Source organism: Microbacterium croceum (assembly GCF_023091245.1).
Classification (GTDB): Bacteria; Actinomycetota; Actinomycetes; order Actinomycetales; family Microbacteriaceae; genus Microbacterium; species Microbacterium croceum.
Window position 1 is genome coordinate 114467 of sequence record NZ_JAHWXN010000001.1, and the last position, 111719, is coordinate 226185.

Consider the following 111719-nt stretch of genomic DNA (forward strand, 5'->3'; position numbering starts at 1 on the left):
GGACCACGCGCCCGCCGTCGCCGTCGTGGAGGCGACGACGTCGCAGCGGCTGCGCGTCGAGGTGCACAGCACCACGTTGAAGTTCTGCGTGGCGCGGCCGGCGTCGAACTTCAACGAGAGCGACAGGTCGTAGGACTGGTCGGTCTTCAGCAGCCCGGTCACCGTGGCGGTGGGGCCGGACTGGAAGCTCGAACGGTCGCTGATCGCGAGGGCCTTTGCGCCGGTGCGGGCATCCGTGCTCTCGGTGAGCGTGCCGCCCAGCGGTGCGGTCCATCCCGACAGCCCGCTCTCGAACGTGCCGTTCTGGATGAGGTCGGACGGAGCGGCGAAGGCCGCCCCCGGCACTCCCACGGCGGTCACGGACGATGCGATGAGAGCGGCGACTCCCAGCAGCGCTGCGGGGCGCGATACGGATCGGCTGCGGTGCCGATCGGTGGATCTGGGCTGTGGTTTCACTGGTGTTCTCCTTGTGGATCGATTTGCGGATCGATTCGCGTGAGGGCGCGCGGGCGCGCACCGATCACGGCCTCCTCAAGGAGAAGGCCGTCGAGGGTGCTGACCTCAGGCGAGGGTGGGGATGCGACCGAGGGCTCGCGCCGCAGCGGATCGCCGCAGGGCGGACTTCGGTCCCCTTGTGGGGTAGATGGGGTTCGGCGCGGGCGCGCTCAGCGTGGCTGCCGAGGCTGCCCTTGCCCGGGTTCGCGCGCCGGACGACGGCGTGCGGCACGGTGACCGTGTCGACAGAGTCGGATACCGGCGATGCTGTTCATGCACTCTCCTCCTTGAGATACCGGAACGTCGAGCAGCGCGAGCGCGGCGGACCTTGTCGAGCCGCACCACGATCACTGCTATCCGCATGTTACCGGTAACAGGTCGCAACGCACAAGACCTCGGTGCCGAGGGCGCGCCGATCAGCCGCCCTCACCCCGCGGTCTGCTCTGCCCCTACAGCCCCAGGCGCTCCAGATACGGGTTCACGAACCGGCGCTCGGGGTCGTACGCAGCCGCGAGCGCGGCGAAGTCATCCCCGCGCGGATACCGCGCGCGCATCTCGGCAGGATCGAGCGTGAACACCTTGCCCCAGTGCGGGCGCGCGGTCTCGGGAAGTGCGGCCTCGATCGTCGGGAGCAGCGCCCGGACGGCCTCCTCCTCGGGCTTCCAGGTGAAGTGGATGCCGACGGCGTCCGTGCCGTACGCCGAGCTGAGCCACAGGTCGTCTGCGCGCACGGTGCGGATCTCGTTGACGAGCAGCAGCGGCGCGATCTGTCCGGCCAGCATCCGCACCGACTGGATCGCCGCGACGGCCTCCGCACGGGGCACGAGGTACTCGCTCTGCAGCTCGGCACCGGCCGACGGCGTGTACTCGAGCTTGAAATGGGTGAGGCGCTCGAACCACGGGCCCGGCGCCCCGAACTGCTCGGTGCAGGCGATGGGGTCGACGCCGAGGATCGGATGCCGCTTCGACACCGCCGGCTCCGCACCCAGGCGCTCGAACAGCGACTCCCGTGCGGCTTCCCGTGCCTCGGGCTGGCGCTGTTTGACCCAGATCTGGTCCACGAAGTCGGTGCGCTCCCAGGTCGAGAAGAGACTGACGCTCGTGCCGATCGAGGTGACCTCGTCGAAGTCGGCAAGCACGGCATCCCAACTCGGATGCTCGAACACGTATTGGGACACCTGGTAGGTCGGCTCCACGTCGAGCGTGAGATCGAGCACCACGCCGAGCGCGCCGAGGCTCACCACCGCGCCGTCGAAGCCGTCATCGCCACGGCGCAGGCTGCGGATCTCGCCGCCGGCGGTGAGGATCGTGACCGCGCGGACCGCGCTCGCCAGGGAGCCGATCGCGTCACCCGAACCGTGCGTTCCGGTGGCGACCGCTCCGGCCACCGAGATGTGCGGGAGTGAGGCGAGGTTCGCGAGCGCGAGTCCCTCGGCTTCCAGCAGCGGCGCGATGTCGCCGTAACGCAGACCGGCCGACACACGCACGGCATCCCGCTCGGCGTTGACCTCGAACACCACAGGCAGGCGGTCGAGCGCGATCAGCGTGCCGTCGGTGTCGGCGATGTCGTTGAAGCAGTGCCGCGATCCGAGCACGCGCATCGGCCCGTCCGCCGCCAGCAGCGCGCGCACCTCGTCGACGGACTCCGGATGCGCGAGCGCGGAGGCCCGGTACGTGAGGTTGCCCGCCCAGTTGCGTTCGTTCATGCCGAGACTCCTTCGCCCGCCCGCCGTTGTCCTGTCGCAGTCTATGCGCGGGTCTCACCCGCAGGCCCGCTCGATGTGCGCGCTGGCACCGACCAGCGGCGCCCGAAGGAACGGACGACGAGGCGGCAGTCCATCACCGCCGCGCCGCCCGCCCCTCGGCTGTCATCGCACCGTCACGGCCGTCCATGACACGGCCGGCAGCGTGAGGGAGATCGTGCCGTCGGCCACCCGGGCCGACGTGTTCTCCTGCATGCCGACCCGCTCGGGGTCGTCGATCGTGTTGCGCGCGTGGATGTCGTCGTCCTGCAGGGTCTGCGCCGAGGTCACCGACACGTCGCCGAGCCTGCTCACATCGATCTGCACCGTGACCTCTTCGGTCAGACTGCGGTTCACCAGGAACAGCGCCGTGTCGCCGGTCTCCTCGTCGTGCGTGGCGACCGCGTCGACGAGCGAGACGTCGCCGTAGGTCTCGGTCGCGTACGTCGGCGCTTCCAGCCGCACCTCCAGCGCCCGCCCGCGCGCCAGGCGCGAGGTGATGGCGAAGGGGAAGAACGTCGTCTGACGCCAGGACTTGCCGTTCGGCTCGGTCATGATCGGCGCGATCACGTTCACCAGCTGGGCGAGGCTCGCCGCCGTGACCCGGTCGGCATGGCGCAGCAGGGAGATGAGCAGGTTGCCGAACACGACGGCGTCTACGACCGAGTAAGAATCCTCCAGCAGACGCGGAGCGATCGGCCATTCGTCGGCCGCGGTGATCTTCTCGACGTCGTTGAACCGCGACTGGTACCAGACGTTCCATTCGTCGAACGAGATGTTGAGCGTCTTGTCGCTCCGTCGCAGCGCCTTCACGTGGTCGGCCGTCGCCACGACCGCCTCGATGAAGCGGTCCATGTCCACGGCCGAAGCCAGGAAGCTCTCGTAGTCACCGCCCTTGGGCTCGTAGTACGCGTGGCAGGAGATGAAGTCGACCTCGTCGTAGGTCTCCTCGAGGACGATCCGCTCCCATTCCCCGAAGGTCGGCATCGACGCGCTCGAGCTGCCGCACGCGACGAGTTCGAGATCGGGGTCGACCATCCGCATCGCCCGTGCCGTCTTGACCGCCAGGCGCCCGTACTCGTGCGCGGTGGAGTGACCGACCTGCCACGGGCCGTCCATCTCGTTGCCGAGGCACCACATCCGCACGTTGTACGGATCCTTCTTGCCGTTGGCGATGCGCTTCTCCGACCAGAACGTGCCCGAGGCGACGTTCGTGTACTCGAGCACGTCGAGCGCGGACTCGATCCCCCGGGTGCCGAGGTTCACCGCGTACATGAGCTCGCTGCCGATGCCCTCCGCCCATGCGGCGAACTCGTCGAGGCCGATCTCGTTGGTCTCGATCGAGTGCCACGCCAGGTCCAGCCGCCGAGGGCGCTCTTCGCGCGGGCCGATGCCGTCTTCCCAGCGGTAGCCCGAGATGAAGTTCCCGCCGGGGTACCGGATCGTGGAGACTCCGAGCTCCTTGACCAGCTCGATGACGTCGCCGCGGAATCCGTCGGCGTCGGCCGTGGGGTGGCTGGGCTCGTAGATTCCTCCGTAGACGGACCGTCCGAGATGCTCGACGAACGACCCGAAGAGCCGTCGGTTGATGTCGCCGACCGTGAAGTGCGGGTCGATGGCGAGTCGTGCGTTGATCATTTTCACCTTTGCATGGGGAGAGTGGAGGTCACGAGCAGTCGGGACTACTTGAGACTTCCGATGGAGAGCCCGCCCTGCCAGTACTTCTGCAGGGTGAGGAACGCGATGATCAGCGGGATCACCGAGACGAGGGAGCCGAGGATGATGATGCTCCAGAGCGAGGTGCCGCCGGCGTTGTTCGCCGAGGCGATGCCCTGCCACATGCCGATGCCGACGGTGACGGGGAACAGCCTGTTGTCGGAGAGCATCGCCAGCGGCAGGAAGTAGTTGTTCCACGAGGCCACGACCGAGAGCAGCAGGACCGTGACGATCGCTGGGCGCATCAGCGGGATCGACACCTGGAGGAACGTGCGCAGCTCCCCCGCGCCATCGACACGGGCCGCGTCGAGCAGCTCATCGGGCACGGCTTCCCGGGTGTAGATGTTCATGAGGTATACCCCGAACGGGTTCAGCAGCGTGGGCAGGATCACCGCCCAGATCGTGTTCGTCAGCCCCACCTGCGAGAACAGGATGAACGTCGGGATGACGAGCGCCGTGGTCGGCACCATGACCGACCCGAGCAGCACCGCGAAGCTGAAGCTCCGGCCACGGAAGCGGAACTTGGCGAATCCGTAGCCCGCGGTCACGGCGAGCACGGTCGCACCGATGCCGCCGACGAAGGCGTAGAGGGCGGAGTTCAGCATCCACCGCGCGTAGATGCCGTTCTGGTACGTGAACAGGTCGACCAGGTTTCCCCAGTAGTCGATGTCGGAGGAGAACCACAGCGAGCTCCCGCCGCCGAAGAGGCCGGCGGCATCCTTCGAACTGTTCACGATGACCCACCAGAAGGGGATCAGGAAGTAGACGACCAGGAAGCCGAGGAGCACCTGGAGAGGCAGGTGCCGGCGCCGCGCCGCACGGGTGGAGTCGGTGAGAGTCGTCATGACAGGAAGCTCCCGCGCTTTCGGGTGATGAACATGAAGAGGTAGACGCAGACGAACACCACGGCGCCGAGCGCGAAGGAGATGGCCGATCCGTAGTTGTAGTTGGCCAGTGCGAATGCCTGTTGATAGGCGTACATGTTCGGCGTGAGGTCGGCGGGGATCGCTCCGGATGCCAGATATCGCAGGATCTGCGGCTCGTTGAAGAACTGCAGAGTGCCGATCAGGGCGAACACGAGGATCAGCAGCAGCGCCGGGGCGATCAGCGGGATCTTGATGCGCAGCGTGATCTGCCATCCGCTCGCCCCGTCGATGCGCGCCGCCTCGTACAGCGTCGGATCGATGCCCTGCAGCGCCGCGTAGATGATGATCATGTAGTACCCGGCCCACTGCCAGGTCACGATGTTGAGCAGGCCGAAGAAGACCAGGTCGCGGCTGAGCATGTCGGGGCCGGCCATGCCGAACAGACCGAAGATCTCGGCCATCGGGCCGAAGCTCTTGCTGTACAGGAACCCCCACATGAGGGCGCCGATGACCGCGGGGATCGCGTACGGCAGGAAGATCATCAGACGCGAGAAGCGCGCGAATCGGGTGACCACCGCGTCGAGGATCAGCGCCACCCCGAGCGACACCGCCATCTGCAGCGGGATCAGGATGGCGGAGAAGCCGATGACGAAGCGGATGCCGTCGAGGAAGTTCGGGTCGGTGAAGGCCTTGATGTAGTTGTCGAACAGGACGAACGTCGTCCCGCCGATCAGGCGTGTCTGGAACAGGCTCAGGTAGAGCGCGTAGAGCAGGGGCGTGACGAGAAGTGCGAGGAAGACGATCGCGAAGGGGGCGACGAACGCCCACCCGACGCGGCCGTGCGTGGACGCGCCACCGCGCCGCGCACTGCGCGTCTTCGTCTTCGTCGGCTGCGGGCGAACCGCGATATCGACAGTCATGGATGACTCCTGGTTTGAGGGGGGAAGGGGGACGCGGTGGGCCGCCCGCTTCAGCGGACGACCCACCGCGTGGACGATCACTCGACGGTGAAGCCCTGCTCCTCTGCGTACTTGACGACCGATTCCTGCAGGCCGTCGGCCGCCTCCGAACCGGAGACCGACCCCTCGTTGATCGACGCGAGCTGTTCGTTGAACGCGTCGAAGTAGTACGCACCGAACGGCGTGTAGGTCATGCCCGTGTACCCGTTCGCCGCGGGGACGTACACCTCCTTGTTCGCCAACTGCCCGCCGAAGAACGGCACCTCGTAGTTCTCGAAGTCGGGAGAGTTGAGAGCGGTGAGGTTGAGCGGGAAGATCACCTGGTTCTGCCATCCGTCCGTCAGCGATGCCTCGTCGGCGTAGACGCCGAAGGCGACCTTCGCCGCGAGCTCGGGGTTCGACGCCTGGCTCGTGACGGAGAAGGCGGAACCGCCCCAGTTGACGTAGGTCGGGTCGGAGGCGTCCCACTGCGGCAGCGGAGCGGTCGCCCAGACACCGGCGTCCTCACCCTCGCCGACGCCGGCGCCCGTCAGGTACCCCGGGGCCCAGGCCGCGGAGATGTAGGTCGCGTAGTCGCCGCCGATGACGCCGGCGATGTACTCGGGAGTGAACTGATCCTGCGTGCCGACCAGCCCCTTCTCGACCAGGCCGTCCCAGTAGTCCAGGACCTCCTTGGACGCGTCGTCGTTGAGGTTGATCGAGATCTTCTCGGGGTCGGCAGAGTCGTAGGTGAAGGGCTGCGCACCGTTCTGGTACTGCAGCGCCATCATGACTGCCGGCACGTTGGCCCCGAGGTCTCCGAACAGCGGGCCGCCGGCGTCCTTGACCTTCTGCGCCGCGGCCTCGTACTCCGCCCAGGTGGTCGGAGGGGTGATGCCGTAGGTGTCGAAGATGTCCTTGCGATAGATCATCCCCATCGGGCCGCCGTCGACCGGAACGCCGTAGACGCCCTCGCCGACCGAGACGTCCTTCCAGGCACCTTCGCTGTAGTTGTCCTTGACGTCGTCATAGCCGAACGCGGCGATGTCGACGATCGCGTTCTGCACCTGGAAGGTCGGGATGCGGTCGGCCTCGATCATGATCACATCCGGGGCGCCGGTGCCCGCGGTGATCGCGGTCTGGAACTTGTCGTACTCGTCACCGCCCTGTCCCGCGTTCGTCCAGCAGACCTGGACGTCATCGCTCGCCTTGTTGAAGTTGTCGACGACGAGCTCCATGTTCGGATACCACGCCCACATCGTCACGACCGGAAGATCCTTCTTCTCGATCGTGTTCGTGCAGTTGGTGGCTGCGTTGCCGCCGTTCGCTTCCGTGCCGCCGCTGTCGGCGCACGAAGCGAGGCCGCCCGCGAGGACGAGAGTGAGTGCCGCAGCGAGAGCGTGCTTCGTCTTCACTGTGTTTCCCTTCGGATACTGGACTTCATTGTTCAATGCCCCATCCGGTCGTCGGGACGCGAGATGGTTAGGATTACAACGTTGTATTTCTAACGTTGTAATTTTACCGCAGACATTGCCTGCGGTGTCAAGGAAGACGCCGCCGGTATACCGGCACCGCGTCTAGTAGTCGACCGGCGCCGGACCGATCTCATCGAGCAGCACGGCCATCGCCGCGTAGGCCCGATCCCGGTACGCGACCAGCTCTGCGCTGCGCTCGGGCGGCGTCGCGAGGAAGCCCCGCCCGCTCTTGACTCCGAGCTCGCCCCGCGCGACCCGGTCGCGCAGGGCTGCCGGCTCCGCGAACCGCTCGGGATACGCCTCCCCCAGCGAGCCGTAGCAGAACTCGTAGACATCGAGGCCGGCGATGTCGGCGATCGCGAACGGCCCGAAGAACGGCAGCCGGAAACCGAAGGTCGTGCGGGCGATGGTGTCGATGGACTCCGCTGTCGCGACACCCTCCTCGACGAGGCGGGATGCCTCCGTGAACAGCGCGTACTGCAGCCGGTTCAGCACGAAGCCCGTGACGTCGGGCACCTCGACCCCGGTCTTGCCGCACTCCGCGAGCAGCCCGATGACCCGCGCGACGACGGCACGGTCGGTGCCCGCGTGCGGGATCACCTCGACACCGGGGATGAAGGTGGCCGGGTTGCTGAAGTGCACGCCCAGGAAGCGCTCCGGTCGCTCGACGGCCTCCGCGAGCGATGCGATCGAGATGGTGGAGGTGTTGCTGCCGATCACAGCCGTCGACGGCGCCGCCGCGCTGATCCGGCGCAGGGTCTCGTGCTTGACGGCGAGGATCTCCGGTACCGCCTCCTCGACGATGTCGGCTGCGGCCACCGCCTCCTCGATCGATGCCGCGGCGACCACGCCCTCGGCGATGCGCGTCGCCGCGCCGAGCGGGAGCAGTTCTCGCGCCTCGAAATCCTGCGCCTTGCGGATGATGCGCTCCCGGCTCTGCGCGGCCTGCTCCGCCGTCACGTCCGCGAGCACGACCTGGCGCCCGGACAGCGCGATCACCTGCGCGATCCCTCCTCCCATGTACCCGGACCCCACCACTGCGACCTGCTCCGTCATGCCGACTCCTCCGCGTCCATCTGATCGATCAGTTCCACCTTGGCCGACGAGGCCGACCGGGGATCGAACGTCAGCCCCAGCCACTCGTCGACCAGCGTCTTAGCCAGCTCCGGCCCGATCACCCGGGCCCCCAGCGCGAGCACCTGCGCGTTGTTGCTGAGCACCGACCTCGCGACCGAGTATGCATCGTGCGCCGTCACCGCCCGCACGCCACGCACCTTGTTCGCAGCGATCGCCATGCCCAGCCCGGTGCCGCACACGAGCAGCGCCCGGTCCGTCCGACCGTCTGCGACCATGCTCGCCGCTTCCGCTGCGACGCGGGGATACGGGGTGTGACCGTCGGCATCCACGCCGACATCGACCACGCGCGCCACCCGCGGATCCGCTTCCAGCAGACCGCGGAGGATCTCCTTGTACTCGTAGCCCGCGTCATCCGCGCCGATCACGATCTTCCATCCGGTCATCGCTGCTCCTCTGTGTGCTCATCCGCATCGGCCCAGTCCGCGAGCGTCTCCACGATCAACGCGAACGACACGGCACCCGGATCGGGATGTCCGAGGCTCTTCTCGGCCAGCGGACGCGCACGCCCCTTCCGGGGACGCAGACTCGCGGTCTCCTGCGCCGCCCCGCTCGCCGCCGACGCGGCCTGCCGAAGCGCGGTCGCGACGGGTGCCCCCTCGGCGACTGCGCTCCGCAGCGCCACGTCGAACGGCAGCAGCGCATCGAGCATGGTCTTGTCCCCCGCCTCGGCTCCGCCCAGCTGGGCGATCCGTGCGCGAGCAGCCGTCACCGCTGCCGAGACGGCCTCTCCGCCCTGCGCTCCGGCGTCGTCGGCGACGCGACCGAAAGTCGACAGGGCGGCGCCCCAGAGCGCCCCCGAAGTACCCCCGGCGATCTCCGACCAGGCTTCACCCGCCGCGGTCAGCAGCGCCGAGAGCCCGGCACCGGCCGGAAGGGAGGATGCCGCCGCGACAGCTGCCTCCAGACCCCTGCTCATGCCGATCCCGTGATCGCCGTCTCCGGCGATGGCGTCGAGCGCCCCCAGGCTGTCCGCCTGCTCCACGACGGCATCGCGGGCCAGCGCCAGCAGCTCACGCGCGGTCTCGGCGGCGCGCTGCGAGGAGGCGGATGCCTGGCGGTGCTCGATGACCTCGTCGACCGCGATCGGGCCAGGGCGCTCCGCGCCATCCGGATTGCTCGCATCGACGACTGTGCCGCGCCGGAATGCGGGCGACGCCGCGGGAGCATCCCACAGCTCCTCCAGCTCGTCATCGAGCCAGAGCAGGGTGACCGAGACGCCTCCCATGTCGAGACTCGTGACCAACTCGCCACAGAGCGGACTCGTCACCGCGATGCCCGCCTGCTCGAGCTCGCGATGCAGGTGCCCGAAGAGCACGAAGAGCTCCTCGTACTTCACGGTCCCCAGCCCGTTCACCAGAAGCGCGACACGCGACTCCGCACCCTGCGGACGCTCGGCCAGCAGAGGCTCGAGGAGGGTTCGCGCCAGTTCCGGCGCCGCCTGCACGGGGACATCGCGGATGCCGGGTTCGCCGTGGATGCCGAGCCCGATCGACATCATCCCCTCCGGCACCTCGAACAGCGGCTCGCTCGCACCCGGCACCGTGCATCCGGAGAAGGCGACGCCGATCGTGCGGGTGCGGTCGTTCGCATGCCGCGCGAGCCTCTCGACCGCGTCGAGGGAGTCGCCGCGTTCCGCTGCCGCACCGGCGATCCGGAACACGCACAGGTCGCCGGCGATGCCCCGGCGCTGCGCGGCCTCTGCCGCCGGGGCGCTGGCGATGTCATCGGTCACCAGCACGGTGCGCACGTCAAGGCCCTCGTCGCGCAGACGACGCTCGGCCTCCCCGAAATGGATGACGTCGCCGGCGTAGTTGCCGTAACTGAAGAGCACTCCCCCGCCCGCCTCGACCGCGCGGGCGACGCGCACCGCCTGCCCTGCCGATGGCGACGAGAAGATGTTGCCGCACACGGCCGCCGCCGGCATCCCGACGCCGACGATCCCGGCGAAGGCGGGGTAATGACCGGATCCACCCCCGACGACGACCGCGACCTGTCCCGACGAGAGCGGCGAGCGCCGAGCGACACCCCCGTCGACGCGGCGCAGCTCCTGCGAGTGCGCGAGCACGAGACCGTCCAGCGCCTCGGCGACGAAGGTGTCCGGATCCGAGACGATGCGCGTCATGAGGCGACCCTCTCCGCGTGCTGGGCGACCCGGCTCGTTCCGGGCTCGTACGGGCGGCGCGGCAGGATCCGGCTGCGCAGATAGTCACGGTTCGCGGCACTCATGCTCAGCCCGTCACCGCCGTAGTGCTCGGTGCAGATGACTCCCTGGAATCCGTTCTCGATCGCGACGCGGAACGCGGAGCGGTAGTCGATGAGCCCGCTCTCCAGATACGTGGGCGCCGTCGTGATCACCCCTGATGCCGGGTCCTCATCACGCGTGTAGTTCTTGACGTGCCAGAAGTTGGTGAACGGCGCGGTCAGCGCCACGACCTCCCGCCAGTCCTCGATCGGCTCGTGCAGCCGGATCAGGTTTCCCACGTCGGGGTTCAATCCGACCTCACGCATGCCGATCTCCTCGACCATGCGCACGGCCGATGCCGCCGTGCCCAGGAACGTGTGCTCGTACATCTCGAGAGACAGCAGGATGCCGAGGTCGGCGGCGTGTGCGCCGAGCTCGCGGAATCGACGGACGGCCAGCGCCCACGCCTCGGCGTCATCCGGACGATCGCGGTGGCCCTCCACCGTCCAGAACCACAGCTGTTCCCGCTGCCGGGGCGTCAGCGCCTGATGCAGCCCGACCGAGACGACGTCGATCCCGAACTCGGCGGCGAAATCGAGCGTGCGGTGGCTGTAGGCGAGATTCTCCTCCCCGGCGCCCTGCTCGATCACGCTGCGCCGGATCGCCGAGACCGAGCTCGCGCGCAGACCCGCGTCCGCCAGCGCTGCGCGCAGCGCCTCGCGGCCTCGCGCATCCAGGTCGCCGTAGCGCAGCCAGGAGTCGGTGAGGTCGACGTGCGCGAAACCCGCATCGGCGACCTCCTGCAGCGTCGTCGACCACTCGCGCCGCAGCGCGTCTTGCCCTGCACCGATGGGCAGGTGCGCCGTGAAAGGCAGCATGGCGGCCGCGATCGGCCAGTCTTCGGCAGTGAACGCCATCATCCATCAACTCCATTGAATCCGGTATCATGCACGATACACGGTTTGAGCAGATCGACGAGCGCTTTCTCGCGAGCGGGCGCGCCGGACTGCGATCGCCACGGGACGCGTGCCGCACGTCTGCGGCCGGTGCGCATCATCGACGGGCCGTGCGACCGCCGCCCCACTGCGGGAGAGTCACTGGCCGTCAGCGGGAGCGAGACTGCGGCAGGGATCGCCGCGAACGGATGGTCCGGGTGGGATCAGTCGTGGATCTCGGCCAGCGCGCGGGTCCGCACGCCGACGAGGTGAGCCTGCATGGCCTGTGACGCCGCATCCGCGTCCCCTGCCGCGATCGCGAGCGCGATGGCCCGGTGTTCGGAGACGGTCGCCTCGGCGTCGGTCACGCCTCGCCCGGAGAACAGGCGGAAGCGCTGCACGTGACTGCCGAGCGCGTCGTAGGCATGCACCAGGAAACGGTTGTGCGTACCGGCCACGATCGCCCGATGGAACTCGCGATCGGCGTCGTAGTAGGCACGGAAGGAGTCGAACTGCTCGCCGCGCGGCGCCGCCGCCAGTGCGACGACGCTCGCCTCGAGCTCGTCGACCAGGCCTTCCCTGGCCGGACGGAGCGCGGCCGCCGCCGCCACTGCCGGCTCCAGAAGCAGACGCGCGTCGATCAGATCAGCCAGTTCGTCGGCGGTGAGCGCGGGCGCGACGCGGTAGCCCCGCAATGCCAGGCGCTGGACCAGGCCCGTCGACTCCAGCCGGGTGAGCGCCTCGCGCACCGGGCTGGACGAGACGCCGAACTCGCGGGCGAGCGCGTCGATGCTCAGCGGAGAGTCGGCAGGAAGGTGCCCGTCGATGATCAGGCGCAGCAGCTGGTCGTGAACGTCGTCGACGACAAGACGAGGACTGATCCGCTCGGGGCGGACGGGTCGGCGCTGCTCGGTCGGCATTGCGCCATCTTACGGTCACCGGAAGCGCCGGAGCCGACCGAACCGCGCTCCGCAGCGTCGCGCAGCACGGAAGCTAGAGTATGGGGAATGTGCCGCAGCGGCGGTGCGAACTGCGATGGGCGGGATCATGGGTTCGACGATGCACGACGTCGCGCGCCTCGCCGGCGTGTCGATCAAGACCGTGTCGAACGTGATCAACGACTTCCCGCACGTGCGGCCGGACACCCGCGAGCGCGTACAGGCCGCGATCGATGAGCTCGACTACCGCCCCAACCTCTCGGCCCGCGGGCTCCGCTCCGGCAAGACCGGGGTGATCGGCCTCGCGGTGCCGGCGCTCCGGGAGAACTACTTCGCCGAGCTGGCGGATGCGGTCATCCGCGCCGCTGATGTGCGGGGCCTCGGCGTCGTGGTCGAGCAGACCAGCGGCGAGCGCACCCGGGAACTCCAGGCCGTCAGCGGAGGGCGACTGCGCCTGACCGACGGACTGGTCTTCAGCCCGTCCGCGCTCGGGCAGAGCGACGCCGACGCGCTCGGCACCGACTTCCCGCTGGTGCTGCTCGGCGAGCGGATCTTCAACGGCCCCACCGACCATGTCGCCATGCACAACACGACTTCGGCGCGCGCAGCCGTCGAGCACCTCATCGACACCGGCCGCCGGCGCATCGCGATCATCGGGGCAGAAGAGCAGCGCGGCGCCGAGGTCAGCTCGGCGAGCCTGCGTCTGGACGGGTATCTCGAAGCACTCGATCAGGCGGGCATCCCGATCGATCCACGCCTCATCCGCCCCAGCATCCACTGGAACCATGCCGCGGGTGCCGACACCACTCGGCAGCTCATCGAAGAGGGCGTCGCGTTCGACGCCGTCTTCGCGCTGAACGACACCATGGGTCTGGGCGCGCTGCGCGCACTCGGCGAAGCCGGCCTGCGCGTTCCGGAAGACGTCGCCGTGATCGGATTCGACAACACCGACGAGGCGCACTTCTCGGTGCCGTCGCTGTCGAGCGTCGACGTCGGTCGCGAGCAGATCGCCGTCGCCGCCGTCGACCTGCTGATCGAACGCATCGAGGAGAAGGGCGTGCGCCGCCCCCCACGCACCATCACGCCCGACTTCCGCATCGTGCGCCGCGAGTCCACCGGTTTCCCCGGGAACCGCCGCTGACCCTCCTCCACGTCGCGTCCGGTGCCGTCGTCGCTCAGGCGCGATCAGCGCCCTGCGCGGCTGCGACGGCCTCGTCGATCCGCGCCTGCACGCGCGCCGCCGAGCGGGTGCGGAGGCGCCGGAACAGCAGCACGCCTCCGACGACGAGCACGATCAGCGCCAGCTGTGCCCACGGCACGGTCCACACGGTGAACGCCTCCTCCGACGCCGCGAGCGCGCCCTCGATCTCATCGTCTCCGACCGCGGCCGGGGACGCGATGACCCGACCGTCCGCGAGGAACAGCGGCCACACCGGGACCCTGACCTCTGCGGGGCTCGACTGGCCCGGCAGCAGCTCCCGCTGCGCGAGCGCAGGCGACTCGTCTGACAGCAGACCGAACGGCCCCGCCGTCCCGACCACCGTCTCGGCCCCCAGCCGCACGTTGCCCGTGTTGGCCAGGTCGTAGCGCACCACCAGCGTTCCGGGGGCGAAGGGATTCCACGAGGGCTCGTACGTCGCCTGCACCCCATCGGGACGCACTCCCGCCACGATGTCGCCGGACACCCGCAGATGCACCCGCACGCCGACGCGCGAGGCGAGCTGCACCTCCGAGGCGGCATCCGGCAGCAGCTCGGCGACGATTCCCGCCGGATGGTCGCCCGGAGCGGCATCCGCGGGGACCTCGATGTGCACGGGGAAGACGACGCTCTCCCCCGCGGGAACGCTCACGGCGAAGCCGCCGTCGTCGCGCGGCGCCGCGCCATCGACGGCGCCGAGCGCCACCCACGCGCCACCGCCCGTCGACTCCTGGCCGGCGGGGATGAGGTCGAAGCTGCCATCGCCGCCGACCGTTCCGTCGCTCGCATAGACCGCGAAGGTCGCAGGCTGGGCGCTGAAGTTCGACAGCGCGAGGCTCTCCTCCACCGACGCGCCGGGATCGACCCGGTGCCGCAGGGACACCCGCCCGTCCGGCGCGCCATCGACGGCCGGTTGCAGCGCCCAGGTGATTCCCGCGGCGGGATCGGGAGCTGGGTCGGCTTCGGCGGGAACGGGCAGGGGATGCGCGCCCGCAGCGGCCGGATGCCCGATAGCGAGCAACAGCGCCAGTGCGGTCGCGCCCAGCAGCGAGAGGGGATGCAGGTTCATGGTGCTCCAAGCCGTCGTGCGGCCGGCCGACGGATCGACCGGCCGCACGGGGTGAGGTTCCGGGTCAGTCGACCGGGAACAGCGAGATGGACAGAACGCTGGAGTACGACCCCGGCTGCGTGTCGACCGGCACCTCCAGCTGCAGACCGGCCCCGAGCTTCGCGGACCCGAAGCGCCCCTCGGTGGAGGCACTCGCCAGCTCACCGGCGGTCGAGAGGCCCGAACCGCCGTCGAGTGCGGTCGCCAACGCGTCTCCGGCCGCGAGGCCGGCACGCGGCGTGAGCACCTTCGGCACCCAGCCGAGGTGATCGGCCTGGATGGTCTGGCCCCCAGAGGTGAACGGCTGCGCCTGAGCCGCGACGGTCCATCCGCCCAGGCCCGCCTGCTGCGCCGTGCGGGAGTCCGTCACTGCGACCTCCGGCAGCTCACCGGTGAACCGGAGCCGGTCACCCACGTTCTGCGGAGCGGACAGGGCGATCCCGGCGCCGAACTCCGCGACGGTCATCGCGAGCACGCCGTTCTCCCCCTCGGCGATCGCTGCGGTCACGGGGATACCGGATGCCGTGTCAGCGGCGAACAGCTTCGGCGCGAAGTCGATCAACGCCTTCTGCCAGACGTCCCAGCTGTGCGGCCCGGGGATCGGCGCGTGGAACTCGTGCGTGATGCCACGGGCCTCGAGCGCACTGATGAGCGACATCGTGTTCTGGTACGTGAAGTCCTGGATGTCACCGGTGTAGACGGCCAGGAGCTTCGTGCCGGCGTTGATCGCGTCGACGTCGGCGCTGGCCGGCGGGGCGCTGAATGCCGAGAAGGCACCGATGTACGCGAACTCTCCGGGGTGCGCGTAGAGCGTGCTCAGCGCGTGACCCGAGCCCATCGAGAGACCGGCCAGTGCGCGCTGCGCCGGATCGGAGCTGACGTTGTACGCCGCCTCGGTGGCCGGAACGATGTTCTGCAGGATCTCCTTCGGATAATCGACGCCGTTGCCGTTCGCCATCACGACGACCATCGGACGGATGGTGCCCTTGGCGTAGTGGTTGTCGAGGATCTGCGCGGCGCGTCCGACCTGGATCCAGTCGCTCCAGGTCTGCCCGCCGCCATGCTGGAGGAAGAACACCGGGTACGGCTCTTCGCGGTCGGGGTCGTATCCCGGCGGGGTCCAGACGTAGGCCGAGCGATCCTGCGCACCGGCGAGGGTCGGGTAGTCCATGGTCTCGACCGCGCCGCGCAGCTCCGGCGCCACGTCGCCGGTGAACTCGCCGCGTACGCCGCTTCCCGCCACGAAGAACGTGCTCCACTTGGACTCCGAGGTGACCACGGTCGGGTTCCCCGCATCCTTGTGGTCCACGCGATCCACGACGAACTTGTAGTAGTACGAGCCGCCCTCGAGCGGCCCGAGGGTGAGGCGCCAGCGGTCGCCGACCTTCTCCATCGGAATGCGGAGCCAGTTGCCGGCCGGTGCCCAGTTCGCCCAGATCGTGACGTTCTTCGCGGCACTGAACTCCGTGCCGGTCTCGAAGGTCACGACGCCGTGCTCGTCGACCCAGGGGGTGGGCGTGGTGCCGGTCGCGGGGAGCGAGTGCGCGCCGTTCAGGGCGCGGTGCCCTTCGCTCATCCCGGGGTCGTCGACATCGTGGAAGAGCCGGGAGGCGAAGTCGTGCAGCGACTCCCGCCAGGTCTCCCAGATGCCGCCGTAGCTCGGGTTGACCCCGTCGAACTCATACTCCACGCCGGCGGCGTCGAGCTTGGCGGTCAGGGCGACGTTCTGGTTGTAGGACCGGTCGGTGGTGTTGCCGACATAGAGCCGGATCAGGTCGGTGCCCTCATTGATCTGGGTGGCCTTAGCCGCGCTGATGCTGCTGACCAGGTTCCCCGAGAAGGACCCGACCTTCGAGAACTCCCCGGGGTCGGTGACCATGAGGTTCAGCGCCTGCGAAGCGCCGCGGCCGATGCCGGCGATGGCCTGGTCCGCGGCGTCATCCGAGATGTGGAACTCCTCGCGCGCCGCAGGCAGCAGACCGTCGAGCACCTCGGAGCGCACATCGGTCGAGTTGCCGTCGCCCATCACGACGACCATCGGCTCCATGGCGCCTTCGACCGCGAGGTTGTCGAGGATCTGAGCGGCGCGCCCGAGCTCGGTCCACTCGCTGTACGCCTGGCCGGCATCCTGCAGCAGGTAGAGCACCGGGTACTCGTCGGCGCGGTTCGCGTCGTAGCTCGGAGGCGTCCACACCTGGGCGGAGCGCTCCTCGCCGGCGGTGGCGCTGTCGTAGGTCAGCGTGTGCAGCTCGCCGCCCGCGGGGACGTCCGCCTGCCATGCCGCCGATGCTCCTCCGACGAAGAACGTGTTGTACGACGGCTTCGCGGTGACCGGCTGCTCGGTGGCCGGGTTGCGGAACGTGACGAGCTGTTCGGTGCCCGCGATCGTCGCCTTGTACTGGAAGGAGTACTGTCCGGGCTCGAGCGGCCCGATCGTGGCGGTCCAGGAACCGCCGCTGAGGCCGAGGTTCAGCTGGGACCAGCTATGGCCAGGGCCGAAGTTGCCCTCCACCGCCAGCGATGCCGGCGCGCTGCCGACCTGGCTGCGCACCACCGAGTCCGGCACCGTGAACCGGTAGAGACCGTCGGCGGGTTGGGATATCCATGGATCCGCCGGGGTATCGGCAGCCGCAGCGGGCTGCGCGGCCAGCAGCGAGCCGGCCCCCACCGCCGTCGCCGCCAGCAGTGCGACCCAGCGGCTGCGACCGCCGCGGGGGGAGGCACTCGTTCGAGTTCTCATCACCTTTGATTCCTCTCGTGTCATCCGCGCGCAGAACCGCACACGGTGCGGACCGTGCCCTGGGGAGCCGGTCCTTCGCGAGATCACGACGCCGCGAGAAGAGCAGGTTTACAACGTCGTAATACCGCTGCCTGACAGCATGTCGCGCCAATATTCCGATGTCAAGGCAAATTTACGACGTTGTAAACACAAGCCCTGTGAGCGCGACCCTCCTGCCCGGCCGGCATCCACCGAGATCGCCGGCATCCACCGACGCCGGCATCCACCGAGATCGCCGAGACCCACCGACGACGCCGAGACCCACCCCCGCCGACGTCGGCGGGGGTGGGTCTCGGTGCCGATGATGGGTCTCGGGGCTTCACAACCCCGGGCGAACCGTGTCAGCCGGCAGCTTCCTCCGGACGTTCGAGCACCTCGATCGCCGAGGTGTCGGGCTCGTACTCGTCGATGTGCCGCTCGTCCGGACCGTCGTACAGCGACAGCGGACGGATCAGCGCGTTCGACGCCTGCTGTTCGACGATGTGCGCGGTCCATCCGGTGATGCGTGCGGCAACGAACAGCGGGGTGAAGGTGAGCGTGTCGAAGCCGATCAGGTTGTACGCCGGGCCCGAGGGGTAGTCCAGGTTCGGGTAGATGCCCTTGCGCCCGACGAACTCGCTCTCGAGCTTGTCGTACAGCTCGCCCACCTCCGGCCTGTCGTAGTGCGCGATGAGCGAGTCCAGCGCAGCCTTCATGGTCGGCACCCGTGAGTCGCCGCGCTTGTACACGCGGTGGCCGAACCCCATGATCTTGCGCTTCTCGGCGAGCGCGGCATCGAGCCAGCCCTCGACCTGGTCGGCCGTGCCGATCTCGTCGAAGATGTGCATGACGGCCTCGTTCGCGCCTCCGTGCAGCGGCCCCTTGAGCGCGCCGATCGCACCGACGACCGCCGAGTACAGGTCGCTGAGAGTCGACGTGATCACGCGGGCCGTGAACGTGGAGGCGTTGAAGGAGTGCTCCGCGTAGAGGATCATCGAGCGGTTGAACGCGTCGACCACCACCGGGTCCGGCTCCTCGCCGAACGTGAGCCAGAGGAAGTTCGCGGCGTAGTCGAGGTCGTCGCGCGGCTCGACGGGGGCGAGTCCCCGGCGACGCCGCTGCCCGTACGACACGATCGCGGGGAGCGCGGCGAACAGCGTGAGGCTGCGCTCCTGGTTCTGCTCCGGCGTGCCGACGGCATCGAGCACATTGGCGATGCCCGCGGTCTCGATCGCGCCGATCACGCTCACCGCGGTGCGCACCTCGTCCATCGGATGCGAGTCCAGGGGCAGCCGGTCGATCGCGTCCTTGACCGCGGGCGAGAGGGCGCGGTGCTGCCGCTCGGTCAGCCGGAACGCGGCCAGCTCTTCGCGTGTGGGCAGCTCGCCGTGCCACAGCAGGTACGCCACGGCCTCGAAGGACTGCGTCGCCGCCAGCTCCTGCACGGGGTAGCCGCGGTAGAGCAGGCTGTTCGTCTCGGGGTTGACCTTCGAGATCGCCGTCGTGTCGACGACGACGCCCGCGAGGCCCTTCTTGATGTCCGGCTCGGTCATGTCACTCCTTCGTGGGTTACCGCTCGAGTGTGAAGTTGAAGACCCCGGAGTCGAAGTGGTTGTACGACTCGTAGTCGATGAGGTCGTAGAGATCGGCGCGGTGCTGCATCTCGCCGAGCTTCGAGGTCAGATGCCCCTCGTCGTTCAGCGTATCGAGAGCACGGCCCGCCGCGCCCATCGCGATGCGCAGCAGCGACACGGGCCAGATCACGATCCGCACCCCGGCGCTCTGCAGCTGCGCGCTCGAGAAGAGCTCGCTCTTGCCGAACTCCGTCATGTTCGCCAGGATCGGCACGTCCAGCGCGTTCGCCATGACCTCGAACTCGTCGAGCGTGCGCATGGCCTCAGGGAAGATCGCGTCGGCCCCGGCATCCACCAGCGCCTTGGCACGGTCGATCGCGGCGTCAAGTCCCTCCACGGCCCGGATGTCGGTGCGCGCCATCAGCAGGAAGTTCTCGTCGCGGCGCGCGTCGGCGGCGGCACGGATGCGCTTGACCGCCGTGTCCTCGTCGACCACGCTCTTGCCGTCGAGGTGCCCGCAGCGCTTGGGGTTGACCTGGTCCTCGATGTGCATGCCGGCGAGGCCCGCATCCTCGAGCTCCTGGATCGTGCGCGCGACGTTCATCGGTTCGCCGAAGCCGGTGTCGGCATCGACGATCGCGGGCAGGTCGGTCATGCGGGCGATCTGCTTGGCTCGACCGGCGACCTCGGTCAGGGTCGTGAGGCCGATGTCGGGGAGCCCGAGGTCGGCGGCGAGCACGGCGCCGGAGATGTAGACGCCGTCGAAGCCCTTCTGCTCGATGAGGCGGGCGCTCAGCGGATTGAACGCCCCGGGGAAGCGCAGCAGCTCGCCGCTCGCGAGCCGCTCCCGGAACAGCCGCCGCTTCTCGGCCGGGGTGGTGGTGGAGTACAGCATCAGTTCTCTCCTCTCGGTGCGGCTCGGTTCACAACTCCGCAAGAATCATTGCCTACGAGGAGAGCGACGACGAGATCACGCGGATCATGCGCGCTGCACGCCGATCTTTGAGGAGTTGTGAACAGCTCCCCGATCCGCGCCCGCATCAGAACAGCCCGGACGGCGCCGGGGCGGCCTCGAGCAGCCCGGGCTTCGCGACGATGGACAGCTCGCCGACCTCCGCGGCCGTGAGCTCCGGCAGACGCTGCACGAGCGCGAGGAACCGCTCGATCTCGGCCGGCTCCAGCACCGGCTCCGCCAGCAGACGGAACTTCGCGATGTAGTTCTCGCGGGCGAACGGCCGGGCGCCGAGCGGATGTGCGTCCGCCACCGCGATCTCGTCGACCACGGTCGAGCCGTCGGTGAGGCGGAACTCCACCCGACCGCCGAACGCCTTCACGTCAGGGTCCTCGGAGTGGTATCGGCGGGTCCACTCGGCATCCTCCGCCGTGGTGATCTTGTGCCACAGCGCGACCGTGTCGGGCCGCGCCGCACGCTCAGGGGCGTAGGAGTCGACGTGGTGCCACCCGCCGTCCTGCAGCGCGACCGCGAAGATGTACGGGATCGAGTGATCGAGCGTCTCGCGCGACGCCGTGGGGTCGTACTTCTGCGGGTCGTTGGCGCCCGAGCCGATCACGTAGTGCGTGTGGTGGCTGGTGTGCAGCACGACCTGTGCGATGTTCGCGGGGTCGCGCAGCGCAGGGTTCTCGGTGCCGAGCTTGCGGGCCAGGTCGATCCACGCCTGCGCCTGGTACTCGGCCGAGTGCTCCTTCGTGTAGGAGTCCAGGATCGCCCGCTTGGGCTCGCCCGGCGCAGGCAGCGGCACCTCGTACGCGGCATCCTTGCCGTCGAGCATCCAGGCGATCACGCCGTCTTCGCCCTCGTAGATCGGAGCGGGGCTGGTCTGTCCGCGCATCGCCCTGTCGACCGCTTCGACGGCCATCTTGCCGGCGAAGGCGGGGGCGTGCGCCTTCCAGGTGGAGATCTCGCCCTTGCGGCTCTGCCTGGTCGCCGTGGTCGTGTGCAGCGCCTGGCCGACGGCCTGGTAGATCGTCTCGACGTCGAGGCCGAGCAGGGTGCCGATACCGGCGGCGGCCGACGGGCCGAGGTGCGCGACATGATCGATCTTGTGCTTGTGCAGGCAGATCGCACGCACCAGGTCCATCTGGATCTCGTAGCCCGTCGCGATGCCGCGGACCAGCGCACGGCCGTCCTTGCCGGTGTGCTGCGCGACCGCCAGGATCGGCGGGATGTTGTCGCCGGGGTGCGAGTACTCCGCCGCCAGGAACGTGTCGTGGTAGTCGAGCTCACGCACGGCCACACCGTTGGCCCAGGCCGCCCACTCGGGGCTGGTGCGGTGGTCGAGAGCGGCACCGTACAGGTTCGCGCCCACGCCGCCCGTCGAGACCGGGTGGCTGAACGCCTGCGCACGCGCCGCGTTGATCGGGCCGCGGGTGAGAGACGCCGCCGCCACCGCGGCGTTATCGATGATGCGGTTGATGATCATGTCGACCACGGGCTGCTCGACCTCGACCTGGTCGGCGGCGACCTCGGCGATCTTCCAGGCGAGCTGCTCGGAGCGTGCGAGGTTCTCTTCGCTGCGGTGGACGCGGACGTGATGCGTGACGGTCATTTCACACCTTCGGGGTTGGCTGTCAGGGAGTCGAGGATGCCGGTGAGCGCGTTGTGCAGGTGCACGTGCGTGGCGTGGGCGGCGAGGTCGCCGTCGCGGGCGGCGAGCGCCTGGGCGATCGTGCGGTGCTCGGAGGCGGATGCGGCGAGCCGGTCGGGCTTGTCGCGCGCCATGCGCCGCACCCGTACGAGGTGCGTGCGCACGGTGCGCAGAGCCGAGGCGATGTAGTCGTTGGCCACGGCCTCATCGAGGGCCGCGTCGAAGCGCGCGATCAGGGCGTAGTACGCGTCGCGCCCCGCGTCAGCCGTCAGGTCGACGTGCGCGAACTCCTCGGCGAGCGCCGCGAACAGAGCGGCGTCGCCGCGGGAGGCGGCGAGACGCGCGGAGGTCTCCTCCAATGCGCGGCGGATCTCGAACAGGGCGCGGATGTCGTCGGCATCCAGTCCCGCCACGACGGTGACGCGCGGCGACTGCTGCACGACGAGTCCGTCGGCTGCGAGTCGGCGCAGCGCCTCGCGCATCGGCGTGCGGCTGACGCCGAGCCGCTCGGCCTGCTCCACCTCGCCCAGCACGGTGCCGGCGGCGAGCGCTCCGGACTGGATGCCGTCGAGCAGCGCCGCGTAGGCACGATCGCCGGCCGTGGTGCGCTCGACGGGAAGGGTCATCCCCTCAGTGTATACACAATGGCGCCCATCAGGGGGTTGTGGTCCGAGAATTACCCCATGCCGTATACATTCAGAACGCGATCATGCTTTCTGCCGCGAGTACGGATGCCAGTGCTCCATGAGCGCCGAGATCATCACCCCGCCAGCCGGCGTCGCCGCGGGCACGGGCTCGAAGACGATCCCGTCAGCGGCGAGATCGGCGAGCACCGCCGCCCGCAGTGCAACGATGCGCGCGCGGGCGCCACCCGGCGACGACGAGGACGACGAGATCCGCCAGCGCAGAGAAGCCCACGAGCACCGCGAGCAGCACCTCCGTCTTGGCTGGTTCGCTGCGGAACCCGCTGGCGACCGCGGCGGACACAGCTCCCGCGAGGAGTGCGACGAACAGCACCGGGACCGTCCAGCCGCCATGCGGACTCCGGGCGCCGTACTCCCGCCTCATCCGACGTCGGCACTCGCGCCAGGCTTCGACGGCCGCCTCATTCGCGTCCGCCCAGATCCGGAGTGCGAGGTCCCTGTGCCCGACGACGCCGAAGACCGCGCGCTCGACCTCTTTCGCATCGATGTGCGCGCGATTGGTCGGCAGATTCGAGCGCGTATGCGCGACCTGCTCGGTGAGCCCCTCAGGCATCCGATTCTCGGAGCACCTCGGGTATCCAGGTCCCCAGGATCACGGTGATGATCACGCCGCCCGCCGGTGTCGTTTCGTCGACCGGCGCCCCGGCCGGCAGCTGACCGCGGGCCCCTGTGATCGCCGCACGCTCCGGCTCGCTCAATCGATCGGTGAGATCCGCCTGCATCCGCTCGCCGATCGCCGCGACCTCTGGACGCATGCGCGCGAGCGCCACGTTGATGGCGGTGTCGATCTCTTCGGCGCCTTCGGGATCGGCCGCACGCGCGGCGAAGTAGGCGATGAGTGCTCCGGCCCCGATCACCGCAGCACCGATCACCGCGGGAGCAGTCGACAGACCGTGAGAGACCTGGAACGCGGCGGCAGCGACAAGGGCGACCGTGACGATCACCTGCGAGCGAAACGCTCCCCGACTCATCGGACGGAATCGACTCGCGAGGATGACGATGAGGTCACCGAATGCGGCGACCGCAGCGAGCGCTGTCGCGGCCGCCGCCGTCTCTGCGGGGTCGAATCGGAACCCGCTGGTGAGCACGGCCGCCGCAGCCGCGCACAGCGCCGCGCCGAGCAGGACGAACGAAGCCCATCCCCAGTGCGGGTTCCGCGCACCGTACTGAGCCCGCAACCACGCCCAGCAATCCTTCCGCGCCTTCTCGGCCGCCTCTCGGGCGGAATGCCAGGCCTCGAGAGCAAGGTCCTTGCGACCGATGCTCTCGAAGGCGTTCATCTCCGCCGTCGCGGCGTCGAGGAGCTCGCGCTGCGTGGGACGGGCCGAGGTCCGTTCAGCCGACATGCTCATCTCCTTCTGCGACATCGAACGTCGCCACCACCTGCTCGGCCAGCCCCTGGGCCACGGCCGCGGCGAGGGGCGTGAGCGACGACAGAGCGGCCACGACACAGCGCCCGCGCACCTCCGCCACGTACACCGTCGACACCGTCTGGGGCAGCGCGATGGTCTCGTCGCCGAGGGAGCCCTGCTCATCGAGGAGGGTCACCCGCCAACCGGCGACGCCATCAAGATCGAACGACAGCGATTCCCCTGGCCACGGACTCGGCACGAGCGCCTCGGCGATGCCGACCGCACCCTCGCCGCTCGCGGGAGCGGGGACGCCGTCGAGAGCCGCGATACCGAGCATCGCGTACAGCTCAGCGGCCGGGTCGCACAGCAGGAGAACCGCGCTCAGATCGGTGTCGACGCGTGCACCGATCGCCAGCGCGGATGCCGTCGCCACCGCTTCCCGCGCAGCCTCGGGCGCCGTGGCGACCTGCCGCTCGTACCAGGCGGCGACCTCGTCCGGCCCCGGAACGGTCTGCCAGATATCAGGATCGGCCCGCATCGTCAGCTCAGCCACGACGCCACCTCACGCTGGCCACGATGCCGTCGCACAGCAGCGAGATCGCCCGCAGACCCTCGTCGGGAACCTGCGCTCCCGCGGCGCCGCGCAGGATCTGCGAGCGGAACATCAGTCCGACGGCCGGGTGCCCGGGCACCGGGATCAGGTATCCGACACCTGCGACATCGACCTCTCCCCCCTCGACCGCGCTCTTCGCGTCCATCTGCCAGCGCAGGATCGTGCCGGAGGGGTCGAGTGGGGTCGCACCGCGGTTCGCGATCAGGCCGCTCCCGACATCCTGCAGCAACCCACCGACGGGCGCGCGAAGCCAGGAAGCGACGAGGCTCACCGGCACGAAGTCCTCAGGGTCGGCCCCCGCGGGCGCGAACACGCGAACGATCTCAGCACGCGAGGCCTCGGCGCCTGCGGCCTGCATCATCTCGTCGACCCGGGCGCGCATCATGGCGCGATTCGCGACCGGGAAGCGATCTAGCATCGCGTCGAGACGCGGTCGCATCGAGGTGAAGGAGGCGTCCGTCGCCTCCCACCCGGCCGGCAGCAGGACGGCGAAGGCAGGCATGCCCGCAGATCCCCCGACGAGTTCGGCGCGCAACGACATCGGAGCCTCCCTGGAATCGACCGGCGTCGAATGCCGGTATCGAGCCTAACGGCACTAGCTCAGCGCGCTGTTGACACCGGCGAGGGTGCCGAGGAACCTCACGTAGACGTCGGCCGCCCCGCCGATCGCCTGCGCGGCGTTGGTCGGATTCCCCGCGAGCGCCTGCCATCCTGCACGCCACCCGTCGACGCGTACGTTGCCTTGAAGGAGGAACTTGGGAGTGTAGAGAACTCGCATGAGGTTCTGCGAGTTCAGACCATGCGCCCCCTCGAAGAGATCCGGGATCCGGGTCTTCAGGAAGTCATCGAGCTTGCTGCCGTACTGGGCGAAGTCGTCTCCGGCGATCCGGAAGACCGCCGTGAGCTGCGGGAACTTGCCGGGGTTGACGAACGTCGCGAACTTGGCGAGCTTGCCGAACGGGATGATGCCGACCGCAGCGAGCGCGACGCTCTGCCAGTCGCCACGACCGGCGTTCAGCTTGGCGATCTCGCCGAGCAGACTGAGCACGCCCGCGACCGCCGCGAGCACGCCGGCGAGGAGGGCGAGCGGCCCCGTGACGACGAACGCGACGATGATGAGGAGGATACCGACGACGAGGAGCACCGCGAGCATCGCCTCGACGAACGGCATCGAGTTGTCCCAGAAGCTGTCGGAGACGCCGTCCTCGTTGACCTTCTCGAGGCCGGAGCACGCCGCCTCATAGGCCCCCTCCCACGTCTCGGTCGGCGCATCGAAGCCTGACCAGTAGTACTCCCAGTCCTCGACCGCCGCATCGAAGGCTGCCTGCTCCGAGGCGTCACTGGGCGCCGTACCGGTCTGCTCGACATCGTTGCGCTCGTTGCGCTCCCACTCGCGCTTCTCCGCCGTGGCACCTCCGAGCGCGAGAGATGCAGCGCGCACCTCTTCCCAGGTCCGCTCGGCCCCGCTGACTCTCCACCCCGTCGCACCCTGGGCCGTCTCCAGGCTGCGTCCGTATGCGGCGAGCGCCTCCCCGCTCGGGCGGTACCTCTTGGCCGCGGTCGACAGGTCGGCGTGCACCTTCTTCGCCTGTTCGCGGATCGCCTCGAAGGACTCCCCCTTGCCGACGGTGCCGTCGGCGAAGAGCTCGAGCGTGAGGGCTGCGCTCGCCATCTTCTGGCCCAGGTCCTCGATGGCGGTGGCGTGCGCGGCGATCGAGGACGGCGAACCGTCGATCGACCTGACTTCACGTCCGCCGGGCGTGTGCGGCATGTCCGCCCGTGAGTAGAGGAAGGAGTTCTCGGTCACTTCTTCGGCTCCATGCTCCTGGCGAGCTCGAGGTCGGCCTCACGCCACCCCTCGCGCGCGTCATCGATGCGGGTCTTCATCTCTTCGAGCTCACGGCGCAGCGTCTCGCGCTTGTCGTCCCAGGCGGACTCGAACTCGTCGGCGGCGCGAGCAAGTCTCGTGTCCCCCATCGGCTCGCCGATCGCCTCGAGGAGCCTGCTGGTGCGCGCGCCGGCACCCTCGTCGCCGAACTCGCCCATGATCACGCCGAGCGCCTCACTCAGCGCCCGCATCGACTCGAGCGGGATGTCCACTCCATCTGCCATGTCGCCCCCTCCGTACTGCCGAGGCCAGCATAAGTGGTGCCTCCGAACGCCCGCGATGGGGAGAAGGACCCATCGCGGCCCCTCGGTCAGGCCGCAGCGCCCTCCGGCTCCACGTCCGACAGGCCCGCCTCCGGCAGCGGCTCCACGAACTCCGCCGGCGCAGGCTCCCCGAGCTTCACGACCACGACCCCGGCGAGCACGAGCACGCCGCCGAACATCTGCAGCAGGTCAGGGAGCTGACCGAGCAGCAGCCAGCCGAACAGCAGCGCGGCGACGACCTCGGCCAGCGCGATGAACGAGGCCAGGCGCGAGCCGAGCATCCGGGTCGAGACGATCCCCAGCAGGTACGCGAGCGCGGTGGCGATGAGGCCGATCGCCAGCACCGGCACGAACCACGGCACGCTGCCGAAGCGATAGGTGATGTCATCCGTGGTCCAGGCGATCGGCAGCACGCCCACGAGCCCTGCGACGGTGAGCCCGATCGCACCGAGCAGCAATCCGCCACCGGCGAGGGCGAGGGGCGGGAGTCCGGTGTCGGCCCTCGCGGAGAGGAGGAAGTAGGTCGCGGCGCCGATCATCGCGCCGAGCGCCCAGAGGATGCCGGCGCCGTTCACGGTCGCGCCGGTGAGGATGTCGAGCATCAGCACGAGCCCGACGAACGCGATCGCCGCGCCCAGGATGCTGCGGCGACTGGGCCTTTCGCCGCGGCGGAGCCACAGCCACAGCACGACCGCCACCGGGGCCGTGTACTCGATGAGCAGGGCGATGCCGACGTCCATCACGGCGACCGCCTGGAAGTAGCAGAGCTGTGTGGCGGCGACGGCGAGGAGTCCGTATGCGGCGATCATGCCGATGTTGCGGCGGAGCACACCCCACTGCCCTCGGAGCGACAGGATCGCCGGGATCAGCAGCACGAGAGCCGCCACCCAGATCCGCGCCGTGACAGCAGCACCGGGCGTCCAGCCGGCGTCGATCAGGCCCCGTGCCCACCCGCCCGACATCCCGAAGGCGAACGCGGCGCCGATCGCGAGCGGCAGCCCGAGGCGCACGCCCCGGCTCGCGATGACGTCATTGCTCACCGTGCTCATGGCATGTGACGCTACTCGCGGCGAATGTAAGATGTCAACATGATCTTCACCGATGACACGGAAGAAGGACTCCGGGCCGCCGTCTGGCTCGTGAACTCCGCGGAGGATCCCGACACGCTCACCGACCTCGTCGAGGAGCGTGCGTTCCTCGAGGAGTTCCCCTACACCGGCCGTCTCGACCGCGATGAGGCGGAGCTCGCATCACTGCGCGACCTGCGTCCACACCTGCGCGCCATGCTGCTGGCCCCGCGCGACGAGATGGCCGCGCACGTCAACCGCGCCCTCGCCGCCGCACATCTCTCCCCCCACCTGGTGCGCCACGGCGACATGGACTGGCACCTGCATGCGGTCGCCGACGAGCGTCCGCTCTCGGAGCGCGTGCTGATCGAGACCGCGATGGCGCTGATCGACGTCATCCGCGCCGACGAGGGCTCGCGCATCTCGGTGTGCGCCGACGACACCTGCGAGGCGCTCGCTCTCGACCTCTCGCGCAACCGCTCGAAGCGCTACTGCTCGACCGCGTGCGCGAACCGCAACGCCGTCGCCGCCTACCGCGCCCGTCGCGCCGAGGCCTAGCCCGCTCGCAGACGGAACCCGCGGTCAGTCCATCGACACGACACCGTCGAACAATCCGATGTGGTTGCCGTCGGGGTCGACGATCACGGCCCAGGCGCTCGTCTCGGTGATGGGCTGCTTCTGCATCGCGACCGATCCCCCCGCAGCGAGCGCGGCGGCGATCGTGTCGTCGATCGAATCGACCTCGACGTAGGAGCGGGGCTGCGTGAAGCCCTCGCTCCGGGGCGCGAGTCCGCCACCCGAGAGCTCGTTGGGCGCCCGCCACATGGGATACCCCTCGAAGCCGGGCGGCTCGGAGATGCTCCAGCCGAACAGCTGGCTGTAGAACGCCGTCGCCGCTCCCAGATCGCTCACCGGGATGTCGATGTGGGTGATGTCTCCGTGCGCCATGATGCTCCCTTTCGCCGAACCGACGCAGTCAGTATGCGCCGCCCCTCCGACTCTCGAAACCCCCTTCTCCGCACACCCCTCGCGCAGAGCGGATGCCGCGCACCGCGCAGGTGCGCACCGCCGTCTGCGCGGATGTGCGCTTCTGTCTGGACGGCACCTGTCATAACAGGTATGCTCACTTGTTATTACAGGTTGCGCAGCGCCGCAGCATCCGCCACGAGGAGCACCGCATGCCCGAGTTCCACACCCCGCCGATCTCCCCGATGGCGATCGCCTTCGACGCCGAGAGGCTCACGCTCTCCCCCGAAGGGCCCACGCTCACACGGCGGATGTCCGACCTCGAAGGGCTCTTCCTCGACGGCGACGCGTGGGCCGCGGCATCCGCAGGCGACAACCCGGTCGTGTACACCGTGGTCAGCTCCCCGGTGCCCGAGATCGACCGCGAGCTCCCCCAGTCGATCACCACGATCATGCCGGGCGACACCTCCGGCGAGCTGTGGATGACGAAGGGCCACCAGCATCCGAACCACCAGGGCGAGATCTACCTCGCGCTGAAGGGCCGCGGCGGACTGCTGATGTTCGACGGCGAGCGCACCGAATGGCTCGACATGCTCCCCGGCACGATCGGCTACATCCCGCCGGGCTGGGCGCACCGCTCGGTCAACACGGGCGACGAGCCCTACGCGTTCCTCGCGGTCTACCCGGGAGGCGCCGGCCACGACTACGGCTGGGTGCTCGATCACGGCATGGGTTCCCGGGCCTACCGCGGCGCAGAGGGCGCCGTCGACCTGCGTCCGTACTCGGCGCCCGCCGACTCGACCTCCGCCCCCACGGCATAGCCTGCGACCATGCTCATCGCGCACGACCTCGGCACGACCGGGAACAAGGCCTCGCTCCACCATGACGACGGCCGTCTGATCGCTGCGGTCACGGTCCCCTACCCTGCGCACTTCGCGGCCGGCGGCATCGCCGAGCAGAACCCGACCGACTGGTGGGAGGCCGTCGTCGCCGCCACCCGCGACCTGCTCGCCCGCACGGACACGGCGCCGAGCGCGGTCGCCGGTCTCGTGGTGAGCGGGCAGATGATGGGCGCCGTGCTGCTCGACGCCGACGGCGAGCCCGCGCGCCCGGCGATCATCTGGGCCGACACACGCGCCGGCGCGCAGCAGCGCGAGCTCGAGGCCGCCCTCGGCGCCGAGCACGCGTACGGCATCCTCGGCCACCGGCTGAACCCGACGTACTCGGTCGAGAAGATCATGTGGGTGCGCGACAACGAGCCCGACGTCTGGGCCCGCGTGCGTCGCGTCTGCGTGGCGAAGGACTTCATCGTGCTGCGGCTCACCGGCCGCCTGGCGACCGACCGCTCCGACGCCTCCGGCACGAACGCCTACGACCAGCAGACCGGCACCTGGTCGGACGAGGTGCTGCAGGCCGCCCGTCTCGACCCCTCGCTGTTCCCCGAGGTGCGGGAGTCCACCGCGATCGCCGGGACCCTGACGGATGCCGCGGCCGCTGCCCTCGGACTGCACACCGGCGTGCGCGTGGTGATGGGCGGCGGCGACGGCCCCATCGCGGCGGTGGGCTCCGGCGTGGTCGCACCCGAGGACGGCGCCTACGTGTGCCTGGGCACCTCGTCGTGGATCTCGTTCGCCGCCGACCAGCCCCTCCACGACCCCGCGATGCGCACCTTCACGTTCGACAACGTGGTGCCCGGCTCGTTCGTGCCGACCGCCACGATGCAGGCCGGCGGAGCATCCGTGCAGTGGATCGCCGAGGCCCTCTCGGCCGATCCCGCCCACCCCGAGACCGGCCACCTCACCGCCGAGGCCTCGGCGGACGTCGACACCGAGGGCCTGTACTTCCTCCCCTACCTGCTGGGCGAGCGCTCACCGCTCTGGGACCCCGACGCCCGCGGAGCCTTCGTCGGCCTCGCGCGCCACCACACCAGGGCGCACCTCATGCGCGCGGTCCTGGAGGGCACGGCGTTCAATCTGCTCACCTGCATCCAGGCCTTCCGGGCGTCCGGCGCCGTGATCGACCGCATCGATGCGGTCGGCGGCGGCGCGCAGAGTGACGTGTACCTCTCGGTGCTCGCCGATGTGTGGGGTGTTCCCGTGCGGCGACGCACGATCGTGGAGGAGGCCAACAGCCTCGGCGCCGCCGTCACGGGCGCGGTCGGGCTCGGGCTGGCGGACTTCGCGGCCGCGCGCGCGCTCAGCGAGGTGACCGATGAGTTCACCCCGGATGCCGGGCGCCACGCGGTCTACGCCGAGCGTCACGCCCGGTTCGCCGACGCCTACACGGCACTCGCGCCCTGGTTCGCCGGCGGGTCGCGCTGATGGGCGTCATCCTGGTCACCAGCCGTTCCTTCTCCGACGGCGACCTCGACCTGGTCGAGCGCGCCAGCCGCGCCGGGCACCGGATCCTGCGCGGGCCGGCCCACCACGACCTCGACGAACTCCGCTCCCTGCTCCACGGCGCCGATGCGTGGATCGCGGGCACCGGCGAAGTCGCAGAGGCGCATCTCGCCGTCGCCCCCAAGCTCAAGGTCATCGCCCGCTACGGCGTGGGCACCGAGGCCGTCGACCTCGACGCGGCGCGTCGCCGCGGCATCCCGGTCACCAACACCCCCGGGGCGAATGCGGATGCCGTCGCCGACCACGCGGTCGGCCTCATGCTCTCGATGCTGCGCTTCATCCCCGACGGCGACCGCCGCGTGCGCGACGGCGACTGGTCCGTACGACGAGGGCGCGAGCTGGGCGCGGCGACGGTCGGCATCGTCGGGTTCGGGCGCATCGGCCAGGGCGTCGCGAAGCGGCTGAGCGGTTTCGGATCGCGCATCGTCGCGGCCGACCCGTACCTCCCCGCCGACCTCGTACGCGCGAACGGTGCCGAGCCGGTCGAGCTCGACGAACTGTTCCGCATCGCCGACGTCATCACGCTGCACGCCCCCGGCGGTCAGCTGCTCGTGGATGCCGGTCGCCTCAGCGGCATGCGCCGCGGCACGGTGCTGGTGAACACGGCCCGCGGCGACCTCGTCGAGGAGGCGGCGATCGCCGACGCCCTGCGCGACGGCATCCTCGCCGGGTTCGCCGCCGACACGCTCTACGGAGACACCGCCGCGACCCACAGTCCGCTGCTGGCCGCCGACCTCGCCGACCGCGTGATCGTCACGCCGCACCTCGGCGCGCAGACCACCCAGGCCGTCGACAACATGGGCTCCCTCTCGCTCGACGACGTCATCGCCGTGCTCAAGGGCGCCGAGCCCGCCCACCCCGTGACCGCTCGCTAGGAGTCCCCGATGTCCTCTTCCCTCACCACCGACGCGCCCCCGGCGCCGGATGCCGCGACCGCCGACTACATGGGCTTCGTCGGCGTCAGCACCGGCTCCTCGTCGATCATGCAGGTGTTCCCGCGCTGGGCCGAGGTGCTGGGGTTGCCCACGCGCAACCTCGTCGGACACGATCTGCCGATGGACGCGACCCCGGCGCAGTACATCGCGATGGTCGAGCAGATCCGCGACGACCCCCGTCACCGCGGTGCCCTGGTCACCACGCACAAGATGAACGTGTACGCCGCGGCATCCGGCCTGTTCGACGAGCTCGACCCGTTCGCGGTGTCGTGCAGCGAGATCTCCAGCATCTCCAAGCGCGGCGACCGGCTGATCGGCCGGGCCAAGGATCCGCTCACGGTCGACCTCGCCCTGAACGACTTCCTGCCGGCCGACCACTTCGCCCGCACCGGAGCGGAGGTCGTCATCCTCGGTGCCGGCGGCTCGGGCACCGCGCTGAGCTGGGCCCTCGCCGAGCGTGCGGATACCCCGTCGAAGGTCACCGTCACGGCCCGCGACGACGAGAAGCTCACGCACCTCCGCGAGGTCCACGCGCAGCACGGCACCCCTGAGGGACTCATCACCTCCGTCCGCACCGACACCGCGGAGCACGCAGCCGCCCTCGTCGCCGCGGCTCCGGCCGGCTCGCTGATCGTCAACGCCACCGGCCTCGGAAAGGACCGCCCCGGCTCGCCCCTGACGGATGACGTGGTGTTCCCCGAGAACGCGGTCGTGTGGGAGTTCAACTACCGCGGATCGCTGGAGTTCCTGCACCAGGCGCGCGCGCAGGAGGCCGCGCGCGCGCTGCACGTGGTCGACGGATGGCGCTACTTCATCCACGGCTGGTCGCAGGTCGTCGCCGACGTGTTCGAGCTCGAGCTCACGCCCGAGATCGTCGAACAGCTCGCCGACGCCGCGGAGTTCGCCCGCCGATGATCCGCACGGTCCTCGGAGACATCGACCCGTCGCTGCTCGGGCCGACGAACTATCACGAGCACCTGTTCCAGATCACCCCGCTCCTGCCGGGTGACGAGCTCGACGACGAGACGCGGTCGACGACCGAGGCCGGACTGCTGCGCGACAGCGGATTCGCCGCCATGGTCGACGCGACCCCGTTCGGGCTCGGTCGCAACCCCGAGGCGGTCGCGCGCATCAGCACCGCGACCGGACTGCACGTGGTGGCGACGACCGGACGCCACCGTGAGGCGCACTACGACGCGCACCATCCGACCCGGTCGCAGGACGCCGATCAGCTCGCGCAGCAGTTCATCACCGAGATCACCGAGGGGATGCCGCAGACGGATGCCGCAGCGCACGGCCCCCGCGCCCAGGCGCCGGACGGCTCGACCGTGCGCGCCGGCATCCTCAAGGGCGGCATCGACTACTGGCGCATCAGCGACTTCGAGCGCACGACCCTGCGGGCACTGGCCGCGGCCCACCGCGCGACCGGCGCCGCGATCATGGTGCACCTGGAGTTCTGCACGGCCGCGCACGAGGTGCTCGACCTGCTCGCCGCCGAGGGTGTGACCGCAGAGCGGGTGGTGCTCGCCCACGCCGACCGTGACCCCGACGCCGGTCTGCATGCCTCGCTCGCGGAGCGCGGCGCCTACCTCGGCTACGACGGATTCGCGCGGCCGCGCACCCGCTCCGACGCCGAGCTGCTCGTGCTCACCGCCGCGGCGGTCGACCGGGGTGCCGGCGAGCGGATCGTGCTCGGCGGCGACGTCGCGCGCCGCACGCGGTACAGCGCCTACGGCGGCATGCCCGGACTCGCCTACCTCGGCGAACGCTACCTGCCTCGCCTGCGCGACCTGATCGGCGGTGCGGCGGTGGAACGGATGCTCATCACCAATCCCGCACGCCTGTTGACGCTGTCCTGACCCCTGCCTCCCTCCCCTGCCTCCCTCCCCTGCCCGCTCGAGCCACCACGAGGAGCCTCATGTCCGAGCCGACCATCCTGCACGCGACGTTCACCGCACGCCCCGGAGCCGGGGATCAGGTCGCCGCACTCCTGCGCGACTTCGCCGAGGGCGTGCGCGCGGAGGAGGGCAACATCGTCTTCGACGCCACCCGCCTGGTCGACGACTCCGACCGCTTCTTCGTCTATGAGGTCTACCGTGACGACGCGGCGTTCCAGGCGCACCTGGCCTCTCCCGCTGGCGTGCCCTTCAACGCCGCGCTGCAGGAGCTCATCGTCGAGCCCTCGTCGCAGCTCACCTTCCTCCGCCGCATCTGAGTCGCGGCGCGGGCTCGGCCTCCCGCCCGACGGCCCGGCTCGGCCCGGCCCTCTGCCCCTCTGGCCCGCGGCCCGCGGCCTGGCCTGGCCCAGCCCCCTGCACCGCCCTCTGCCCACGTGCAGGACGATCCGCCACGTGCAGGACCGAACCCCGCATCCGCTCCTGCAACCGGCATCCCCTCCTGCAAACCGCGCGCCCTCCCCACACACACCACCCCCACACAGAAGAAGCCCCCCACCCGAAGGTGAGGGGCTTCTTCATCCACTCAGATCACTCGTAGAGAACTGCCGCGATCTTCGGGTCGTCGATGTTCGTCTTGTCGTACCAGTACGAACCGGTGTCGTAGAACTCCTCGACGTCCTTGCCGTTGGCGGCGTCGTACGCTGCCTGCACGACCTGTGCGCCGATGCCGATCGGGTCCTGCGTGATGGCGCCGGCCATCGTGCCGTCCTTGATCGCATTGATCTGCGCTGCGCCGGAGTCGAAGCCGACGATCGTGAGCTTGCCCTTCTCGAGGCCGAGCTCGTTGACCGCGTTCACGACGCCGATCGCGGAACCCTCGTTGGTGCCGTAGATGCCCTTGAGGTCAGGGTGCGCCGCGATCATGGCCTTCGCGATGTCCGCCGACTTCAGGTGGTCGCCGTCGCCGTACTGGATGTCGACGATCTTGATGTCGGGGTAGTCCGCCTCGATCTTCTCGACGAAGCCGTCACGACGCTCGACACCGGTCGAGTTGATCTGCGAGTGACCGACGATGCCGACCTCGCCCTTGCCGCCGATGAGCTCGGCCATGTGCTCTGCCGCCAGCGCGCCGGCGACCTTGCTGTCGGTGGCGGAGAGGCTCAGCCCCACGTCGCCATCGCACGGTGCGTCGAAGTACACCACGGGGATGTCCTTGGCCTTGGCCTGCTCGAGCGGGGTAACGCAGGCCTCGGGGTCGAGGGCGGCGTACGCGATGGCATCCGGTCCCTTGTCGATCGCGGTCTGCAGCATCTGCAGCTGCGCGTCGATCTCGGTCTCGGCGGCGGGGCCTTCGAAGGTGATGTCGACGCCGAGCTCGGCGGCGCGCTCCTCCGCGCCCTTCTTGACGGCCTGCCAGAACTGGTGCTGGAAGCCCTTCGAGACGAGTGCGATGTACATCTTGTCGCCGCTGCCGCCGTCGCCACTGCCGGCGTCGCCGCCGCCCGTGTCGCCCGCGCATCCGGCCATGACGAGTGCCGCCGAGGCGACGAGTGCCGCGAATGCGGTCTTCTTGCCGAACTTCATGGAAACTCCGTTGTTTGTGAGTGCCGACTGCGTCGACGGTGTGGACATACCTGGTGCTGTGTGCCGTGCGGATCGCTCCGCGGTCTCGGCTGGTGCCGATCGGAGGGTGGCGGGCACGGGTGCCACGCTCCGTGGTTCAGAGGGTCAGGTGCGGGTGCGGTTGCGCAGCGAGTCGAAGAAGACGGCGATCAGCACGACGATGCCGACGACGATGTTCTGCCACTCGGACTGGATCGACAGGATGCGCAGGCCGTTGACGAGCACGCTCATGATGAGGGCGCCGATCACGGTGCCGAGGATCGATCCGCGGCCACCGAGCAGCGAGGTGCCGCCGATGATGACGGCCGCGATCGCCTGCAGCTCGTAGCCGGTGCCGATCTGCGGCTGCGCTGAGCCGAGTCGGGCGGCGATCACGACGCCCGCGATGCCGGTGAAGGCGCCGGCGAACATGTAGACGAGGATCGTCCAGCGACGCGTGTTCACGCCGGAGAGGCGGGTCGCCTCTTCGTTGGAGCCGATCGCGAACGTGTAGCGCCCCAGCAGCGTCTTCGACAGCACGAGCCAGGCGACGACCGCCAGGATGCCGGTGATGAGCACCGCGTTGGGGAGGCCGGGGATCAGCGTGCCGATGGCGAAGGCCTGCTGGAATCCGTTGTCCGCCGCGAAGTAGATCGGCGCGACACCCGAGATCACGAGGGCCAGACCGCCGGCGATCATCATCATCGCGAGCGTCGCGATGAACGGGGGCAGCCGGAGGAAGGTGATGTTGACGCCGTTGATCAGGCCCATCAGCACACCTGTCGCGATGCCGCCGATCACGCCGACCCACACGGGCAACCCCATCTTGGTGACGAAGACACCGGTCATCACGGCGGCCAGCGCCATGCCGGTGCCCAGCGACAGGTCGATGCCGCCGGTGATGATGACGAAGGTGGTGCCGAGCGCGAGGATCGCGATCACGGCTGTCGAGAGCAGAACGGTGGTGATGTTGCTCACCGTGAAGAAGCTGGGGCTGGCGATCGCGAAGAAGACCACCAGCACGACGAGCGTGCCGAAGGCGAGCGACTGCTGGGCCTGCTTCTTGAGGAACCCGACGATGTCGCGCTTGTCGGTGTTCTCCGAGACCGCCGTCTGGATGATCGTCGTCGTCGACGATCCGGGCTGCTGTGGAGCGCTCATCAGTCTTCCTCCCCGTGTGCTGCGAGTTGCATGATCTTCTCCTGGCTTGCTTCCTCGTTGCGGAGGGTTCCCGTGATCCGGCCGTTGGCGAAGACCGCGATGCGGTTCGCCACGCGAAGGATCTCCGGCAGCTCCGACGAGATGACGATGATGGATTTGCCCTGCTCGGCGAGCAGCTGCATGAGGCGGTAGATCTCTTCCTTCGCGCCGACGTCGATCCCTCGGGTCGGCTCGTCGAAGATCAGGACGTCGCAGTCGCGCATCAGCCAGCGGGCGATGACGACCTTCTGCTGGTTGCCGCCGGAGAGCAGTTTGACGACCTGGTTGACCGAGGGCGTCTTGACCCGCAGCTGCTGGACGTACTCCTTGGTGCGGTTCTTCGCCTTGCCGTCGCCCATCCAGCCGATGGCGTTGGCGTAGGAGCCGAGCGAGGCGAGCACCGTGTTGAAGGTGACGTCCTGCTCGAGCATGAGGCCGAGGAGCTTGCGGTCCTCGGAGAGGTAGCCGACGCCGTGCTTGACGGCATCCGCGGGCTGGCTGATCTTGGTCGCCCGCCCGCCGATCGTGACCGTGCCTCCGTCACGGGGGTCGGCGCCGATCACCGCACGAGCGGTCTCGGTGCGACCGGCGCCCATGAGACCGGCGAAGCCGAGGATCTCCCCCTTGTGCAGCTCGAAGGAGACGTCCTTGAGCAGCGCCTTGGTGGAGAGCCCTTCGACCTTCAGCACGACGGGGTCGCCTTCATGTTCGCGCGCCTGCGGACGGGTTCCCTCGTCGATCGGACGTCCGACCATCATCTCGATGATCTTCGGGATGCTGACCTCGGACTTGTCGAGTGATCCGATGTATGTGCCATCGCGGAGCACGGTGACCCGGTCGGCGAGGCGACGCAGCTCGTCCATGCGGTGCGAGATGTAGACGATGCCCGTCCCGCGCGCCTTGAGCTGCTCGATCAGTACGAACAGCGTCTCGACCTCGGAGTCGGTGAGCGCGGATGTCGGCTCGTCCATGATCAGGACCTTGGCGTTGAACGACAGCGCCTTGGCGATCTCGACCATCTGCTGCTCGGCGACCGTGAGCTCCCCGACGAGCTGGCGGGGGTTCAAGCGGATGTCGAGGCGCGTGAGCAGCTCCGTGGTCTGCGCGTTGAGCTTGCGCTCCGACAGGAACGGGCCCGTCTTGGGCTCACGGCCTACGAAGATGTTCTGCGCGACGGTCAGATCCGGCATCAGGTTGAGCTCCTGATGGATGATCGTGACCCCCAGTTCCTGCGCCTGGAGCGGGCTGGTGAGCTCGACCTCCTGGCCCTCGAACGTGATCGTGCCCTCGTCTTTGGTGTAGATCCCGGAGAGGATCTTCATGAGCGTCGACTTGCCGGCGCCGTTCTCGCCCACGAGCACGAGCACCTCGCCGGCGCGCACCTCGAGGTGCACATCCTTCAGCGCCTGCACACCGGGGAAGCCCTTGCTGATTCCCTCGACTCTGAGAATGGGATCGCTCATGTGCTCACCTGCTTCCTTGGAGGTTCCGTTGTGATGCCGGCAGTTCGGGCTGCCGTAAACATCGGATCAATTCTGTAGCCTACGCCGCATCATGCGCAAGTTGTATCTAAATGTATCTAACGTCGGGTCGGATGGGAAGACCTGTAATAACATCTTGGCCACAGGTTCCGATCCGGACCGGTTTCCGCCGCTTCCGGCGAACTCAGTGCAGTCGGATCGAGTCCACCGCGACGAGCTTGTCGCGGATGAACGCGTTCGCGTGCACCCCCAGTTCGGCGTTGTCCGTCCAGAGGTTGCGCCAGATGCCGAGCATCCGACTCAGGTCCGGGGCGACCACGGCCGACGAGAACGACTCGAACACGATCGGACCGTCGTAGCCGATCCGACCGAGCGCCTTGAAGAACGTGTCGAAGTCGACGGTTCCCGTACCGAGGTAGCCGCGGTGGCTCTCGCCGATGTGCACGTAGTGCAGGCTCGGCTCGGCATCCAGAACCGGCGCGAACATGTCCGACTCCTCGATGTTCATGTGGTACGTGTCGAGGTGGATGCCGAGGTTCGGACGATCGACCTCGGCGAGGTACTCGATCGCCTGCCGCGCGGTGTTCAGCACATTGGTCTCGTAGCGGTTCACGACCTCCAGGGCGACGGACACCCCTCGCGCGGCTGCATGATCGGCGACCTTGGCGATCGCCCGGCGACTGCTCACGAGCCCCGCGGGCGTGACCGGCTCCATGTACTTCTTCATGGCGCTGTAGATCACTCCGCAGAAGTGCTGTCCGCCCAGGTCGGCGAGCACGTCCACAGCCCGCAGCAGCAGCGCCTCACCCGCCGCGACGACGGCCGGATCGGAACTGGTGACATCGGTCGCCTCGGAGAGTCCGAGCGACGCGCTCACGGCGAGGTCGTGCTCCTCGAGCGACTCCTTCGCCGCCTGCACGTCGAAGGCGAACGGGTCCATGAGCGGGAACTCGATGAGGTCGAAACCAGCCTCTCTGGTCTTCTCCACCGAGAGCCGGATGCCGTCGGCGTCGAAGTTCCCTGTCCAGACGAGCCCGTGGCAGCCGATGTTCATGAGATCCCTCGGAGGCGGGTGTGCGGCACCGTCGCCTCGATCAATTGGCACGTGCCAAGTTGAGCTGGGTCACACGCTACGTCGGCCCGTGGCGACGTGTCAAGAACTTTCTTGGCACGTGCCAAGTCTGCGCGATAGTGTGATGCGGACCGCTCATCTGCGCACGTGCGGCCACCGAGACGAAGGAGTTCCGATGCCCGCCAGCGTCAAAGACGTCGCCGCGCTCGCCGGGGTCTCCTCCTCGACCGTGTCGAACTACCTCAACCACCCGCACGTGCTCGGCGAGGCCAGCCGGGAGCGCGTGCGTGCCGCGATCGCGCAGCTCGGCTACGTCCCCAACGAGTCGGCGCGCCAGCTGCGCGCCGGTTCCAGCAAGGCGCTCGCGCTGATCCTGCTCGACGCCTGGCTGCCCTACTTCCACGACCTGTCCCGCGGGGTCGAGGACGTCACCCGCGAGGGCGGCTGGTCGCTGTTCTTCAGCAACAGCAACCGCGACAGCGCGCAGGAGCGGCGCAACATCGAGATGTTCGAGGCGCACCGGGTGCAGGGCATCGTGATCTACCCGCTCGACGACGTGGTGCCGCAGCTCGAGCGCCTCGCCGACCGCGGCATCCGCTCGGTGGTCGTCGGTCCCATCCGGCCCTCGTCGAAGGTGGCCTCGGTGCTCTTCGACGACGTCGGCGGCGGGCGCCTCGCCGGCGAGCACCTGCTGTCGATCGGGCGCCGACGGATCGTGTTCCTCGGCAGCCCGACCGTGAGCCAGTCGAACGACCGGCTGCAGGGCCTGCGCGAGGCCGTCGCGGGCTCCGACGCGTCGATCACCGTGCTCGACGTGCCGCACCTCATCACCGAGGACGGGCTGCGCGTCGCCGAGCAGATCGTCGCGATGGCGCCCGAAGACCGCCCCGATGCCGTGTTCGCCGCGAACGACATGGTGGCCGTCGGCGTGCTCACGCAGTTCCTGCGCCACGGCATCCGCGTGCCGGAGGACATCGCCCTCGTCGGGTTCGACGACGTGGACCAGGCGCACCAGGGCGTGGTGCCGCTGACGAGCGTGCGTCAGCCCGGCTACGCGATCGGCCGCGCGGCGGGCGCCGCCCTGCTGCAGCAGCTCGCCGATCCGACCGCGCCGCCGCCCGCGCCGACGCCGTTCTCGGCCGAGCTCGTGGTGCGCGAGTCGACCGTCGGGCACTGATCCCGCCGGGGTGCCCGCGCCGCGCGTTCACAACTCCTCAAGAACTCTGCCACCCAGCCGTCAGGGCTCCGCCGCAGGGCACGACTCCGAGCCGACGGACCGAGCGCCCCGGGACTATTGAGGAGTTGTGAACACCGCCCGCCAGCACTCAGGCCGAGGCGTGCCCCACGACGCCCTTGCGCAGCAGCGCGTTGCCGTATTTGCGGGTCTCGCCCGTGCGCACCATGAGGTACGCGCTCTTCGCCACCTCGTAGTACGCGAAGCGCTCGACGAAACGGGTCGTGTCGAGCGTGGTTCCCGCGGCCGCCATGAGCTCGTGCTGCACGTCGAGCACGGCGCCGTCGGCCGAGGTCATCAGGTCGATGCCCGGCGCGTCGTCGAGCGGCAGCACGCTGCGGATCGCGGCCACGACCTCCGGCGTCGACGTGCCGGGCAGATCGACCACCCGCGCGCCGAGCGCCCAGGCCGGGAAGTGCGCGTCGGCGATCACCACGGAGTCGGAGTGCCCCATCCGGTCCAGGTGCAGCAGCAGCTCGCCGGTGAGCAGCGGATTGATTCCTTCGAGCACGACGGCTCCTCTCTCGGTCGGGTCGGTCTGGTCGGATGCGGCCTCAGCGCGCGGGGATCAGTCTCTCGGCCGCCAGCTCCTGCCAGAGCGCGGTCGGGATATCGAGTGCCGCGTACTCCGCATTCTGCACCAGCTGCGCCGGACGGCTGCCGCCGACGACCACCGCGCGCACCTCGGCGGCCTGCAGCGGGAACTGGATCGCGGCCGCCGGCAGGGGCACGTCGTGTGCGGCGCAGACCGCGGCGATGCGCACCAGCCGGTCCCACAGCGCATCGGGCAGCTGGCCGTACTCGTAGCGCGCGTCGCGGCGGGGCTCGCTCGCGGCGAGCAGTCCGGAGTTGAAGACGGATGCCGCGACGATCCCGGTCCCGGTCTCCCGGCAGGCCGGCAGCACGTCGACCGCGGCGGGCTGTTCGAGCAGCGTGTACCGGCCGGCGACCATGATCAGGTCGAGGTCGGCCGAGCGCACGGCCGCGGCGAGCGCCTCCGACACCATCGATCCGATGCCGATCGCGGTCACGCCGCCCTCGTCGCGCAGCTGCTGCATCGCGGGCAGCGCCTCGGCGAGCGCGAGGTCGAGGTCGTGCCGCTCCGGGTCGTGCAGGTAGAGCAGGTCGATGCGCTCAATCCCCAGACGCTCGCGCGACTCCTCGACGCTGGCGCGGATGCCGTCGGCTGAGAAGTCCCAGACGCGCTGCAGGTCGTCCGGCACGTGGAAGTCGTTCGCGGTGTCGAGGCCTCCCGCGTGCTCCGGGTTCGGCCGCAGCAGACGCCCGGCCTTGGTCGACAGCACGTACTCCTCGCGGGGCTTGGTCTGCAGGAACGAGCCGAGCCGACGCTCGGACAGCCCGAGTCCGTAGTGCGGGGCGGTGTCGTAGTAGCGGATGCCGCTCTCCCACGCCGCGTCCAGCACGGCCCAGGACTCCTCATCGCTGAGCGGGCGGAAGAGGTTGCCGACGTTCGCGGCGCCGTAGCCGAGCGTCGGGATGCGAAGGCGGGGCGTACCGGACTCAGGCGACGACATGCGCACCCGTCCACGTGTAGGCGGCGATGCTCTCGGCCTTCATCTGCATGCTCGCGCCGGGCGCGGTCGGCGCCATGTAGGAGCCGCCCTGGATGTCGGTGGGGACGACGAAGTGCTCGTGCAGGTGGTCGACGAACTCGATCATGCGGCCTTCGCGCGTGCCGGTGACGGCGACGAAGTCGAACATCGACAGGTGCTGCACGGCTTCGCACAGACCGACGCCGCCCGCGTGCGGGCACACCGGCACCCCGAACTTCGCGGCGAGCAGCAGGTTGGCGATGTTCTCGTTCACGCCGGCGACGCGCACCGCGTCGATCTGCATCACCGAGATCGCGTCGGCCTGCAGCAGCTGCTTGAAGATCACGCGGTTCTGCGCGTGCTCGCCGGTGGCGACGCGGATCGGCGCGATGCCGCGGGCGATCTCGGCGTGGCCGAGCACGTCGTCGGGGCTCGTGGGCTCCTCGATCCAGGCGGGATGGAACTCGGCAAGGGCGTTCACCCATTCGATCGCCTCGGACACCTCCCAGCGCTGGTTCGCGTCGATCGCGATGGGGAAGTCGGGGCCGCACACCTCGCGCGCCTTGCGGAAACGGCGGATGTCGTCGTCGAGGTCGGCGCCGACCTTGAGCTTGATCTGCGTGAATCCGTCGGCCATGGCCTCGCGGGCGAGTCGTTCGAGCTTCTCGTCGGAGTAGCCGAGCCAGCCGGGGCTGGTGGTGTAGCCGGGGTAGCCGGTGGCGAGCAGCTCCTGCTCGCGCGCGGCACGGCCGGGTTCGGCCGCGCGCAGGATCTCGAGCGCGTCCTCGCGGGTCAGCGCGTTGGTGAGGTAGCGGAAGTCGACCAGGTCGACGAGCTCCTCCGGCGTCATCCGGGCGAGGAGCTGCCACAGCGGCAGCCCGGCGCGCTTGGCCTTGATGTCCCACAGCGCGTTGATGACCGCGCCGATGGCCATGTGCATGACGCCCTTCTCCGGGCCGAGCCAGCGCAGCTGCGAGTCGCCGATGATGTCGCGGAAGGTGCCGCCCATGTCATCCAGCAGCGGCTCGATCTCGCGCCCGACCAGGTGTCCGGCCAACGCATCGATCGCGGCGACCTGCACATCGTTGCCGCGACCGATCGTGAACACGAACGCGTGTCCTTCGATGCCGTCGGCGGCGTCGGTGCGCACGATCACGTAGGCCGCGGAGTAGTCGGGGTCGGGGTTCATGGCATCCGAGCCGTCGAGACTGAGCGACGTGGGGAAGCGGATGTCGGTGGTGTCGAGTGCGACGATACGGCTCACGGGGGTTCCTCTCCATGCACGGAGAAATCCCGTGCAGACCTCTTGGAGTGTAAACATCCGATGTCTATACTGTCAACGAGACAGGCCGTCGCACGGCGGCTCCCCGACGAATCAGGAGAATCATGAAGTTCGCGCGGCTTGGCGACCCAGGGAGCGAGATTCCCGTCCTCATCGAGGGCGATCGCCACCTCGACCTCCGCCCTCTGACATCCGATGTAGACGGCGACTTCCTCGCCGGCGACTTCCGCGCTCGCGTCGCCGCAGCGCTGGCCGCCGACGAGCTCCCCGAACTCGAGGATGCCGCATCCCTCCGCATCGGCGCTCCGATCGCGCGACCGAGCGCCGTGATCTGCATCGGCATGAACTACGCCGCCCATGCGGCCGAGTCCGGCTCGGAGCCGCCGACCATCCCGATCATCTTCCTGAAGACCCCGAACACGGTGGTCGGGCCGAATGATGCGGTGACGATCCCGCGCGGCAGCGAGAAGACGGACTGGGAGGTCGAGCTCGGCATCGTGATCGGCACCCGTGCCGCCTACCTCGACTCCCCCGAGGAATCTCTCGCCCACGTCGCCGGCTTCGTCGCCGCGAACGACGTCTCCGAGCGCGCCTTCCAGATGGAGGTCTCCGGCGGCCAGTGGTCCAAGGGCAAGATCGCTCCCGGGTTCAACCCGACCGGCCCCTGGCTGGTCACCCCCGACGAGGTGGACCACCACTCCCTCGGCCTGCGCAGCTTCGTGAACGGCGAGCCGCGGCAGGACTCGAACACGAGCGACATGATCTTCCCGGTCGAGCACATCGTGCACCATCTGTCGCAGTACGTGACCCTGGAGCCGGGCGACCTCATCCTCACCGGCACCCCGCAGGGCGTCGCACTGTCGGGCAAGTACCCCTACCTCGCCGCCGGCGACGTGGTCGAGATCGAGATCGACGGCCTCGGCCGTCAGCGCCAGGAGTTCGTGGCATGGGAGGCACAGAGATGACCGCACCACTGGACGGACTCGTGGCGATCGTCACGGGCGGGGCATCCGGGCTCGGAGCCGCGATCGCGGAGCGCCTGCACGATGACGGCGCGCAGATCGCCGTGCTCGACCGCGACACCACTCATGCGGATGAGAAGTTCGCCGCGTTCACCGCCGACGTCTCCGACCGCGCCAGCGTCGACGCCGCAGTCGCCGCTGTCGCCGCGCAGTTCGGCCGCATCGACATCGTCGTCAACAACGCGGGCATCGGCGCCCAGGGCGACATCGCCGCGAACGATGACGACGAGTGGGCCCGCGTGCTGTCGATCAACGTCACCGGTATCGCCCGGGTCACCGCGGCCGCACTGCCCTGGTTGCGCGAGTCGCCCGCCGCGGCGATCTGCAACACTGCATCCATCGCGTCGACGACCGGACTCCCGCAGCGCGCCCTGTACAGCGCGTCGAAGGGGGCCGTGTCCGCGCTCACCCGCGCGATGGCCACCGACCACCTGCGCGAGGGCATCCGCGTGAACGCCGTGAACCCCGGCACCGCCGACACCCCCTGGGTCGGACGCCTGCTGGACTCGGCCACCGATCCCGCCGCCGAGCGCGCCGCGCTGGCCGCTCGCCAGCCGCACGGCCGTCTGGTCAGCCCGGACGAGGTCGCCGGAGCCGTCGCCTACCTGGTGTCGCCGGCATCGGGTTCGACGACCGGCACCTTCCTCGAGGTCGACGGCGGCATGGCGTCGCTGCGACCGCGACCGGAGTAGCGCCGCGAAGCATCCCTCTCTCGCGAGGGGTCAAGACACGCCGCGCCGCACGTTCGTGCTGCGGCGTGTCTTGACCCCTCGCGACCTGGAGAGCTCTTCGCGACGTGGCGGATGACCGGAGCGGATGCGCTCAGCCGCGGAGCCACCCGAGGATGCCGCGGCGACGCGGGGCCGCATCAGACACCGCCGTGGGGCGCGCGTCCGTCCGGTAGAAGCGTTCGGCGTTCGACCACATGACGGCGTCGACGTCGTGACCCCTGTCCGCGGCCCACGCGGCGACGGCATCGGCCCAGCGCGACCTGGCCGTGTACTGGTAGGTCGGCGCGCCGTCGGCCGGAGCGTGCGGGTCTCCGTCTTCCGCGGGGCCGATGACGGACACGGGCCAGTCGCTCCCCCACATCAGTCGCTCGGGCCCGAAGGCGTCGGCGGCGGCATCGAGGAACGGCTCCAGCTGCGCGGCATCCCAGTCGCCGCCGGCCTCGCCAGGAAGGCCGGAGAGCTTGCAGAACACCTCCGCATGCCGCGACAGCTCGTCGAGGTCGCGCACCCACTCGGTCGTCGGGGCGAGCGGAGCCGCGGCCGTGCCCACCGCGGGCTTGCCGAGGTGGTCGAGCACCATCCGCAGCTCGGGGATCGCTCCGGCCAAGCGCGCGATCTCGGGCAGCTGCTCGGCGCGGACGCAGGCATCGAAGCTCCACCCGCGGTTCGCCACCTCACGGGCACCTGTGACGAACGCGGCCGACACCGCCATCCCGTCCGGCTCACCCTGCAGGTTGTGCCGCACGCCGACCACGAGCGGCTCGGCGGCCAGACCGTCGAGATGCGCGACCGTATCGGAACCGCGATCGAGCCGCGCCCCGGCGACGATCCCGACGACACCCACCGCCTCCGCCATGTCCGCCACCCAGCGCACCTCGTCGAGGAAGCGGTCCTCGACCGTCTCCGCCTGCACGAACACCGCCCTCTCGGTCGTGGCGCGCTCCACGCGGGCGTGCGCGAGCTCGGTGTCGGCGAATCGGAACGCGAGCGGACCTTCCAACCAGTCATACGCGAGAAGCTCCGGATCCCAGAGGTGCAGGTGTGAATCGAGAACGCGCATGCGACCATCCTGCCCCAGACATCCGATCAATCGCTAGGATGACGCCATGGCTGTCACAGACGATGCGATCGAGAAGATCAAGGCGATGATCGTGTCGGGCGAGCTGGCCCCCGGCGATCGGCTGCCGCCGGAGAAGGAGCTGTCCGAACGCCTCGGCCTCTCACGCAACTCGATGCGCGAGGCCGTGAAGGCGCTCGAAGTCATCCGCATCCTCGACGTGCGCCGCGGCGACGGCACTTATGTGACGAGCCTGGAGCCGCACCTGCTGCTCGAGGCGATCTCGTTCGTGGTCGACATGCACGACGACGACTCGATGCTCGAGATCTTCGCCGTGCGGCGCATGCTGGAGTCGCAGGCCACCGGCCTCGCCGCGACGCTGGGCAGCGATGACGAGATCGCGGCCCTGGTGCAGGAGGTGGCCAGCATCGATGCCTCGGTCAGCATCGAGGCGCTGGTCGAGCACGACATCCGCTTCCACCGCGAGATCGTGCGCATGGCGGGCAACTCCTACCTCGCGAGCCTCATCGAGCACCTGAGCAGCCAGACCGTCCGCGCGCGGGTGTGGCGCGGGCTCACCGAGGGCGGCGTGGTCGAGCGCACGCTGTCGGAGCACCGCGCCATCGCCGACGCGATCGCCCTGCGCGACCCCTCGCTCGCGACATCGCTCGCCACGGCCCACATCGCCGGTGTCGAGCGCTGGTTGCGGCAGGCGGCATCCGCATAGCCGGTTCACAACTCCTCCAGAATCCGCACCGGGTTGCCCCGCGCCGCGCGATTCCGGCACCGATCCGAGCGAACCGCCCGATCTTTGCGGAGTTATGAACGCGAGCTGCGCTCCTCAGGCCCCGAGACGCACCATGGCCGCGTCGAACTCGGCGGCCGAGCTGTCGCTGACCCCGTGGAACATCACCTGGTCGATCACGTCGGGGGCCGCGGTGAAATAGGGCACTCCGGCCAGACGCAGTCCGGTGATGTCATCCGCCGAGCGCAGCGATGCCGCGAGCACGTTCGATCCACTGCCCGCGCACACCTCCTGCATCCGGGCGATCACGAAGTCCCCGTCGATGCCGGCGTCCCGCATGCGACCGAGGTAGGGCGCGATGTAGTGCGCTCCGATCGAGGCGCAGGCCAGTGCCTGCGCGATCGAGTAGACGGCGGTGACGAGCACCGTGGCGCCGTCGCGGACCAGAGCGGATGCCGCAGCGAAACCGTCGGCGGTCGCCGGCACCTTCACGGCCACCCGGTCGCCGAGCGCGCGGATGCCCTCGGCGTTGCGCAGGAAGGAGGCGGTGTCCCCTCCCCAGGTCTGGAAGAAGATCTCGCGCGCTCCCTCCTCCGCCCAACGCGCATAGAGGTCGGGGATCTCGGCGGCAGCGCGTCCGCCGCGCTCGAGGATCGTGGGGTTGGTCGTCACACCGTGAACGACCCCTGCCCTGAGGAGCCGGGAGACGCGATCGACGTCTGCGCTGTCGACATAGAGGCGGGGCGCGATCGCGGTCATCGGGTCTCCTTGCGAGCAACCTGTCGTTACAGGTTCAGCTTCGGCTAATGTAATGACAGCCGCCGACGATGTCAAAGACACAGATGGCGTACCCGCATGCTGTCGAAGAAGATCAGGAGCGACATGTCTCTCGCACACCCCGCCGACCGCTCAGGCGTCGTCATCATCGGAAGCGTCACCGCCGATGTGACCACCTTCTCGCAGCGGCTCCCCGCTCGCGGAGAGACCATCCTGGGCGATGAGTTCACCCTGATGCTGGGCGGCAAGGGCGCGAACCAGGCCGTCGCGGCCGGGCGCTCCGGGGCACGCACGAGCTTCGTCGGCTGCGTCGGAGACGATCTGTTCCACGACCTCGTCGTGAACGGGCTCAGCGACGCGGGTGTCGACCTGGCCCACCTGCGCACCGTGCCGGGTCCGACCGGCATCGCCCACATCCGCGTCGACTCCTCCGCGCAGAACGACATCGTCATGGTGCCGCTCGCGAACGCCGCGCTGAGCACCGAGCAGATCGACACCGCGCTCGCCGCCCTCTCCTCGACCACCTCTGTACTGCTCACCCAGCTCGAGACCCCCTCGGCGCTGACGGCCCACATCACCGCGCGCGGACGCGAGCACGGCATGACCGTGATCCTCGATCCCGCACCGGCGGCTCCCCTCCCCGCGGAGGTCTGGAGCAGCATCGACATCGTCACGCCGAACGAGACCGAGGCCACGCTCATCAGCGGCATCGAGGTCACCGATGCGGACTCCGCCGAGCGCGCGGGCCGCTGGTTCCTGGAGCAGGGCGTCGGCGCCGCGGTCATCACCCTCGCCGGTCAGGGCTCGTGCGTCGTGACGGCCGACGGCTCGACCGTGGTGCCGCCGTTCCCGGTGGAGGCCGTCGACACGACCGCCGCCGGCGACGCCTACGCGGGCTACCTCGGGGCCGCCCTTGCGAACGGGAGCACGCTCACGGATGCCGTGCGCCTCGCGACCGCCGCCGGCGCGCTCACGGTGACCAAGCAGGGAGCCTCGCCCAGCCTGCCGCTGCGGGTCGAGGTCGACGCCTTCCTCGCCGCGCGCGAATCCGCGCCCGTGGCGAACTGATCCGCATACGCGGCCGACGGAGGAACACCCGATGCGCAAGACAGCCACGACGATCAACCCGGCGCTCTCGCGCGTGATCAGTGAGACCGGACACACCGACCTGCTGGTCGTGACGGATGCCGGCCTGCCGATCCCCCCGTCGTCGGAGCGGATCGACCTCGCCTACCGCCCTGGCGCACCGGCGTTCCTCGACGTCCTCGACACCGTGCTCGCCGAGCTCGTGGTCGAGGGCGCGACGGTCTCGGCCGAAGTCGCGGAGAAGAGCCCAGAGGTGCTCGAAGCGCTGCGCGAGCGCTTCGCCGGCATGGGGTTCGAGATCGAGCTCATCCCGCACGTCGAGTTCAAGAAGCTGACCCACCAGGCCCGCGCGTTCGTGCGCTCGGGGGAGTTCACCCCCTATGCGAACGTGATCCTCCACGCGGGGGTCGCGTACTGACATGAGCGAGACGATCACCAGGAGCGACACCGTGTCCGACGCCACCGGCGTCGACGCGATCGACCGCCACTCGGCGGCCCCGATGTACGACCAGCTGCGCCAGCTCATCATCGACGGCATCGCCCGCGACGGTCTGCAGCCGGGCGACCCGCTGCCCGGGGAGCACCGGCTCTGCGAGCGCTACGGCATCTCGCGCACGGTCGTGCGCCAGGCCCTCGCGCAGCTGGAGCACGAGGGCCTGGTCGAGCGGGTGAAGGGCAAGGGCACGTTCGTGTCGCGCCCGCGCACGAGCGAGAGCCTGGTGCACACGCTGGTCGGCCTGTACGACGACGTCGAGCGGCGCGGCGGCCACGTGCACAGCGACGTGCTGCGCCACGAGCGCACGACCGCCGACGAGGAGATCGCCCTGGCCCTCGACGTGCCGGTCGGATCTCCGGTCGTCGTGCTCGAACGCCTGCGGCACGTCGACGGCGAGCCGTGGTCGCTCTCCACGACCTGGATGCCGGAAGTTGTCGGCACCCTCACCCTCGGCGTCGACCTCGCCGAGCGCTCGCTGTACCGACTGCTGGCCGAGAACGGCATCGTCGCGACGAGCGGCGTGCGCTCGGCAGAGGCCACCGTGGCCACGCACGAGCAGGCGCAGCACCTCGGCGTCAGCGCCGGCTCGGCTCTGCTCCGCCTGCGCAGTGTCAGCCGCGGCGAGGACGGCGCACCGATCGAGTACTTCGTGGCCTACCACCGCGGCGATCGCTCGCGCTTCGAGTTCCAGCTGCAGCAGGAGCAGTCGCAGGCCTCGCTGCTGCACATCGACGGCGACGGCGGCACCTCGCGCGCCGGCACGGTGAGCTGAGCGGTCGACTGCACGCGCTCCAAGTACCCCTGACCATCGCGCCGTCGCGGGTGTACCGTCGCCGCATGATCACCGACGATCCCACCCTCACCAACCCCGATCACTACCGCACTCTCTGGGAGAACGAGCACGTCCGCGTGCTCGAATACACCGACCAGCCCGGCGACAGGACGACGCCGCACGACCATCCGAACAGTGTGATGGTCACCCTCAGCGACTTCTCCCGCCGACTCAGTGCGGGCGAGCGCACCTTCGACACCGCGCTCACCGCCGGGCAGGCCGTGTGGCTCGCGGCGCAGCGCCATTCCGGAGAGAACACCGGCACCACGCCCACCCACACGATCCTCATCGAGCTCAAGGGCGATGCGGCGGGCGAGCCGAGCGCCGCGGTGCTGGGACCCGAGCACCCGCGGGAGTGAGCGGGCGCGTTACCCTCGAGATCATGACCTCCTGGACCAGCACCGCGATCGCCCTGCTGGAGGCCGACGCCAACCGCAGCGCCGACACGCACCTGCATCTGTTCCCGCTGCCACCCGAGTGGGGCATCGACCTGTATCTGAAGGACGAGTCGGTGCATCCCACCGGCTCGCTCAAGCACCGGCTCGCCCGCTCGCTGCTGCTGTACGGCCTGGTGAACGGCCGCATCCGTGAGGACACCACGCTGGTCGAGTCGTCCAGCGGCTCCACGGCGGTGTCCGAGGCGTACTTCGCACGGATGCTGGGACTGCCGTTCGTGACGGTCGTCCCCCGCTCGACCAGCCAGGAGAAGATCGACCTCATCGAGTTCTACGGCGGCCGCTGCCACTTCGTCGACCGCGCGGAGGACATGTCGCCCGAGGCCCAGCGGCTCGCCGCCGACTGCCACGGCCACTACCTCGACCAGTTCACGTTCGCCGAGCGCGCGACCGACTGGCGCGGCAACAACAACATCGCCGAGAGCGTGTTCAGCCAGCTGGCGCAGGAGCGGCATCCGATCCCGCGCTGGATCGTCGTGGGCGCGGGCACCGGCGGCACGAGCGCGACCTTCGGCCGGTACGTGAGGTACCGCCGCCACGAGACGCAGATCGCCGTGGTCGACCCGGAGGGCTCCGCCTTCTACGACGGCTGGAAGGGCACGCCGGATGCTCCGGCGGGACGCCCGAGTCGCATCGAGGGCATCGGCCGACCGCGGGTGGAGGCGTCGTTCGTGCCGAGCGTGATCGACGAGATGATCCAGGTGCCCGACGCCGGCTCCATCGCCGCCATCCGCCTGCTGCGGGAGCGCACGCTGCACTGGGCGGGCGGCTCGACCGGCACCAACCTGTACGGTGCGTTCCAGCTGATCGCGCGGATGCGGGCGGCCGGAGAGACGGGCAGCGTCGTGACGCTCATCTGCGACAGCGGCATCCGCTACGCCGGCACCTACTTCAACGACGAATGGGTCGCCGACCAGGGCTGGGACCTCGCCCCGCACCGCGCGCGACTCGACGCGTTCCTGGAGTCCGGCGTCTGGGTCGAGTAGCCGCACGCCCTGGGTCCCCGAGCCTGTCGAAGGGCTCGCGTCCCGCCGGTTCACAACTCCTCAAGACCGCGCCTGATCGAACCGCTTGCGGGCAACTGAGGTCCCTGAACCTCCGTCCTTGAGGAGTTATGAACAGCGACCCGCGGGCTACGCTGGCCGCATGACTACTCTGATCCTCACCGTCGCCGGCGCCGACCGCCCCGGCCTGGTGGCAGCCGTCGCCGATGTCGTCGACGCGCACGGCGGAAACTGGGAGAACAGCTCGCTGGCCGAGCTCGCCGGCACCTTCGCCGGAGTGATCGAGGTCTCGGTCCCGGCCGAGCGCTCCGACGAGCTGCAGTCGGCACTGCGGGGACTGCAGGGACAGGGACTGCTGACCCTCGCCGTGCTCACCGGCACGGCCGACACCGCGGGCGTCGACGACCAGCTGCTCGAGATCCGAGTCCTCGGCAACGACCGCCCCGGCATCGTGCGCGATGTCTCCGGCGTCCTCAGCGCCCATGCCCTCAGCATCGAGGAGCTGGCCACGGAGACGCGGGATGCGGCGATGGCCGGTGGGCGCCTGTTCGAGGCCTCCGTCACGGCCCGCGTTCCGTCGTCGGTCGACCTCGACGCGCTGCGCGACGATCTCGAGCGCCTGGCCGCCGAGATCCAGGTCGACATCACGCTCGGCTGAGCCGCCTCCGCGCTCAGCGCACCGAAACCCAGACGATCCCGCATCCGGGCGGCGCGCCGTCGGCCGACGCGCTGACCTCATCGCACCTCGTCTGGGTTTTCGCGCGCCCTCGGCGAGAAGCTCCTCAGTCCTCGACGTCGGTGTACCGGCGCACCCAGTACTCGGTGTACGCCACGTGCGACGAGGCCGCGGCACTCGCAGCGACAGGGTCGGCGGCGGCGAGTCCGCGCAGGATGGCGCGGTGGCCCGCATCCGAATGCAGCTTGAGCTCGGCGGCATCGTGCGCGTCGGGGATGCGGTACGCCCGCGATCGGGAGCGCAGCACATCGATCAGGCTCGTCAGCGCCTCGTTGCCGGCGACGCGCGAGATCGTCATGTGGAAGTCGTGGTCCAGCCGTGAGTGATCCTCGAAGTCGTCGCTCGCCTCGATCTCCTTGAGGATGCCGTCGAGCCGCTCGATGGTCTCGGCGTCGATGCGGGCCGCGGCGAGCGCGGCGGCATGCGGCTCGAGCACCCGGCGCAGCTCGGTGAGCTCCAGCACCCCGGCCATCGGCAGCAGTCCGACCGTGAGCGACAGGCTGCCGATCAGATCCGCGGCCCTCAGTTCGCTGACGTAGCTTCCCGATCCGTGGCGCGTGTCGAGCACCCCGAGCGCCGCGAGCATCCGGATCGCCTCACGCAGCGATCCGCGCGAGACTCCGAGTCGTTCGCAGAGCTCGCCCTCGCTCGGCAGGCGGTCGCCCGGGCGCAGCGCACCGTCGGCGATCAGCGCCCGCAGCCCGTGCAGCGCCGTGTCCAGTGCGCTCATCGCCATCCTCCCCGACGCCGTCCACCCTTCTGCGAGTCTGGCGGATGACGTCGTCTCGGCAAATTCGTATGACAACTATGTTTCATCTTCACCTTTTCGTGGCGGTTTCGGAACTCCTATGGCAAAGTTGTGCAACAACTCGCCACTCTCCCCGATGAGGACCTATGCCCGTCTCGCCCTTCCCCGCTCCGCTCACGCTGCACTCCGGCGTCAGGGCCCGGGATGCGTGGCCGCTGGATCCCGGTGTGATCCACCTCAACCACGGGTCGTTCGGCGCGGTGCCCACCGCCGTCGTCACCCACCAGGACGCGCTGCGTCGTCAGGCCGACCTGAGCCCCGTCGAGTGGTTTCCCCGCATCGGCGAGCGCGTGCGCGCAGCCCGCGAGCGGACCGCCCCCTTCGTCGGCGCGCGTGCCGACGACAGCGTCTTCGTGCCGAACGCCTCTGCCGCCGCGACCGTGGTGTATAACGCGCTGCAGCTGGAGCACGACGACGAGATCCTGGTGACCGACCAGGGCTACGGGGCGATCACGATGGGCGCGCAGCGTCTCGCGCGCCGCTTCGGTGCCACCGTCCGCACGGTCGAGCTTCCGCTGCTCGCCTCCGACGACGAGGTGGTGCAGCGCTTCGACGACGCCTTCACCCCGCGCACCCGGCTGATCGTGGTCGACCAGATCACCTCCCCCACAGCCCGCCTGCTGCCCACCCGCCGCATCGCCGAGCTCGCGGCCACCCGCGGAGTGCGCACGCTCGTCGACGGCGCGCACGCCCCCGGCCTGATCGCCGATGCGGCCGCGGTCGCCGGTGGTGACTGGTGGTTCGGCAACCTGCACAAGTGGCCCTGCGCCCCGCGGGGCTCGGCGCTCCTCGTCACGAACGCCTCCGACCGCGACGAACTGTGGCCGCTGATCGACTCCTGGGCCGCGAACGAGCCCTATCCCGTGCGCTTCGACACCCAGGGCACCATCGATGCGACGACCTATCTGAGCACACCGGTGGCGATCGACTACATCGAGGGCGAGTTCGGCTGGGCGAACGCCCGCACGGCCATGTCGGAGCGGGCGGATGCCGGCGCCGAGATCATCGCCGAGGCCCTGCGCCCCTACGGCGACGAGGACCCGCTGACCCCGCTGCCGTCCGCTGTGCCGTCGATGCGTCTCGTGCGGCTGCCGCTCGGACTCGGCGCCTCCCGCGAAGAGGCCGACGAGCTGCGCATGCAGCTGCTCGACGAGACCGGCGTAGAGACGGCGTTCACCAGCTTCCGCGGCATCGGCTACTTCCGCCTGTCGGCGCACCTGTACACCGAGGCCTCCGACTTCGAGGCCTTCGTGGAGCGCTGCATCCCGCAGATCCTGCAGCGCGCCGGCATCCGCCCTGCCCCCTCCCTCGTCATCCCCTGACGCGCGTCATCGCGCACCCAGACCCGCACCACCCACCCAACTGAGAGGCACATCGTGAAGCACAAGATCTTGACGACCGCCGCGGGGTTCGGCACCGTCGCCGTCCTCGCGCTCACCGGCTGTTCGGCAGGAGGCGGCCCGTCCGCCGACGGCACCGTCACCCTGCAGATGGTCGAGAGCCTGACCAATCCCGCTCGCACGGAGCTGATCCGCGGCATGCTCGACGAGTTCGAGAAGGAGAACCCGAAGATCAAGGTCAACCTGGTCTCCCCTCCCACCGAGCAGGCGGACCAGAAGATCCAGCAGATGCTGCAGTCCGGCAAGGGTGTCGACCTCCTCGAGGTCCGCGACATCACGGTCGGCCCGTTCGCGAACAACGGCTGGCTCTACGACCTCGGCCCCGACCTCGAGAAGTGGGACGGCTGGGATGCCCTGACCGACAACGCGCAGTCCGCCTCGGTCGCCGCGGACGGCAAGAGCTACTTCGTCCCCTACGGCTTCTACGGCCTGTCGCTGTTCTACCGCACCGACCTCGTGAAGGATGCGGGCTTCGACGGCCCTCCGCACAGCTGGAAGGATCTGCTCGAGCAGGCCAGCGCGATCCAGGATCCGTCGAACAACATCTACGGCTACGCCTTCCGTGGCGGCGCGAACGCCAACAGCAACGTGGTCGCCGCGATCGAGGCGTACACGATCGACGGCCTCGACGTCGACGACGCGTTCCTGATGGAGGACGGTTCGACGATCTTCGCCGCCCCCGAGGCGCAGGATGCCGTCGACGACTACTTCGACCTGTTCACCAAGGCCTCCCCGCCTTCCGCCGTGTCGTGGGGCTACCCCGAGATGGTCGCCGGCTTCACGAACGGCACCACCGCTTTCCTGTTGCAGGATCCCGAGGTCATCGCGACCGTGCAGGACTCCTCGCTGACCGAGGATCAGTGGGACACGGCACCCCTGCTGGTCGGCCCCTCCGGCAAGGCTGCGCAGCCTCTGGCCGTGGCCGGCTGGGGCGTCGCCGAGAAGAGCGAGAACAAGGAGGCGGCCGTGAAGCTGGTCGAGTTCCTGTCGTCGGCGGAGCCCGCGACCGAGTTCGCGCAGGCCAACAGCCTGGTGCCGATCATCGCCTCCGCCGCGGATGACGACTTCTACTCGACCGGCCCCTGGACGAGCTACGTCACCATGACGGAGGACCCCGAGACCTACGTCAACGTGCGTCAGCCGCGCGGGGTCAGCTGGTGGACCGAGTGGATCCAGAAGTCCGACCAGGATGTGCAGAACGTGCTGCTCGGCAACATGTCGACCAGCGACCTGCTCGCCTCCTGGGACACCTTCTGGACCGAGAAGTACGCCGCGGAGAAGGGGTGATCCGTGGCATCCGCACTTCGTGAAGGGGGCTCCGTCGGCACGTCCGGCGGAGCCCCCCGCGGCCCGCGCCGCCGGCCGTTCCGCGGACGTCACGCGCTGACGCTGCTGGCCTTCATGGCCCCGGCGATCGTGTTCGTGTGCTGGTTCACGTACTGGCCGATGCTGCAGGGCGCCCGCATGGCGTTCCACGACTGGAACCTGTGGGACCTCACGTCGACCCCGTTCGTGGGGTTCGACAACTTCGTGGCCGTGTTCCAGGACCCCGCCTTCCCGGTCGTGGCGTGGAACTCGATCCTCTGGGTGGTCGGCTCGCTCGTGCCGCAACTGGTGATCGGGTTCCTGATCGCCCTGGCCCTGCGCAAGCGGTTCCGCTTCCGCGGGCTCTACCAGGCGCTCGTGTTCTTCCCGTGGGCGGTGTCGGGCTTCCTGATCGGGATGCTGTTCCGCTGGATGTTCAACGCCGAGTTCGGTGTGGTCAACGACCTGCTGATGAAGGTCGGGCTGATCGACGCACCGCTGCCCTGGCTGGCGGATCCGAAGCTCGCGATGTTCGCGGTGATCGTGGCGAACATCTGGTACGGCGTGACGTTCTTCGCGATCATGATCCTCGCAGCTCTCCAGTCCGTGCCGGACGAGATGCTCGAGGCGGCGAGCCTCGACGGCGCAGGCAAGGCGCGCCAGCTGTTCTCGATCATCATCCCGTACATCTCCGTGACGCTCCTGCTCACGGTGCTGCTGCGCGTGATCTGGATCTTCAACTTCCCCGACATCATCTACGCGATGACAGGCGGCGGACCGGCCAACCAGACCCACATCATCACGACGTGGATGATCAACTACACCCAGCAGGGCAACTACGGCATTGCGAGCGCGATCGGCCTCATCGTGGTCGCCTTCCTGTTCGTGTTCTGCGCGTTCTACCTGATGGCGATGCGGAGGGCGCAGCGATGACGATCACCGGAACCACCGTCACGGAGACACGACGTCTGACCGTCCCCGATCTGGCCAGGGCCCCTCGCCCGAAGCGGAAGTTCACCGTGGGCGGTGTGGTGCGCGTCGTGGGTCTCGGTCTCTGGCTCGTCATCACGCTGTTCCCGCTGTATTGGATCGCCCTGACCTCGTTCAAGTCGCCCGGAACGATCAACAGCTTCCCGCTCGAGTACTGGCCGAGCGAGCCGTCACTCGAGAACTACGTCAGCCTGTTCCAGCAGAGCTCCTTCGGGGTGTTCCTGGGCAACTCGGCGCTGGTCGCGATCGTCGCCGGCGCCGTGGCGACGCTGATCGCCCTGCTGAGCGCGTACGTGATCGCCCGCTTCGAGTTCCGCGGAAAGGGGGCGGTGCTGATCGCCTTCCTGCTGACGCAGATGATCCCGGCGTTCATCGCGCTCGGACCGCTGTACTCGATGATGACCGACCTCGGGCTCGTCGACACCAAGCCGGGTCTGATCCTGGTCTACATCGCGGTCTGCATCCCGTTCTCGACCGTGATGCTGCGGGGCTTCTTCGAGAACGTGCCCGACGCGCTGGAGGAGGCCGCCATGATCGACGGATGCTCCCGCCTCGGCGCGCTGTTCCGGGTGCTGGTGCCGGTCATGACCCCTGGCATCATCGCGGCGTTCATCTTCAACTTCGTCAACTGCTGGAACGAGCTGTTCCTGTCGGTCGTGTTGATGAACACCGATGCGAACCGCACCGTGCCGTCGGCGCTGAACGGGTTCATCTCGACCTTCAACATCGACTGGGGCTCCATGAGCGCCGCCGCCGTGCTGACGATCCTGCCGACGATGGTGATGTTCGCGCTCGCGAGCCGCTGGATCGTGCAGGGGCTGACCGCAGGCGCCGTGAAGGAGTAAGACGGCCGCACCGCGCAGCAAGAAGGCCGCCGTTCCGAGGAACGGCGGCCTTCTTCGTGAGAGCCCTCAGACCAGGCGCGACTTCGGCGAGGTCGAGTACGTGGCCTCGGCGTCGCGGTTGACCGTGTCGCCCAGTGCCGCGTCGATCGCGGCCAGGGTGTCGGCGTCGAGCTTGACGCCCGAGGCCTTGACGGTCTCGGCGAGCTGCTCCGGACGGGATGCTCCGACCAGTGCGGCGGCGACGTTCGGGTTCTGCAGCACCCACGCGATCGCGAGCTGCGGCATCGACAGCCCCGCCTCGTCGGCGATGGGCTTCAGGCGCTGCACGGCGGTGAGGATGTCGTCCTGCAGGAAGCTCTTGATGAAGTCGGCGCCGCTGTGCGGGTCGGTCGCGCGCGAGCCCTCCGGCACCGGCTGGCCGGGGAGGTACTTGCCGCTGAGCACGCCCTGTGCCATCGGCGACCAGACGATCTGCGAGATGCCGAGCTCCTCGGAGGCCGGCACGACCTTGCCCTCGATCACGCGCCACAGCATCGAGTACTGGGGCTGGTTCGAGATGAGCTGGATGCCGAGCTGCTTCGCCAGCGCGTGCCCCTCGCGCAGCTGCTCCGCGGTCCACTCCGAGACACCGATGTAGAGCGCCTTGCCCTGGCGGACGATGTCGGCGAAGGCCTGGAACGTCTCCTCGAGCGGGGTCTCGTAGTCGAAGCGGTGCGCCTGGTACAGGTCGACGTAGTCGGTGCCGAGGCGGGAGAGAGAGCCGTTGATCGACTCGAGGATGTGCTTGCGGCTCAGGCCGGTGTCGTTGGGGCCCTTGGCACCGGTCGGGAAGTAGACCTTCGTGAAGATCTCCAGGCCCTCACGGCGCTGGCCGGCGAGGGCCTTGCCGAGCACGACCTCGGCGGCAGTGTTCGCGTAGGTGTCGGCGGTGTCGAACGTGGTGATGCCCGCGTCGAGCGCTGCGTGGACCGTCTTGACGGCGGCGTCGTCGCCGACCTGAGAGGCGTGCGTGACCCAGTTGCCGTAGGTGATCTCCGAGACCTTGAGGCCGCTGTTTCCGAGATAGCGATAGTTGACCATGGTCCAACGCTAGTCGGTGCCATGGACACCGAGGCCGGAATCCGTGACCGGTCTCAGGCGAGTGCCGGCGCGGCAGGAGAGCGGAGGGCGATGACGACCGCGCCGATGACCGCGACCAGCAGCGACAGCGCACTGGTCAGGTGGAGCACGAGGGCCCAGTGCGAGGCGTCGGCGCCGCTGATCATGAAGGTGTCGGCGAGTGCCATCCCCGGCCCGAAGGAGGCGACGAAGTACGCCGGTGTTCCCCCGGTCAGCACCGCGAGGAAGGCCATCGCCGTGACGAGCGGACGTGACTTCTGCCGGATCGCGACCGCTGCCACGCCGATCGCGAGCACGACGCCCGCACCGAGGATGCCGAGGACCATCGACGGACCGAGCGACTCCCCCTCGTCCGACATGCGCGCGTGGATCTCGTCGAGCGTGAGTCCCGGAGCGGCGGCGAGGGGATTCAGCACGAGGATCTGCACGGCCGCGAACGCTGCGTACAGCGTCACCGCCGCCACCCCCGCGAGTGCCACCCACACGGTCTGTCGACGTCGACTCATGCCCACACCTTAGACACGCTCGCTGAGAGGTCACGACACGCCGCGCCCCACCCCTCCGGCGCGGCGTGTCGTGACTCCTCAGGAGAGAGCATCCCGATACTCCCGCCACGCGGCGCCGAGGCGGCGGATACCCTCGGCGAGCACGTCGTCCGGAGCCGTGAACGGGATGCGGATGTGGTCGTCGGGCGACGCGGATGCGGCGAACGCCGCGCTCCCCGCGATCGAGACGCCGTGGGTCGCCGCGACCCGCACCAGCGCGGCAGACGAGCCGACCGGCAGCGCGACCCACAGCGACAGCCCACCGCGCGGAGGGTCGTAGCGCCAGTCCGGGAGGTGCTCCGCCATCAGCTGTTCCAGCAGGCGCAGCCGCTCCTGGTGGACTCTACTGTTCTCCCTGCGCAGATCGTCGGCGCGGGCAATGAGGTCGAGCGCGATCAGCTGCCCCGGCACGCTCGTGGACTGGTCGGCGAGCTGCCGAGCGCCGCGCAGCCGCCGCACGAGCACGGGGTCGGCCCGCAGCCAGCCGATCCGCAGCCCCGCCCATGCCCACTTCGACACGGACTCGACAACGATCACCGGGGCGTCCGCCCGCTCGGCGGCGAGTGTGGGCGGCACGACGCCGTCGAAGGAGATGCCCGCGACCACCCGGTCCTCGATCACCGGCACTCCGTACTGCGCGGCAAGCGTGGCGAGGCGGTGACGAGCGGCGGCGGGCAGACGTGTGCCCGTGGGGTTCTGATGGTGCGGGTTGACCGCGATGAGCACGGGGCGCAGCCGCGCGATGGCGACCTCGAGCGCGTCGACATCCAGGCCGTCCGCCCCCATCGGGATGCCGTGCACGGTGCCGCCGCGCAGCCCGACCGAATCCGTGACTCCCGGCCAGGTGACCTCCTCGGCGAGCACGACATCGCCGGGTCCCACCAGCGCGTTGACCACGAGGCTGATCGCCTGCTGCGCGCCGTGCGTCACCAGGATCTGCTCCGGTGTGGTGGGGGTGCCCTCGGCGCGGTACATGTCGGCGATCAGTTCGCGCAGCACGGGGAGCCCCGCTGGGTCGGTCTCGGGCAGCAGTGCCAGATCGAGCCGGGGCTGATGGTCGCGGATCAGCTGCACCGCGAGCGCGGGGATCTGCGGCACCGTGCGCAGCAGGTCGATCGCGTTGGGCAGCGCCGAGAACAGGGCCTCGCCGCGGCCGGGGCGCTGTGCGGACGATGCAGGTCCCGTGGTCCCGGCGATGCGCGTGCCGCTGCCCTGCCGCCGCTCGACCAGACCGTTCTCGGCCAGCTCGGCATAGGCGGCGACCACGGTGCCGCGTGAGACCGAGCTCGCCGCGGCGAGTGCTCGCTCTGCGGGCAGCCGGTCTCCCGGCCGCAGCTCACCCCCGGCGATGAGGTCGGCGATCCCGCGGGACAGCCGCGCCGCGAGTGTGCCGTCGCCGTGCGTCCAGCGTCCGAGGCGCACCGACAGCCCCTCCGACGTGACCTCCCCGGCCCGCACCAGTACGACCGAGCCATCCGTGGTCGATCGATGATCCACTGGCCGCACATTGGCCCTGCCATCCGTGCTCATGAGACCTGATTCTGGACCAATGGACACCTTCCTCGCCAACGAATCCCCCGATCTTGGACCAATCGACCTCGATTGGACCATTGCTGAGCTCGTCGAATGGCTCAGCGATGACGTCCGCCAGCACGACGCGGCGCTGCACCAGCCGCTCACCCGCATCGAGGCCGCCGTCACCGGGTCGCGTTGGGGAGGCACCTCGTCGACGATCGCGTTGATCCGGTCGCTCGTGGACGCGGTCCGCGCCGACCCAGCGCTTCGCGCCGTCCGGATCCACGATCTCGACCGGCAGGAACCTCAGGACACGTCGGCACTGCCCGAGCGGATCCCTCAGCTCGCCTGACCCGCCCGCTACTCCGGTGAGGAGTCGAGACACGCCGCGCGTCGAGCATCCGCTGCGGCATGTCTTGACCCCTCACGCGCCGAGATACGCTCCGGATCAGACGGCCGGCTGGACCAGCTGCTCCTGCTCCTCGAGCGTCTGCGCCTGTGCCCGCTTCTCCGCACGCTCGCGCTCGGCGGCCTCCCGGCGCTCCGCACGCGTCTGAGGCTCGCCCGAGCCGGCATCCGCCTGCATCTCCTGCGATTGCGAGGTCACGATGGCCGCGCGGTCGCGGAAGCCTTCCGCGGTGACCTTGTCGAGTGCGACCTGCTTGCGGATGGCTGCGGCCTTTTCATACAGGCTCGGGTCGCCGTAGCTCGTGAGCACCTTCACCAGCACGGGCAGCAGTTCGATCATGAAGAACAGCGCCGCGATCAGGATGTGCGCCCACAGGATCGTCGACTCCTTCTCACTGAGCCGGTTCAGTCCGCTGATCTGGCTGAGCAGTCCGATTGCTCCGGCGTTGCCCTGCGCGACGGCATCCGCCCTGGCGTTGTACGCAGCGAGCGCCTGGTCGTAGGTGTCGCGCGCAGCCGGCAGCTGCGCCTTCGCCTGCTCACGGTTCTGCGACTCGGACGAGCTGGTGTTCGCCTTGGCCGCGGTCCCGGCGGCGGCGAGCTCCTCGTTGGCGGTGCGCAGCTGGGCGGCCAGCGCGTCGTAGGTCTGCTGCGCTTCGGCGAGCTGGGCCTTCGCGGCGTCCGAGCTCGCGCCCTCGCCATTGACGCCGGTGCAGCCGGGGACGGTGCCGGCGCCTTCTCCGGTGAGCTCGCACTGATAGAGCGTGCGGGCCTGGTCGATGACCTCCTGCTGTGCCGTCATCTTCGCGGTGACGTCGTCGACCGTGGCCTGTGCGGCCGCTTCGGTCGCCGACGACGAGTCGGTGCCGGCGACGATGCCGGTCGCGGCCTGGTTCTCCAGCTCGGCGACGCGGGCGGTCGCGGCGTCCAGCGCGATCTTCTCGGGGCCGCTCTCGAGCGCCTCCTGGTCGGACTGCGCCTGCGTGATGTTGGTCGAGGCCACCTCGCGCGCGATGTCGTTGTGGAAGATCTGCAGCACCAGCGGCTCGGCGACCACGAAGCCGATGATCGCGGCCATGATCACTCGCGGGATCGCGAGACCGATGAGGCGCCAGACGTTCCTGGTCGAGCTCATGGTCGAGGTCAGGAAGCGGTCGAGGTTGAAGATGATCAGCGCCCACACGATCGCGAGCGGCACGGCCAGCCACATCGCGGCCTGCACCCCGGTCGTCAGGGCGAACAGCATCGAGATCGCCGAGACCAGCGCGGTGCCAGCCAGCACGAAGAACATCTGCACGAAGCGCGGCGTCTCGCCGGGCACGCGGTCGAGGATCTCGCCCTCCGCTCCGCCGAGGATCGCGAGGGTCCTGGCGCGGGATCCCGGCGTGCGCGGCTTCCGCACGCGACGAGCGCGCGGCTGACGCGGCTTGCGTCCGCCGGGCGCTTCCTCATCGGGTCCCTGCGCCTGTCGAAGGGCGGACTCCTCAGCCGGGGTCACGTCGGACGGCTCGGAGACCGGAGTCTCCCTGGTCTGATCCTCGGCGCCGGTGGGCTCGAACTCGCGCAGGAAGTCGAGGTCATCCGTGTCGGCGTTCGGGTCGCTGTCGAGGATGATCCGACCCTGCGAGTCGAAGCGACCCGGTCGGTGGGCGGAATAGGGCATCAGACCAATGTAGGGAAGCATCCCTGTGCATCCGTTGGAAGAGTCCTGCGACCGCTCTCAGGTTTCTCCCTACCCGCTTCTTCCTCCCACCCCTTGTCGAGACCCATCATGCACGCCCACACCCACCGCACGTGACGTCGGGATCGATGGGCCTCGGCGGGAGTGATGGGTCTCGGTAGGCATGCGCACTCCGCGATGCCCGTCGAGCCATCGCGACGGGAGGATGCTCACACTCCCAGCAGTCGGTCCACCGTCGAGGCGTGCGCTGCGAGAGCGTCGTCGAGCGTGAAGTGGCCGGCCGCGGCCAGCGTGCCCAGGCCGTGGATCAGTCCCCACAGCGAGACCACGTCGCCGGGGCGGTCGAGCCCCGCCGCGACGGCCGCCTCGGCGAGCACAGACTCGAGCCCCTCGATCAGCGGCGCCATGGTCACGGTCGGCGAACCCGGCACGCACACGGTCGGGTCGTAGACCGCGTCGAAGGCATGCGGATGCTCCACGGCGAAGCGGATGTACGCGGAGCCCCCGTCGATCAACAGCTCCCTGGGAGTCTTCGACTCGGATGCCGCGGCCCGCACCTGCGCGAGGAGATCGGCCATGCTGCGTTCGGCGATCGCCTTGAGCAGACCGAGCCGGTCGGCGAAGTGGTGGTACGGCGCGTTGTGGCTCACGTTCGCGGCTCTGGCGACTTCGCGCAGGCTGATGTCGGCTGCCGGCATCCGCTCCAGCAGCTGCATCGCGGCGTCCTCCAGCGCCCGGGCGAGGTCGCCGTGGTGGTAGCCGTCCTTCGAACTTGACATGCGCAACATCCTCTCTTATCTTGACAGTGTCCACCTACTTGACAGTGTCCAGATTGGAATCCCGCATGTCCGCCCTCGTGATCGACGGCCATCCCGACGCCCGCTCCCTGACCGCCGCACTCGCACAGCGCTATGCCGAGGGGCACGGCGACGCCCGCGTGCTCGCGCTGCGGGATCTCGACTTCGATCCGCACCTGCGCTTCGGCTACCGCGAGCGGATGACGCTCGAACCCGACCTCGTCGACGCCAAGCGCGCGCTCAGCGAGGCCGACACGGTCGTGGTCGCGACGCCGCTGTGGTGGGGATCTGTGCCCGCGGTGCTGAAAGGCTTCTTCGATCGAGCTCTGCTCCCCCAGCAGGAGTACCGCTACACGAAGCTCGGCCTCCCGGAGGGACTGCTGCCGGCACGGCGCGGACGCCTGCTCCTGCTCGCCGACACCCCGTGGTTCGCCGTGCCCTTCACCGGCCTGCCCGCGCAGACCCAGGTCGCTCGCAACACCATGCGCCTCTGCGGCATCCGCTCCGTGCGCACGCATCGGATGCTCGGGGTCAAGGCGGCCGCGGAACCCACCGTCACCCGGTGGCTCGACCGCGCCGAACGCCTCGGCGCCTCCGACTCACGCTGAACTCTGGAGGCCCCGCCCTCACACCCCGAGGTGCGCCGCCAGCTCGCGATCGAAGGTCTGCGGCTCGTCGAGGTGCGGCGCGTGCCCGGCCTCGGGGAGCGCGACCTCGCGGTACGTGCCGCCGGCAGCGGCGTAGCGGTCGAGCACGGCGCGCGTCTGCGTGACCATGGGCTGCGGGGGCGCGACATCGGCACCAGGCCACCCCGGGATCACTCCGAGCAGCCCCAGCTGGTTGAGGTCGAAGAACGAGGCATCCGACACGATCGCGTCCTTCTCCCCACGCACCCAGAGGATCGGCGGCTTCACGGCGAGGTCGACGATGCCCGAGAGGTCGAGGTACTGCGGGGCCATCGTGTTGAGCACCCCTCGGGTGCCGGCGGCGAATCCCGGCCAGTTCTCCGAGGCCACACCGTCGCCCGGGTAGTTGTCGACGCCGGTCTTGGTGGTGAGCATCGACGCCACCCAGGCGTCTTCGTTCGCCGCCTGCCGCTCGGGCTGCGCGACGTAGGCGGTGCGATACACCGTGCGCGGCGAGGTCTGCTCGTCTGCTGTGGTGTCGCCACCCGCGAGCCGCGCCACGAAGTCGGGGTTCGCACCACCGCCACCCGTGCCGGCACCGTCGGCATTGTTGCGCACACCGTCGGCTCCGTGCGTACCACCGAAGCCGTATGGCGACACCGGCGACTCGAGTGTCAGCGACCGCACGCGTTCGGGAGCATCGAGCGCCACCTGCAGCACGACGCCGCCGCCCATGCTCCATCCCACGAGATGCACCGCGTCGAGGCCGAGCGCGTCGAGCACGGCCCGCACGTCGTCGGCGAAGTCGCGCAGCCCACGCGTGGCATCCACCGGCTTGGTCTCGCTGTCGCCGAATCCGCGCAGGTCGATCGCAAGCGCCCGCACGTCATCCGGCAGTGCGAGCATCGTCGGCTGGTAGAAGTGCGACGACGAGACGTTGCCGTGCACGAACACCACGGTGGCGGTCGGCGCCCCGGGGTCGGCCGCCGCGCGCTCCAGCACGTTCGCGGTGTAGCGGGCGGTCTCGATGCGGTGGGCATGGATGCCGTCGAACAGGGCAGTGGTCATGTCGACTCCTTCGTCGGGATCTCGGGTGCGGATGTGATCGCGGCCGCCGCGACCCGGGAAGCGCCCCGGTCGGCGAACAGGATCGTGTAGTGGTTCACGTCGTCGACCTCGACGATCGCGAGCTGGGGTACCAGCGCGCGGAAGGTCTCGAGAGCACCGACGGGATACAGCGGCTCGGCGTCGATCAGGCCGCGCGGGGCGCGCAGCACGGTCACCGGCATCCGCAGCGAGCCGAGAGCGTCGAGGTACCAGCCGGGTCCGTAGAGCTCGGCCCCGTCCTGGAGCATCGCGCTGGCCACGGTGGAGGGCCTACGGTGCGGCGCCTCGCCGTCGAGGTCGTAGCGTGCGTAGGCCTCGACCGCGGGCGACCAGTCCCGCACGAACGCCGGATGCTGTCGCCAGAAATCGAGGTAGGCCTCGTCGTCGGCGAACTCCATCGACAGGCGCTGGGCAGCAGGGCCCAGCAGCGCGGCGACGTCGAGGTCTTCGGCACTGGTCGCGCCCGCCGGCAGCGCCAGGGGGAACCCGCCGTCGACCAGCACCAGTCGGGCGACGAGGTCGGGGCGCGCGACGGCCAGAGCGACCGCGACGAACGCGCCCATGGAGTGCCCGAGCACGATACGCGCGCCGCCACCGTCGGCATCGAGCACCGCGGCGAGGTCGAGCGCGTGCCGCCGGAGTCCGTAGGGTCCGGGAAGACCGTTGCTGCGACCGCGCCCACGCAGGTCCGGCGCGAGCAGACGACGCTGCGGCAGGTGCGCGGCGACCCGCTGCCACGAGAGGCCGTTCGCCGTGATGCCGTGGATCGCCAGCAGCGCCGGCCCGGCATCCGCGAGTCCGAAGGCCGAGACCGCGAGCCCGTTCATCGCGCGCTCCATCCGCCGTCCATCGCGTACGAGGCCCCGGTCACCGAGGCGGCGGTGTCGCCGCAGAGCCAGAGCGCGAGATCCGCGACCTCTCCCGGTTCCAGCAGTCGCTTGATGGCGGACTCGACGAGCATGACCTTCTCGATCACCTCGGACTCGGGGATGCCGTGCACGCGCGCCTGGTCGGCGATCTGCTTCTCGACCAGCGGCGTGCGCACATACCCGGGGTTGAGGCAGTTGCTGGTGACGCCGTGCACCGCGCCCTCCAGGGCGGTGACCTTCGAGAGGCCCTCGAGCGCGTGCTTGGCGGTCACGTAGGCGGACTTGAACTCGCTCGCGCGGATGCCGTGCACCGAGCTGATGTTCACGATGCGCCCCCAGCCGCGGGCGTACATGCCCGGCAGCACCGCCCTGGTGAGCAGGAAGGGTGCGGTGACCATGATGTCGAGCATCCGGCGGAAGACCAGCGGGTCGAAGTCGACGATCGGCGCGACGGTCTGGATGCCGGCGTTGTTGACCAGGATGTCCGCGTCGAACGTGCCGGCGGCGAGGGCGTCGAGGTCGCCGAGGTCGATCACCAGGGCTTCTCCGCCGATCGACGCGGCCACGCGCGCAGCGCCGTCGGCGTCGCGATCCGCGACCAGCACGTGCGCACCCGCTTCCGCGAACGACATGGCGCACGCGGCACCGATCCCACTGGCCGCTCCCGTGATGAGAGCGGTCCTGCCCTTCAGATCCGTGCCGCGTGCGGTCGCCGACAGCGTCATCGTCTGTGCACCTGTGCCGTCGCCATGAGGGGAGAGTAGTTCAGCTTCCAGCACAGGCGCCAGGGTGGCGGATATGCAAAACTGCAGATGTGATGGCGCATTTCCCCGCACCGCCGCTGAGCGCGGATGACCTCCTGGTGCTCCTCGCGGTCGCGCGCACCGGCCGCTACACGACCGCCGGCCAGCAGCTGGGGCTCAACCACACCACGATCGCCCGACGCATCGCCGCGCTCGAGGCGCAGCTGGGTGGGCGGGTGCTCTCGCGCGAAGACGGCGGATGGGAGCTGACCCCGCTCGGCACCCGCGCCCTCGCCGCGGCGGAGAGCGTGGAGCGGGCGCTCGACGGCCTCGACGCCCGCGACGACGAGCGCGTGGCAGGGCTCATCCGCCTCTCAGCGACCGACGGCTTCAGCGGATTCGTCGCCGCACCGGCGATGGCGGAGCTGCAGGAGCGGCATCCCGATGTGCGCCTAGAGATCATCACCGGCACGCGGCAGGCCTCGCAGCAGCGCACCGGAGCCGACCTCGAGGTCGTGGTGGGCCGCCCGCAGGTGCGTCGCGCCCGCGCCGTGCATCTCGCCGACTACGCGCTGGGGCTGTATGCGAGCCGCGACTATCTGCGCCGGCATCCGACGCCGCAGACGCTCGACGATCTCACCGGCAAGCCCCTCGTGTACTTCATCGAATCGATGCTGCACGTCGACTCGCTCGACGATGCGCGTCGCGCCGTGCCGGGGATGACGGATGCCGTCGCCAGCACCAACGTGTACGTGCACGTGGATGCGACCCGCGGCGGCGCCGGGTTCGGACTGCTCCCCGCGTTCCTCGCCGATCCGCACGACGACCTCGTGCGGCTGCTGCCCGATCTCGTCGCGCAGCGTCTGCCGTACTGGCTGGTCGCTCGCCCGGAGGCGCTGCGTCAGCCCGCGGTCGCCGCGTTCCTGGAGGCGCTCGATCGCCGACTGCAGGCGGTGCGCCCCCAGCTTCTCGGCGAGCGCTGAGTCCGGCGCCCTGCGCTCAGGCCGTCGCGGCCGAGGCGGCCTCGTCCTCGGTGGTCGCGACGAGCTGCCCGCAGGCCCCGTCGATCTCCTTGCCTCGGGTGTCGCGCAAGGTCGTCGGGATGCCGGCGTCGTTGAGCCGACGCACGAACTCGTTGGTGACATCCTTCTCGGATGCCGTCCAGATCGATCCGGGCGTCGGGTTCAGCGGGATCGGGTTCACATGCACCCAGCCGCGGCCGCGCTCGTTGAGCTTCTCGGCGAGCAGGTCGGCGCGCCACGCGTGATCGTTCATGTCCTTGATCAGCGCGTACTCGATCGAGACGCGGCGACCGGTCTTCTCGTAGTAGTACCGGGCGGCGTCGAGGGCCTCGTCGACCTTCCAGCGCGAGTTCACCGGGATGAGCTCATCGCGCAGATGGTCGTCGGGGGCATGCAGCGACAGTGCGAAGGTCACAGGGATGCCCTCGTCCGCGAGCTTCTTGATCGCGGGCACCAGGCCCACGGTCGAGACCGTGATGCCGCGGGCGCTCATGCCCAGGCCGTCGGGCTGCGGCGCGACCATGATGCGCACCGCGTCCATGACGCGCTTGTAGTTGGCGAGCGGCTCCCCCATGCCCATGAAGACGATATTGGAGACACGTTCCGGTGTCTGACCCGGTCCCTGAGCCTGTCGAAGGGTCTTGCCGCCGAGGCCGCCCTCGGCGATCAGCCGGTTCGCACGCACGATCTGCTCGACGATCTCGGCGGTCGACATGTTGCGCGTCAGGCCGGCCTGACCGGTGGCGCAGAACGGGCAGTTCATGCCGCAGCCCGCCTGGCTCGACACGCACAGCGTGATGCGGCCGGGGTAGCGCATGAGCACGGACTCGACCAGCGCGCCGTCGTGCAGGCGCCACAGGAACTTGATGGTGTCGCCACGGTCGGTCTCGAGGCGCCGCACCTCGGTGAGCAGCGGCGGCAGCATCCCGGCGACGAGCTGCTCGCGGGTGTCGGCCGGGAGGTCGGTCATCTGCTCGGGGTCCGACGTGTAGTGACGGAAGTAATGGGTCGACAGCTGCTTGGCGCGGAAGCCGGGCAACCCGAGCTCCTTGACCTTCTCGACGCGCTCGGCGGGCGTGAGGTCGGCCAGGTGCACCGGCGGCTTGCCGCGCTTGGGGCTGGCGAACTGCAGGAGCGGACGCCCTTCGGCATCCTTCTGCTGGGTCCATCCCTCCGTCGCCGGGCGCACCTGCGGCGTGGCGGGACCCGTGGAACGGATGCGAGTGGGCTCAGTCATACCTTCCAGGGTACGGGGTTCCGCATGGGAGGGCCCTGGGGCAGCGGGTCCCGTCTCCGTAGACTGACGCCATGGACATCGTCTGGGTCGTCGGGATCGTCATCGCGCTGATCGTGGTCGTGATCATCCTGAACGCCGCATTCAAGGGAATGCGGCCGAAGGCGCCGCAGGCTCAGGTGTACACGCCGACCGCCGCGACGCCGCGTTCAGCTCCCGCAACCTCTGCGATGTCGACCGTCTCCGGCCTCACCCCGCCCGTGATCGCCGAGATCGATCGACTGGTGGCCGCGGGGCAGAAGATCAATGCCATAAAGATGCTGCGCGACCACTCCGGCCTCGGTCTGAAGGATGCGAAGGACCGCATCGAGCACTGGTCGGTCAGCACCACCGCGCCCCACCTCGCCGCCGTCTCGAACGCCGGCGCCGCGTACTCCTCGATCACCCCGGCGGCGGCCACCCCCTCGTCGGTGCGCGCAGCGCTCCCGGCATCCGTGGTGGCGGAGATCGACAGGCTGGTCGCCGAAGGCCAGCCGATCGTCGCGATCAAGCTGGTGCGCGAGCACACGGGCCTGGGGCTGAAGGAGTCCAAGAACGTGATCGACGCCTGGGGCCCGCACCGCATCCGCTGAACGACTCGCGAGATCGCGCAACTTGTAATGACAGGTTAGGGTCAGGGAGAATGGACCTTGCCCACCCTGTGAAGGAGCTCCATGTCTGATCGTCTCGACCGCGCCCGCACCACCGGCATTCTCGCGGTGCTCCGCGCGCCCTCCCCCGAGCTCGCGCTCGAGGCATCCGAGGCGATCATCCGCGGCGGCGTCACCGGCATCGAGGTCACCTTCTCGACCCCCGACGCCCCCGCCGTGATCCGCGAGCTCATCGCCCGCCACGGCGACGCGGCCTACATCGGCGCGGGTACCGTGACGACGCCGGAGCAGGCCGCTCTCGCCGCCGACGCCGGAGCCGAGTTCCTGGTCAGCCCCGGCACGCTCCCCGCCCTCACCCGGTCGATGCTCGACACCGGTCGTGTCGTGATGACCGGGGCGATGACCCCCACCGAGGTCATGGGCGCGCTCGAGCTCGGCGTCGACGTCGTGAAGATCTTCCCGGCGTCCCTCGGCGGCCCGTCGTACCTCGGCGCGCTGCGCGGCCCGTTCCCCGACGCTCCCCTCATGCCGACCGGCGGCGTGAGCCCCGACAACCTCGCCGCCTGGTTCGCTGCCGGTGCCGTGGCGGTGGGTGCAGGCGGCGACCTGGCGAACGGCGCATCGATCACAGCCTCCGACTGGACAGACATCGAGCAGCGCGCGGCTCGCTTCACCGCTGCGCTCGCCGCCACACGCGGCTGACCCATGACCCTGCACCCGTGATCGGGCTCGAGCCCTGGGCCTGGGCGGCACTCGCCCTCGCCGCGGTGACGATCGGCATCTCCAAGACCGCCCTGCCCGGCGGCAGCATCCTGGCGATCGCGCTGTTCGCGACCGTGCTGCCCGCGCGCACCTCCACGGCCGCGATGCTGCTCCTGCTGATCGTCGGCGATGTGTTCGCGCTCATCACCTACCGGCGTCATGCGCACTGGCCGACCCTGCTGCGCCTGGCGCCCGCCGTCATCGCGGGGCTGATCGCGGGATTCGCGTTCCTGGCCCTCGCCGGCGACGGCATCGTCCGCCGCGCGATCGGCGTGATCCTGCTGCTGATGATCGCGGTCACGCTGTGGCGCCGGTGGCGGCAGAATCGCACGGAAGTGGCCGCTCCCGCGCCCGGTGGCCTGGTGCTCTCCGGCGTCTACGGCACGCTCGGCGGCTTCACCACGATGGTCGCGAACGCGGGCGGCCCCGTGATGTCGATGTACTTCCTCGCCACTCGCACTCCGGTGCAGGTGTTCCTGGGCACCTCGGCCTGGTTCTTCGCGATCATCAACCTGATCAAGGTGCCGTTCCTGGCGGGCCTCGGTCTCTTCGAGGGACACGTACTGCTGATGGATGCCGTGCTGGCCCCGCTCGTGGTCATCGGCGCGCTCGCCGGCATCCGCCTGGCCCGGCGCATGGATCAGCGCCTGTTCGACCGCATCGTGATCGCCCTGACCATCGCGGGCGCGCTGTATCTGCTGTTCTGAGCGCCCCTCAGTCCAGGAAGATGTCGGGGAACAGCGCGCTGTCCGGTGTGCCGGGGATCGCGGCGTACCCCGAGAAGTCCGTCACTCCCTCGGCCTCGAGCACGTCCTCCACGATCAGCGTCTGCCCGGTGTACTCGCGCGCCGGCTTGCACAGCACCGCGTAGGCGGCATCCGCGTAGATGTCGGGAGTGCGGCTCGCGGCCATGACCTTGTCGCCGCCGAGCAGGTTCTGCACCGCCGCGGTGGCGATCGTGGTGCGCGGCCACAGCGTGTTCGCCGCGATGCCGTCGCGCGCGAACTCTGCGGCGAGGCCCAACGTGGCCATCGTCATCCCGAACTTCGCAAGCGTGTAGCCGGTGTGCGCACCGAGCCACTTCGGCGTGGGGTTCAGCGGCGGCGAGAGCGAGAGGATGTGCGGGTTCTCGGCATCCTTGAGGATCGGCACCGCGGCGCGCGAGAGCATGAACGTCCCGCGCACGTTGACGTCCTGCATGAGGTCGTACTTCTTCGCGCCGAGTTCGAGCGAACGCGAGAGGTCGATCACACTGGCGTTGTTGATGACGATGTCGATGCCGCCGAACTCGCCCTGCGTCTTCAGCACCGCTTCGGTGATGTCGTCGTCGTCGCGCACATCGCCCACGATCGGCAGGGCGTGGCCTCCCGCGGCGCGGATCTGGTCGGCCGCCGTGTGGATCGTGCCCTCGAGCTTCGGATGCGGGGTGTCGGTCTTCGCGAGCATCGCGATGTTCGCGCCGTCTGCCGCGGCACGCAACGCGATCGCGAGCCCGATGCCGCGGCTGCCGCCTGACATCAGGATGGTCTTGCCTGCAAGGGACATGGGTTCTCCTGGGTTCTCGATCGCGAAAGGGAAGGGCGGCCGCGGGGTCAGCGCGGTGCCATGCGGATGGCGCCGTCGAGGCGGATGGTCTCGCCGTTGAGATAGCCGTTCTCGACGATCTGCTGCACGAGCGCGGCGTACTCGTCGGGGCGGCCGAGCCGCGACGGGAAGGGGACCTGCTGACCCAGGGAGTCCTGCGCGGCCTGCGGGAGCCCCATCAGCATCGGCGTCTCCATGATGCCGGGAGCGATCGTGCAGACCCGGATGCCGTAGCGGGCGAGCTCGCGCGCCACGGGGAGGGTCATGGCGTGCACGCCGCCCTTGGAGGCGGAGTAGGCGGGCTGGCCGATCTGGCCGTCGAACGCGGCGACGCTCGCGGTGTTCACGATGACGCCGCGCTCCTCGTCGTGCAGCTCGCTCTTCGCGATCACGGCAGAGGCCTGTGAGATGACGTTGAACGTGCCGACGAGGTTGATGCGGATCACGCGTTCGAAGTCGGCGAGCACCGCAGGATTGCCCTCGCGGTCGAGCACCTTGGCCGGTGGGGCGATCCCTGCGCAGTTCACGACGATGCGCAGCGGCGCGGCGGCCTGCGCGGTGGCGACAGCGGCCTGGACCTCGTCGACGCTGGTCACGTCCGCCGCGACGAAGAGCCCACCGAGCTCGTCCGCGATCTCGGCACCCCTCGACGAGGCGAGGTCGATGATCGTGACGTGTCCGCCGGCCGCGACGATCCGCCTGGCGGTGGCCAGCCCGAGCCCGGAGGCGCCTCCGGTGATGAGCGCGCCTTGACCGCTGATCTGCATCGTGTTCTCCCTTGAACGTCGTCGGCTGCTCTGTCCGAGGATAGTCGCGCGACGCAGTCTCAGCCAACGTGAACCTGAGTGGCAGATGCCCGTGCGGCCCCGTTCCGGGTGTGCACGGCTTCGGAGACCGGTGGACGACACTGTGAGAGGAGCGGGCTGCCAGGATGGGGCCATGAGCATCCCCGCCCACGACATCGCCGTGCCGCACCGCGTGCGCGAGCTCGCCGCCGGCGCCGCCCTGACGCCGGTCTGGCGGAACGGCATCGGCGGGCTGACGTTCCGCACCGATGACGGGCGCTACATCAAGTGGGGCCCGCTCGACCTCGAGGCGTCCATGCGGGATGAAGCCGAGCGGATGGACTGGGCACGGCGCTGGATCGCCACCCCCGAGGTGATCGCGCAGGGACAGGACGACGCGCACGAGTGGCTCGTGACGGTCGCGATCGATGCGCGCAGCGCGGTCGACCCGCGCTGGGCCGCCGAACCGGAGACCGCAGTGCGAGCGGTCGGCGTCGGCCTTCGCGCGCTCCACGATGCACTGCCGGTGGCCGAGTGCCCCTGGGAGTGGGGCACGCACCAGCGGATCGCCGACGCAGCCCAGCGCGGCACGATCGTGGCCGACGACCTGCACGATGCGCCGTCGATCGACCGGCTGGTGGTGTGCCACGGCGACGCCTGCATGCCGAACACGCTGCTCGACGACGCCGGCCGCCCCGTCGGGTTCGTCGATCTCGCCGCCCTCGGCACCGCGGACCGCTGGCCGACATCGCCGTCGCCTCGATGAGCACGGCCTGGAACTTCGGACCGGGCTGGGAGGACACCCTGATCGAGGCCTATGGGGTCGCACCCGATCGCGAACGGCTCGCGTACTACCGGCGGCTCTGGAACGAGACCTGAGCGGGCGCTCCTCAGCTCCAGACGAAGCGGAAGGTTCCCACGACGATCGCGGCCGTGAGCGCGAGCCCCATGATCGCGACTCCCCCGAGCAGGGCGACGGCGTCGCGCGGATGCAGTCGCGACGGCCGCGACCACGTGCGCGGGATGCCGGAGCCGAAGCCGCGCGCCTCCATCGCCAGCGCCAGCTTCGAGCCGCGGCGCACCGCGAACACCAGCAGCACGAACGCCATCGAGAAGAACCGGCGCAGCACCCCGCGGTCGCCCACGCCGCGCGCTCGGCGCGCCAGGCTCATGGTGCGCCAGTCATCGAGGAAGAGTCCCAGCATCCGGGTGCCGGCGAGGATGCCGAGCACGAAGCGGCTCGGCAGCTTCGCGACCTGAGCGAGGGCATCCGCGAGCTGGGTGGGGTCGGTACCGCCGAACAGCAGGATCGTGGGCAACCCGAGCGCGATCACACGCAGGCTGACCGCGATCGCCAGCGTGATCGAATCGTCGCTGATGGTCGCGAACCCGAACGTGAAGTAGATGTGCCCGGCCGGCTCGGCGTAGAGCAGCATGCTGATACCGGCGATCGGCGCGAAGATCACGATCGGCAGCAGCCGTTTCAGCACCGTGCGCAACCGCAGCCCGGTCAGCGGGAGGCAGAGCAGCTGCAGTGCGATCGCGGCCAGAGCGCTCGTGACGTCGATCGACGCGAACAGCGGCACCGACAGCAGCACCGCGAGCACCAGCTTGGTCACGGGGTTCACGCCGTCGAGCCAGACGGTCCGCGTACTCTCGGCGATGGTCATGAGGCCGCCGCCAGCTCGATGCGATGCCCGCCCAGGTGCCGGACCACGGCGTCATCATGAGTGACCGCGATGACCGATCGACCACGTGCGATCTCCTCCTGCAGCAGCGCGACGAGCGAGATCCAGCCGCGTCGGTCCTGCCCGAACGTCGGCTCGTCGAGCACGATCACCTCCGGTGCTCCCGCGAGCACGGTCGCCACCGACAGCCTTCGTTTCTGACCGCCCGAAAGGGTGAACGGGTTGGCGAGGGCGAGCGGGGCGAGCCCCAACCGCTCCAGCAGCTCGTCGACGACGGCATCGGTGCGCGTCTGGTCCCAGCCGAGCGCGCGCGGACAGACCGCGAGCTCATCCCGCAGGGTCTGCGCGAGGAACTGATGCTCCGGCTCCTGGAACACCATGCCGATGCGGGTGAGCAGTTCGCGCGATGTCCAGCGGATCGGACGCACTCCGCGACGCCCTGCGAGCTCGGGGGCGGCGCGCACCTCCCCCGCCTGCTCGGGGATGAGACCAGCGAGAGTCAGCGCCAGCGTGGACTTGCCCGCACCGTTGGGCCCGGTGATCACCGTCGCGTTGGCACGCGGCACGTGCAGCTCGAGCCCCGACTGCACCACGACGCGCGGTTCGCGCGCGACCGCGAGACCGGATGCCGTGAGCACATCGGATGCTGCCACCTGTTCGAGCACGGGAAGGTCGATGCCCCGGTCGGGCACCCAGACTCCGGCATCCGCCAGCACGGCGCCGTGCTCGGCGAACACCCGCTCGGGCGCACCGTCCGCGAGCAGACCACCGTCGGCGGCGAGCACGATGACCCGCGTCATCAGATCGACCCAGATGGGGGTGCGATGCTCCACCACGATCAGCGTCGCCCCGCTCGCGGAGACGGCCCGTTCCACACTCGCGCGCACCTCGCGCACACCCTCGGGGTCGAGGTTCGCGGTCGGCTCGTCGAGCAGTAGCAGGCCGGGGCGCATCGCCAGCACGCCGGCCAGTACCAGCCGTTGCTTCTGTCCGCCCGACAGCGCCTTGGTCGGTCGCTGCAGCGGCACATCGAGCCCGACGGCGTCCAGCGCCTCGGCCACGCGGACGGGGATGTCGGATGCGGGGACGCCGAGGTTCTCACACCCGAATGCCACGTCGTCGCCGACCTTCGACAGCACGATCCCGGCATCCGGATCCTGCAGCACCAGACCCACCTGTCCTCGACGGGACTCGGGCGCGGCGCCATCCACGCGGAGCGAACCGGTGCGCTCGCCTTCGTCGTCGTCGCCGAGCACACCCGCGAGGCCTGCGAGCAGCGTGGACTTGCCCGCGCCGGAGGCACCGAGCAGCAGCACCCTCTCGCCCGGCTCGATCGTGAAGCTCACGTCGGCGACCGCCGGCCGCTTGCGCCCGGCGTAACGCCACCCCCAGCCCGCAGCCTGCACGCGGGCCGGGGCGGCGAAGGTCACGCTCAGACCTCGCGCACGTGCTCTCGCCCGGCGGCGAAGCGGCTGAGGGCACCGGTGACCGCGAGGGCGCGCACGAGCAACCAACCGACGACACCGGCCAGGATCGCACCCGACACCACGACGCTGACCAGGTAGATCGTGTTGAACTCGAGGGACTTCAGAATGTTCGGTGAGCTTCCATAGAACAGCTCGAACACCCAGGCGGCGACGGCAGCGCCGACACCCGCGAGCGCTGCGACCGCGATGCCGAAACGGCGGTACAAGAACAGCGCGAAGATGATCTCCGCGCCCAGTCCCTGCACGAGCCCGGAGAGAACCGTCGAGATGCCCCAGACGTTACCGATCAACATCGACACGATCGCGGCGACCAGCTCGACCACCAGGGCGGCGCCGGGCTTGCGGATCACGAGACCGCCCACCACGCCGCCGAGCAGCCAGATGCCGACGGCGATGCCGCCGAGACCGGGGGTCAGCGCATCGGCCGCGCCGAACCAGGCGTAGCCGATCGTGTTCCAGCCCCAGAAGACGAGGCCGATCGCGACACCGAGGACCGCGGCGACGACGATGTCGACGACGCGCCAGCGCCAGACCGGGGCGCGACGAAGATCCTTCGAGGCAGCGGATGACTGCTGTGCGGATGTGGACGTGGACGTACTCATCTGAACTCCTCCCTGCGCTGGCATGACCCAGATCAGGTTCGACGGTCGAAGCGCGATTCGCTCCCTCTCAGCCCGGCTCGCCGGACTCCCGTGGTTGTGTCTCCGATCCTACCCAGTCGTGCAGGGCCGTGTCTCCCGGTTGCGCGGCCGCGAATCGGTCGATGAATTCGGTAGCTTAGGCAAGTGACCGCTTCTGATCCTGCCGAGGCCACCGACACAGCTGCCCCCGGCGACGCCACCGCCGGCGACGATTCCCCGGCAGTCGCGCCCGAGACCCCGGCAGTCGCGCCCGATTCCCCGGCAGTCGCGCCCGAGACCGCGGCGCCGGAAGAGGCGGAAGCCGTGGAGAGCGACGACGAGACAGTGATCCCTCCGGAACCCCTCGCGGAAGACTCCCCCGCCGACGGAGCGGAAAGCCCCGAGTCCCTGAGGCCCGCTGCCGTGCGGTGGGCCGATGAGGAGACGCACGCCACAGCTCTGACGTGGGTCGACGCCGAGACCGTCGCCGGCAGCTCTCCGGCTCCGACCTTCGACCAGGTCTCCGACGTCGACCCCGGCGTCGCACTGATGCGCGGGGCGAAGCTCCGTCCGGCGATCGCACGCCCTGGACTGCTGGTACCGCTGGGCGTGCTGGCCGGTCTCCTCGCGACCTACGTGGGAGGCGCTCTGATGTGGCCATTGCACGAGGTCGCGCCGACAGTGGAGTCCGTGGAGTTCGCCACGGTGCCAGCCCCGGCAGCAGCAGTGAGTTGGCCGGCGCAGGGCAGCGCCGCCGTGGGAATCGGCGGGATGGCGACGTCGGCCTCGATGGCCGACCCGGTGAGCATCGCCAGCATCACCAAAGTCGTCAGCAGCCTGATGGTGCTCGACCGGATGCCGCTGGCTCTGGGGGAGCAAGGCCCGGAGTTCTCCTTCACCTACCGCGACAGCCTCGACTACTGGTCGTACCGGCAGTCCGACCAGTCCGCGCTCGACGTCCCGGTCGGCGGAGTGCTCACCGAGTATCAGCTTCTCCAGGGGACGTTGCTGGGGTCAGCGAACAACTACATCGACCGTCTCGCATCGGAGATCTGGGGATCCGATCGGGCTTTCGCCGAGGCCGCGACGGTCTGGCTGCGCGACCGCGGGCTCTCCGGCATCACCGTCGTGACGCCGTCCGGATTCGACGAACGCAACGTCTCCACACCGGAGGCTCTCGTCGCCCTGGGTGAGTATGCGATGAAGAACCCGGTCTTCGCCCAGATCGTCGGGACGAAGTCGGTGGACCTTCCCGGAGCCGGCACTGTCGAGAACACGAACGGGATGCTCGTCGACCCCGGCGTGGTCGGGATCAAGACCGGCACCCTGGTCGGATGGAATCTGCTGACCGCCAAGGACATCACCGTCGGCGACACGACCGTTCATCTCTTCGCCGCCGTGCTCACGCAAGACGACGACGCGCAACGCCTCGCCGCGACACGCAGCCTGTTCGCCGAGACCGAGGCCGCCTTGCAGGCTCAGGCACCCGCCGTCCCTCAGGGCACCGCCGTCGGCGAAGTCCGCACGGTGTGGGGCGAGAGGATCGATGTGATCACCGATGCCGATGCTGACGTCATCCTCTGGAACGGCGCAGCGGCGCAGGCTACTCCTGACTTCGCGCTGAACTCGGAGTGGGGCGCCGGGGAACAGATCGGTACCCTCACCACGGCGGGACCGCTCAACTCGACCACCACGCCCTTGGTGCTCGCCGATGACATCGAGGGCCCGAGCCCCTGGTGGCGACTGACCCATCCGATCGAGTTGCTGGGTCTCGACACCGCCCGGAACTGACTCCGCAGGCCACACCGCGGCCCGCGCGGCCCGCGCGGCTGAGCCCGCAGGCCCCGCAGGCCCCGCAGGCCCCGCGAGCACCCGCACCTCACCAGCGCCACCGGCAGACCGCGAGGGGGCCCGCCTGGATGTTCCAGGCGGGCCCCCTCTGTCTGGCACGCGCGCTCACGTGCCATGGTCAGGCACTGCTCTCAAGCGCTGCTGCGATCCGAGCCATCCGCGGAGGGCTTCTCGACCACGGCCTCAGCGGCCGCCACTTCGGCGGCGGGCACCTGCGCGCCCACGGAGGCGCCGACCACGGCCGCCGCCGTCGCATCGTCGGCCTCGCCGCTGACGACGACGGGCGTCGATCCGGTGAGGGCATCTTCCGCGTCGATGTCGGTCGCGGCCTGCTCGAACTGCGACTGGTAGAGCCGCCAGTAGGCGCCCTGAGCCGCGATGAGCTCGTCATGCGTGCCCTTCTCGACGATGTCACCGTGCTCCATCACCAGGATGAGGTCGGCGTCGCGGATGGTCGACAGCCGGTGCGCGATCACGAACGAGGTGCGCCCCTCGCGCAGAGCAGCCATCGCCTTCTGGAGCAGCAGCTCGGTGCGGGTGTCGACCGCCGACGTGGCCTCGTCGAGGATGAGGATCGACGGCTTCGCGACGAACGCCCGTGCGATCGTGATCAGCTGGCGCTCACCGGCCGACACGTTCGCGGCATCCTCGTCGAGCACGGTGTCGTACCCCTCGGGGAGAGCGTGCACGAAACGGTCGACGTAGGTCGCCGTGGCAGCTTCCTGGACCTCGTCATCGGTCGCGGTCGAGCGGCCGTAGCGGATGTTCTCGCGGATGCTGCCCGCGAACAGCCACGGGTCCTGGAGCACCATGCCGGTGCGCGAACGCAGCTCGTCGCGGGTCACCTCGGCGATGTCCTGCCCATCGAGCATGATCCGCCCGCCGCTGAGCTCGTAGAACCGCATGATCAGGTTGACCAGCGTGGTCTTGCCCGCACCGGTCGGTCCGACGATCGCGACGGTCTGACCCGGCTCCACCCGGAACGACAGGTCCCGGATGAGCGGGCGCTCCGGCGTGTACGAGAACGCGACGTTCTGGAACTCGATCACGCCCCTGCCCTCCACCAGCTCGGGGGCATCGACGTCATCGGCCTCCTGTTCGTCGGCGTCGAGCAGCTCGAAGACCCGCTCAGCCGACGCGGTGCCGGACTGGACCACGGCAGCCATGCCGCCCAGCTCGGACAGCGGCTGCGTGAACTGCTGCGAGTACTGGATGAACGCCTGCACGTCGCCGAGTCGGAGCTGACCGTTCGCGACCATCAGCCCACCGAGCACCGCGATGCCCACGTAGCTGAGGTTTCCGACGAACATCATGGCCGGCATGATGATGCCGGACAGGAACTGGGCCTTGAAGCTCGCCTGGAACAGCTCTTCGTTCTCGTCCTGGAACTTCGCCAGCGCATCTTTCTCGCGACCGAAGACCTTCACCAGCGCGTGGCCGGAGAAAGCCTCCTCGACGCGGGCGTTGAGCCTGCCGACCTTGCGCCACTGGCTGCCGAAGGCCTTCTGCGACCGCGGCCCGATGATGCCGAAGATCACGCCCATGAGCGGCAGCGTGATCAGCGCGACGAGCGCGAGCTGCCACGAGATCGAGAACATCATCACGAGCACGCCGATCACGGTGAGCACCGAGGTGAGCGCACCCGAGAGCGACTGCTGCATCGTCTGCGTGATGTTGTCGATGTCGTTCGTGACGCGCGAGATCAGCTCACCGCGCTGCACCTTGTCGAAGTACGCCAGCGGCAGGCGGTTGATCTTCGCCTCGACCGACTCACGCAGCCGCCACATGGTGCGCACCATGATCACGTTGATCACGTAGCCCTGGATCCAGGTGAGGAACGCGGCGGCCACGTAGATGCTCAGCACCGCGGCGATGACCAGCCGCAGGGCGTCGAAGTCGATCCCCTGGCCGACCGTGAAGTCGCCCAGCGCACCGACCTGGTTCGCGAAGTCGTCCTGACCGCCTGCCCGCAGCGCCTCGATGACGGCATCCTGCGAGGTGCCGGCCGGGAACCCGGGGAAGCCGTCGCTGGGCTGCCCGAGCTGGATGGAGATGAACCCCTTGTAGACGAGGTTGGTCGCCTCGGCGAGCACCTTGGGTGCCGCGACGGTCAGCACGACGCCGATGGCACCCAGGATCGACACGAAGACGAACCAGAGGGCCGACGGCTTCAGCAACCCGATCATCCGGGCGAAGCTCGGACCGAAGTTGTCGGCCTTGCCCGGCGCGACGCTGTCCCAGGAGCCGGAGTTCTGGCGTGCCTGCTCCGCGAGCTCCGCCTCGTACTTCTCCTCGGCGGTCAGCTCGGGTTCGATCGTCGCGGTCTTGCTGCGAGCGGGACCGCGCTGCTTTCGGGTACCCGTCCCTGAGCCGGTCGAAGGGGTGCTCTGCTCGCTCATGCGTCCACCCCCAGCTGCGACTCGACGATCTCTCGGTAGGTGTCGCTCGTCTCGAGCAGTTCCTCATGCGTGCCGACCCCGACCATGGTGCCGCCGTCGAGGACGACGATGCGGTCCGCGTCGGTGATGGTGGAGATGCGCTGCGCGACCACGATCTTCGTCACGTGCGGGAGCTCCCGCCACAGCGCCTGGCGCAGCCGGGCATCCGTGGTGAGGTCGAGCGCCGAGAAGGAGTCGTCGAAGACGAGGATCTGCGGCCTGTGCACGATCGCGCGGGCGATCGCCAGACGCTGACGCTGTCCGCCGGAGACGTTCGTGCCGCCCTGAGCGATGCGCGACTCGAGCCCATCGGGCATCTCCTCGACGAAATCGCGCCCCTGGGCGATCTCGAGCGCCCGCCAGAGCTCTTCGTCCGTCGCCTCTTCGCGGCCGTAGCGCAGGTTGGACGCCACGGTACCGGTGAACAGGAACGGTCGCTGCGGCACCAGTCCGATGCTGTCCCAGAGCGCCTCGACATCCGCCTCGCGCACATCGGTGCCGCCGACGTGCACCGCGCCGCCCGAGACGTCGAACAGACGCGGGATGAGCGACACGAGCGTGGTCTTGCCCGAACCGGTGGAACCGACGATCGCGACCGTCTCACCGGGCTGCGCGGCGAAGCTGATTCCGGTGAGCACCGGCGAGTCGGCGCCGGGGTAGGTGAACTCGACATCGTCGAGGGCCACGGATCCGGGCGCGGGGAACTCGGTGACGCCGTTCTCCGGACGCACCAGGGTCGACTCGGAGTCGAGGACCTCGCCGATGCGCTCGGCCGAGACCGCGGCGCGCGGGATCATCATCGCCATGAAGCTCGCCATGATCACGCCGCCCATGATCTGGCCGATGTACTGCATGAAGGCGAACAGCGTGCCGACCTGGACCGTGCCGTTGTTGACCTCGATGCCGCCGAACCAGATGACGGACACGACGGTGACGTTGAGGATGAGCATGAACAGCGGGAACAGCAGCACGAACAGCGAGCCGACCCTGCGCCCGACGTCCATGATGTCGGTGTTCGCACCCCGGAAGCGCTCCTCCTCGATGCGCTCGCGCACGAAGGCGCGCACGACGCGGACGCCGGTGAGCTGCTCGCGCATGATGCGGTTGACGTTGTCGAGCTTGCCCTGGTACTTGCGGAACAGAGGCACCATGCGGCCGATCACGAGAGCCGCGAGGATGAGCAGCAGGGGCACCGAGACGGCGATGAGCCAGCTCAGGCCGACGTTGGTCTGGACGGCGAAGATGATGCCGCCGATCGCGAGCAGCGGCGCCGTGACGAGCATGGTCGCCCCCATCATGGCGAGCATCTGCACCTGCTGCACGTCGTTCGTGTTGCGGGTGATGAGCGAGCCGGCTCCGAACTGCGACACCTCGCGCTCGGAGAAGCCGCTGACCTTGCCGAAGACGTCGGCACGGATGTCGCGGCCCGCGCCCATCGCTGCGCGTGCGGCGAAGTAGGTGGCCGTGACCGAGGCGATGATCTGCCCCAAGGACACGGTGAGCATGAACAGACCCGTGCTCCAGATGTAGCCGGTGTCACCGCGGGCGACGCCCTTGTCGATGATGTCGGCGTTGAGGCGCGGAAGGTAGAGCGTCGCTGCCACGCTCGCGAGCTGGAAGACCAGCACGGCGAGCAGCAGCCATCGGTATCGGGACAGATAACGGAGGAGGATTTTTCCCAGCACAGGCGGACTTTCTAGGAAGGATGAATCGGCGGATTTCTCGGCTGACGGACGCCGACCGACAATCGGCCACAAGACAGAGTGCCACGAAGCGCCGACATTCGTATCCCCCTATCAGGGGACCTTCGCTGACAGCGAACCATTCCGCGGCACGGCCAGCGGTTTCTGCATCCTGCCGAAGAATCCGTCCCGAGCCGGTAGACCGCTCAGAAGAGCGGATGCCGGGGTACGTACGCCCGCGCGTCGGCACCGGCGTCCGAGTCGAGCTCGGCGAGCGTGGCAGGCTGCCAGTGCGGATCGCGGTCCTTGTCGACGAGCTGCGCGCGGATGCCTTCGACGAGGTCGGGGTGCTCGTTCACGAACCACAGCACCCGGCGGTACTCGCCCTCCAGTGCGGCGCGGAGGCCGGATGCCTCGCGGGCCTCGCGTACGGCGTCGAGCGTCACGACGAGCGCGGTCGGGGCCAGCCCCTCGAGCAGGTCGGCGATGGCAGCGGCATCCGTGGCGCCTTGCGCGTGGAGACGGTCGACGATCTCCGCGACGGTCGGTGCCGAGAAGGCCTCGTCGATCGCGGGGCGGAGCGCGGGCAGCGCCGAGGGCTCAGGGGTCTCGTCGAACAGCAGCACGATCTCGCTGGGACCTGTGGGGTCGGCACGGAAGGCGAGGGCTTCACGCAGCGCGTCGAGTCGGTCGGACGGCACGAAGTGGTCGGCGAAGCCCAGGTACACGGCATCCGCTCCGCTCATCGTCTGACCGGTGAGTCCGAAGTACTCGCCGAACCGCCCGGGCGCCCGACCGAGCAGCCAGGTGCCGCCCACGTCGGGGGTGAAGCCGATGCGCGTCTCGGGCATCGCCAGCTTCGAGCGTTCGGTGACGATACGGATCGCCGCGTGACCGGCGAGGCCGATGCCGCCGCCCATCGTGATGCCGTCGGCGAGGGCGACGACCGGCTTGGGGTACTCGGCGATCAGGGCGTTGAGCGCGTATTCGGCGCGGAAGAACTCCGCGGTCTCCTCTGCGCGACCGCCCACGATCTGGGCGTGCAGTGCGCGCACGTCTCCGCCCGCGCACATGCCGCGCTCGCCCTCCCCATCGATCAGCACGATCTGCACATCGGTGTCGTCGCGCCAGGCGTCGAGCGTCTGCGTGAGGATCTCGATCATCCCCCGATCGAGGGCATTTATCGCCTCGGGGCGGTTGAGGGTGAGCCGACCGAGGGCTCCTTCCGTGCGGACGAGGACGCGGGGAGCAGGCGTGGAATCGGTCACAGGAGCCAGGCTACTCCGATCGGACGACGCCCGAATCCGCATGAAATACGCGATCCGAGCGCTTTTCCGGCAGGATAGAGGGAAGTGCCCAATGCAAGGAGAGGTCGCGGATGCCCGACGGACAGGTGCTCGAGTTCACACATGTGACGAAGCGCTTCAATGAGGTGACCGCCGTCTCGGACCTCTCCGCCCGTGTCGAGCCCGGTGCAGTCACTGCTTTCCTCGGCCCCAACGGGGCCGGCAAGACCACGACCCTGCGCATCCTGCTGGGTCAGGTACGTGCCTCATCCGGCACCGCCACGATCGGTGGGACGCCGTACGCAGAGCTCCGCCAGCCGCTGCGCACCATCGGCTCCGTGCTCGAGGAGACGGCCTACCGCCCGCGCCGCACGGCCAGCCGACAGCTGACGATCGCCGCCAAGGCCAACGGCATCCCGCTCGCCCGCGTCGACGAGGTCCTCGCGCTGGTCGGTCTCGACGGCGAAGGCGATTCGCGCATCGGAGGCTTCTCGCTCGGCATGCGCCAGCGGCTGAGCGTCGCGCACGCGCTGCTCGGAGACCCCGGCGCACTCGTCTTCGACGAGCCGGCGAACGGTCTCGATCCCGAGGGGATCCGCTGGATGCGTCTGCTGATGCGCCGTCTGGCGGATGAGGGCCGCACCGTCCTCGTCTCCTCGCACGTGCTCAGCGAGGTCGAGCAGGTCGCCGACAACGTCCTGGTGCTCTCCAAGGGCCAGCTGGTGCTCTCCAGCGGCATCGAGACGCTCGCCGACCCGGCGGCAGGCTCGGTCGTCGTGGATGCGCTGGACCGCGCCGCCCTCACGACCGCACTCTCGACCGCCGGTTTCGACGTCGAGGTGCTGCGCTCCGGCCTCACCGTGCGCGGCGGAGATGCCGGCACCGTCGGCGCCGTCGCGGCCCAGGCCGGCATCGCGCTGAGCACTCTCGTGCAGCGCGGTCCGACGCTGGAAGACGTCTTCATCGAACTGGTCCGCGGCGGCAAGCTGGAGCCCCGCGCGTCGGCCGCCGCCTCGCAGCTCACGCTCGCCTTCGCTGCCGGCGCCGATGACGCCGAGACCGCTGCCGATGCCGCGCAGGCAGACCAGTCGGCGGATGCCGTCGCGACGGATACCGCCGATGAGACCCTGATCGCCGAGATCGCCGAGGCCTCGGCCGTGTCGGCTGCGGTGTCCGAGGCGGCCCCCTCGGATCCTGCGGCAGCGGCGGCGATCGCTGCCGGCGCCGATCCCGCACACGACGAGCAGGTCGACGAGCACGCACCCTCCGTCGACGATGCCGTGGCGGTCGCCGCCGTGGAGGAGGTCGCCGAGAGCATCCGCGCGTCCGAGAGCGCCTGGCGCTCTCCCGCCGACGTCGATGCCGACACCGCCGAGGAGGATGTGATCGCACCGGTCGCCGCCGATGAGCCCGCGGCGGGCGATGAGGCTCCGTCCGACGAGCTTCCCTCCGACACGTCCGCTCCCTCGTTCGACGAGATCCTGTTCGGCACCGCGGCTCCCGCCGCCGCACCGGTTTCGTCCGACGACGAGGAAGAGCCCGTGCATGATGTCAGCCAGATCTTCGCCGGCCGCGGCGATGAGGCGGAGATCTCCGGCGAAGACCACGACACGACCGAGACCCCCGGGGAAGAGGCGGCTCCCGTCGAGGCGCATGACGCACCTGACGAAGATGCCGCCGACGAGGATGCTGCCGGTCTCGAGATCTTCTCCGACCTCGATGGCGGGAGCGGCCAGGCCTCCGAGGGCGAGCAGTCCGAGGGAGAGCAGTCCGAGGATGACCCTCGATCCGCTGCGGTGAGCTCGATGCTCGCTGCCGCCGCGCGCGCCTACTACGAGGACGAGCCGAAGGACTACCCGCTCGGCTCCGAGGGCTCCGAGGGCTCCGAGGGCTCCGCGTGGAGCGTCGCCTCCACGGGCGTCATCGACACCGTGCCCGCCGCGGAACCGGTCGTGACGGATGCGGACGCTCCGGCATCCGACGAGCACCACGAAGGCGAGCACCACGAAGGCGAGCACCGTCAGGACTGACGCCGGCGCGCTCCGACAGGCGAGAAGCCCTCCCCGACCTTTGGGTCGCGGAGGGCTTCTCACATGTCAGCGGGGTGTCAGGCGGGCCGAGGACGGATGACCGGACGACGGCTGCCCTTCGTCACGGGCGTCGGCGAGGTCGCCACGATCTCCTCGACATCGGCGGCCTCGCTGGAGACCTCGAGGCGCAGGGCCTGCGTGAGCGAGAGTCCGTGTCGGGTCGTGAGGATCAGACGCCGGTACTGCGCGTCCCCGTCGAGGTCGATCACGACGCTCGGACGGCGGCGACGGATCAGCACGAAATCCAGGCTGCCCGCGGCCTTCCAGCTGCCGGCAGCGAGGATGCCGGGGATGTGGGTGCCGGGGTTCGGCACCCCCCGCAACCAGGTCCACGCGTCATCGGTCAACTGCACCTTGGTGATGGTCTCGCGTGCGATCCGCAGATTCTCACGGTGGAAGGTCGCGGCACGTTCGATCGGCGAGAGCACGACCTCCAGTTGCGTCTGATCCAACAGCAACGTCACCATGACTCCAGTCTGCCAGCGCGGTCCTGCCAGTTGTCTGGAAGTTGCTCACAGGAACGCAACGATCCGTTGTCGGAACCCGCCATCCGGGCGACGCACGCGGTGGCCGCGCCTGTGGATGACTCCGACCGAGTGTCGTACATATGTTCTAGGCTAGCAGCATGTCACAGACCTCTTCCGACCACTCCGAGCAGCGTGCCGCGCTGCTCGATGCGTGGGTGGAGAAGCGGCGCCAGATCGCCCGGCTCGAGGCGGAATCGATGGAGCTGCTCGTCGATCGCGTGCTCCTGCGCGATGCGGAGACGCAGGAGAGCCCCTACCACCGCGACACGATCCACCGGTCGATGATCGCCGAGTACTCCGCCGCCGGCCACGTCTCGCAGGGCAGCGTCGAGTACGCGTTCTCCGACGCCGTGTTCCTCGATTCCGATCATCCCGTGGCCCGTGCGTCGTTCCATCGGGGCGGGATCACGGCGGCGCATGTACGCGAGATCGTCCGCGCCGGTGCGGTGGTGCGCGAGGCCGTCCGCGAGGGGACGGCGGATGCCGCGGCCCTGGAGCTCTACGACACCGCAGCCGTGGTCGTCGCCGAGCACGACACACCGGCGCGCACTCGCCCCCTCGTGCGGCAGATCGCCGCGGCCCTCGCAGGCGAGACACTGGTCGATCGGCATCGCCGCGCGGCATCGGAGCGACGCGTCACGATGCGCTCCGTCGACGACGGGCTCGCGCTGATCACCGTGGTGGTTCCCGAGCACCTGGCAGCGGCGATCATGGACCGGCTCACGCATCTCGCCCGTGGGGTCATCGCGGCGCGCGACGACGTCGAACCGGTGCTCGACCCGGACGACCTCGACTCCGGGGAGAGTCCGATCTTCCCCGAAGACCTGGACTGGAGCGCGCCAGGGATCGACGAGTGGACCATCTTCGGCGATCGCGACACCTTCACCACCGACCCACTGCCCGAGCCGTGCCCCGTCGAGGCCCCGGCCGACACGCGGACGATCGACCAGGTGCGTACGGATCTGCTCACCGATCTGCTGCTCGCGTCCGACCCCAGCGATGCGGCCGGGGCGGGTGTCGACCGGATCCAGGCCCACGTCCAGGTGACGATCGCCGCGACGACGCTGGCCGGCACCGACGACCGCCCCGCCGAGCTCGACGGCTTCGGGCCGATCGATCCTGACATCGCCCGCGATCTCGCCGGGCGCAATGGCGGCTGGTCCCGGCTCTTCCTCGACCCGACCGGAATGGTCACCCAGACCGACACGTACAGTCCGACCGAGGGCATGCGCCGATTCCTGCGGGCGCGCGACCAGCACTGCCGGTTCCCCGGCTGTCGGATGCCGGTGCACCGCTGTCAGATCGATCACAACCACGACCATGCGCGGGGCGGACGCACGAGTCTGTCGAACCTCAGTCACTTCTGCGCAGGACACCACGTGCTGAAGCATCCCGACATCGATGAGCGCCATCGCTGGACGGCGCGACAGCTTCCCGATCGCAGCCTGGACTGGGTCAGTCCGCTCGGTCGGCACTACAGCGATGCGCCGCCGCGTCGGGTGATGTTCGTCTGAGCGCGCTCAGGGCCGCGCGGCTGCCGCAGCCTCGGCCGCGATCGGAAGCGCGGCCTCGATGCGCTGGAGCTCGTCTTCACCGTGAGCGGCGGTGAGGAACCAGGCCTCGAAGACGCTCGGCGGGAGCGCGATGCCCTGCTCCCGCAGCGAGTGGAATAACGGCGCGTAGCGGAACGATTCCTGCGCCTGGGCCTCGGCGTAGTCGCGCGGGGCGGAGGCGCGGAACGACGCGTTGAACAGGCTGCCGGCCTTTGCGACCGCGTGGGTCACGCCGGCACCCGCGAGCGCCGCGTCGAGCGCGACGGAGAGCCGGTCAGCGGCGGCGTCCACCGTCGCGTAGACCTCGGGCGTCGCCAGACGCAGCGTGGCCAGGCCGGCCGCGACCGAGAGCGGGTTCCCCGACAGGGTTCCCGCCTGGTACACCGGTCCCAGGGGGGCGAGCAGGTCCATGACCTCGGCACGGCCACCGAGCGCGGCCAGCGGCATCCCTCCACCGACGACCTTGCCGAAGGTGACGATGTCGGGAAGGTATTCTTCTCCCGCAGCCGCCTGAAGGCCCCAGAACCCGGCGGGGTGCACGCGGAAGCCGGTGAGCACCTCGTCGAGGATCATGAGTGCGCCGTGCGCGTGCGCGGTGTCGGCGATCAGACGGTTGAAGCCGGGCAGCGGAGCGACCACGCCCATGTTCGCCGCGGAAGCCTCCACGATGACCGCGGCGATGCGGGAGCCGTGCTCGGCGAAGACCGCCGCGAGGGCATCAGGGTCGTTGTAGCCGATCACGAGCGTCTGCGCCGCGATCGGTGCGGGCACTCCGGCCGAGCCGGGCAGCGCGAGGGTCGCGACACCGGAGCCGGCCTCCGCGAGGAGCCCGTCCGAGTGCCCGTGGTAGTGACCGGCGAACTTCACCAGCAGGTCGCGCCCCGTGGCACCGCGCGCCAGACGGATCGCGGTCATGGTCGCCTCGGTTCCGGTGGACACCAGCCGCACACGCTCGATCGGCCGCGTCTCGCCGAAGCGCACCCGCTCCGCGATCACGGCGGCGAGCTCGACCTCACCCTCGGTCGGGGCACCGAATGAGAGACCGCGGGTCGCTGCCTCCTGCACGGCGGCGACGACCTCGGGGTGGGCGTGCCCGAGGAGCGCAGGCCCCCATGAGGCGACGAGGTCGATGTACTCGACCCCCGCGGCATCCGTGACGGTGGCGCCCTTCGCAGAGGCGAGGAAGCGCGGGGTGCCGCCGACGGAGCCATAGGCGCGCACCGGAGAGTTGACTCCGCCGGGGATCACCGCCCGGGCAGCAGAGAAGAGGTCGTCATTGCGGTCGGTCATGATGATGCTCCGAAGAAGAGAAGGATACGGCTCAGGCGCGCAGCCAGCGGGCGGCCTCGGTCGCCCAGTAGGTCAGGACCGCGTCGGCGCCGGCGCGGCGGATCGACAGCAGCGACTCCAGGACGGCGGCGCGACGATCGATCCAGCCGTTCGCCGCGGCAGCCTCGATCATGGCGTACTCGCCGGACACCTGGTATGCCCAGACCGGAATGCTGACGGTGTCACGCACCTCGCGCAGCACGTCCAGGAAGGCCATGGCGGGCTTCACCATGACGATGTCAGCGCCCTCGGCCTCGTCGACGACGGCCTCGCGCACACCCTCGCGGCGGTTGCCTGGGTCGAGTTGATAGGTGCGGCGGTCGCCGGTGAGCTGCGAGTCGACGGCCTCACGGAACGGTCCGTAGAAGGCGCTGGCGTACTTCGCGGCGTAGGCGAGGATCAGGGTCTGCGTGAAGCCCTCGGCGTCGAGCGCGGCGCGGATGACGGCGACCTGGCCGTCCATCATGCCCGACAGGCCCAGCAGCTGCGATCCGGCACGCGCCTGCGCGAGCGCCATCGACGTGTACCGCTCGAGCGTCGCATCGTTGTCGACGGACCCGTCGGCGCCGAGCACACCACAGTGGCCGTGGTCGGTGAATTCGTCCAGGCACAGATCGGTCTGCACGACCAGGGCATCGCCGACCTCGGCAGCCAGCGCCTCTGCCGCCACGTTCAGGATTCCGTGCGGATCATCCGCACCCGAACCGCGGGCGTCGCGGACTGCGGGGACGCCGAACAGCATCACACCGCCCACACCGGCTTCGGCGGCCTCGACCGCCGCTGCACGCAAGGAGTCCAGCGAGTGCTGGGCGACACCGGGCATGGAACCGATCGCGACCGGCGCGCTGAGTCCTTCGCGCACGAACATCGGCAGCACGAGCTGTCGTGGCTGCAGCGAGGTCTCGCGCACGAGATCGCGCACCGCCGGCGACTGGCGCAGACGCCTCAATCGGACTTCGGGGAAGCTCACGGCGCGAACTCGTCTGCCGCGTGCGGAAGCGTGAAGTGGGAGACCGCATCGATCAGCGCATCGACCGTCTGCCGGTCGGCGACGACCGAGACCGGAAGACCGGCCTTCTGCGCGTCGCGCGCGGTGCGAGGACCGATCGCGGCGAGCAGCGTCTCGTCGGGGATCTCGGGGAACTGCTCGCGCACCTGTTCCGCGACCGAACCGCTCGTGATGAGGATCGCGTTGATGCGTCCGTTCTCGACATCGCGCTTGATGCGGTCGGTCACCGGCACGCCGACCGTGCGGTAGGCCACGACGCTGTGCACGTCGTGTCCGGCCTCCGACAGCAGGCGGCTCAGCACGGGCTTGGCGATCTCGCTGCGCAGCGCCAGGATGCGCCGGGGGTCGGTCTCGAGCGCGATGAGCTGCTCCGCCATGCCCTCGGCGGAGTTGTCCCGCGTCGGCACCAGGGCCACTTCGTAGCCGACGGCCTGCAGCGCCGCAGCGGTCGTCTCGCCGACGGCCGCGATGCGGGTCGATGGGGGCACGGCCGCGCGATGCGCGAACAGCACGTCCACCGTGGTCGCGCTCGTGACGGTGAGCCAGTCGAACTCGCCGGCCGCCAACTGTTCCAGGGCGACGTCGAGCGCCGCCTGGTCGGTGGTGGGCGCGAAGTTGATCAGCGGCGCGACGACGGGGATCGCTCCCTGCGCGCGCAGACTGGCGGCGACACCGTCGCCCCATGGCCCTCCGCGGGGCACGAGGATGCGCCAGCCGTCCAGTGGTCGGTCCTGCTTCATATCGGATGTCATGAGGAAAGATGCTCTCGGGAGACGAGGTCGGCCGCCCCTTGATCGAGCAGCCGACGGGCAACAGTCAACCCGAGCTCGCGCGCTGCGTGCACCGGGTCTGCACCATCGGCAGCATCCGCTCCATTGCCACTGCCGTTCCGACGAATATACTCCCCGTTCAGGTCTTCCGTGACGTCGAGGCCGATCCGGCGGTCTCCGTCGGCCGAATAGACGACGGTTCTGACCCGCACCGACGTCCCCTCGACCACCGCGTGAGCGGCCATCGGCGCCTGACATCCGGCGTCGAGGCCCTCCAGGATCGCGCGCTCGACGGTGATGGCCAGACGAGTGGGCCCGTGATCGAGAGCGGCGAGGGCTGCGCGCAGTTCGGCCGGGGCATCCTCCGTCGTCTCCACGGCGAGCGAGCCCTGCCCCGGAGCGGTCGGCCACTCGGCGAGCCCCAGCTCCTCGCGTCGCAGCGGGGATCTCGCGTCGAGACGCGACAGCCCAGCGGCGGCGAGGACGACGGCATCCAGCTCCCCGGACGTGACCCGCGCCAGGCGGGAGTCGACGTTGCCGCGGATGTCGATGACCTCTGCGTGCGGCGAGCGACGGCGCACCTGCGCGATCCGGCGCGGCGCACCCGTCCCGACGGTGCTGCCGGAGCGGAGCTCGTGCAGCGGGATGCCGTCGCGGGTGAGCACGACATCTCTCGCGTCTTCGCGCGGCGGCGTCGCCGCGATCACGAGACCGGCGGGGATCGCGGTCGGCAGATCCTTGAGCGAGTGGACGAGGAAGTCGCATTCGCCGGAGAGCAGCGCCTCTCGCAACCGCGTGGCGAAGATGCCCTGTCCGCCGATCTCGGACAGGGACGCTCGATTCGTGTCGCCCTCCGACGTGATCGGCACGAGCTGGACCGGACGCCCCGTCACTCTCTCGAGGGCGGTCGCGACATGACCGGACTGCGCCTGCGCGAGTGCGCTGCGCCGGGTACCCAAGCGGATCGGAGTGGTCATCGCACGGCCTACTGCAGCACGTCCGCGATCTCGTCGAACCGGAGCCTGCGCCCGGTGTAGAAGGGCAGCTCCTCCTTCACGTACATCCGTGCATCGGTGTAGCGCAGGTCGCGCATGAGGTCGACGAGCTCGGTCACGTCATCCGCCTCGAGGGGCAGGATCCACTCGTAGTCGCCGAGCGCGAAGGCCGCGACGGTGTTCGCGATGACGCCCGTGAACGCCGCACCCTTGCGTCCGTGGTCGGCGAGCATCTTGCGGCGCTCGTCCTCGGGGGCCAGGTACCACTCCGGCGTGCGCACGAACGGGTACAGGCAGAGCCAGTCCTTGGGCTCGATGCCGCGCAGGAACCCGGGCACGTGGGAACGGTTGAACTCGGCGTCGCGGTGCACGCCCATGACGTTCCACACCGGCAGGAGGGAGCGCAGCAGCTCGGTGCGACGCAGGCGACGCAGCGCACGCTGCAGTTCCTCGGCAGTGTCGCCGTGCAGCCAGACCATGAGATCGGCGTCGGCCTTGAGCCCGGAGACGTCGTAGAAGCCGCGCACGGTCACTCCGGAGTCCTCGACGTAGGAGACGATGGTCTCCAGCTCGGTCGAGTCGGACTCGGTGACGGCGACATCGGGATTGCGTCGCCACACGGCCCAGAGGGTGAAGCCGGACGGGTTCTCTTCGCGCACTTCGGACATGACCCCAGTCTGCCCTCTTTGCGGAGCGCCCGCGAATGCGGCCCTTCGACAGGCTCAGGGACCCCAGGGCGCTTACCCCGAAACGTCGACTAGCGCGAGAGCGCGCGGGCGATCGCCCAGACCGCACCGCCGACCACGGCGGCAAGTCCGACAGCCGCCGCGACGGCGCCGATCGGGTTGCGGTCCGCGAAGACGCGCGCCTTGGCCGCAGCCCTGGCCGATGCCTTCTCGACGCGTCGGGGGATGTTGCCCTTGACCTCGATCGCGGCGAGAGCGGCCTTCAGCTCTGCGCGCGCCGAGGCGACGGGGTCGACGATCCCCGCGGGGACGACCGTGCGGGGGAGGTTGTCAGATACGGTCATCGCCGGCGTCCTTCACGAGTCGGATGTCCTCGGCCACCGCCTGCGCGGGGTTCTGCCGGGCGAGGACCTTGCGGAACTTCAGGATGCCGAGCAGAGCGAACAGCAGCACGGCGAGGATCAGGATGCCGAACACGGCGATAGCCGACAGCCACACCGGCCACCACGACGACAACCCGGCGATCGCGAACACGAGCACGACCGGCACCGCCCAGAACAGGAAGAACAGGGCGACCAGGAACCAGACCGAACCGATACCGGCGTCCTTGGCCGTCCGCGAGATCCACGTCTTCGCCGCGTCGATCTCGGCCTTGACGAGATTGGTGACCAGCTCGGGGAGGTCGCCGAGAAGGGTCAGCAGACTGTCGTCGGCTCGATCCCGGTATCCGCGCGGCATCTCAGGCGCCGGCCTTCTTGGTGGTCGAGCTCTTGGCAGCGGTGCTCTTCGAGGCCGTGCTCTTGGATGCGGCTGTCTTGGCCGCCGGCTTCTTCGCTGCCGGCTTCTTCGCTGCCGGCTTCTTCGCGGCGGTCTTGGCCGCGTCCACCGCTTCCTCGGCCGCATCCGCCACCTCGGCGGCGGCGTCCTTGCTCTTCGCGATGGCGGAGTCGAGCTTCTGGCCGGGCGTTCCGTTGCCCTGGACCGACTTCACGATCTTCACCGCGCCGTTCCAGATCGCACCGGGCACGGCAGCAGCCTTGTCGCCGAGGAAGCTCTTCGCCTGCTCGACGCGCTCCTGCACGGGGTCGAGCTCCCAGACCTTGAGCCATTGCGTCTTGATCTGCTCATAACGCTCGCGTCCGGCGCGTGTGCCGAGGACGTACCCCACGCCGAGTCCGACGACGAGTCCGATCTTCCCCTTCATGGGGTCTCCTCACGTTGTTCCGGTCGAGCCTCAGGCTTCGATCCCCGTCGGCCAGGTACCCAGCGTAACCCCGTATGCCGATTTCGGCATCTAAACGTCAGGGGGTTGACAGACAGCGGAGCGTCAATCCCAGAGCAGGGCGCGTCGAAGTCGATCCGCTTCGGTCACCGCATCCGGCACGACCTGCGCGAGACCTGTGCCCGCCAGCCACGCGCCGACGACTGCCAGCCCCGGCGTCCTCTGCACGGCGGAGCGCGCCGCAGACCGGCGTTCCCCCGACCCGATGATCGACGCGGGCTGCGACTGGACGTAGCGCGAGCGCTCGGCGGCGACGAGCGACGAGGCCGTCAGCGGCACACCCAACAGAGCGGAAGCCTCGCTCAGGGCCAGGGCCGCGGCGGCGTCATCGTCGAGCGCGGCGGTCGCGGCAGGTTCTCCCTGCGCGCCGAACGAGACGCGCACGACGTGGCGGCCTCCCGCGGCCTCGCGCACCCAGTCCCACTTGGCGGTCGAGTGCGTGAGCGCCTTCGCCGTGTGGCTGCCCGGCACCGTGAGCACTCCGGTGCCGCGCGGCACGGCATCGAGCGCGGGGGCGTCGAGCAGAAGGGTCACGAGCTCGATCTGCGGGGCCTCTGCCGCGTCCGTCGCCGCGAGCGCGGGCACGGTCTCGGCGAGCAGGGCGCGCGCGACGGACTCCTCGGTCGCGACGATCACCGCGTCGGCGAAGTACTCGTTCTCTGCAGAGTCGGTCTGGGCCGATTCGTCCCCGGCCGGCTCGTCCCCGGCCGGCTCGTCCTCGGCTGGCTCGTCGGAATCATGGGTCGCGACCACGCGCCAGCCGGCTCCGTGCCGCGTGACGCGCTCCACCGGGGTGCCGACACGCACGTCGACCTCGAGGCGTGCGAGCTCGGCGGCGAGGGCATCGATCAGCACCGTCATCCCGCCGACGAGACCCTCGACCGCGGCACCCGGAGCCTTCGCCGCCCCCGCGGCGGCCGTGTCGCGGAGCGCCTGCACAGCGCCAGAGAGCGACCCCACCCTGGTGAGTGCGGCGTTGAGGCCCGGTGCGGCGACATCCACGTCGACGTCATCCGGCGATGCCGAGTAGACCCCGGTCGTGACGGGAGCCACGAGACGATCGCGCACCTTGGCCCCCATGCGCGAGGCGACCAGGCGCCCGAGGCTGAGCTGGTGGCCGATCGTCAGCGGCGGTCGCACGCGGTCCACGTAGGCGCGCCACGCGCCGGACCAGCCGATGATGCGGCGCACGTCATCCTGGAACGGATTCGCGGGGATGCCGAGCAGGCCGCCGACCGGCAGCGGCGCCGCACCGACACCGGGGATGCCGGACAGCCAGGCCGGCCCTGCGGCTGGGGCGACGATCCGGTCGGTGAGGTGCAGTTCCTCCAGCAGCGCCCGCACGTGACCGCCTCGGGTCGCGAAGCTCTCCGCACCGGCATCCAGCACGATGCCGTCGAGCTCGGTGCGGCGGATCGCTCCACCGACCGTGTCCGCGGCCTCCAGCAGCGTCACCCGCATGCCGACCTTCGCGCACTCACGCGCGGCCAGCAGCCCGCCGATGCCGCCGCCGATCACGACGATGCGCGTCTCGGCGGCCCGTGCTGCCAGCACCGCGGGTGCCGGCGCCTCAGCCATGGGAGTGCACCAGCTCGACGATGCGCGTGAGCTGATCGGGGTCGGTCTCGGGCGGGACGCCGTGGCCGAGATTGACGATGTGGGCCCGCGCGGCACGGCCGCGGGCCAGCACGTCGCGCACATGGGCCTCGAGCACGGGCCACGGCGCCGACAGCAGCGCGGGGTCGATGTTCCCCTGCACCGTGGTGTCGGGGCCGAGGAGGGCGGCGGCCTCGTCGAGCGGCTGGCGCCAGTCGACGCCGACGCCGTCGACAGCGCCGTCGAGACGCATGTCGGCGAGGAACGGCCCGGTGCCCACGCCGAAGTGGATCTTCGGGATGTCGATCCCCTCGAGCGCGGCGCGCGAGTGGGGCGCCACGAACGCGCGGTAGTCGGCCGGGTTGAGGGAACCGGCCCACGAGTCGAAGAGCTGCACGGCCGACGCTCCGGCGTCGCGCTGAGCGATCAGGAACGCGCGGGAGATCTGCGCCAGCCAGCCGGCCAGCCGGTTCCACGAATCGGGGTCGGCGTGCATCATGGCCCTGGCTCGCAGGTGCTCCTTGGAGGGGCCACCCTCGACGAGATAGGCGGCGAGCGTGAAAGGAGCTCCGGCGAAGCCGATGAGGGGGACGTCGCCGAGCTCGGCCGTGACCAGTCGCACGGCCTCGGCGATCGCGGTCGAGTCCAGCGAGGCGGGGTCGATCGCGGTGATCCGGTCGACATCGGCGACCGAGCGCACCGGGTTCGCGAACACCGGACCGCGGCCGGGCTCGATCTCCACGTCGACGCCCGCGAGCCGCAGCGGGATGACGATGTCGCTGAAGAACACGGCGGCGTCCACTCCGTGCCGGCGCACCGGCTGCAGGGTGATCTCGGCCGCGAGCTCCGGGGTCAGGCAGGCATCCAGCATCCGCGTTCCGACGCGCAGCTCGCGATACTCCGGCAGCGACCGACCCGCCTGACGCATGAACCAGACCGGGGTCTGAGCCGGGCGATCGCCGGCGAGGGCGCGCAGAAGAGGAGCATCGGAGAGGGCCATGTCTCCATCCTCCCATCCGCGTTCTGTGAGTGCGCGGAGATGGCCGGCACGGGCTCGGGTAGGATTGTCGGGTGCTGCTGTGTGTCACGGCGAGTCACAAGACCGCCACCTTCGATCTGCTCGAACGCCTGAGCCGCACCCCCGACGGCGTCGCCCCCACTCTCGTGGAGATGGCTCCGTGCGTGCAGGGTGCGGTCGTTCTCGCGACGTGCAATCGCTTCGAGGCGTACGTGGAGATGGACGAACCCGTCACCGCGGCCGGCGCGATCGGCGTCGAAGCCGTGCTGGAAGCGGTCGAGGCCGTCACCGGCGTCCCTGCCGCCGAGCTTGACGGCGCGTACGCCGTGCACTCCGGCCGTCGCGTTGCAGAGCACCTGTTCTCCGTCGCCTCCGGGCTCGAGTCCGTCGTCTCCGGCGAGGGCGAGATCGCCGGCCAGGTGCGTCGTGCACTGAAGTCGGCACGCAAGGAGGGCACCACCTCCCCCGAGCTCGAGCGCCTGTTCCAGCGCGCCAGCCAGGCGCAGCGCAAGGTCAAGAACGTCACCGCCCTCGGCCGCGCCGGCCGCTCGCTCGTGCGCCTCGCACTCGAGCTCGCCGACAGCCGCATCGCCGACTGGTCCGCCGAGCGCGTGCTGCTCGTGGGCACGGGCGCGTACGCGGCCGTCACCCTCGCCACGCTCCGCGAGCGCGGTGCCGAGAACATCTCGGTGTACTCCCCCTCCGGTCGCGCGGAGGCCTTCGCCGCGAAGCACGGCATCCGCCCCGTCGCCGCAGACGACTACGCCCGCACGGCGGCGCGGTCGAGCCTGCTGATCACCTGCACCACCGCCACGGAGCCGGTCCTCGGCCCGGAGCAGCTCCTGGCCCCGACCGGACCCGCCGCGATCGGATGCCCGGTCGGCTCGCACAACCAGCTCGTCGTCGACCTCGGCATGCCCCGCAACGTCGACCCCGCAGTGTCCACGCTCGAGGGCGTCGCGCTGCTCGATCTGGAAACCATCCGCCTGCACGCTCCACTTGAGGAGCTGCAGGCCACGGATGCGGCGCGCAGCGTCGTGCGCGAGGCCGCAGACACCTTCCACGTGGTGGGTGAGCGCCAGAGTGTGACCCCGGCCGTCGTCGCACTGCGGTCGCACATCTTCTCGCTCCTCGAGTCCGAGATCGCCCGTGCCCGTGCGCGCGGTGATGAAGACGGCCGTATCGAGCAGGCGCTGCGCCACCTCTCCGGCGTGCTGCTGCACACGCCCACCTCGCGAGCGCACGAGCTCGCCGCCGCCGGTCGTGCGGACGAGTTCACGGCAGCGATCGGCGCCCTGTACGGCATCGTTCCCGAGGCCGAGAGCGCGTCGGACGACGCCGCATCCGCCTCGGCCTGACGCTCGGCATCCGTCGCCGCGCGCTCGTGTCGCGGGTGGCACACTGGAGGCATGGCCCTTCACATCACCGGAGACACCGCCGCTGACGCCCTGCTCACCGACAACCCGCTGGCACTGCTGATCGGGATGCTGCTGGATCAGCAGGTGCCCATGGAGACCGCCTTCGCCGGGCCTCTGAAGATCGAGCAGCGCACCGGCGCGACCGACGCCACCGCGATCGCCGGCATGGCTCCGGACGAGTTCCTCGAGGCATTCCGGCAGACCCCCGCCGTGCACCGGTTCCCCGGGTCGATGGCCACCCGCGTGCAGACGCTGTGCCAGACGCTCGTCGACGACTGGGGCGGCGATGCCGCCGCGCTCTGGACGCGCCCTTCGTCAGGCTCAGGAGACACTCCCTCGGGCGCCGAGGTGCTGAAGCGCCTGAAGGCTCTGCCCGGGTTCGGCGAGCAGAAGGCGAAGATCTTCCTCGCGCTGCTCGGCAAGCAATACGGTTTCACGGGCGAGGGCTGGCGCGAGGCCGCCGGCGCCTACGGCGAGGAGGGTTCGTTCCGCAGCGTCGCGGACATCGTCTCACCCGAGTCGCTCGCCCAGGTGCGCGAGCACAAGAAGGCGATGAAGGCGGCGGCCAAGAAGGTCTGAGCATGGAGAAGACGGGTCAGGGTGCGCAGGCGTTCCTCGCTGCGGTGACGCCCGCACGCTGACGCCCGCACGCTGACTCAGCAACTCCTGCGGCCCCACGCAACTCTTGCGGCCTGATCATCAGGATGTGGCCGCAGAACGTGCAGAGGGCCGCAGAAGCTGCACGGATCCAGTTCCCCGGGCGGCTTCAGGCGCCGCGCAGGCGCTCGGCGAGGTACGCGTGCAGCTCGTCGATCGAGATACGCTCCTGCGCCATCGTGTCGCGGTCGCGCACCGTGACGGCGCGGTCCTCGAGCGATTCGAAGTCGACCGTGACGCAGAACGGGGTGCCGATCTCGTCCTGGCGACGGTAGCGACGGCCGATCGCGCCCGCGTCGTCGAAGTCGACAGCCCAGGAGGCGCGCAGGGCGTCGGCGACCTCGCGGGCCAGCGGCGAGAGCTTCTCGTTGCGCGACAGCGGCAGCACGGCGGCCTTGACAGGGGCGAGGCGCGGGTCGAGCTTGAGCACGGTGCGCACGTCGGTGCCGCCCTTGGCTGTGGGCACCTGCTCCTCGGCATAGGCATCCACGAGGAACGCCATCATGGCGCGGGTGAGGCCGAACGACGGCTCGATGGCGTACGGCGTGTATCGCTCACCCGTGGCCTGGTCGAAGTAGGTCAGGTTCTGGCCGGAGGCCTCGCTGTGGCTGGAGAGGTCGTAGTCGGTGCGGTTGGCGACCCCCATGAGCTCGCCCCACTCCTTGCCGGCGAAGCCGAATCTGTACTCGACGTCGATCGTGCCGGCCGAGTAGTGCGCGCGGTCATCTTCCGGCACGTCGACCTGACGCATGTTCTCAGGGTCGATGCCCAGATCGATGAACCAGTTCCAGCAGGCGTCGACCCAGTGCTCGAACCACTCCTGCGCGTCGGCGGGAGGCGTGAAGAACTCGATCTCCATCTGCTCGAACTCACGCGTGCGGAAGATGAAGTTGCCGGGCGTGATCTCGTTGCGGAACGCCTTGCCGACCTGGCCGATCCCGAACGGCGGCTTCTTGCGACTCGCAGTGAGCACGTTCGAGAAGTTCACGAAGATGCCCTGCGCCGTCTCGGGGCGAAGGAAGTACTGGGCGGAGTCGTTGTCGACGACGCCGAGATAGGTCTTCACCAGACCTGAGAACGCCTTGGGCTCGGTGTACTGCCCCTTGGTGCCGCAGTTCGGGCACGGGATGCCGGCCAGGCCGTTCTCGACCGTGCGTCCCTTGCGGGCCTCGAAGTCCTCGATCAGGTTGTCGGCGCGGAAACGCTTGTGGCACTGGCGGCACTCGACAAGCGGGTCGGTGAAAGTGGCGACGTGACCCGAGGCCTCCCACACGCGCTTGGGGAGGATGATGCTGGAGTCCAGTCCGACCATGTCACCACGACCGCGCACGAAGGTCTGCCACCACTGCCGACGGATGTTCTCCTTCAGCTCCGTGCCGAGGGGGCCGTAGTCCCAAGCCGACCGGGAACCACCGTAGATCTCACCCGATTGGAACACGAACCCGCGGTGACGGGCGAGGGCCATGACCTTGCCGAGGCGGGGCTGTTCGGCCATGGCGGCTCCAATGGTCGGATGCGTGAGGGCCGCGTGAACACGGGCGTCCCCATTCTATCCGGGGTCGTCCTGGGCCCCCGGGCTCGACGAAGAGCACCGTCGAGCCAGGGGTCGCGCTCGCGATGGCGTGCGCCGACGACTTCGTGCTGCTGCGGCGGTGACCCTCAGGCGGTGAAGAGGTAGCCGCGCTCCACGTCGAAGCCGGCGATGCGGAGGCCACGCCCGAGCCGTTCCTCCATCTCGGCGCGCAGACGCGTGCGCCACTCATGGGCGGCGGCCGCGTCGGATGCGCGCAGCGACTCGATGTCGGACGGGATCTCGAGGGTCTCGACCACGAGGTCGGCTGCGGGCGGCTTGGCGATGTCCGCGAGCGCCCACTCGACGTCGAGACGGTCGCTCTCGTCGCCTGCGTCACCGCCGCCGAAGATGCCGTACACGTTCACCGCATACCCGGTCACGCGTGCACCGAGCACCGTGAGGAAGAAGTGGGCGTTGCGGGCCACGAGCGGGTCGAACGTCCAGGTGATACGGCCGACGTCGCGGGAGAACGCCCACTGGCGCTGGTGCTCCTTGAGCTCGCGTCCCCAGCCGCGACCGCGGTACTCGGGGAGCAGCGCGGTGATGTGCGAGTGCATCGCCCGCTGCGCCGGCGCACCGAAGAACGCGATCGAGGCGCCGACCATGCGCTCCTGGTCGCCCTCTCCGTCGAACAAACCGACGACGTAGTTGCCCGATTGCTGCAGCGCGCGCAGGGTGCCGGCATCGATGACGCGCTCGGGGCCTCGGATGGAATCGAGGATGCCCTGGGCATCGAGGATGAGTTCAACGGTGTCGAGATCACGGATGGTTCGCACGCGCCTAGTTTGCCCCTCCTTCGCCCGATCGCAGAATCGGGAACGCGCGGAAGCCTCCTCGGAGCGGCCCCGGTGTCTGCGGACGCCGATAGCCTTGGCCGGTGGGAGCGAACGAGGATGATGCCAGAAGACGACTCAGCCGCACCCCTCCGAAGTGGGCGATCGTGGCGGTGCTGGCGTTCGCCGGGCTCTGCTCCTCGTTCATGTTCACGCTCGTCGTGCCGCTGCAGGCGGAGCTCCCGCAGCTGCTGAACGCATCACGCGAAGACACCACCTGGGTCGTGACCATCACGCTGCTCGTGGCGGCGGTGGCGACGCCGATCTCCGGCCGCCTGGGCGACATGTACGGCAAGCGCCGCGTCGTGATCGTGCTCCTGGCCCTGCTCATCCTCGGCTCGCTGATCGCCGCACTGTCCGGCTCGATCGTCGGCGTCATCATCGGTCGCGCTCTCCAGGGCGCCGTGACCGGCGTCGTGCCCCTCGGCATCGCGATCATGCGCGATGTGCTGCCGACCGAACGCCTCGGCACCGCCGTCGCGCTGATGAGCGCCACGATGGGCGTGGGCGGCGCGATCGGGATGCCGGTCGCCGCGCTGCTCGCCCAGAACGCCGACTGGCACTGGCTGTTCTGGCTGGCGGCCGGGCTCGGCGTGATCGGTCTCGCGCTCGTGCTCGCCGTGATCCCCGAAGACGTGCTCCGCTTCCCCGGACGCCTCGATGTGCTCGGGGCCATCGGTCTCGCGATCGGCCTCACCGGCATCCTGCTGTTCGTCTCGCGTGGCGCGGAGTGGGGCTGGACAGCTCCGCTCAGCCTCACCTGCATCATCGGTGGCGTCGTGGTGCTGCTGGGGTGGGGCTGGTACCAGCTGCGCACCGACGACCCGCTGCTCGACCTGCGCGTCGCCGCGCGACCGGCCGTGCTGTTCACCAACATCGCTGCGATCGGCATGGGCTTCGCCCTGTTCGCGTCGAACGTGACCTTCCCGCAGCTGCTCGAGGGGCCGGTCTCGTCCGGCTCGGGCTTCGGGCTAGACATGGTCGCCGCGTCGCTGATCATCATGCCGGCCGGACTCGTGATGATGGTCATCTCGCCGCTGTCGGGCTGGCTGGAGCGCACGGTGGGCCCGCGGCCGCTCTTCACGGTCGGAGCGACTGCCATCGTGCTCGCCTACGTGTTCGTGTTGCTGTGGTCGAGCGAGGTCTGGCACATCCTGGCCGCGAACCTGCTGATCGGCGTCGGCATCGGCTTCACGTTCGCCGCGATGCCGATGATCATCATGCGCTCGGTGCCCGCGAGCGAGACCGGCGCCTCCAATGGGCTGAACGCGCTGTTCCGCTCCGTCGGCACGTCGAGCGCCTCCGCCGTGATGGGCGGGGTGCTCGCCGCGATGAGCATCGACGTCGGCGGCGTCTCAGTGCCCACACGGGCCGCGTTCGACGTGTGCTTCTGGCTGGCGATCGTCGCCGGCATCGTGGCTGTGGTGCTGTCGCTGTTCATCCCGAAGCAGCACGCCGGGGAGCGGCATCCGTCGCTCCCCGGATGAACGCGGCGGGCTGAGGGCTCAACGCGAGAAGGTCCGCGGATCCGGATCGTCCGCGCGTGGCGGCCGGAGCCGTGCGGGGATCGGCCATTCCACCACGAACTGCGCGGTCGCGGGCCTCGTCATGTCGCCGAAGTCGTCGACCTTCACCACGATGCGCCCCGGTGCCCCCTCGTCATCGGGCGTCACCTCGAGGATGCGCACACGTAGCGGGCGCTCGGCCTCGCCCTCCAGCATCCACGGGTCGGCGAGCCAGGCGATGCCACGCTCTTCCAGCGCCGCCTCTGCGTCGAGCCACTCGGTGGCGGGGGATGCCGGGCGCCCCAGCACGTCGACGGCCGCCCACAGCTCCCCCACCGGGTGGATCCACCCGAGCAGCTCGCCGTCGTCACGGCGATGCGGGGTCCAGTCCGAGCGGGTCATCCCTCGATGCTAGCGAGCCTCAGTGCGTGTACTCCATGAGCTCGACGCCCAGCACGCGGAACGCGTCGTGCGCGCGCAGCCGGTGCGTGATCGACAGGTCGTCGAAGCACACGATGAGCGAGTACGCGACGCCGGCGCGGGGCCCGGCCAGCACGCCTGCCTCGGCACGCACTCCGCGGTCGCGCCCTGTCTTGTTCACGAACAGCAGCCCGTGCGCATCATGGTCGTGTGCGAAGGGGTCGAGACCGGTGGAGGACGCGACCAGGCTCAGATCCTGGTTGAGGCTCAGCCACTCCGACACCTGGGCGCTCACCGCGGCGTCGACCACCGCGGAGTTCACGAGGGCCGAGAACAGTCCGGCCAGCTCGCGCGTGCTGCCGACGGCGACCTGCGGCGCATCATCCGGTCCGCGCTGGTCGCGGAACCGGTCGAGCAGGGCCGTGCGGCGCAACCCGAGGGATTCGATGCGCTCGCGCACCCGCTCGTGCCCGACCTTCTGCAGCAGCGCGTTCACGGCGATCGGATCGCCGGCCGTCGCGGCCAGCACGGCAAGGTCTTCGAGCGGCAGAGCGGGTGCGTGCAGATGCCGCCACAGGCCCGACGTCGACACCGCGTCGATGCTGGTGCGCTCGACGATCTCGAGCGGATCGAGCTGCCCGCTCTCGAAGCCGGACGCGACCTCGATCAGCAGCGGCACCACCCCGAGCCCGGCGATGGGCAAGGTGACGTGATCGTCGCCCGACAGCACGTGCTCGTGACTGTCGAGGTCGACGACGTGCACCGATACCTGAGCGCCGGAGTCCACGAGAGCTTCCAGCGCGCGCAGGGTCGAGGTGAACGACCGACGCCCGACGGCGGCCCGCCGTGGAAGGCGCCGCCCCGTGCGCTGAGAGCGGCGCAGCGCGGCGTCAGACCCGTTGGCGGGGTCAGGGACCGAGGGTTTGGGCGCGCCCACGCAGGATCCTTACCGAGGAGGTGGAAGGGGACGCCGAGGGGCACGTTCCCCAGCGGCACCGATATCGTAACCCCGCTTGTCGGGGTTCTCTCACAGACTCCGGAGAATGGTCATCGGATGGTCACCCGCCCCGCGAGAATCATCACCAGATGGTCACCCGCGAGGCCGCGGGAAGCCACAGCGCAGCCCGTTCACACCCCGGCGATCATCACCTGATGGTCATCGGAGCCCCGAGGATCATCACCAGATCGTCACGCGCGACTCCGCAGGCAGCCACAGCGCATCGTTCTCAGCGACGTCGAAGGCGTCGTAGAAGGCGTCGATGTTGCGGACGATCTGGTTGCAGCGGAACTCGTTGGGCGAGTGCGGGTCGATGGTGAGCAGACGCAGCGTCTCGGCGTCACGGCTCTTCTGCTGCCACACCTGCGCCCAGGAGAGCAGCAGGCGCTGCACGCCGGTGTAGCCGTCGATGACCGGCGCCTCCGCCCCACCCAGCGACAGCTCGTAGGCCTTGAGCGCGATGCCCAGACCGCCCAGATCGCCGATGTTCTCGCCGATGGTGAGCGCGCCGTTGACGTGGTGCTCCGGGTCGAGCCCCTCGGGGACCAGCTCGTCGTACTGCGCGATGAGCGCCTTGGTCCGCTCCTCGAACGCGGCGCGGTCGGCATCCGTCCACCAGTCCTGCAGGCGTCCGTCGCCGTCGTAGCGGCTGCCCTGGTCGTCGAAGCCGTGGCCGATCTCGTGGCCGATGACCGCGCCGATGCCGCCGTAGTTGGCGGCGGCGTCACGGCCGGCGTCGAAGAACGGGTACTGCAGGATCGCCGCGGGGAACACGATCTCGTTCATGGACGGGTTGTAGTACGCGTTCACCATCTGGGGAGGCATGTGCCACTCGGTGCGGTCGATCGGCTTGCCCACCTTGTCGACGTGCCGGTCGTGCTCGAAGATCGCGGCGCGGCGCACATTGCCGAACAGATCGGCGCGGTCGATCACGAGGCTGGAGTAGTCGCGCCACACCTCGGGGTGCCCGATCTTGGGCGTGAACGAGTCGAGCTTGGCGAGCGCCCGCTCGCGCGTCTCGGCGGTCATCCACTCGAGGTCCGTGATGCTCTGGCGGTAGGCCTCGATCAGGTTCGCGACGAGTTCGTCCATCGCGGCCTTCGCCGTCGGCGGGTAGTGCCGCTCGACGTAGACCTTGCCGATCGCCTCGCCCAGGGCGCTCTCGGTGACCGAGACGCCGCGCTTCCATCGCTCCCGGATCGACGGCACACCGGTGAGCTCGGTGCCGTAGAACGAGAAGTTCTCCTGCACGAACTCGTCGGTCAGGTAGGGGGCTGCGGCGTGCACGACCTGGGCGCGCAGCCATGCCTTCCAGTCGTCGAGGCGCTCGGGGGTCAGCAGCGAGCCGAGTCCCTCGAGGAAGCTCGGCTGCGACACCACGATCTCCGCGAAGGCGGCCGGGTTCGACGGGGCGACCGCGTCACGCCACGGGGTGAGGTCGACGCCGGCAAGCGCCTGCACCTCGTCCCAGGTCTTCAGGTTGTAGGTGGCGACCGCGTCGCGGCTGCGCACGTTGTCCCAGTGGTGCCCGGCGAGCTCGGTCTCGAGCGCGATCGCGCGGTCGGCCGTCGACCCTGCATCGGGGATCCCGGCCAGCCCCAGCAGGCGCTCGAGGTGCGCGCGGTAGGCGGCACGGGTGTCGGCGAACGTGTCGAGGCGGAAGTAGCTCTCGTCGGGCAGCGACAGACCGGACTGAACGACCACCGGCACGTAGCGCTCGGGGTTGCCGGGGTCGCCGTCGACGTAGAAGCCGATCAGGTGCGCGCGACCGTCGCGGTCGTAGGCGCCGACCGTGCGGAGGAAGGAGGGGATGCCGTCGATCGCCTCGATCTCGGCGAGGGTCTCCGCGAGCGGGGTCACCCCGGCTGCGGCGATGCGCTCGGTGTCCATGAAGCTCGCGAACAGCCCGCCGATCTTGCCGGCGAGGGTGTCGGGCTCGGCATCCTGCGACTCCTCGATGATGGCGCGGACGTCGGCCTCCGCCTGCTCGGCGAGCAGATGGAACGATCCCCAGCGGGCCTTGTCACCCGGGATCTCGGTGCGTGCGAGCCACGCGCCGTTGACGTGGCGGTACAGATCGTCCTGCGGACGGATGTCGGAGCTGAACTCGTCGGTGGCCAGGCCTGCGGGGAGAACGTCAGTCATGCGTCCACCCTATGACCCGCCTCTCCCACCGGCGCGGAACGAGCTCTCGAGTCGATGCCGTGCGCTCGGCGCGAAGCGCTCAGCGTCGGTGGCGGGGTCAATCCCGGCGACGGATGCCGAAGCGGCGGCGCGGTCGCGCGGGTTCCTCTGCAGACGCGGCCACGGATCGGGCAGCGCGTCGTGCCGCCCAGGCGGCGACCTCGGCATCGATGTCGCGCGGCGAGGTCACGACGGGCGGGCCGCCCTGCAACTGGCGTCTGGCTTCGCGCACCCGGCTGTTGAAGTCCTCCACCCTACGACCGCGCAAGAATGCCGGCGCCGGCAGGAGGCGCGACGTCGACGCCAGCCCATAGGCTCTGAGGATGACCGCGCGCATCTCCCTCAACCGAGAGATCCTGCGGCTGGCCGTCCCCGCACTCGGCGCGCTGATCGCGGAACCGGCGTTCCTGATCGTCGACGCCGCACTGGTCGGGCATCTCGGCACCACCCCCCTGGCCGGCCTCGGCATCGCCGGCGCGATCCTCCAGACGATCGTCGGGCTCATGGTGTTCCTCGCCTACTCGACGACGCCGGCCGTGGCCCGCCGTTTCGGCGCAGGGCAGCCGGGAGACGCGGTCTCGGTCGGCATCAACGGCATGTGGCTCGCGCTCGGACTCGGAGCCGTGCTCGCGGTGATCGGCGCAGTGTCCTCTCCCTGGCTCGTGTCGCTGTTCGGCGCGGGCGACGCGGTCTCGGCGCAGGCCAACGACTACCTGGTGATCTCGATGTGGGGCCTGCCCGCGATGCTCATCGTGTTCGCAGCGACCGGCCTGCTGCGCGGCATGCAGGACACGGTCACGCCGCTGTGGATCGCGGGACTCGGCTTCGGGGCGAACGCCCTGCTGAACCTGCTCTTCATCTACGGCTTCGGCTGGGGCATCGCCGGTTCCGCGGCGGGCACCATCACGGCGCAATGGGGGATGGTCGCCGCGTACGCGCTCGTCATCCGCCGCCTGGCCACGACGCACAGCGCCTCGCTCCGAGCCCAGCGCGACGGCCTGCGCGACACCGCCCGCTCCGGTGGATGGCTGTTCCTGCGCACCGTGAGCCTGCGGGTCGCGCTGCTCGTCACCGTCGGCATCGCCACCGGCCTCGGCACCCAGGAGCTCGCGGGCTGGCAGATCGTCTTCACGATCTTCTCAGCGGCGGCGTTCGCGCTCGACGCACTCGCGATCGCCGCGCAGGCGCTGATCGGCAAGGAGCTCGGTGCCGGCGATGAACAGCGCGTGCACCGCGTGCTCGGGCGGACCGTGGCCTGGGGCGCCTGGTTCGGCGTCATCGTCGGCGGTCTCATCGCGGCGCTCTCCGGTGTGCTCGGCATCGTGTTCACGGGCGACGCCGAGGTCGCGGCGCTGGTGCAGCCGGCACTGATCGTGCTCGCGGTCGCCCAGCCCATCGCCGGCGTGGTGTTCGTGCTCGACGGCGTGCTCATGGGAGCGAACGACGCGCGCTATCTCGCGATCGCCGGAGGCCTGAACCTCGTGCCGTTCCTGCCCGCGCTGTGGATCATCGCCGCCGTGGGCGTCGACGGCAGCGCCGGACTGGTCTGGCTCTCACTGGCCTTCTTCGGCGTGTACCTGCTCGCCCGCCTGGCGACGCTGGGCTGGCGGGTGCGCTCGGGCCGCTGGCTGTCCGCAGCCGTGTGATGAGCTGCGGCATGACAGTCCACATCATCGCGCGAAGCGGCGGCACCATTCGTACATGATCACAGCAGCGGCGGCGCTGGCGTTGATCGAGCGCGTCGAGCCGTACTGGGTGATCTCGACATGGCCGGATGCCGCGGCGAGCGCTTCCGCAGACAACCCCGGCCCCTCCTGACCGAACAGCAGCACGCAGCGTTCGGGGAGCTCGGCTTTGTCGACCGGCACCGATCCTTCGACGTTGTCGACCGCGATGATCGGGATGCCCTCCCCCGCCGCCCAGGCCGCGAAGGTCTCGACGTCGTCGTGGTGCACGACGTGCTGGTACCTGTCGGTGACCATGGCGCCGCGCTTGTTCCAGCGGCGGCGGCCGATGATGTGCACGGTGTCGGCCAGGAACGCGTTGGCGCTGCGCACGATCGAGCCGATGTTCATGTCGTGCTGCCAGTTCTCGATCGCGACGTGGAACGGATGCCGCTGCGTGTCGAGGTCCGCGACGATGGCCTCCATCCGCCAATAGCGGTAGCGGTCGATCACGTTGCGGGTATCCCCGACCTCGAGCAGTTCGGGGTCGTACTGCTCCCCCTCAGGCCACGCGTCCGCGCCGCCCGGCCAGGGACCGACGCCATGGGTGGTGCGCTCGGGCGTGCCGCTCTCGGGCGTCTGCTCATCCATCCCGCCAGGCTATCCGGACATCTCGAGACGAGATATTTAGGTGCACCGAAATATCCGCTACGCTTTCGGCATGCCTAAAAATTCCGAGCTCGCCGAGGCGCCCGTGACGCGCACCACCCCGCCGCGCAGCCTGTGGCTGCTCGGACCCGCGCTCGTGGCGGGCGTCGCGTATCTCGATCCGGGCAACGTCGCCAGCAACATGACGGCGGGCGCGCAGTACGGCTACCTGCTGGTCTGGGTCGTCATCGCCGGCAACGTGATGGCGTGGCTGATCCAGTACCTGTCGGCCAAGCTGGGGGTGGTCACCGGGCAGAGCCTTCCCGAGGTGCTGGGCTCGCGCCTCCGCAGCCGCTGGGCGCGACGCTCCTACTGGCTGCAGGCCGAACTGGTCGCGATGGCCACAGATCTCGCCGAGGTGATCGGCGGCGCGGTCGCGCTGAACCTGCTGTTCGACGTGCCGCTGCTGCTCGGTGGCCTCATCACCGGCGCCGTGTCGATGATCCTCCTCGCCGTGCAGAGTCGACGGGGACCGCGGCACTTCGAGTTCGTGATCATCGGCCTCATGGCGATCATCACGATCGGTTTCGTCGCCGGCGTCTTCGTCGCGCCACCGGACCCCGCCGGCGTGATGGGCGGCCTGGTGCCGCGCTTCGAGGGCACCGGATCCGTGCTGCTCGCCGCATCCATCCTGGGCGCGACGATCATGCCGCACGCCATCTACGCGCATTCCGCGCTCAGCCGCGACCGGTTCGGCTCGGCATCCCCGAACAACCAGGCTCCGGATGCCGCCGCCGAGGCCGTGCGCACCGATGTGTCACGCATCCGCCGGCTGCTCACCGCGACCCGGTGGGACGTGTCGATCGCCATGGTCATCGCCGGGTCCGTGAACCTCGGCATCCTGCTGCTGGCCGCCGCGAACCTCGCCGGGGTCGAAGGGACGGACTCGCTCGAGGGCGCGCATGCCGCACTGGCTGCCGGACTCGGGCCCGTCGTCGCGACGTTCTTCGCGGTCGGGCTGCTCGCCTCCGGTCTCGCCTCGACCTCGGTCGGCGCCTACGCTGGCGCCGAGATCATGCAGGGACTGCTGCACGTGCGCGTCCCCCTGCTGGCCCGGCGCCTGGTGACGCTCATCCCCGCGCTCGTGATCCTCGGCGTCGGGGTCGACCCCACGCTCGCGCTCGTGCTCAGCCAGGTCGTGCTGTCGTTCGGCATCCCGTTCGCGCTGATCCCTCTCGTCGCGCTCACGGCGCAGCGCCGCACCCTGGGCGTATGGGCGAACCGGGCGTGGACGACTGCCGCGGGCATCATCGCCTCGGTGCTGCTGATCGCTCTCAACGGCGCCCTGCTCTGGCTGGTGCTCACCGGAGCCTGAGCCGCGGATAGGCTCGGAGTCATGTCTGCCGATCACGCCCGCCGCACCGTTCGCATCCTCACCTGGATCGGCATCGCGACCGGCGTGATCGGCGGCCTCCTGGTCGCGTTCCCGACCGTGCTGCCTTTCGGCGGCCCGTGGGTGCAGCTTGCGCTCGGCATCGCGACGCTCGTATCGGCGTTCCGCGCTCGCAAGATCGGTATCGCCTCGATCCCCGGCTTCGACGGGCGCCTGTCGCTCGCGGCTGCGCTGCTCGGATTCCTCGTGGTGTTCTTCGCCGGGCAGGTCGCCTTCGTCATGCTCCTGGCCGCCGCGAACGCGTAGAGGGCGCTGACCTAGACTGATTCCGTGGCATCCCCGGCAGCAGACGACTACCTCAAGACCGTCTACGCGCACACCGAATGGCAGGACGCCCCGATCACCCCGTCGGTGCTCGCCGCGAAGCTCGGCATCGCTCCGTCCTCGGTCACAGAGATGGTGAAGAAGCTCGCCGCCGCCGGCCTCGTCTCTCATGTGCCATACGGCGCAGTGCGGTTGACGGATGCCGGCACGCGCCGCGCCCTCGCGATGGTGCGGCGCCACCGGCTCATCGAGACGTGGCTGGTGCGGGAGTTCGACTACGGCTGGCACGAGGTGCACGACGAGGCCGAGGTGCTGGAGCACACGATCAGCGACCGGCTGCTGGAACGCATCGACGCCCGTCTGGGGCGCCCCCGGTTCGACCCGCACGGCGACGCGATCCCCGATGCCGACGGCCATGTCGAGCGCGAGCCGTTCGTGCTGCTCGCGGATGCGCCGGTGGGGCACGTGGGACGCGTGCTGCGCGTGGACGACCGGGACCCCGAGATCCTGCGCGCGGTCGAGGCCGTCGGGATCGCGGTGGGTGTCGACGTGTCGGTGACGCCGGGCGGCTTCTCCGTCGACGGCACGCAGGCCGAAATCGCGCATGCGGCGGATGTGATCTGGCTCACGGCCTGACACGTAGCGCCTGAAGCCACCGCCCTGAACCACCACTAATGGGGGTCATCGCCTGAGCATCCGTCGCGGATCTCGTACTGTGGAGTCGACCCGGGGGGGACAGATCCATGTCAGAGGACTTCAGCATCACGCAGTTGGTGCTCTCCACACAGCGCACCGAGCTCGAAGTCTCCGCGCGCGAGCTCGACGCGAAGATGAGCACGGCCCACTCCGCGGAGACCGGGGTGCAGGCGCCGCTGGGGCGGTCATCCCTGCGCGAGATGCTCGAGGGCGCGATCGGCGAGACGCATGCGCTCGTGCAGATCGGGCAGGACGACGTGCTGAAGGTCGCAGGGCGCATCATGGCGCTGGAGACGCAGACGGCCGATCTCGACCTGCAGCTCGGCTCGGGCTGGGAGGATCTCCCGCTGTGACGGCGTCACCGAAGGGCTACCCGTTCGAGCATATCGACTACGACGCGGGCCAGATGAACAGCCTGCACGGGCATCTCGAGGATGCGGCGGAAGAGGTCGGCACGATGCAGCTCGTGCTGCGCAATCTGGCCGACAACCTCGAAGGGCGCGGACAGGCGCTGGGTCAGGCCAAGAGCATGGCGAGCGACGTCGCCACCATGTTCGCCGCGCCTGCCGCTCGCATCCGCCGCATCA

The 111719-nt window shown here is 69.6% G+C and carries 109 protein-coding genes, 2 pseudogenes and 1 riboswitch (2 of these 112 running past the window's edge); of the genes and pseudogenes, 41 read left to right on the top strand and 70 right to left on the bottom strand.

Features of this window, described 5'->3' with window-relative positions; genetic code table 11:
• From KZC51_RS00455 to KZC51_RS00505, 11 genes are all read right to left on the bottom strand, one after another.
• Positions 1–456 carry the 5' portion of a carbohydrate binding domain-containing protein gene (locus KZC51_RS00455; RefSeq protein WP_247628056.1) on the bottom strand. 2661 nt of this gene lie to the left of the window's left edge, so 456 of the gene's 3117 nt are visible here — the first part of the coding sequence; it begins with the start codon at positions 454–456; its stop codon lies beyond the left edge, outside the window.
• Positions 457–944: 488 nt separating this feature from the next.
• Positions 945–2201, bottom strand: a complete 1257-nt coding sequence (locus tag KZC51_RS00460; protein ID WP_247628057.1) for an FAD-binding protein — start codon at positions 2199–2201, stop codon at positions 945–947.
• Positions 2202–2363: 162 nt separating this feature from the next.
• The gene (gene arfA / locus KZC51_RS00465; protein WP_247628058.1) at positions 2364–3875 is read right to left on the bottom strand and encodes an arabinosylfuranosidase ArfA; all 1512 of its coding nucleotides are present in this window, start codon (positions 3873–3875) and stop codon (positions 2364–2366) included.
• Positions 3876–3919: 44 nt separating this feature from the next.
• The gene (locus KZC51_RS00470; protein ID WP_247628059.1) at positions 3920–4798 is read right to left on the bottom strand and encodes a carbohydrate ABC transporter permease; all 879 of its coding nucleotides are present in this window, start codon (positions 4796–4798) and stop codon (positions 3920–3922) included.
• Complete coding sequence (locus KZC51_RS00475; RefSeq protein WP_247628060.1) at positions 4795–5739, bottom strand: carbohydrate ABC transporter permease; 945 nt, start codon at positions 5737–5739, stop codon at positions 4795–4797. The genes KZC51_RS00470 and KZC51_RS00475 overlap by 4 nt, the downstream gene beginning before the upstream one ends.
• Positions 5740–5816: 77 nt before the next feature.
• Positions 5817–7172 carry an ABC transporter substrate-binding protein gene (locus KZC51_RS00480; protein ID WP_247628061.1) on the bottom strand — a complete coding sequence of 452 codons (1356 nt, stop codon included), beginning with the start codon at positions 7170–7172 and terminating at the stop codon, positions 5817–5819.
• Between the two features lie 162 nt (positions 7173–7334).
• Positions 7335–8288 (bottom strand): 3-hydroxyacyl-CoA dehydrogenase family protein, encoded by a 954-nt coding sequence (locus KZC51_RS00485; protein ID WP_247628062.1) that lies wholly within the window; start codon positions 8286–8288, stop codon positions 7335–7337.
• A complete protein-coding gene (locus KZC51_RS00490) occupies positions 8285–8752 on the bottom strand; it encodes a ribose-5-phosphate isomerase (protein ID WP_247628063.1) in 468 nt (155 codons plus the stop codon). Before KZC51_RS00490 ends, KZC51_RS00485 begins: the two co-directional genes overlap by 4 nt.
• Positions 8749–10491, bottom strand: a complete 1743-nt coding sequence (locus tag KZC51_RS00495; RefSeq protein WP_247628064.1) for a dihydroxyacetone kinase family protein — start codon at positions 10489–10491, stop codon at positions 8749–8751. The genes KZC51_RS00490 and KZC51_RS00495 overlap by 4 nt, the downstream gene beginning before the upstream one ends.
• Complete coding sequence (locus tag KZC51_RS00500) at positions 10488–11468, bottom strand: sugar phosphate isomerase/epimerase family protein (protein ID WP_247630562.1); 981 nt, start codon at positions 11466–11468, stop codon at positions 10488–10490. The genes KZC51_RS00495 and KZC51_RS00500 overlap by 4 nt, the downstream gene beginning before the upstream one ends.
• Positions 11469–11710: 242 nt before the next feature.
• Positions 11711–12406: a GntR family transcriptional regulator gene (locus KZC51_RS00505; RefSeq protein WP_247628065.1), complete on the bottom strand. Its 696-nt coding sequence runs from the start codon at positions 12404–12406 to the stop codon at positions 11711–11713.
• A gap of 127 nt (positions 12407–12533) precedes the next feature.
• On the opposite strand from KZC51_RS00505, the gene KZC51_RS00510 reads away from it, so the two are divergent.
• Positions 12534–13565: a LacI family DNA-binding transcriptional regulator gene (locus KZC51_RS00510; RefSeq protein ID WP_247628066.1), complete on the top strand. Its 1032-nt coding sequence runs from the start codon at positions 12534–12536 to the stop codon at positions 13563–13565.
• A 34-nt stretch (positions 13566–13599) separates the two neighbouring features.
• On the opposite strand, the gene KZC51_RS00515 is transcribed toward KZC51_RS00510, so the two are convergent.
• The 13 genes from KZC51_RS00515 to KZC51_RS00575 all read right to left on the bottom strand — a co-directional run bounded on the left by KZC51_RS00515 (position 13600) and on the right by KZC51_RS00575 (position 27537).
• A complete protein-coding gene (locus KZC51_RS00515) occupies positions 13600–14691 on the bottom strand; it encodes a COG1470 family protein (RefSeq protein WP_247628067.1) in 1092 nt (363 codons plus the stop codon).
• A 64-nt stretch (positions 14692–14755) separates the two neighbouring features.
• Positions 14756–17470, bottom strand: coding sequence for an alpha/beta hydrolase-fold protein (locus tag KZC51_RS00520; protein ID WP_247630563.1), 2715 nt, complete (start codon positions 17468–17470; stop codon positions 14756–14758).
• Positions 17471–17850: 380 nt separating this feature from the next.
• Positions 17851–19041, bottom strand: coding sequence for a bifunctional 2-methylcitrate synthase/citrate synthase (locus KZC51_RS00525; protein WP_247628068.1), 1191 nt, complete (start codon positions 19039–19041; stop codon positions 17851–17853).
• 16 nt (positions 19042–19057) lie between these two features.
• Complete coding sequence (gene prpB, locus KZC51_RS00530; protein ID WP_247628069.1) at positions 19058–19957, bottom strand: methylisocitrate lyase; 900 nt, start codon at positions 19955–19957, stop codon at positions 19058–19060.
• A 145-nt stretch (positions 19958–20102) separates the two neighbouring features.
• Complete coding sequence (locus KZC51_RS00535) at positions 20103–21629, bottom strand: MmgE/PrpD family protein (RefSeq protein WP_247628070.1); 1527 nt, start codon at positions 21627–21629, stop codon at positions 20103–20105.
• Positions 21626–22294, bottom strand: a complete 669-nt coding sequence (locus tag KZC51_RS00540) for a GntR family transcriptional regulator (RefSeq protein WP_247628071.1) — start codon at positions 22292–22294, stop codon at positions 21626–21628. Before KZC51_RS00540 ends, KZC51_RS00535 begins: the two co-directional genes overlap by 4 nt.
• Before the next feature lie 184 nt (positions 22295–22478).
• Complete coding sequence (locus tag KZC51_RS00545; protein WP_247628072.1) at positions 22479–22925, bottom strand: hypothetical protein; 447 nt, start codon at positions 22923–22925, stop codon at positions 22479–22481.
• Complete coding sequence (locus KZC51_RS00550) at positions 22918–23718, bottom strand: hypothetical protein (RefSeq protein ID WP_247628073.1); 801 nt, start codon at positions 23716–23718, stop codon at positions 22918–22920. Before KZC51_RS00550 ends, KZC51_RS00545 begins: the two co-directional genes overlap by 8 nt.
• Complete coding sequence (locus tag KZC51_RS00555) at positions 23708–24277, bottom strand: hypothetical protein (RefSeq protein ID WP_247628074.1); 570 nt, start codon at positions 24275–24277, stop codon at positions 23708–23710. The genes KZC51_RS00550 and KZC51_RS00555 overlap by 11 nt, the downstream gene beginning before the upstream one ends.
• Positions 24270–24878, bottom strand: coding sequence for a hypothetical protein (locus tag KZC51_RS00560; RefSeq protein WP_247628075.1), 609 nt, complete (start codon positions 24876–24878; stop codon positions 24270–24272). The genes KZC51_RS00555 and KZC51_RS00560 overlap by 8 nt, the downstream gene beginning before the upstream one ends.
• Before the next feature lie 54 nt (positions 24879–24932).
• Positions 24933–26144 carry a hypothetical protein gene (locus KZC51_RS00565; protein WP_247628076.1) on the bottom strand — a complete coding sequence of 404 codons (1212 nt, stop codon included), beginning with the start codon at positions 26142–26144 and terminating at the stop codon, positions 24933–24935.
• Positions 26141–26449, bottom strand: a complete 309-nt coding sequence (locus KZC51_RS00570; protein ID WP_247628077.1) for a hypothetical protein — start codon at positions 26447–26449, stop codon at positions 26141–26143. The genes KZC51_RS00565 and KZC51_RS00570 overlap by 4 nt, the downstream gene beginning before the upstream one ends.
• An 86-nt stretch (positions 26450–26535) precedes the next feature.
• Positions 26536–27537, bottom strand: coding sequence for an EamA family transporter (locus tag KZC51_RS00575; protein WP_247628078.1), 1002 nt, complete (start codon positions 27535–27537; stop codon positions 26536–26538).
• 39 nt (positions 27538–27576) lie between these two features.
• Here KZC51_RS00575 and KZC51_RS00580 point away from each other — a divergent pair, with 39 nt between their 5' ends.
• A complete protein-coding gene (locus KZC51_RS00580) occupies positions 27577–28113 on the top strand; it encodes a CGNR zinc finger domain-containing protein (RefSeq protein WP_247628079.1) in 537 nt (178 codons plus the stop codon).
• Between the two features lie 24 nt (positions 28114–28137).
• On the opposite strand, the gene KZC51_RS00585 is transcribed toward KZC51_RS00580, so the two are convergent.
• On the bottom strand, positions 28138–28503 hold the full coding sequence (locus KZC51_RS00585) for a VOC family protein (protein WP_247628080.1): 366 nt from the start codon (positions 28501–28503) through the stop codon (positions 28138–28140).
• Between the two features lie 230 nt (positions 28504–28733).
• Here KZC51_RS00585 and KZC51_RS00590 point away from each other — a divergent pair, with 230 nt between their 5' ends.
• From KZC51_RS00590 to KZC51_RS00615, 6 genes are read left to right on the top strand one after another with little or no spacing between them, the layout of a single operon-like run.
• Entirely contained in the window at positions 28734–29342 is a 609-nt protein-coding gene (locus KZC51_RS00590) for a glucose-6-phosphate isomerase family protein (RefSeq protein WP_247628081.1), read from the top strand.
• Positions 29343–29351: 9 nt separating this feature from the next.
• A complete protein-coding gene (gene xylB, locus KZC51_RS00595) occupies positions 29352–30842 on the top strand; it encodes a xylulokinase (RefSeq protein ID WP_247628082.1) in 1491 nt (496 codons plus the stop codon).
• The gene (locus KZC51_RS00600) at positions 30842–31795 is read left to right on the top strand and encodes a phosphoglycerate dehydrogenase (protein WP_247628083.1); all 954 of its coding nucleotides are present in this window, start codon (positions 30842–30844) and stop codon (positions 31793–31795) included. The genes xylB and KZC51_RS00600 overlap by 1 nt, the downstream gene beginning before the upstream one ends.
• A gap of 9 nt (positions 31796–31804) precedes the next feature.
• Positions 31805–32770 (top strand): shikimate dehydrogenase, encoded by a 966-nt coding sequence (locus KZC51_RS00605; protein WP_247628084.1) that lies wholly within the window; start codon positions 31805–31807, stop codon positions 32768–32770.
• Entirely contained in the window at positions 32767–33714 is a 948-nt protein-coding gene (locus KZC51_RS00610) for a phosphotriesterase family protein (RefSeq protein ID WP_247628085.1), read from the top strand. The genes KZC51_RS00605 and KZC51_RS00610 overlap by 4 nt, the downstream gene beginning before the upstream one ends.
• 59 nt (positions 33715–33773) lie before the next feature.
• Positions 33774–34070, top strand: coding sequence for a putative quinol monooxygenase (locus KZC51_RS00615; protein WP_247628086.1), 297 nt, complete (start codon positions 33774–33776; stop codon positions 34068–34070).
• A gap of 271 nt (positions 34071–34341) precedes the next feature.
• Here KZC51_RS00615 and KZC51_RS00620 read toward each other — a convergent pair whose 3' ends face one another.
• The 4 genes from KZC51_RS00620 to KZC51_RS00635 form a co-directional block, all read right to left on the bottom strand.
• The gene (locus KZC51_RS00620) at positions 34342–35337 is read right to left on the bottom strand and encodes an ABC transporter substrate-binding protein (RefSeq protein ID WP_247628087.1); all 996 of its coding nucleotides are present in this window, start codon (positions 35335–35337) and stop codon (positions 34342–34344) included.
• A gap of 144 nt (positions 35338–35481) precedes the next feature.
• Entirely contained in the window at positions 35482–36516 is a 1035-nt protein-coding gene (locus tag KZC51_RS00625) for an ABC transporter permease (RefSeq protein WP_247628088.1), read from the bottom strand.
• Positions 36516–38018: a sugar ABC transporter ATP-binding protein gene (locus tag KZC51_RS00630; RefSeq protein WP_247628089.1), complete on the bottom strand. Its 1503-nt coding sequence runs from the start codon at positions 38016–38018 to the stop codon at positions 36516–36518. The genes KZC51_RS00625 and KZC51_RS00630 overlap by 1 nt, the downstream gene beginning before the upstream one ends.
• A 202-nt stretch (positions 38019–38220) precedes the next feature.
• The gene (locus tag KZC51_RS00635) at positions 38221–39141 is read right to left on the bottom strand and encodes a sugar phosphate isomerase/epimerase family protein (protein WP_247628090.1); all 921 of its coding nucleotides are present in this window, start codon (positions 39139–39141) and stop codon (positions 38221–38223) included.
• A gap of 142 nt (positions 39142–39283) precedes the next feature.
• Between KZC51_RS00635 and KZC51_RS00640 the strand changes: the two genes are divergently transcribed.
• Complete coding sequence (locus tag KZC51_RS00640; RefSeq protein WP_247628091.1) at positions 39284–40285, top strand: LacI family DNA-binding transcriptional regulator; 1002 nt, start codon at positions 39284–39286, stop codon at positions 40283–40285.
• 148 nt (positions 40286–40433) lie between these two features.
• On the opposite strand, the gene KZC51_RS00645 is transcribed toward KZC51_RS00640, so the two are convergent.
• The 3 genes from KZC51_RS00645 to KZC51_RS00655 are packed head-to-tail and all read right to left on the bottom strand — an operon-like array spanning position 40434 to position 43159.
• Positions 40434–40853 (bottom strand): RbsD/FucU family protein, encoded by a 420-nt coding sequence (locus KZC51_RS00645; RefSeq protein ID WP_247628092.1) that lies wholly within the window; start codon positions 40851–40853, stop codon positions 40434–40436.
• 43 nt (positions 40854–40896) lie between these two features.
• Positions 40897–41877, bottom strand: coding sequence for an aldo/keto reductase (locus KZC51_RS00650; protein WP_247628093.1), 981 nt, complete (start codon positions 41875–41877; stop codon positions 40897–40899).
• Complete coding sequence (locus tag KZC51_RS00655) at positions 41864–43159, bottom strand: L-fuconate dehydratase (protein WP_247628094.1); 1296 nt, start codon at positions 43157–43159, stop codon at positions 41864–41866. The genes KZC51_RS00650 and KZC51_RS00655 overlap by 14 nt, the downstream gene beginning before the upstream one ends.
• A 122-nt stretch (positions 43160–43281) precedes the next feature.
• Between KZC51_RS00655 and KZC51_RS00660 the strand changes: the two genes are divergently transcribed.
• Together KZC51_RS00660 and KZC51_RS00665 are read left to right on the top strand one after the other, a co-directional pair.
• On the top strand, positions 43282–44142 hold the full coding sequence (locus KZC51_RS00660) for a fumarylacetoacetate hydrolase family protein (protein WP_247628095.1): 861 nt from the start codon (positions 43282–43284) through the stop codon (positions 44140–44142).
• Positions 44139–44891 (top strand): SDR family NAD(P)-dependent oxidoreductase, encoded by a 753-nt coding sequence (locus tag KZC51_RS00665; RefSeq protein ID WP_247628096.1) that lies wholly within the window; start codon positions 44139–44141, stop codon positions 44889–44891. The genes KZC51_RS00660 and KZC51_RS00665 overlap by 4 nt, the downstream gene beginning before the upstream one ends.
• Positions 44892–45021: 130 nt before the next feature.
• Here KZC51_RS00665 and KZC51_RS00670 read toward each other — a convergent pair whose 3' ends face one another.
• Positions 45022–45990 carry an amidohydrolase family protein gene (locus KZC51_RS00670; RefSeq protein WP_247628097.1) on the bottom strand — a complete coding sequence of 323 codons (969 nt, stop codon included), beginning with the start codon at positions 45988–45990 and terminating at the stop codon, positions 45022–45024.
• A 46-nt stretch (positions 45991–46036) separates the two neighbouring features.
• Here KZC51_RS00670 and KZC51_RS00675 point away from each other — a divergent pair, with 46 nt between their 5' ends.
• Positions 46037–46714 (top strand): FadR/GntR family transcriptional regulator, encoded by a 678-nt coding sequence (locus KZC51_RS00675; protein ID WP_247628098.1) that lies wholly within the window; start codon positions 46037–46039, stop codon positions 46712–46714.
• 114 nt (positions 46715–46828) lie between these two features.
• On the opposite strand, the gene KZC51_RS00680 is transcribed toward KZC51_RS00675, so the two are convergent.
• On the bottom strand, positions 46829–47491 hold the full coding sequence (locus tag KZC51_RS00680; protein WP_247628099.1) for a transaldolase family protein: 663 nt from the start codon (positions 47489–47491) through the stop codon (positions 46829–46831).
• A gap of 123 nt (positions 47492–47614) precedes the next feature.
• On the opposite strand from KZC51_RS00680, the gene KZC51_RS00685 reads away from it, so the two are divergent.
• The 6 genes from KZC51_RS00685 (at position 47615) to KZC51_RS00710 (ending at position 52040) form a co-directional block, all read left to right on the top strand.
• On the top strand, positions 47615–48577 hold the full coding sequence (locus KZC51_RS00685) for a ribokinase (RefSeq protein ID WP_247628100.1): 963 nt from the start codon (positions 47615–47617) through the stop codon (positions 48575–48577).
• 31 nt (positions 48578–48608) lie between these two features.
• Positions 48609–49013, top strand: coding sequence for a D-ribose pyranase (rbsD, locus tag KZC51_RS00690; protein WP_247628101.1), 405 nt, complete (start codon positions 48609–48611; stop codon positions 49011–49013).
• A gap of 1 nt (position 49014) precedes the next feature.
• Entirely contained in the window at positions 49015–49863 is an 849-nt protein-coding gene (locus tag KZC51_RS00695) for a GntR family transcriptional regulator (RefSeq protein WP_247628102.1), read from the top strand.
• 65 nt (positions 49864–49928) lie between these two features.
• Entirely contained in the window at positions 49929–50282 is a 354-nt protein-coding gene (locus tag KZC51_RS00700) for a cupin domain-containing protein (protein WP_247628103.1), read from the top strand.
• A 23-nt stretch (positions 50283–50305) separates the two neighbouring features.
• The gene (locus KZC51_RS00705; protein ID WP_247628104.1) at positions 50306–51364 is read left to right on the top strand and encodes a PLP-dependent cysteine synthase family protein; all 1059 of its coding nucleotides are present in this window, start codon (positions 50306–50308) and stop codon (positions 51362–51364) included.
• A gap of 160 nt (positions 51365–51524) precedes the next feature.
• Positions 51525–52040 carry a glycine cleavage system transcriptional repressor gene (locus tag KZC51_RS00710; protein ID WP_247628105.1) on the top strand — a complete coding sequence of 172 codons (516 nt, stop codon included), beginning with the start codon at positions 51525–51527 and terminating at the stop codon, positions 52038–52040.
• 124 nt (positions 52041–52164) lie between these two features.
• On the opposite strand, the gene KZC51_RS00715 is transcribed toward KZC51_RS00710, so the two are convergent.
• Positions 52165–52848, bottom strand: coding sequence for a FadR/GntR family transcriptional regulator (locus KZC51_RS00715; RefSeq protein WP_247628106.1), 684 nt, complete (start codon positions 52846–52848; stop codon positions 52165–52167).
• A gap of 164 nt (positions 52849–53012) precedes the next feature.
• On the opposite strand from KZC51_RS00715, the gene KZC51_RS00720 reads away from it, so the two are divergent.
• From KZC51_RS00720 to KZC51_RS00735, 4 genes are read left to right on the top strand one after another with little or no spacing between them, the layout of a single operon-like run.
• Positions 53013–54248 carry an aminotransferase class V-fold PLP-dependent enzyme gene (locus tag KZC51_RS00720; protein WP_247628107.1) on the top strand — a complete coding sequence of 412 codons (1236 nt, stop codon included), beginning with the start codon at positions 53013–53015 and terminating at the stop codon, positions 54246–54248.
• A 54-nt stretch (positions 54249–54302) separates the two neighbouring features.
• Positions 54303–55613, top strand: coding sequence for an ABC transporter substrate-binding protein (locus KZC51_RS00725; protein ID WP_247628108.1), 1311 nt, complete (start codon positions 54303–54305; stop codon positions 55611–55613).
• 3 nt (positions 55614–55616) lie between these two features.
• Complete coding sequence (locus KZC51_RS00730) at positions 55617–56564, top strand: carbohydrate ABC transporter permease (protein WP_247628109.1); 948 nt, start codon at positions 55617–55619, stop codon at positions 56562–56564.
• Positions 56561–57466 (top strand): carbohydrate ABC transporter permease, encoded by a 906-nt coding sequence (locus KZC51_RS00735; RefSeq protein ID WP_247628110.1) that lies wholly within the window; start codon positions 56561–56563, stop codon positions 57464–57466. The genes KZC51_RS00730 and KZC51_RS00735 overlap by 4 nt, the downstream gene beginning before the upstream one ends.
• 66 nt (positions 57467–57532) lie before the next feature.
• Here KZC51_RS00735 and KZC51_RS00740 read toward each other — a convergent pair whose 3' ends face one another.
• The 3 genes from KZC51_RS00740 to KZC51_RS00750 form a co-directional block, all read right to left on the bottom strand.
• A complete protein-coding gene (locus KZC51_RS00740) occupies positions 57533–58546 on the bottom strand; it encodes an aldo/keto reductase family protein (RefSeq protein ID WP_247628111.1) in 1014 nt (337 codons plus the stop codon).
• Positions 58547–58599: 53 nt separating this feature from the next.
• Entirely contained in the window at positions 58600–59091 is a 492-nt protein-coding gene (locus KZC51_RS00745) for a hypothetical protein (RefSeq protein ID WP_247628112.1), read from the bottom strand.
• Positions 59092–59169: 78 nt separating this feature from the next.
• Positions 59170–60660, bottom strand: a complete 1491-nt coding sequence (locus KZC51_RS00750) for an aminotransferase-like domain-containing protein (protein ID WP_247628113.1) — start codon at positions 60658–60660, stop codon at positions 59170–59172.
• Between the two features lie 19 nt (positions 60661–60679).
• Between KZC51_RS00750 and KZC51_RS00755 the strand changes: the two genes are divergently transcribed.
• Complete coding sequence (locus tag KZC51_RS00755) at positions 60680–60997, top strand: hypothetical protein (RefSeq protein ID WP_247628114.1); 318 nt, start codon at positions 60680–60682, stop codon at positions 60995–60997.
• A 96-nt stretch (positions 60998–61093) separates the two neighbouring features.
• On the opposite strand, the gene KZC51_RS00760 is transcribed toward KZC51_RS00755, so the two are convergent.
• Both KZC51_RS00760 and KZC51_RS00765 read right to left on the bottom strand, forming a co-directional pair.
• On the bottom strand, positions 61094–62716 hold the full coding sequence (locus KZC51_RS00760) for a DUF4407 domain-containing protein (RefSeq protein ID WP_247628115.1): 1623 nt from the start codon (positions 62714–62716) through the stop codon (positions 61094–61096).
• A 227-nt stretch (positions 62717–62943) separates the two neighbouring features.
• Positions 62944–63513 carry a TetR/AcrR family transcriptional regulator gene (locus KZC51_RS00765; protein ID WP_247628116.1) on the bottom strand — a complete coding sequence of 190 codons (570 nt, stop codon included), beginning with the start codon at positions 63511–63513 and terminating at the stop codon, positions 62944–62946.
• Positions 63514–63578: 65 nt separating this feature from the next.
• Here KZC51_RS00765 and KZC51_RS00770 point away from each other — a divergent pair, with 65 nt between their 5' ends.
• Positions 63579–64139 (top strand): NAD(P)H-dependent oxidoreductase, encoded by a 561-nt coding sequence (locus KZC51_RS00770; protein WP_247628117.1) that lies wholly within the window; start codon positions 63579–63581, stop codon positions 64137–64139.
• An 18-nt stretch (positions 64140–64157) separates the two neighbouring features.
• Here the strand turns inward: KZC51_RS00770 and KZC51_RS00775 are convergent, their stop codons facing one another.
• From KZC51_RS00775 to KZC51_RS00785, 3 genes are read right to left on the bottom strand one after another with little or no spacing between them, the layout of a single operon-like run.
• Positions 64158–65225 (bottom strand): alpha/beta fold hydrolase, encoded by a 1068-nt coding sequence (locus KZC51_RS00775; RefSeq protein ID WP_247628118.1) that lies wholly within the window; start codon positions 65223–65225, stop codon positions 64158–64160.
• On the bottom strand, positions 65222–66091 hold the full coding sequence (locus KZC51_RS00780) for an alpha/beta fold hydrolase (RefSeq protein WP_247628119.1): 870 nt from the start codon (positions 66089–66091) through the stop codon (positions 65222–65224). Before KZC51_RS00780 ends, KZC51_RS00775 begins: the two co-directional genes overlap by 4 nt.
• Positions 66088–66858: a 3-hydroxybutyrate dehydrogenase gene (locus KZC51_RS00785; protein ID WP_247628120.1), complete on the bottom strand. Its 771-nt coding sequence runs from the start codon at positions 66856–66858 to the stop codon at positions 66088–66090. Before KZC51_RS00785 ends, KZC51_RS00780 begins: the two co-directional genes overlap by 4 nt.
• Positions 66859–66950: 92 nt before the next feature.
• Between KZC51_RS00785 and KZC51_RS00790 the strand changes: the two genes are divergently transcribed.
• The gene (locus tag KZC51_RS00790) at positions 66951–67859 is read left to right on the top strand and encodes a LysR family transcriptional regulator (RefSeq protein WP_247630564.1); all 909 of its coding nucleotides are present in this window, start codon (positions 66951–66953) and stop codon (positions 67857–67859) included.
• A gap of 16 nt (positions 67860–67875) precedes the next feature.
• On the opposite strand, the gene rlmN is transcribed toward KZC51_RS00790, so the two are convergent.
• The gene (rlmN, locus tag KZC51_RS00795; protein WP_247628121.1) at positions 67876–69135 is read right to left on the bottom strand and encodes a dual-specificity RNA methyltransferase RlmN; all 1260 of its coding nucleotides are present in this window, start codon (positions 69133–69135) and stop codon (positions 67876–67878) included.
• Between the two features lie 71 nt (positions 69136–69206).
• On the opposite strand from rlmN, the gene KZC51_RS00800 reads away from it, so the two are divergent.
• The 3 genes from KZC51_RS00800 to KZC51_RS00810 all read left to right on the top strand — a co-directional run bounded on the left by KZC51_RS00800 (position 69207) and on the right by KZC51_RS00810 (position 71251).
• A complete protein-coding gene (locus tag KZC51_RS00800; protein ID WP_247628122.1) occupies positions 69207–69764 on the top strand; it encodes a ribosomal L7/L12 family protein in 558 nt (185 codons plus the stop codon).
• 81 nt (positions 69765–69845) lie between these two features.
• Positions 69846–70484, top strand: coding sequence for a bifunctional 4-hydroxy-2-oxoglutarate aldolase/2-dehydro-3-deoxy-phosphogluconate aldolase (locus KZC51_RS00805; RefSeq protein WP_247628123.1), 639 nt, complete (start codon positions 69846–69848; stop codon positions 70482–70484).
• 17 nt (positions 70485–70501) lie between these two features.
• A complete protein-coding gene (locus KZC51_RS00810) occupies positions 70502–71251 on the top strand; it encodes a sulfite exporter TauE/SafE family protein (protein WP_247628124.1) in 750 nt (249 codons plus the stop codon).
• A 7-nt stretch (positions 71252–71258) separates the two neighbouring features.
• Here KZC51_RS00810 and KZC51_RS00815 read toward each other — a convergent pair whose 3' ends face one another.
• Together KZC51_RS00815 and KZC51_RS00820 are read right to left on the bottom strand one after the other, a co-directional pair.
• Positions 71259–72089, bottom strand: a complete 831-nt coding sequence (locus tag KZC51_RS00815) for an SDR family oxidoreductase (protein ID WP_247628125.1) — start codon at positions 72087–72089, stop codon at positions 71259–71261.
• Positions 72090–72136: 47 nt separating this feature from the next.
• Positions 72137–72895 (bottom strand): SDR family NAD(P)-dependent oxidoreductase, encoded by a 759-nt coding sequence (locus tag KZC51_RS00820; RefSeq protein WP_247628126.1) that lies wholly within the window; start codon positions 72893–72895, stop codon positions 72137–72139.
• Between the two features lie 172 nt (positions 72896–73067).
• On the opposite strand from KZC51_RS00820, the pseudogene KZC51_RS00825 reads away from it, so the two are divergent.
• Positions 73068–73792, top strand: a pseudogene (locus KZC51_RS00825) (phosphotransferase).
• Between the two features lie 11 nt (positions 73793–73803).
• Here the strand turns inward: KZC51_RS00825 and KZC51_RS00830 are convergent.
• The 3 genes from KZC51_RS00830 to KZC51_RS00840 all read right to left on the bottom strand — a co-directional run bounded on the left by KZC51_RS00830 (position 73804) and on the right by KZC51_RS00840 (position 76690).
• A complete protein-coding gene (locus KZC51_RS00830) occupies positions 73804–74583 on the bottom strand; it encodes an energy-coupling factor transporter transmembrane component T family protein (protein WP_247628127.1) in 780 nt (259 codons plus the stop codon).
• Complete coding sequence (locus KZC51_RS00835) at positions 74580–76031, bottom strand: ABC transporter ATP-binding protein (protein ID WP_247628128.1); 1452 nt, start codon at positions 76029–76031, stop codon at positions 74580–74582. Before KZC51_RS00835 ends, KZC51_RS00830 begins: the two co-directional genes overlap by 4 nt.
• A gap of 2 nt (positions 76032–76033) precedes the next feature.
• A complete protein-coding gene (locus KZC51_RS00840) occupies positions 76034–76690 on the bottom strand; it encodes an ECF transporter S component (protein ID WP_247628129.1) in 657 nt (218 codons plus the stop codon).
• Positions 76681–76792, bottom strand: a riboswitch (TPP riboswitch). (Overlaps the previous gene by 10 nt.)
• Positions 76793–76873: 81 nt before the next feature.
• Between KZC51_RS00840 and KZC51_RS17795 the strand changes: the two genes are divergently transcribed.
• On the top strand, positions 76874–78499 hold the full coding sequence (locus tag KZC51_RS17795; protein ID WP_247628130.1) for a D-alanyl-D-alanine carboxypeptidase family protein: 1626 nt from the start codon (positions 76874–76876) through the stop codon (positions 78497–78499).
• A 191-nt stretch (positions 78500–78690) separates the two neighbouring features.
• Here the strand turns inward: KZC51_RS17795 and KZC51_RS00850 are convergent, their stop codons facing one another.
• From KZC51_RS00850 to KZC51_RS00860, 3 genes are all read right to left on the bottom strand, one after another.
• Entirely contained in the window at positions 78691–80958 is a 2268-nt protein-coding gene (locus tag KZC51_RS00850) for an ABC transporter ATP-binding protein (protein ID WP_247628131.1), read from the bottom strand.
• Positions 80955–82682, bottom strand: a complete 1728-nt coding sequence (locus tag KZC51_RS00855) for an ABC transporter ATP-binding protein (protein ID WP_247628132.1) — start codon at positions 82680–82682, stop codon at positions 80955–80957. Before KZC51_RS00855 ends, KZC51_RS00850 begins: the two co-directional genes overlap by 4 nt.
• 203 nt (positions 82683–82885) lie before the next feature.
• Positions 82886–83947 (bottom strand): enoyl-CoA hydratase/isomerase family protein, encoded by a 1062-nt coding sequence (locus KZC51_RS00860; protein ID WP_247628133.1) that lies wholly within the window; start codon positions 83945–83947, stop codon positions 82886–82888.
• Between the two features lie 110 nt (positions 83948–84057).
• On the opposite strand from KZC51_RS00860, the gene KZC51_RS00865 reads away from it, so the two are divergent.
• On the top strand, positions 84058–85995 hold the full coding sequence (locus KZC51_RS00865) for an ATP-binding cassette domain-containing protein (RefSeq protein ID WP_247628134.1): 1938 nt from the start codon (positions 84058–84060) through the stop codon (positions 85993–85995).
• 77 nt (positions 85996–86072) lie between these two features.
• On the opposite strand, the gene KZC51_RS00870 is transcribed toward KZC51_RS00865, so the two are convergent.
• Positions 86073–86522 (bottom strand): hypothetical protein, encoded by a 450-nt coding sequence (locus KZC51_RS00870; RefSeq protein WP_247628135.1) that lies wholly within the window; start codon positions 86520–86522, stop codon positions 86073–86075.
• Positions 86523–86680: 158 nt separating this feature from the next.
• Between KZC51_RS00870 and KZC51_RS00875 the strand changes: the two genes are divergently transcribed.
• On the top strand, positions 86681–88096 hold the full coding sequence (locus tag KZC51_RS00875) for an HNH endonuclease signature motif containing protein (protein WP_247628136.1): 1416 nt from the start codon (positions 86681–86683) through the stop codon (positions 88094–88096).
• A 6-nt stretch (positions 88097–88102) separates the two neighbouring features.
• Here the strand turns inward: KZC51_RS00875 and hemL are convergent, their stop codons facing one another.
• The 10 genes from hemL to hemE form a co-directional block, all read right to left on the bottom strand.
• On the bottom strand, positions 88103–89425 hold the full coding sequence (gene hemL / locus KZC51_RS00880; protein ID WP_247628137.1) for a glutamate-1-semialdehyde 2,1-aminomutase: 1323 nt from the start codon (positions 89423–89425) through the stop codon (positions 88103–88105).
• Between the two features lie 31 nt (positions 89426–89456).
• Positions 89457–90434 (bottom strand): porphobilinogen synthase, encoded by a 978-nt coding sequence (gene hemB / locus KZC51_RS00885; protein ID WP_247628138.1) that lies wholly within the window; start codon positions 90432–90434, stop codon positions 89457–89459.
• A complete protein-coding gene (locus KZC51_RS00890) occupies positions 90431–91225 on the bottom strand; it encodes a uroporphyrinogen-III synthase (protein WP_247628139.1) in 795 nt (264 codons plus the stop codon). The genes hemB and KZC51_RS00890 overlap by 4 nt, the downstream gene beginning before the upstream one ends.
• A complete protein-coding gene (hemC, locus tag KZC51_RS00895) occupies positions 91222–92220 on the bottom strand; it encodes a hydroxymethylbilane synthase (protein ID WP_247628140.1) in 999 nt (332 codons plus the stop codon). Before hemC ends, KZC51_RS00890 begins: the two co-directional genes overlap by 4 nt.
• Positions 92221–92228: 8 nt before the next feature.
• The gene (hemQ, locus tag KZC51_RS00900; RefSeq protein ID WP_247628141.1) at positions 92229–92906 is read right to left on the bottom strand and encodes a hydrogen peroxide-dependent heme synthase; all 678 of its coding nucleotides are present in this window, start codon (positions 92904–92906) and stop codon (positions 92229–92231) included.
• Positions 92907–92995: 89 nt separating this feature from the next.
• The gene (locus KZC51_RS00905; protein WP_247628142.1) at positions 92996–93268 is read right to left on the bottom strand and encodes a hypothetical protein; all 273 of its coding nucleotides are present in this window, start codon (positions 93266–93268) and stop codon (positions 92996–92998) included.
• A complete protein-coding gene (locus tag KZC51_RS00910; protein ID WP_247628143.1) occupies positions 93255–93662 on the bottom strand; it encodes a phage holin family protein in 408 nt (135 codons plus the stop codon). The genes KZC51_RS00905 and KZC51_RS00910 overlap by 14 nt, the downstream gene beginning before the upstream one ends.
• 1 nt (position 93663) lies before the next feature.
• Entirely contained in the window at positions 93664–94128 is a 465-nt protein-coding gene (locus tag KZC51_RS00915) for a hypothetical protein (protein ID WP_247628144.1), read from the bottom strand.
• Between the two features lie 123 nt (positions 94129–94251).
• Positions 94252–95784 carry a protoporphyrinogen/coproporphyrinogen oxidase gene (locus KZC51_RS00920; protein WP_247628145.1) on the bottom strand — a complete coding sequence of 511 codons (1533 nt, stop codon included), beginning with the start codon at positions 95782–95784 and terminating at the stop codon, positions 94252–94254.
• A complete protein-coding gene (gene hemE, locus KZC51_RS00925; RefSeq protein ID WP_247628146.1) occupies positions 95777–96802 on the bottom strand; it encodes a uroporphyrinogen decarboxylase in 1026 nt (341 codons plus the stop codon). The genes KZC51_RS00920 and hemE overlap by 8 nt, the downstream gene beginning before the upstream one ends.
• Before the next feature lie 71 nt (positions 96803–96873).
• On the opposite strand from hemE, the gene KZC51_RS00930 reads away from it, so the two are divergent.
• Positions 96874–98178, top strand: a complete 1305-nt coding sequence (locus tag KZC51_RS00930) for a glutamyl-tRNA reductase (protein WP_247628147.1) — start codon at positions 96874–96876, stop codon at positions 98176–98178.
• 51 nt (positions 98179–98229) lie between these two features.
• The gene (locus tag KZC51_RS00935) at positions 98230–98817 is read left to right on the top strand and encodes an HhH-GPD-type base excision DNA repair protein (RefSeq protein WP_247628148.1); all 588 of its coding nucleotides are present in this window, start codon (positions 98230–98232) and stop codon (positions 98815–98817) included.
• Positions 98818–99004: 187 nt separating this feature from the next.
• Here the strand turns inward: KZC51_RS00935 and KZC51_RS00940 are convergent, their stop codons facing one another.
• Both KZC51_RS00940 and KZC51_RS00945 read right to left on the bottom strand, forming a co-directional pair.
• The gene (locus KZC51_RS00940; protein ID WP_247628149.1) at positions 99005–100390 is read right to left on the bottom strand and encodes a glycine--tRNA ligase; all 1386 of its coding nucleotides are present in this window, start codon (positions 100388–100390) and stop codon (positions 99005–99007) included.
• Between the two features lie 164 nt (positions 100391–100554).
• The gene (locus tag KZC51_RS00945) at positions 100555–101244 is read right to left on the bottom strand and encodes a GNAT family N-acetyltransferase (RefSeq protein WP_247628150.1); all 690 of its coding nucleotides are present in this window, start codon (positions 101242–101244) and stop codon (positions 100555–100557) included.
• A gap of 101 nt (positions 101245–101345) precedes the next feature.
• Here KZC51_RS00945 and KZC51_RS00950 point away from each other — a divergent pair, with 101 nt between their 5' ends.
• Positions 101346–102788: an MFS transporter gene (locus tag KZC51_RS00950; protein ID WP_247628151.1), complete on the top strand. Its 1443-nt coding sequence runs from the start codon at positions 101346–101348 to the stop codon at positions 102786–102788.
• Positions 102789–102806: 18 nt separating this feature from the next.
• On the opposite strand, the gene KZC51_RS00955 is transcribed toward KZC51_RS00950, so the two are convergent.
• From KZC51_RS00955 to KZC51_RS00970, 4 genes and pseudogenes are all read right to left on the bottom strand, one after another.
• Entirely contained in the window at positions 102807–103208 is a 402-nt protein-coding gene (locus tag KZC51_RS00955; protein WP_247628152.1) for a hypothetical protein, read from the bottom strand.
• Positions 103209–103227: 19 nt separating this feature from the next.
• On the bottom strand, positions 103228–104163 hold the full coding sequence (locus KZC51_RS00960) for a serine hydrolase (RefSeq protein WP_247628153.1): 936 nt from the start codon (positions 104161–104163) through the stop codon (positions 103228–103230).
• 240 nt (positions 104164–104403) lie between these two features.
• Positions 104404–106368, bottom strand: coding sequence for a M13 family metallopeptidase (locus KZC51_RS00965; RefSeq protein WP_247628154.1), 1965 nt, complete (start codon positions 106366–106368; stop codon positions 104404–104406).
• A gap of 97 nt (positions 106369–106465) precedes the next feature.
• Positions 106466–106660, bottom strand: a pseudogene (locus KZC51_RS00970) (DnaJ family domain-containing protein); the annotation flags it as partial.
• 70 nt (positions 106661–106730) lie between these two features.
• On the opposite strand from KZC51_RS00970, the gene KZC51_RS00975 reads away from it, so the two are divergent.
• Positions 106731–108053, top strand: a complete 1323-nt coding sequence (locus KZC51_RS00975) for an MATE family efflux transporter (RefSeq protein ID WP_247628155.1) — start codon at positions 106731–106733, stop codon at positions 108051–108053.
• Positions 108054–108077: 24 nt separating this feature from the next.
• Here KZC51_RS00975 and KZC51_RS00980 read toward each other — a convergent pair whose 3' ends face one another.
• A complete protein-coding gene (locus tag KZC51_RS00980; protein WP_247628156.1) occupies positions 108078–108722 on the bottom strand; it encodes a TrmH family RNA methyltransferase in 645 nt (214 codons plus the stop codon).
• A 70-nt stretch (positions 108723–108792) separates the two neighbouring features.
• Between KZC51_RS00980 and KZC51_RS00985 the strand changes: the two genes are divergently transcribed.
• The 5 genes from KZC51_RS00985 to KZC51_RS17800 all read left to right on the top strand — a co-directional run.
• Positions 108793–110094 carry an Nramp family divalent metal transporter gene (locus KZC51_RS00985; RefSeq protein ID WP_247628157.1) on the top strand — a complete coding sequence of 434 codons (1302 nt, stop codon included), beginning with the start codon at positions 108793–108795 and terminating at the stop codon, positions 110092–110094.
• 21 nt (positions 110095–110115) lie between these two features.
• The gene (locus KZC51_RS00990) at positions 110116–110418 is read left to right on the top strand and encodes a hypothetical protein (RefSeq protein ID WP_247628158.1); all 303 of its coding nucleotides are present in this window, start codon (positions 110116–110118) and stop codon (positions 110416–110418) included.
• A 24-nt stretch (positions 110419–110442) separates the two neighbouring features.
• Complete coding sequence (locus KZC51_RS00995; protein ID WP_247628159.1) at positions 110443–111072, top strand: metal-dependent transcriptional regulator; 630 nt, start codon at positions 110443–110445, stop codon at positions 111070–111072.
• 107 nt (positions 111073–111179) lie between these two features.
• Positions 111180–111485 carry a hypothetical protein gene (locus KZC51_RS01000; protein WP_247628160.1) on the top strand — a complete coding sequence of 102 codons (306 nt, stop codon included), beginning with the start codon at positions 111180–111182 and terminating at the stop codon, positions 111483–111485.
• Positions 111482–111719, top strand: partial view of an alpha/beta hydrolase gene (locus KZC51_RS17800; RefSeq protein WP_247628161.1) — the 5' portion only. 1553 nt of this gene lie beyond the right edge of the window; the window shows 238 of its 1791 coding nt (coding positions 1–238); its start codon is at positions 111482–111484; its stop codon lies beyond the right edge, outside the window. Before KZC51_RS01000 ends, KZC51_RS17800 begins: the two co-directional genes overlap by 4 nt.

What these genes read in the sequence shown, in the direction of transcription:
- KZC51_RS00460 (WP_247628057.1), bottom strand. Translation starts at nt 2,201, where the DNA reads ATGAACGAACGCAACTGGGCGGGCAACCTCACGTACCGGGCCTCCGCG.
- arfA (WP_247628058.1), bottom strand. Translation starts at nt 3,875, where the DNA reads ATGATCAACGCACGACTCGCCATCGACCCGCACTTCACGGTCGGCGAC.
- KZC51_RS00470 (WP_247628059.1), bottom strand. Translation starts at nt 4,798, where the DNA reads ATGACGACTCTCACCGACTCCACCCGTGCGGCGCGGCGCCGGCACCTG.
- KZC51_RS00475 (WP_247628060.1), bottom strand. Translation starts at nt 5,739, where the DNA reads ATGACTGTCGATATCGCGGTTCGCCCGCAGCCGACGAAGACGAAGACG.
- KZC51_RS00485 (WP_247628062.1), bottom strand. Translation starts at nt 8,288, where the DNA reads ATGACGGAGCAGGTCGCAGTGGTGGGGTCCGGGTACATGGGAGGAGGG.
- KZC51_RS00490 (WP_247628063.1), bottom strand. Translation starts at nt 8,752, where the DNA reads ATGACCGGATGGAAGATCGTGATCGGCGCGGATGACGCGGGCTACGAG.
- KZC51_RS00495 (WP_247628064.1), bottom strand. Translation starts at nt 10,491, where the DNA reads ATGACGCGCATCGTCTCGGATCCGGACACCTTCGTCGCCGAGGCGCTG.
- KZC51_RS00500 (WP_247630562.1), bottom strand. Translation starts at nt 11,468, where the DNA reads ATGGCGTTCACTGCCGAAGACTGGCCGATCGCGGCCGCCATGCTGCCT.
- KZC51_RS00505 (WP_247628065.1), bottom strand. Translation starts at nt 12,406, where the DNA reads ATGCCGACCGAGCAGCGCCGACCCGTCCGCCCCGAGCGGATCAGTCCT.
- KZC51_RS00510 (WP_247628066.1), top strand. Translation starts at nt 12,534, where the DNA reads ATGGGTTCGACGATGCACGACGTCGCGCGCCTCGCCGGCGTGTCGATC.
- KZC51_RS00515 (WP_247628067.1), bottom strand. Translation starts at nt 14,691, where the DNA reads ATGAACCTGCATCCCCTCTCGCTGCTGGGCGCGACCGCACTGGCGCTG.
- KZC51_RS00520 (WP_247630563.1), bottom strand. Translation starts at nt 17,470, where the DNA reads ATGAGAACTCGAACGAGTGCCTCCCCCCGCGGCGGTCGCAGCCGCTGG.
- KZC51_RS00525 (WP_247628068.1), bottom strand. Translation starts at nt 19,041, where the DNA reads ATGACCGAGCCGGACATCAAGAAGGGCCTCGCGGGCGTCGTCGTCGAC.
- prpB (WP_247628069.1), bottom strand. Translation starts at nt 19,957, where the DNA reads ATGCTGTACTCCACCACCACCCCGGCCGAGAAGCGGCGGCTGTTCCGG.
- KZC51_RS00535 (WP_247628070.1), bottom strand. Translation starts at nt 21,629, where the DNA reads ATGACCGTCACGCATCACGTCCGCGTCCACCGCAGCGAAGAGAACCTC.
- KZC51_RS00540 (WP_247628071.1), bottom strand. Translation starts at nt 22,294, where the DNA reads ATGACCCTTCCCGTCGAGCGCACCACGGCCGGCGATCGTGCCTACGCG.
- KZC51_RS00545 (WP_247628072.1), bottom strand. Translation starts at nt 22,925, where the DNA reads ATGCCTGAGGGGCTCACCGAGCAGGTCGCGCATACGCGCTCGAATCTG.
- KZC51_RS00550 (WP_247628073.1), bottom strand. Translation starts at nt 23,718, where the DNA reads ATGTCGGCTGAACGGACCTCGGCCCGTCCCACGCAGCGCGAGCTCCTC.
- KZC51_RS00560 (WP_247628075.1), bottom strand. Translation starts at nt 24,878, where the DNA reads ATGTCGTTGCGCGCCGAACTCGTCGGGGGATCTGCGGGCATGCCTGCC.
- KZC51_RS00570 (WP_247628077.1), bottom strand. Translation starts at nt 26,449, where the DNA reads ATGGCAGATGGAGTGGACATCCCGCTCGAGTCGATGCGGGCGCTGAGT.
- KZC51_RS00575 (WP_247628078.1), bottom strand. Translation starts at nt 27,537, where the DNA reads ATGAGCACGGTGAGCAATGACGTCATCGCGAGCCGGGGCGTGCGCCTC.
- KZC51_RS00580 (WP_247628079.1), top strand. Translation starts at nt 27,577, where the DNA reads ATGATCTTCACCGATGACACGGAAGAAGGACTCCGGGCCGCCGTCTGG.
- KZC51_RS00585 (WP_247628080.1), bottom strand. Translation starts at nt 28,503, where the DNA reads ATGGCGCACGGAGACATCACCCACATCGACATCCCGGTGAGCGATCTG.
- KZC51_RS00590 (WP_247628081.1), top strand. Translation starts at nt 28,734, where the DNA reads ATGCCCGAGTTCCACACCCCGCCGATCTCCCCGATGGCGATCGCCTTC.
- xylB (WP_247628082.1), top strand. Translation starts at nt 29,352, where the DNA reads ATGCTCATCGCGCACGACCTCGGCACGACCGGGAACAAGGCCTCGCTC.
- KZC51_RS00600 (WP_247628083.1), top strand. Translation starts at nt 30,842, where the DNA reads ATGGGCGTCATCCTGGTCACCAGCCGTTCCTTCTCCGACGGCGACCTC.
- KZC51_RS00605 (WP_247628084.1), top strand. Translation starts at nt 31,805, where the DNA reads ATGTCCTCTTCCCTCACCACCGACGCGCCCCCGGCGCCGGATGCCGCG.
- KZC51_RS00610 (WP_247628085.1), top strand. Translation starts at nt 32,767, where the DNA reads ATGATCCGCACGGTCCTCGGAGACATCGACCCGTCGCTGCTCGGGCCG.
- KZC51_RS00615 (WP_247628086.1), top strand. Translation starts at nt 33,774, where the DNA reads ATGTCCGAGCCGACCATCCTGCACGCGACGTTCACCGCACGCCCCGGA.
- KZC51_RS00620 (WP_247628087.1), bottom strand. Translation starts at nt 35,337, where the DNA reads ATGAAGTTCGGCAAGAAGACCGCATTCGCGGCACTCGTCGCCTCGGCG.
- KZC51_RS00625 (WP_247628088.1), bottom strand. Translation starts at nt 36,516, where the DNA reads ATGAGCGCTCCACAGCAGCCCGGATCGTCGACGACGACGATCATCCAG.
- KZC51_RS00630 (WP_247628089.1), bottom strand. Translation starts at nt 38,018, where the DNA reads ATGAGCGATCCCATTCTCAGAGTCGAGGGAATCAGCAAGGGCTTCCCC.
- KZC51_RS00640 (WP_247628091.1), top strand. Translation starts at nt 39,284, where the DNA reads ATGCCCGCCAGCGTCAAAGACGTCGCCGCGCTCGCCGGGGTCTCCTCC.
- KZC51_RS00650 (WP_247628093.1), bottom strand. Translation starts at nt 41,877, where the DNA reads ATGTCGTCGCCTGAGTCCGGTACGCCCCGCCTTCGCATCCCGACGCTC.
- KZC51_RS00660 (WP_247628095.1), top strand. Translation starts at nt 43,282, where the DNA reads ATGAAGTTCGCGCGGCTTGGCGACCCAGGGAGCGAGATTCCCGTCCTC.
- KZC51_RS00665 (WP_247628096.1), top strand. Translation starts at nt 44,139, where the DNA reads ATGACCGCACCACTGGACGGACTCGTGGCGATCGTCACGGGCGGGGCA.
- KZC51_RS00670 (WP_247628097.1), bottom strand. Translation starts at nt 45,990, where the DNA reads ATGCGCGTTCTCGATTCACACCTGCACCTCTGGGATCCGGAGCTTCTC.
- KZC51_RS00675 (WP_247628098.1), top strand. Translation starts at nt 46,037, where the DNA reads ATGGCTGTCACAGACGATGCGATCGAGAAGATCAAGGCGATGATCGTG.
- KZC51_RS00680 (WP_247628099.1), bottom strand. Translation starts at nt 47,491, where the DNA reads ATGACCGCGATCGCGCCCCGCCTCTATGTCGACAGCGCAGACGTCGAT.
- KZC51_RS00685 (WP_247628100.1), top strand. Translation starts at nt 47,615, where the DNA reads ATGTCTCTCGCACACCCCGCCGACCGCTCAGGCGTCGTCATCATCGGA.
- rbsD (WP_247628101.1), top strand. Translation starts at nt 48,609, where the DNA reads ATGCGCAAGACAGCCACGACGATCAACCCGGCGCTCTCGCGCGTGATC.
- KZC51_RS00695 (WP_247628102.1), top strand. Translation starts at nt 49,015, where the DNA reads ATGAGCGAGACGATCACCAGGAGCGACACCGTGTCCGACGCCACCGGC.
- KZC51_RS00700 (WP_247628103.1), top strand. Translation starts at nt 49,929, where the DNA reads ATGATCACCGACGATCCCACCCTCACCAACCCCGATCACTACCGCACT.
- KZC51_RS00705 (WP_247628104.1), top strand. Translation starts at nt 50,306, where the DNA reads ATGACCTCCTGGACCAGCACCGCGATCGCCCTGCTGGAGGCCGACGCC.
- KZC51_RS00710 (WP_247628105.1), top strand. Translation starts at nt 51,525, where the DNA reads ATGACTACTCTGATCCTCACCGTCGCCGGCGCCGACCGCCCCGGCCTG.
- KZC51_RS00715 (WP_247628106.1), bottom strand. Translation starts at nt 52,848, where the DNA reads ATGAGCGCACTGGACACGGCGCTGCACGGGCTGCGGGCGCTGATCGCC.
- KZC51_RS00720 (WP_247628107.1), top strand. Translation starts at nt 53,013, where the DNA reads ATGCCCGTCTCGCCCTTCCCCGCTCCGCTCACGCTGCACTCCGGCGTC.
- KZC51_RS00735 (WP_247628110.1), top strand. Translation starts at nt 56,561, where the DNA reads ATGACGATCACCGGAACCACCGTCACGGAGACACGACGTCTGACCGTC.
- KZC51_RS00740 (WP_247628111.1), bottom strand. Translation starts at nt 58,546, where the DNA reads ATGGTCAACTATCGCTATCTCGGAAACAGCGGCCTCAAGGTCTCGGAG.
- KZC51_RS00745 (WP_247628112.1), bottom strand. Translation starts at nt 59,091, where the DNA reads ATGAGTCGACGTCGACAGACCGTGTGGGTGGCACTCGCGGGGGTGGCG.
- KZC51_RS00750 (WP_247628113.1), bottom strand. Translation starts at nt 60,660, where the DNA reads ATGAGCACGGATGGCAGGGCCAATGTGCGGCCAGTGGATCATCGATCG.
- KZC51_RS00755 (WP_247628114.1), top strand. Translation starts at nt 60,680, where the DNA reads ATGGACACCTTCCTCGCCAACGAATCCCCCGATCTTGGACCAATCGAC.
- KZC51_RS00760 (WP_247628115.1), bottom strand. Translation starts at nt 62,716, where the DNA reads ATGCCCTATTCCGCCCACCGACCGGGTCGCTTCGACTCGCAGGGTCGG.
- KZC51_RS00765 (WP_247628116.1), bottom strand. Translation starts at nt 63,513, where the DNA reads ATGTCAAGTTCGAAGGACGGCTACCACCACGGCGACCTCGCCCGGGCG.
- KZC51_RS00770 (WP_247628117.1), top strand. Translation starts at nt 63,579, where the DNA reads ATGTCCGCCCTCGTGATCGACGGCCATCCCGACGCCCGCTCCCTGACC.
- KZC51_RS00775 (WP_247628118.1), bottom strand. Translation starts at nt 65,225, where the DNA reads ATGACCACTGCCCTGTTCGACGGCATCCATGCCCACCGCATCGAGACC.
- KZC51_RS00780 (WP_247628119.1), bottom strand. Translation starts at nt 66,091, where the DNA reads ATGAACGGGCTCGCGGTCTCGGCCTTCGGACTCGCGGATGCCGGGCCG.
- KZC51_RS00785 (WP_247628120.1), bottom strand. Translation starts at nt 66,858, where the DNA reads ATGACGCTGTCGGCGACCGCACGCGGCACGGATCTGAAGGGCAGGACC.
- KZC51_RS00790 (WP_247630564.1), top strand. Translation starts at nt 66,951, where the DNA reads ATGGCGCATTTCCCCGCACCGCCGCTGAGCGCGGATGACCTCCTGGTG.
- rlmN (WP_247628121.1), bottom strand. Translation starts at nt 69,135, where the DNA reads ATGACTGAGCCCACTCGCATCCGTTCCACGGGTCCCGCCACGCCGCAG.
- KZC51_RS00800 (WP_247628122.1), top strand. Translation starts at nt 69,207, where the DNA reads ATGGACATCGTCTGGGTCGTCGGGATCGTCATCGCGCTGATCGTGGTC.
- KZC51_RS00805 (WP_247628123.1), top strand. Translation starts at nt 69,846, where the DNA reads ATGTCTGATCGTCTCGACCGCGCCCGCACCACCGGCATTCTCGCGGTG.
- KZC51_RS00815 (WP_247628125.1), bottom strand. Translation starts at nt 72,089, where the DNA reads ATGTCCCTTGCAGGCAAGACCATCCTGATGTCAGGCGGCAGCCGCGGC.
- KZC51_RS00820 (WP_247628126.1), bottom strand. Translation starts at nt 72,895, where the DNA reads ATGCAGATCAGCGGTCAAGGCGCGCTCATCACCGGAGGCGCCTCCGGG.
- KZC51_RS00830 (WP_247628127.1), bottom strand. Translation starts at nt 74,583, where the DNA reads ATGACCATCGCCGAGAGTACGCGGACCGTCTGGCTCGACGGCGTGAAC.
- KZC51_RS00840 (WP_247628129.1), bottom strand. Translation starts at nt 76,690, where the DNA reads ATGAGTACGTCCACGTCCACATCCGCACAGCAGTCATCCGCTGCCTCG.
- KZC51_RS00850 (WP_247628131.1), bottom strand. Translation starts at nt 80,958, where the DNA reads ATGAGCGAGCAGAGCACCCCTTCGACCGGCTCAGGGACGGGTACCCGA.
- KZC51_RS00865 (WP_247628134.1), top strand. Translation starts at nt 84,058, where the DNA reads ATGCCCGACGGACAGGTGCTCGAGTTCACACATGTGACGAAGCGCTTC.
- KZC51_RS00870 (WP_247628135.1), bottom strand. Translation starts at nt 86,522, where the DNA reads ATGGTGACGTTGCTGTTGGATCAGACGCAACTGGAGGTCGTGCTCTCG.
- KZC51_RS00875 (WP_247628136.1), top strand. Translation starts at nt 86,681, where the DNA reads ATGTCACAGACCTCTTCCGACCACTCCGAGCAGCGTGCCGCGCTGCTC.
- hemL (WP_247628137.1), bottom strand. Translation starts at nt 89,425, where the DNA reads ATGACCGACCGCAATGACGACCTCTTCTCTGCTGCCCGGGCGGTGATC.
- KZC51_RS00890 (WP_247628139.1), bottom strand. Translation starts at nt 91,225, where the DNA reads ATGACATCCGATATGAAGCAGGACCGACCACTGGACGGCTGGCGCATC.
- hemC (WP_247628140.1), bottom strand. Translation starts at nt 92,220, where the DNA reads ATGACCACTCCGATCCGCTTGGGTACCCGGCGCAGCGCACTCGCGCAG.
- hemQ (WP_247628141.1), bottom strand. Translation starts at nt 92,906, where the DNA reads ATGTCCGAAGTGCGCGAAGAGAACCCGTCCGGCTTCACCCTCTGGGCC.
- KZC51_RS00905 (WP_247628142.1), bottom strand. Translation starts at nt 93,268, where the DNA reads ATGACCGTATCTGACAACCTCCCCCGCACGGTCGTCCCCGCGGGGATC.
- KZC51_RS00910 (WP_247628143.1), bottom strand. Translation starts at nt 93,662, where the DNA reads ATGCCGCGCGGATACCGGGATCGAGCCGACGACAGTCTGCTGACCCTT.
- KZC51_RS00915 (WP_247628144.1), bottom strand. Translation starts at nt 94,128, where the DNA reads ATGAAGGGGAAGATCGGACTCGTCGTCGGACTCGGCGTGGGGTACGTC.
- KZC51_RS00920 (WP_247628145.1), bottom strand. Translation starts at nt 95,784, where the DNA reads ATGGCTGAGGCGCCGGCACCCGCGGTGCTGGCAGCACGGGCCGCCGAG.
- hemE (WP_247628146.1), bottom strand. Translation starts at nt 96,802, where the DNA reads ATGGCCCTCTCCGATGCTCCTCTTCTGCGCGCCCTCGCCGGCGATCGC.
- KZC51_RS00935 (WP_247628148.1), top strand. Translation starts at nt 98,230, where the DNA reads ATGGCCCTTCACATCACCGGAGACACCGCCGCTGACGCCCTGCTCACC.
- KZC51_RS00940 (WP_247628149.1), bottom strand. Translation starts at nt 100,390, where the DNA reads ATGGCCGAACAGCCCCGCCTCGGCAAGGTCATGGCCCTCGCCCGTCAC.
- KZC51_RS00955 (WP_247628152.1), bottom strand. Translation starts at nt 103,208, where the DNA reads ATGACCCGCTCGGACTGGACCCCGCATCGCCGTGACGACGGCGAGCTG.
- KZC51_RS00965 (WP_247628154.1), bottom strand. Translation starts at nt 106,368, where the DNA reads ATGACTGACGTTCTCCCCGCAGGCCTGGCCACCGACGAGTTCAGCTCC.
- KZC51_RS00975 (WP_247628155.1), top strand. Translation starts at nt 106,731, where the DNA reads ATGACCGCGCGCATCTCCCTCAACCGAGAGATCCTGCGGCTGGCCGTC.
- KZC51_RS00980 (WP_247628156.1), bottom strand. Translation starts at nt 108,722, where the DNA reads ATGGATGAGCAGACGCCCGAGAGCGGCACGCCCGAGCGCACCACCCAT.
- KZC51_RS00985 (WP_247628157.1), top strand. Translation starts at nt 108,793, where the DNA reads ATGCCTAAAAATTCCGAGCTCGCCGAGGCGCCCGTGACGCGCACCACC.
- KZC51_RS00990 (WP_247628158.1), top strand. Translation starts at nt 110,116, where the DNA reads ATGTCTGCCGATCACGCCCGCCGCACCGTTCGCATCCTCACCTGGATC.
- KZC51_RS01000 (WP_247628160.1), top strand. Translation starts at nt 111,180, where the DNA reads ATGTCAGAGGACTTCAGCATCACGCAGTTGGTGCTCTCCACACAGCGC.